This window comes from Knoellia sp. B-D-2 (assembly GCF_057714695.1).
This window is the reverse complement of sequence record NZ_CM173189.1, coordinates 1,299,561-1,410,483: the sequence shown is the minus strand read 5'-3', so window position 1 is coordinate 1,410,483 and position 110,923 is coordinate 1,299,561. Positions and strand designations below refer to the sequence as shown.

Below are 110,923 nucleotides of genomic sequence, written 5' to 3'. Positions count from 1 at the left end.
CGCGGCCGCCCTCGTCACCCCCGGGGCCGTCGTCGCCATGAACGGTGGCACGACGACCACCACGGTCGCGCGTCGGCTCACTGCCCGCGAGGACCTGCGCACGCCCGGCCTCACCCTCGTCACGAGCGCGCTCAACATCGCGGTCGAGGCCGTCCTGCGCCCCCACGTGCGCTGCGTCAGCCTCGGCGGGATCCCGCGACCGGAGTCCTACGAGGTCACCGGCCCCCTGGCCACCGCCGGCCTGAGCCAGCTCTGGATCGACGTCGCGATCCTCGGGGTCAACGGCCTGGCCGTCCGCGAGGGCGCCACGTGCACGTACGAGGACGAGGCCGCCGTCTCGCGGCTCATGGTCGAGCGCGCTCGCGAGGTCGTCGTCGTCGCGGCCGAGAGCAAGCTCGGCGAGCGCGCGTTCACCCAAATCTGCGCGGCCACCGAGATCACCCACGTCGTCACCACCGCCCCTGAGACGCACGAGCAGGTCCGCGGGCTGCGCGACAGCGGCGCGACCGTCCACTGCGTCTGACAGGCCCACCGCCTACGCTCCACCCATGCCCGAAACGACACTGTCCGACTTCTCCGCGACGACCCTGACAGGGGAGGAGCAGGACCTCGGCGCGTACGCCGGCAAGGTCGCCCTCGTCGTCAACACCGCCTCCGAGTGCGGGTTCACCCCGCAGTTCACCGGACTCGAGGAGCTGTGGAAGGGCTACGCGGACCAGGGCCTCGTCGTGCTGGGCTTCCCGTGCAACCAGTTCGGTGGCCAGGAGCCCGGCGGCGCCGAGGAGATCGGTGCGGTCTGCCAGCGCAACTACGGCGTGACGTTCCCGATGTTCGACAAGATCGAGGTCAACGGCGACGACGCGCACCCCCTCTACGAGTGGCTCAAGCAGGAGAAGGGTGGTCTGCTCGGCTCGAAGATCAAGTGGAACTTCACCAAGTTCCTCGTCGGCCGCGACGGCCGGGTCCTCGCCCGCTACGCCCCGACCGACACCCCCGAGTCGCTCACCGAGGACATCGAGAAGGCGCTCGCCACCGGCTGAGCGACAGGCACCCTCGCCGCAGGGATGCGCGAATGTGATCGAAAGTCCCCCATCTCGCTCATGTTTGTCATTGCGCGGAGCCCGATGACGCCTTACGTTGGCTCCCAGCCGGTCCGGGCGCACCGAAGCGTCGGAGCATGACCGGGAGCTGATGGGAGAGTCATGAGGACGACACGAAAGTCCGCCCTGATCGCTGGTGCCGCGTTCGCGGTGCTCTTCGCGGGGGCGTGCGGCGGCGGTTCGGGCGCCGGCGACGCGAGCGGCGACAGCGCCAGCAGCGGGGAGGAGGCCAAGACGATCAAGCTCGTCGCGGCCGAGTACTCCAAGGACAACACCAAGGCCTTCTGGGACGCGTTCGCGAAGACCTACAAGGACAAGACCGGCTACACCCTCGAGGTGCAGGTCGTCAGCTGGGACACCATCGACCAGCAGTCCTCGACGATGATCCAGAACAACCAGGCGCCGGACATCCTCAACCTCAACGCCTACGCGAGCTACGCCAAGGACGGCCTGCTCCACGACTCCGAGGCGGTCCTCCCGGACAACGTCAAGTCCGACATCCTCGAGACGTTCGTCAAGTACGGCACCTACCAGGACAAGTTCTACGGCTTCCCCGACCTCTCGAGCGCGCGGGCCCTGTTCTACAACGCCGACCTCTTCAAGCAGGCCGGCATCGCCGCCCCGCCGAAGACGTGGGCCGAGCTCGAGGACAGTGCCAAGAAGGTCGCGGCCCTGCCCGGCGGCAACGCCGGCTACGCCCTCCCGCTCGGCCCGGAGGAGAGCCAGGGCGAGTTCTCCATGTGGCTGTTCAACAACGGCGGTGCGTGGAAGGACGGCGACTCCTGGGCGATCAACTCGGCCAAGAACGTCGAGTCCCTGACCTTCCTCAAGAAGCTCACCGACGCCAAGCTCACCCAGAACAACCCGGCGCGCACCAACCGCGCCGACGCGTTCGACCTCTTCAAGTCCGGCAAGGCCGGCATGGTCGTCGGCTTCAGCCCGCTCGCCGCGGCGCTCGACACCGACAAGAAGGTCAACTACGTCGTCGCGCCGTTCCCGAGCAACGACGGCTCCGAGAGCAAGACGTTCGGCGTCACGGACTACCTCATGGCGTTCAAGAAGCCGGGCAACGAGAAGGCCGTCAAGGCGTTCTACGAGCTCTACTACCAGCCCGACCAGATCAACACCTTCATCGAGAAGGAGGGCTTCCTCCCGGTGACGAAGACCGGTGTGGAGAAGTTCCAGAGCAACGCCAAGCTCAAGGTCTACCTCGACACCCTGCCCAACGCGCAGCTCACCCCGACCGACGACCCCGCCTGGGACAAGGTCAAGCTCGCGGTCCAGCAGAACCTTGGTGGCGCCATGACCGGCGACCCGAAGGCCGTCCTCGACGGTCTGCAGAAGACCGCCGAAGCGAGCAAGTGAGCCGGACGACCACGCGCACCCCACGGCATACCTCCAGCGGGTATGCCGTGGGGCGCGTTCGCCCCCTCGTCGCCCTCGCGTGGCTCGCGCCGGCGCTCGCGCTGATCTTCGGAGTCGTCCTCTTCCCCGCGGTCATGCTCTTCCAGGCCTCCCGCGGTGAGTACTCGATCACCGGGCTGCGCAAGGGCGATGCCGGGTGGGGCAACTACACCAAGGTCCTCGAGCACCCCGACCTCGGCACCGTCCTCACCAACACGGTGATCTGGGTCGTGGCCGTCGTCGCGCTGACGATCGTCATCTCGCTGGGCCTCGCGCAGTTCCTCGTCAAGAACTTCCCGGGCCGGCGCTTCGTGCGCTGGGCGATCATCGTGCCGTGGGCGGCCTCGCTCGTCATCACGGCGCAGCTGTTCGTCCTGCTCTACGACTTCAACTACGGGCTCATCAACCACGCGCTCAAGTCGGTCGGGCTCATCGAGACCTCGATCGACTTCCTCGGCAACGACTCCTGGACGATGGCCTCGATGGTCCTCGTCGGGGTCTTCGTCTCGCTGCCGTTCACGATCTTCGTCTTCATCGCCGGCATCAACGCGATCCCCGACGACGTGCACGAGGCCGCCGTCGTCGACGGTGCCTCCCCGTGGCAGCGCTGGCGCCAGGTGACCCTGCCGCTGCTGCGGCCTGCCCTGCTCGTCGCGACCGTCCTCAACGTCATCTACGTCTTCAACAGCTTCCCGATCGTCTACACGCTCAACGACCGCAACCCGGGCTACCTGCACGACACGACGATCACGTTCATGTACAAGCTGGCCTTCAAGAGCCAGGAGAAGGACGTGGGCATGTCGGCGGCCGCCGGCGTCATCAACGTCCTGCTCATCCTGCTCGTGGTCGCGGCCTACCTCAGGATCGTCAACTGGCGCGAGGAGACGCGATGAGCACGGTCACCCGGTCGAGCCGCCCCCGCTGGGGGCTGACGGTCGGCGGGGCGCTGCTCGCGCTCGCCTTCCTCGCGCCCTACGTCGTCATGCTGCTCGGCTCGCTGCGCTCGTCCTCGGACAACAAGGCGACCCCGCCCTCGTTCCTCCCGAAGGTGTGGCAGTGGTCGACGTATGCCGACGTGCTGGGTGACGAGCGCTTCCTCGCCTGGCTGCGCACCTCCCTGCTCGTGGGGCTGGCCTCCACGGTGATCGTCATCCTCGTGGCGGTGCCGGCGGCGTACATGACGGCCCGCTACAAGTTCCCCGGTCGCACGCCGTTCCTCCTGCTCGTCCTCATCACCCAGATGTTCTCGCCGACGGCCCTGGTCGTCGGGCTCTACCGCGAGTTCTTCGAGCTCAACCTCATCAACACCTACGGCGCGCTCATCCTCACCAACGCGGCGTTCAACCTCGCCTTCGCGGTGTGGATCCTGCACGGGTTCTTCTCGTCGATCCCGACCGAGATCGAGGAGGCGGCGCTGCTCGACGGCGTCTCGCGGTGGCAGTCGCTGCGCCGGATCATGCTGCCGCTCATCCTGCCCGGGCTGGTGACGGCGACGATCTTCACGTTCATCGCCGCGTGGAACGAGTACGTCGTGGCCCTGACGCTCATCATCGACGACTCGAAGAAGCCGCTGACCGTGGGCTTCCGGTCCTACGTCACCGGCTACGAGCAGAACTGGGACCAGCTGTTCGCCGCCTCGGTCATCGCGGTCGTGCCCGTCGTCATCCTCTTCGCGCTCATCGAGAAGCACCTCGTCGGCGGCCTCACCGCCGGCTCGGTGAAGTGAGCCCTTGCCTCGTGTGCCGCAGCGCGGCCTCCGGGCCGCGCTGAGGCACACGAGGCGAGGGAGTCCTAGGCTGGGTGGCGTGAGCGCACTCGTCGACCTGCACTGCCACGGCGCCCTCGGGCACGAGTTCGGCCACGACGCCGGCGGGTCGGCTGCGGCCGTCGCCCACCACCGCGCGGCCGGCGGCGGGTCGGTCGTCGCCTCGCTCGTCTCGGCCCGCCCGGACACGCTCGTCGGGCAGGTCGCCACCCTGGCGCCGCTCGTCGCCCGCGGGGAGCTGGCCGGGATCCACCTCGAGGGTCCGTTCCTGTCCGACGAGCGCCGGGGCGCCCACGACCCGTCCGTCCTCACCGACCCCGACCTCGCGCTCGTCGAGTCGCTCGTCACGACCTGCGCCGAGGCCGGTGCGCCTCACGCCTTGGTGCAGTGGACCTTCGCGCCGGAGCGGACCGGCTCAGGTGATCTGGTCGCGGCCCTGGCGCGACACGGCATCCTCCCCGCGGTGGGACACACGGACGCGTCCGCGGCCGTCGTCGCCGCCTCGCTGGTCACCATCGCGGACGCCTGCGGCCGCCCGCCGCTCGTCACGCACCTCTTCAACGGCATGCCGCCCTTCCACCACCGCTCCGGAGGTCCGGTCGCGGCGGCGCTCGCGGCAGCGGCCCGCGGGGACTGCGTCGTCGAGCTCATCGCCGACGGGGTGCACGTCGCCGCCGAGGTCGTGCGGATGGTCTTCGAGACGGTCGGCCCGGAGCACGTCGCGCTCGTCTCCGACGCGATGGCGGCGACCGGCCTGGGTGACGGCGCCTACGAGATCGGCACGCTCGAGGTCGAGGTCTCCGGCGGGGTGGCCCGCCTGGCCGACGGCGGGTCGGGCCGCGGCTCGATCGCCGGCTCGACGTCGACGCTGGCCGAGTGCGTGCGCTGGGCCGTCGAGGTCGCGGGCGTCCCGGAGGCCGACGCGCTCACCGCCGCCTCGACGACCCCGGCCGGCATACTCCGCCCCTGAAGGCCGGCCGGCTGGTCAGCCGCCCCGGTGCCGACGACCGAGGAGGGCGGCGACACCGTCGAGGAGCAGGGTCAGCCCGAACTCCATGAAGTCCTCGCCGGCCATCCCGAACGCGTCCATGTCGAGCGCGGCGACGTGCGGGTAGGCGCCGGACTCCATCGCCTTGGTGAGGACCGGCTCCTGCGCGGCCCAGAACTCGTCGTTGCTCACGCCGGTGGACTGCTCGGCCATGGCGACACCGTTGTGGTTGCGCGCCGCGTTCATGACGAACGACTCGATCGCAGAGATGACGGCGACCTGCTGCTGCCCCGAGAGGCCGGTCTCCTCGAGGGACGCGACCGCCAGGTCCATGCCGCGCAGGGCGTTGGGGCCGAGGAGGGGGCGGGTCTGGTCGACGAGCGGCAGCCACGGGTGTGAGGTGTAGAGCGCCCACAGGCTGCGGCCCAGGGTCTGCATGGCCGTGCGCCAGTCGTCGCCGAGCTGCACTGCCTCCCCGGGTGCGTTGACCCGCTCGAGCATGAGGTCGAGCAGCTCCTCCTTGCCCGGGACGTAGCGGTAGAGCGACATCGTGCCGACGCCGAGCTCCTGGCCGATGCGACGCATCGAGAGCGCCTCCAGCCCCTCGGTGTCGGCGATCGTGACGGCGACGTCGACGATCGCGTCGAGACTGATCCGGGGCTTGGGCCCGCGGGTGCTCGGCGCGAGGTCGAACTCCCACATGAGGGCGAGGCTGCGGCTGATGTCGCCGGCTCCACTGTGCTCGTGCGCCACGGCCTGGCCTCCTGATGGGTCCGTCGTCGGAGGCGGGTGCCGTCCGGATCCGGGTCTCGACCAGTGTACTGCGTAGGGTGTACGCTGATTTGGGTACAGTGTACCCAGTTCGGCCCCCAGCTGGAGGTGCGGGTCCGACCTGGCGAGACGGAGGAGCAGTGGCATGGCAGGAGACGACTGGGCCATCGAGGCGCGCGGACTGGTCAAGCGGTTCGGGGAGGTGACCGCGCTCGACGGCTTCGACCTCACCGTCCCGCACGGGACGGTCCACGGACTCCTCGGACCCAACGGCGCGGGGAAGACGACGGCGGTGCGGGCGCTCGCGACCCTCCTCGAGGTGGACGAGGGCACGGCGCTCGTCGGCGGGGTGGACGTCGCGCGCCACCCCCAGGAGGCCAGGCGACGCATCGGGCTCACCGGGCAGTACGCCGCCGTCGACGAGATCCTCACCGGGCGGCAGAACCTCGAGCTCTTCGGTCGGCTCTTCCACCTCGGTCGTCGGCGCGCGAGGCTCCGGGCAGCCGAGCTGCTGGAGAGGTTCGAGCTCGCCGACGCCGGGGACAAGGGCGTCAAGGCCTACAGCGGTGGCATGCGCCGGCGGCTCGACCTCGCCGCGAGCATGATCCTCGCGCCGGAGGTCCTCTTCCTCGACGAGCCGACGACCGGTCTGGACCCTCGGGGCCGCGGTGAGGTCTGGACGGCGATCCGCGACCTCGTCGCCGCGGGGACGACCGTGCTCCTCACCACGCAGTACCTCGACGAGGCCGACCAGCTCGCCGACCGGGTCACCGTCATCGACCGTGGGCGCACCGTCGCCGCCGGGACGCCCTCGGAGCTCAAGGGCCGGGTGGGTGGCGACCAGATCGAGGTCGTGGCCGCCGAGGGCGCAGACCTCGCCGTGGTCGCCGCCGCGTTCGCCGGGGCGGCCACGGGCGAACCGACGGTGTCGGCCGAACGGCTCACCGTCAGTGCCCCGGTCTCGGACCGCGTGGCTGCCCTGAGCATGGTCGCCAGCCGCCTCCAGGCCTCGGGTCTCGACATCGTGGACATCACGCTGCGGCGGCCCACCCTGGACGACGTCTTCCTCCGGCTCACGGGCCACCGCGCGGAGGAGGGGCTCGACACCGCCACCGCCACCTCCGTGGACGGGCCACCCGAACGTGACACCACGGCAGCCGAGGAGGCCCTGCGATGAGCGCCCCCACGAGCTCCACCGCGCCCGACGCCGCGCCCGACGCCGGCCCTGCCGGCGACCTCACCCCGGTTCGACACTCGGCGCAGTGGTGGGCCGTCTCCGACTGCATCGCGATGGTGTGGCGCGGGCTGCTCTACTACCGGCGCGAGCCGTCGATGATCGCCTGGCAGCTCGGGTTCCCCATCGTGTCGGTGCTGCTCTTCGTCTACGTGTTCGGCTCGGCCATGGACGTCGGTGGCGGCGCGGACTACAAGGCGTTTGCGATGCCCGGCATGTTCGCGATGACGATGGCCTTCGGGTTCATGAACACCGCCTACGCGATGGTCGTCGACAAGGAGAAGGGCGTGATGGACCGCTTCAGGTCGATGCCGATGGCCCGCTCGGCGGTCGTCAGCGGCCGGGGGGTGGGCGACCTCATCGGTGCCGCGATCGACCTCGCTGTCCTCGCGGTCATCGCTCTCGCGGTCGGGTGGCGCTCGGACGGCGGACCGATCCAGACGGCATACGCGTTCTTCCTGCTCCTGCTGCTGCGCTTCGCGCTCATCTGGATCGGCGTCTACCTGGCGATGTTCGTCAAGGGGCAGGAGCAGGCCGGCAACCTCTTTGCCGTCGCGTTCCCCTTCGGCATGCTGTCGAGCGTCTTCACGCCGCCCTCCCTCATGCCCGACTGGCTCGGCCTCGTGGCGATGTGGAACCCCGTGTCGTCGACGGCGAACGCGATCCGCGAGCTCTTCGGCAACCCCGTGCCGACGGGCGACAGCTGGATCGAGTTGCACGCCATGGAGATGGCGCTGGTCTGGCCGATCCTCATCAGCCTGGTGTTCCTCCCGCTCGCGGTGCGGAAGTACCAGCGTCTATCGCGCTGAGCCGCTTCGCCGCCGCCCCTGGCCGGGAGGGCGTCAGTCGGCTCGGGTGGGTGCGAGCAGCGCCAGGGACGACGTGACCGCGACGTCGTCCCACGCGCCGGCCCCCTTGACCATGTAGTGACCGAGCGGCCCCATGTCGACGAGCTCGGCGTGCGCGGCGACCGGTCGGGCGCGCTCGACGAACCGGTGGGTTCCGGCGAAGGAGGTCAGCCGGTCCCGTCGCCCGTGCGCCGCGACGAGCGAACGCCCGGCGAGGGTGTGCACCGGGTCGCTGTCGTGCCACCACGGCGCGAGCCCGACGACGCCCACCACCGACGGGTCGTCGGCCACGTGGACGGCGACCCGCGCCCCCATCGAGTGCCCGAGCAGGATGACCGGCGCGTCCCCGTGGGCGGCGCGGACCTTGTCGAGCGCCCAGCGCGCATCGGCGACGCGGTCGGCGCCGCCGTTCCACCCTTGGGCTGCGTAGCGCAGGAACCACACGCTCGCTCCCCCCTCGTGGGCGCGGCCGGCGATCGAGCGCGCCATCCACGCCGTGCGCTGCCAGGACGCGCTGCGGTCGTCGACGAGGTCGCCGGAGCGCGGCTTGCCGCCGTGCAGCATGAGGATCACCGCGCCCGGGTTCTGCGGCGCGTCGAGTCGGGTCAGTGAGGGCGTTGCGTCTGCCACGGGTGGTGTTCGGAGCCGAACGGTCGCGCGGATGGGGTGGGGACGGAGGGGCTCAGCGCAGCATCGCGCGCAAGGACTGGATGGTGTCGGCCTCGGCGGCGGGCTTGGCATCGTCTCCGACGCGGTAGCGCTTGACCCGCGCGAACCGCAGCGCCACGCCCCCGGGGTAGCGCGAGCTGCGCTGCACCCCGTCGATGGCGATCTCGACGACGACCTCCGGCCGCATCATCAGGGCCCAGCCGTCGTCGGACACCTCGTACTCGGGGAAGGTCTGGCTCTGCCAGCGCAGCAGCTCGTCGGTGAGCCCCTTGAACGTCTTGCCCACCATGACGAAGCCACCCTCGGGACCGAACTCCCCGTCGGGGTCACGCGCCCCGAGGTGCAGGTTCGACAGCCAGCCCTGGCGCCGGCCGGACCCGCGCTCGACGCCGAGCACCACGAGGTCGTAGGTGTGCACCGGCTTGACCTTGACCCAGTGCTTGCCGCGGCGGCCCGCGGCGTAGGTCGAGTCGATGGCCTTGACCATGACCCCCTCGTGGCCCGCGGCGAGCGCCTCCCGCGAGACGCGCAGCGCGACGTCGGGGTCCGACGTCACCTCACCGGCGATCCGGTATGCCGGCCCGATCCGTTCCAGCACCGCGAGCCGTTCCCCGAGCGGCCGGTCGATGAGGTCCTCGCCGTCGACGTGGAGGACGTCGAAGAAACGTGGGGCGAGCACCTGCTGACGCGACTCGTCGGCGCCGAACCGGCTCATCGTGTCCTGGAACGGTCGGGGGGAGCCGTCGTCCTCGAGCATGAGCGTCTCGCCGTCGAGGATGACCGACTCGACCGGGAGGGACCGCGCGACCTCGACGATCTCGGGCACCCGGGCGGTGACGTCGGCGAGCGAGCGCGTGTAGACCCGGACCTCGGACCCGCTGCGGTGCACCTGGATGCGCGCGCCGTCGAGCTTGTGCTCGACCGACGCCTCACCGGTGACGAGCAGGGCGGCCGTGACGTCGACCGCCGTCGACGCGAGCATCGGCTGGACGGGCGTGAGCACCTCGAGGCCGACGCCCTCGAGCGCCTCGGGTGAGGTGAGGGCGAGCCGCACCGTCCCCGACAGCGACCCGCTGAGCATCACTGCACGCCGGACGTCGGTCAGGGGCAGTCCCACGGCCTGGGCCAGTCCGTCGGTGAGCACCCCCTCGAGCGCGCCCGTGCGCACCTCGCCGGTGAGGGCCCGCACGAGGTGTTCCTGCTCCGCCTCGGTGGCCCGCTCACACAGCGACACGAGGGCGGCGTGGCGGGCCCCGGCCGAGCCGGTGCCGAAGAGCCCGGCGATCTCGTCGAGCACGGCGTCGACGTCACCGATCGTCAGCGTCGGGGCGTCCGCTGGGGTCGCCTCCTCACGCGCTCCGAGGACGGTGCGGTAGCCGAGACCGATCGATCCCTGGCGGATGCTGCCGAGCAGCAGCCCCACCGCGGCCTCGGACTCCTCCGGTGACAGGGCGCGCAGCAGCCCGGCGAGCACCGCGGTCTTCGCGGTCCGCGAACGCGTCGCCACGAGGGCGTCGGCCGCCTCGACGAGGCGCGCGAACGGCATACCCCCTCGGGCGGGAGCGGGATCGCTCACTCCGTCGGCGTCTGGTCGTCGCCGGGGCCGGCGATGTTGACCATCCACGCGACACCGAACCGGTCGACGAGCTGGCCGAACTCGTCACCCCACATCTGCTTCTCGAGGGGGACCGTCACCCGGGCGCCCTCGACGAGGCGCTCCCAGTAGGTGCGCAGCTCGTCGTCGTCGCCGGACAGGCTCACGGTGATCTGCGACCCGGGGGAGAGCTCCATGCCCGGCGGGGTGTCCGCCGCCATGATGGTGAACCCGGCGGGCGTCCGGAGGCCGGCGTGCATGACGCCCTCCGGGTCGGCCTTGCCCGGGTCGCCGTACTGGCCGAAGGTCGAGATCTCCGGCTCGCCGCCGAACACGCTCGCGTAGAACGCGACGGCCTCGCGGGCCTCGTCGCGGAACTGGATGTAGGGGTTGAGTGTCATTGCCATGGCGTCGACGCTAGACCTGCGCGCCGACAGGTACCGGCTTGTGGACCCGACTGATGGCGCATTCCGACCAGCTCGCTGGAGCTCGCCGGTCGGAATGCGCCATCAGTCGGCTGTGGTCAGCGGCCGTGGCGCCGGTAGGCGTGGATCGCCGACGGGCGCGGCTGGCCGTCGCCGCGGTAGGGGAACTGCGAGACGACGTTCTCCGGGGTCGCGCCGGACACCTCGCCCGGGTGCTGCACGGCCACGAGGACGGAGTCGGGACCGAGGATGACCGGGCCGCACGTCTCCGCGCCGACCGGCACCGAGAGGAACTGCTGCAGCCTCCCCTTCTCCGCGCCCTCGAGCGGCATGACGTAGAGCGCATCGCAGTGGTTGAGGGTGCCCGGCATCCCGTCCGTGGAGATCCACAGGTTGCCGGCCGCGTCGAAGGCGACGTTGTCGGGGCAGCTGATCGGGCTGACCTCGGACCGGTCGTAGCCGTTGAAGTACGTCTGCGGGTCGCTGGGCACGCCCGCGACGAGGACGATCTTCCAGGTGAAGGTCAGGGCGCCGTGGTCGCCGCCGGCCTCGGTGAGCTCGGTGACGTGGCCGTGCTTGTTGGCCGCACGCGGGTTGGCCTCGTCGATCTGCGCCGGCGTCCGCGCCGTGTTGTTCGTCATCGCGGCGTAGATGCGGCCGTTGACCGGGTTCGGCTGGACGTCTTCGGGGCGGTCCATCTTCGTCGGACCGACCCTGTCCGCGGCGAGGCGCGTCCAGACGAGGACCTCCTCGACGGTGTAGCCGGGCACGTGCGAGACGCCGTCGACGACGAGCGGGATCCACGCGCCGCCACCGTCGTACTCGCCGTCCACCGCGCCGTCACCGTCGAGCTTCGCGACGTAGAGATCGCCCTCGGAGAGCAGCGTGAGGTTGTGCTTCCGGTCGCCCTCCCGGTAGGTCTTCGCGGAGAGGAACTTGTAGATGTAGTCGAACCGCTCGTCGTCTCCCATGTATGCCGCGACGCGCCCGTCCGTGGTGAGCGCGACCGTGGCCCCCTCGTGCTTGAAGCGGCCGAGGGCGGTGTGCTTGACCGGGGTCGAGGTGGGGTCCTCGGGGTCGACCTCGACGATCCAGCCGAAGCGGTTGACCTCGTTCGGCTCGTCGACGACGGAGAAGCGGTCCTGGATCCGCTCCCAGCCGCGGCCGCCCGACGTGATGCCGTAGCGGCGGAGGCGGCCCTCGGGGTCCGGGGCGCCGGTGGCGCGGAAGTACTGGTTGAAGTTCTCCTCGCCGGAGAGGTAGGTGCCCCACGGGGTCTCGCCGCCGGCGCAGTTGTTGAGGGTGCCGAGCACGCGGGCGCCGGTCGGGTCGGCCGAGGTCCGCAGGTGCGGGGAGCCGGCGGCGGGGCCGTCGACCGCGAACGGGGTGTCGGTGTGGATGCGGCGGTTGCGCCTGCCGCCCTTGACCCAGCGCCACGGCGAGCTCGCGTTGCGCCGCGCGACCTCGGTGATGGTGATCCCGTGGGCGGCCAGGACGATCTCCAGCTGCTCGTCGGTGAGGTCCGCCGACGACTGCACTCCCCGGAACATCAGCTCGTCGTTGGTGTACTCGTTGTTGAAGGAGAGCAGGCCCCGGTGGGCGCGATTGTTGCCGGCGCCGCCCTGGCTGAACTGCACGTAGTCGGCGTTGTAGCCGGCCTGCTCGCGCTGCGCCGCGGGGGTCTGGTTGTCGAAGTCGAAGGCCGGGGTGTCCTTGAACAGCGGGTCGCCCCACGAGATGACCGGCGCCCACGCGAAGCCCTCGGGCACGACGACCGCGTCCGTCATGGCAGGGGTGGGGGCGATCCCGGTGAAGCCGAGCGCGCTTCCTGCGCCGGGCCTGCCGGGCGTGGCGGCGGCTGCGGCCGGAGCGGCGGCAGCTGACGGCATACTCCACGCCGTGAGGCCGACGAGAGCGGCGCCGACACCGCCCGCGCGCAGTGCCGCGCGGCGGGAGAACCCGGCGGCGACGAGGTCGCCGAAGTACTCGTTGTCGGAGGTGTTGGGGACGTCCATGTCGCACGCGTTGCCGCAGCGGTACTGGCAGGTCATCGAGCTGCGGCCACCCTCGTGCGATCGGGTGAACAGCGGAAGCAGTCGAGCTGGAGCAGTCACGTCGGGTCCTTCGTCGGGCGTCAGGGGCGGGGAAGCAGACCGAGAGGGACGCTAGGCACCGTCGGGTGCCAGGCGCGGTCGCGCCGGTGAACGGGGGATGACGCCTTGTCGACGCCTCGGGAGTGGGTCGGTCGGGACGCCCCGTGCGGCGTGGTGGGACGCTGGAGGCGTGACGTCGTACGCGGACGCGCTGGACACCTTCTTCGCGGGGCACCCGGAGGCGAGGTCCATCGCAGCGGCGGTCTCCGTCATCGTCGAGGAGCTCGGGCCACACACCGTGCGGGTGTCGAGGAGCCAGGTGGCCTTCCGTCGCCGACGCGCCTTCGCACGGCTGTGGCGGCCCGGCCAGTACGTGCGCAGCGCGGTCCCGGTCGTGCTCTCCCTCTCCCTCCCGCAGCGCGACGGCTCGCCCCGGTGGAAGGAGGTCGTCCAGCCGAGCCCGCACGCGTGGATGCACCACCTCGAGCTGCACACCCCGGAGGAGGTGGACGGGGCGGTCCGCGACTGGCTCGTCGCGGCCTACGACGCCGCCGGCTGACGCCGGTCGGTGGTAGGCAGGGGGCATGTACCTCGAGAACGTCGTGGTGGACGCGCAGCAGCCCCAGCGGCTCGGCCGGTTCTGGGAGGGGCTGCTCGGGTGCTCGACCCTCGTCGACGAGCCGGACGCGTTCGAGACGCGGCTGTCGGTGCCCGACGGGCCGACCCTCGACCTGTGCTTCCAACGCGTCGGGTCGCCGCCGGCGCCGAGCCCGCGGCTGCACCTCGAGGTCCACGGCGGGGACCCGCAGTCCCAGGACGCCGTCGTGCAGCGGGCCCTCGCGCTCGGTGCCCGCCACCTCGACATCGGGCAGCGTGACGTCCCGTGGGTCGTCCTCGCCGACCCGGAGGGCAACCCGTTCTGCGTCATGGAGGACCGGCCCGAGTACGCCGTGTCCGGGCCGCTCTCGTCACTCCCGCTCGACAGCTCCGACGTCGAGCGCGACGTCCGCTTCTGGTCCGAGCTGTCCGGGTGGGTCCCGACCGACAGCGCGATGCCGGGCGCCCTGCGACACCCGAGCGGGCGGGGACCGCTGCTCGAGCTGTGCCCCGAGCGCCGGACCGCGGCTGCGGCGGAGAAGAACCGGGTGCACCTCGACCTCCGCCTCGAGGCCGGCGACGACGCCGACGAGGCCGCTACCCGGCTGCTCGACCTCGGCGGCGCCGTGCTCGACCACAACTGGGGCGACCTGCCCTGGCGGGTCTACACCGACCCCTCCGGCAACGCGCTCTGCATCCTGCCCAGCCGGTCCGTCAGCGACTGACGCGCAGCACCCCGGACCCGAGCATCGTGTCGATCCCCTCGGCGACGAGGGCGTCCGCCTCCGGGTGCGCCCCGAGGACGCGCACGACCGCCGCCGTCGCCTCCGACACCGTCACCGGCCGGTCCGCGAGGCGCCACACGACCTCCCCGACCGGACCGAGCCGGACCTGCGTGTCCCCGACGAGCACGAGCGTGCCGCCCTCCCCGTGGACCGCGTCGACCCACGGCGCGCGGACGACCGGCGTGTCCGTCCCCAACGGGGGAATTGGCGAGTTGGGGACGGACGTGGAGGAGGGGCCGGGGGTGCTCGTCCACGGCTCGCGCGGGCAGGCGCGCTCTCGCTCGGTCGTCCCGTCGAGCAGGCCGCGCACGATGTCGACGCAGTCGCCGATCTCGCGGTAGCGCAGGACGTACGGTCCCCCCGACGTGCTCGCGAGCCCGGCGAGCCGGCGCAGCGGTCGCTCGAGGAGCGGCAGCGACGAGGACTGGGCGATGGCCGCGAGGAGGGCGTCGACGAGCGGCAGCTCGACGAGCTCGGGCACCTCATGGGCCGGGTCGCGCTCGAGGACGACGAGGCCGTGGAGGTATGCCGTCCCCGTCACCTCTCGCAGCCCCAGCTCGTCGGGGCTCAGCTCGTGCTTCTCCCGCGGCGTCGCCGGGTCGGTGACGACCGACACCGGCTTGGGGTAGGGCGTCACGCGGCCGTCGGACTCGACCGCGACCGTCTCGTCGCTGAGGTAGCCGAAGTGGCGACCCAGGGTCATGGCCGCCGTCGACTTGCCCGCGCCCGAGGCGCCGACGAGGGCGACGGCGCGTTCGCCCTCGCTGAGCCCGACCGCGTGCAGCAGCACCGCCGACCCTCGCCGACGGCGCAGGGACGCCAGCGTCACCGCGCGCGAGACGGCATACGGGTCTGAGGTGGAGACGGGGAACGGGAGGACGCCGTCGTCGCCGGCCGCGGCGCCCGGGACGCGGCAACGTCCCCAGAGCTCGTGGAGCCGGTCGCGCTCGGGACGGGGCAGCGCGACGGTGTCGAGGCTCCATCGCGCCCCGAACGCGTCGATCACCCAGTCCCCGGTCACAGCGCACATCGTGGCAGGTGGCCCCCCGCGGGGAGTCATACTGGGAGGCGCGCGACCGCGAACGGAGGAGCCTGACCATGACCGACACCGACGTCACCCCGGACGCGACGGCCCAGGTGGCGCTGCTCGAGGCCATCGGCGGGGTGCTCGGGTCCGTCGACGAGGTGCAGTCATACCTCGACCGGGTGGTCGACGCGGTCCGTCGGCACGTCACCGGGTGCGACGAGGTCGGGATCACCCTGCTCGTCGACTCCCGGCCCCGGACGGCCGCCTACTCGACCGTCGACACCCTCGAGGTGGACGCCGTCCAGTACCAGCTCGACGAGGGTCCCTGTCTCGACGCCGCCCGCCTGCGGGGCGAGTTCGTCGCCGACCTCGGTCTCCCCGACGAGCGGTGGCCGCGGTTCGCGCAGGCGGCCCGCGCCGACGGGGTGCGCTCCGTCATGGCGCTTCCGCTCGTCAGCGGTGACGAGTGCGTCGGCGCCCTCAACCTCTACGGCCGCGAACGCCATGCCTTCGACGCGTTCGAGGCCGGGCTCGCCCGCATCGCCGCGGCCCGGGCCGCCGACGCGATCGTCGCCGTCATCAGGCTCGAGGGTGCCCAGCGGCTCGCCGGCCAGCTCGAGCAGGCCATGGCCAGCCGGGCCGTCATCGAGCAGGCGAAGGGGGTGCTGATGGCTCTGCGCGGCATCGACGAGCACGCGGCGTTCGACTGGCTCCGGATGACCTCGCAGAACCGCAACGTCAAGCTCCGCTCGATCGCCGAGCAGGTCATCGCCGGTGTCACCGGCATCAGGGGCGGCCTGGGCACCTCCGGCGCCTCCGGCGACAGGTCTCCCACCGGCTGACGAGGCGCCGCGCACTAGAGTCGGCTCATGGCCCGCCCGCACCTCGCCGCGCTCATGGAGGACGCGTGGAACCGTCGCAAGGGCGACGTCCTGCGCGAGCGCGGCTGGGGGACCAAGATCGTCCCGCACACCGGGTACGGCAGCGCCGGCTTCATCCGGGTCCTCGCCCGCGTGCTCATGTCGCGGGACCCGATGCGCCAGGCCTCCGGGGACGCCGCCGGGAGCGTGCAGTCGCTGAAGTCGGCGGAGGACGAGGCCCGCGGCTGGCGGGCGTTCGTCACGACCCCCGCGATCGACGTCCCCGTGACCGTGCGCATCGGTGAGCGCGAGATCGACGCGCGCACCGACCGCTCCGGCCTGCTCGACCTCGTCGTCCACGGGCACGGACTCGGCCCCGGCTGGCACCAGGTCGAGCTCACCTCCCCCCACGCCCGGCCCAGCACCGCGTCGGTCCTCGTCATCGGGGCGCGGCAGACGTTCGGGATGGTGAGCGACATCGACGACACCGTGCTGTCGACGTCGCTGCCGCGGCCGTTCATCGCCGGGTGGAACACCTTCATCAAGGCCGAGGGCACCCGCCGGCCCGTCCCGGGGATGGCGACCTTCTACCGCGAGCTCCTCGACTCGCACCCCGGCATGCCGGTCATCTACCTCTCGACGGGCGCGTGGAACACCGCCCCCTCGCTGACCCGCTTCCTGCGCCGCAACGGCTACCCGCCGGGGCCCATGCTGCTCACCGACTGGGGGCCCACCCACACCGGCTGGTTCCGGTCGGGGCAGGACCACAAGCGCTCCGCCCTCGCCCGGCTGGCCCGTGAGCTGCCGCACGTCACCTGGCTGCTCGTCGGGGACGACGGCCAGAACGACCCCAAGCTCTACACCGAGTTCGCGACGCGACGCCCGGACGCCGTGCGGGCCATCGCGATCCGCCAGCTCAGCGTCGGCGAGCAGGTCCTCTCGCACGGCATCCCGGTCGCCAACGACGACCTCGCCCCGGCGCCGACCCAGGACATCAAGGCCCCCGTCGTGCGGGCCCCCGACGGCTACGCGCTGGCCCGGCTCGTCGCACCGATCGTCGAGGGTGACGTCGTCGACCCCGAGGCGGGGGCCCGCGCACTCGAGGCGTCCGACATGTGGGGCGTGTGAGCGCATGCCCGAGCTGCCCGAGGTGCAGGCCCTGGTCGACTTCCTCGCGACGCGCACCGCCGACCTCGCCGTGACCGGTGTCGAGCTCGGGTCGTTCTCGGTGCTCAAGACCTTCACCCCCCCGCCCGAGGCGCTCGTCGGGGCGCCGGTGGAGTCGGTGTCGCGCCACGGCAAGTTCCTCGAGATCGACTGCGGCGGCACCCACCTCGTCTTCCACCTCGCCCGAGCCGGCTGGCTGCGTTGGTCGGAGACGATCACGCCGAACCTGCTGCGTCCGGGCAAGTCGCCCATCGCCCTGCGCGTCCGACTGTCCGACGGGTCCGGCTTCGACCTCACGGAGGCGGGCACGAAGAAGTCGCTCGCGGCATACATCGTCTCCTCGCCCGCCGACGTCCCCGGGATCGCGCGGCTGGGTCCGGACCCGCTCGCGGACGCGTTCTCGCTCAGCGGGTTCCGCGAGATCCTCAGCGACCGCAAGCACCAGCTCAAGGGCGTCCTGCGCGACCAGTCGATCATCGCCGGGGTGGGCAACGCGTACTCCGACGAGATCCTCCACGTCGCGAAGCTGTCCCCGTTCGCGATCGCCGCGAAGCTCGACGACGACGAGACCGAACGGCTGTATGCCGCGCTGCGCGAGACGCTGTCGGCGGCGGTCCGCGCCGCGTCGGGCAAGCCCGCCGCCGAGCTCAAGGACGCCAAGCGCTCCGGGATGCGGGTCCACGGACGCACCGGCGAGATCTGCCCCGAGTGCGGCGACACGGTGCGCGAGGTGTCGTTCGCCGACTCGTCCCTGCAGTACTGCGCGACCTGCCAGACCGGCGGGAAGCCGCTCGCCGACCGCCGCACGAGCAAGTTCCTCAAGTAGCCCCCGCGAAGGTCCGTCGCACCTGAACGACGCGCATTCCCGGACCCAACGGTGCATGCTTCTCCCATGGACCCTCGTCCGATGAGTGAGGCCGCGAACACCTTCACCGGCATCGACTCCGTCCGCACGCAGGGTCTGGCGCGGACCGCCGTCGTGGTGGGCGTGGTCCCCTGGTGGCTCGCGGCGGTGCTCCACGCGGGTCCGCTGGTCGTTCGTGAGGGCAGCCTGGGACTGCAGGTCGCCCTGCGGGAGCTGTTCGCTGCGCCGATCGTGCTGCTTCCCGCGCTCGCCGTCCTGCTCTTCGTCGCCGCGACCCGAGCCGTGGCCCACGTCGCCCTCGACCGCGTGGCTCAGGCGGTCGTCGTGGCCAGTGTGGTGTTCGCGGGCGTCCTGGGTGTCCTTTTGCTCGTCGGGAACGCGACGTTCGGCGCCGACGGTCTGTGGTTCTACGCCCACTGGGCCGTCGCAACCGCGTACCTGGGGATGGTCGCCGTCGCTGCGGGGGTACGGGCGTCCTGACCACGCGGAGCGCACCCGGCGAAACGCCACGGCTGCAGGCGGCGGAGTCACGAAGGTTAGGCTCGTCGGCATGAGCGACTACCCCCAGGTCCAGGTGGCCGACCTCGCCGACGACGCGCCGATCCTCGACATCCGCGAGCAGGACGAGTGGGACCGCGGGCACGCCCCGGGCGCCGTCCACATCCCGATGGGCGACCTGCCCGCGCGGGTCGACGAGCTCGCGCCGTTCCTCGACCGCGACGAGCCGCTCGTCGTCGCCTGCCGCAGCGGCGGTCGGGTGACGCGGGTCCTGCCGTGGCTGGAGCAGCAGGGCTACGAGGTCGCCAACCTCGACGGCGGGATGCGGGCGTGGCACTTCGCGGGCAAGCCGCTGGAGACCGTCGACGGGAGCCGGGCGCAGGTCCCCTGACCCGGGCTGCCCTCACCCTGGCGCGGGCTGAAACGCGCTCGTCACCGTCACCTGGTCGGGCCTGAGCCACGGGCGCACAGTGGCGAGGATCCCGTCAAGGGTGGCGCGGTCGAGCAGCGTGACGTGCACCTCGAGCCCTCCGGCCATGGCCCGGCTCCCGCTCGCGAGGACGCCGAAGCGCGCGTCGACCGCCCGCTGGGCCGCGAGGACGTCCGCCTCCGTGGGGAGGTCGCGCTGCTCGACGCAGAGCCCACCCGGCCAGTGGCGTCGGAGCTGTGACCGGGCCGCGTCGGCGTCGCCCGTCACGAGGACGTTGAAGAGCGAGGACCCGTCCGACACCCAGGACGCGACGTAGCCGTCGATCGTCGGCAGCAGCTCGACCAGGGCGTTCTGTTCGTCGTGGGACCCGGCGCCGGGCCGACCGCCACCGGCGTAGGGGTCCTCACACAGCTGCGGGAACGACGGCTCGGACGCGGCGGGCGCTGGTAGGCCCACCGGGGGTGTCGCGCTGACCGCACGGCTGAGGGTCAGCGCCCCGTCCTCGCCCGCCTCGGCATCGAACCGACCCGCCACCCACACCTCCCCGGACGTCCACGTCACCCCGTTCGCGCGCTCGTGGCGCAGCACCTCCCAGTCGAGCTCACCGACGATCGTCGGGCCGCCGCACTGGGGTGGGTAGGACTCGGCCACGCCGCCGAGGCACAGCTCCACCGGGGCAGTCGGACTGTCCTGCATGAGCATCCCGTGCGCGACGACCTCTCCGGACGGGTCGACGACGACCGGCGTGGCGCCCGGTCGGCCCGGACTCGAGGGCCCGGACGCCGGCGGCGGCTGCTGCGCCCCGCACGCGCCCACGAGGAGCGCGGCGAGAAGTGGGACGGCGATCCTCGTCCGGGTCATCATTCCTCCTGATGTCTGCTCTTGGACGCGGCCGAGGTCCTTCCGGTTCCGCACGGTGTCCGCGCGGCGGGCGACACCGCATACTCCCTCTTCGGATGTATGCCGTCCGGCCTAGACGAGCGGATACGGTGCGATCGTGGACCCCATCCGTAACCCCTATGCCCCCGGCGCCGGCCAGCGCCCACCCGAGCTCGCCGGTCGAGACGAGCAGCTCGACGCCTTCGAGGTCGTCCTCGAACGTGTCTCCCGGGGACGGCCGGAACGGTCGATCGTCCTCACCGGTCTGCGCGGCGTCGGAAAGACGGTGCTGCTCAACGCGTTGCGCTCGGCGGCGGTGCGCGCCTCGTGGGGGACCGGCAAGCTCGAGGCGCGCCCGGACCAGTCACTGCGTCGGCCGCTGTCGTCCGCCCTGCACCAGGCGGTCCGTGAGCTGGGGCACCCCGGCGACGACGAGGTGCAGCACGTGCTCGGGGTCATCAAGGCGTTCGCCCAGCGCGACTCACCGGCCGGGGCGAAGCTGCGCGAGAGGTGGAACCCCGGGATCGACGCCCCGGCTGCCTCCGGCCGCGCGGACTCCGGCGACATCGAGATCGATCTCGTCGAGCTCCTCACCGACGTGGGCGGACTCGCGTCCGACACCGGCCGTGGCATTGCCGTCTTCATCGACGAGATGCAGGACCTCGGACCTGACGACGTCTCGGCGCTGTGCGCGGCCTGCCACGAGATCTCGCAGTCGGGCCTGCCGGTCATCGTCGTGGGTGCCGGGCTCCCGCACCTGCCGGCGGTCCTGTCGGCGTCGAAGTCGTACTCGGAGAGGCTGTTCCGCTACTCGCGAATCGACCGGTTGCCGCGTGCGGCGGCCGACGCGGCGTTGGTGGTCCCGGCTCGCGAGGAGAACGCGGCCTACGAGCCGGAGGCTCTCGACGCGATGTACACCGCGACGGGCGGGTACCCGTACTTCATCCAGGCGTACGGCAAGGCGGCGTGGGACCGGGCTCCGTCGTCCCCGGTGACCGCGGAGGACGTGAGGGTGGCCGCGCCCGAAGCCGAGTCGGAGCTGGCCGTCGGCTTCTTCGGGTCGCGGTTCGAGCGGGCGACGCCGGGGGAGCGAGAGTACCTGCGGGCCATGGCGGACGTCGCGCTCGCGATGAGCGGGGCAGGCGAGGAGGAGCTCGACGACATCGAGTCGGTGCCGACCTCCGACGTCGCCGCCCACCTCGGGCGCAAGACGCAATCACTGTCGCCGGCGCGCGACGCCCTGCTCAAGAAGGGCCTCATCTACTCCGGGGAGCGCGGCCGGATCGCCTTCACCGTCCCCCATTTCGGACGCTATCTGCGAGAGCAGACCGCCTGAGCCACCGACTTCGCCATTGACGTGCGGACCGCCCTTTCACGACCTTCGCAGTCCCCCCTCTCCCGGGCCGCCTGATCGAAAGCGAAGCGGTCCGTCCCCAGCAAAGCGGTGTTCGTCAGCGGCGGGCCCAAGTTTCTCCTATGCTGTGAACGTCTCCGTCAACCTGTCTGCAGGCACGGTCAACCACATCCCCTGCGTCGGATCGGCGCAGGGGATCGTGGTGTCCCGAGACCTTCGTGGACATCCGGCCAGTTCAGGGACCGTAAGACGCACGGAAGAGCCGTTTTTCGAGGTTCGACGTGAGGTCCGGCGGGGCCAATGTGACGAAAGTGGTTGCGCCCCTCGAAATAGGCGTTACAGTCAGCACTGCATCCAATCGCGCGAAGCCAAATCTGCGGGTTCGCCACATGGAGGGGGTGCGGGTTTGCAGACAACACACGACACAGGAGACACACATCATGGGTAAGTACACCCGCCGCGGCGCTACCGCCTTTGTGGCTGGCGCTGCAGTTTTCGCTATGGCCGGCCCGGCCATGGCCGCCGACTCGGTCCCGTTCCAGGACGACGAAGACGCGATGGTCACGCAGAGCGACGACTTCAGCAACACGGAGCACCTCTTCCGCGTTGCCGGTCCGAGCCGCATCAGCACCGCCATCAAGCTCAACAACTCGTCGACCAAGGAGTGGGGCGACGACGCGATCATCGCTCGCGCCGACGACTTCGCCGACGCTCTCTCGTCCGGCCCCCTGGCCGACGTGCTCGACGCGCCGCTCTACGTCTCGAACCCGGGTTCCAGCATTGACGCTCGCGTCATCGCCGACATCCAGGCCAAGGGCATCACGCAGGTCACCATCGTCGGTGGCACCGGTGTCTTCACCGAGGCCGCTCGTGCGCAGCTCGAGGCCGCAGGCATGGACGTGACCCGCCAGCGCGGTCTCGACCGTTACGAGACGGCTGTGGGCATCGCTCGCCGCACCGTCAACCAGGTCGGCCTGGAGGACCCCACCGTCCGCACGCGCGACGTCAACGTCTACCTCGCCACGGGCATGGACTTCCCCGACGCGCTCGCCGCCGGTGCCGCTGCTGCGGACAACGACGGCATCGTCCTCCTCACCAAGGACAAGACGATGGAGCGCTTCACGACGAACTTCCTCACCCGTCAGTGGGACACGCTGTACCCGGACGAGCAGGGCATCGAGATCCACACCGTCGGTGCACAGGCTGAGGCCGCGGCCAAGTCCGAGTTCGAGGACATCGCCGACACCAACTCCGGCAAGAACCGCTACGCGACCGCCGTCCTGCTCGCGAGCAAGTTCAAGAACGACGTCGACAAGATCGCCGTCACCTCTGGTGAGAACTACGCCGATGGCGTCGTCGCCGGTGCCTGGGTTGCGAACCACGACGGTCCGCTCCTCCTGACCCGCAACGCGTTCCTCTCCCCGGAGACCGCTGCGTTCCTCGGCACCGAGGACATCACGGATGGCGACACCGACATCGTCGTCGTCGGTGGCACCGGTTCCGTCTCGCAGAACGTGAGCAACCAGATTGCCGCCACGATGACCTGGTGATGATCTGATCATCAGCACGTCATGCAGTTCTGCTGCATAGAACACCAGCGATGCCGTCGTCCCGAAGGGGGCGGCGGCATCGCTGCGTGTGTCCACGCGTGTTTCCGGCGCGAACCCCGGTGCGAACGGTCGGGTCGGGCCTATCCTGAGGGTGCCGAGACCCGAAACGGCGCGAGGTGCGTATGGCACAGAACAATGAAGCAGTGATCGAACGTCTCATCGCCTGCATCAACGACCGGAAGGTCGAGGTCATGGACGAGCTGTTCCACGACGACGCGACGATGGACTGGCCGCAGTCGCGAGAGCGCGTCAACGGCGCGGCCAACCGGCGGGCCATCTATGGGGCCTTCCCCCAGCTGCCGACGATCACGCCCAGGCGCATGACGAGCGCCGGTGATCTCGTCGTGGCGGAGGCGACCCTGGACTACGGCGGACCCGTCTACGAGACCGTCTTCATCTTCGAGCTCAGCGACGGCAGGATCCGCAAGGAGACGGCGTACTGGAGCGAGCCCTTCGAGCCGCCCGCGTGGCGGGCGCAGTGGGTCGAGACCTTCTAGCGGCCACCTGAGCGGCGCGAGAGGGCCGGGATCTCACGGAGCTGGTGCAGCGAGCCGTCCGCGAAGGGAGCGCCCCAGGGCGGAGCCCACCAACAGACCGAGCGAGATCGCGATGGCAACCCCGAGCGCGCCCAGGGCGACGTCGGTCGCCGACGCCCGGCCTGCCGCGAGCTCGCTCACCCCGACGAGGCCCAGGCTCCCGGGCACGAGCAGCCAGAACGCCGGCAGGAAGAGCACGAGACGGGGGACCTGGGGTCGCCGGAGCTCGACCACGCTCGCTCCCAGACTGGCCGCGATCGCACCGAGGAAGCCTCCGAGGCCGACTGAGCCGAGCTGCTGCCCGGCGACCTGGGCGCCGAACGCCAGGCTCAGCACGAGCAGCACCCACCCCTGCATCCGCAGCGGCACTCCCTCCATGAGGCAGATGCTCAGCCCGATGAGCAGCAGGCCGACGGGAGCGCCGACCCACCCGATGTCGTCGACGCGGAGGTTGGCCAGCGTCGACGCCGGAACCCGGAGCAGTGCGGCGGCCATGAGCAGGCCCAGCGCGAACAACCCCAGCTGCACCAGGCCGTAGGTGAGCCGCGCCGACCCGGCCTGCATGTGGCCGGCGGCGAGCTCCGAGACTCCGTTGACCAGCAGTGCGCCGGGCAGGAGGACCGCCAGCGGTGGGAGGACGGTGCGCAGCGCTCCCTCGAGCAGGCCCGCGTCGGCCGCCGCGAACACGGCCGAGGACACGACGAAGGCGGCGAGGGTGGGCAGCAGCGCGTTCACCACCTGGTACCGCTCGGCCAGCTGCACGAGCGCGAAGACGACGACCCCGCCGACCGCGGCCGCGACGAGGTTGGCCCATCCGGGTTGCAGGATGAGCCCGATCCCGACGGCGAGCACCGGCCAGGCCAGGGCGACCATCCACGGTGGGGACCGGACCGGACGCTGCGCGACCGCGGCGAGCTGTTCCCTGGCGGCGGCGGGCGCGAGCTCGCCCTGGAGGAGCTGGTGGCGGATCCGGCGGACACTGGCCGACTGGTGCAGGCGCAGACCGCGCGGTGCCGACCGCTGCGTGGCGGGGCCCCCCTCGGTCAGGGTGACGATCAGACCGGTGGGACCCACTGCGGTCTGGACGTCGGGGTAGCCGAGGTGGACGCCCACCTCGGTGAGCTCCTCCTCGATCTCCTGCACCGGCTGCCCGGTCGCGATCATGGCGGTGCCGAGGTGGGCGAGGAGGGCACGGGCCTGCGTGGCGTGGTCCTCGTCAGCAGGGCTGGGTGGGGGCATCAGGGCGTCAGGGCGTGTTGTCGTGGTCTTCGCGGCTCACCATGCGCGTCATCATGTCAACCGGCCCACTGGTAGGAAAGGACGCGTGCCGATCCTCCCAAGGAGCGTGACCCCCGGCTGGTCACCGTGCGCCGCGGCGGAACGCTGTCGGACGATGACCCCGAGGACGCGGCGTCGGGGCGTGCGCGGGAACGGCAGTGGCAAGCGTGACCGGCTCCCGGACGAGGTGCGTGAGCTCGTCCTCGACGACCAGCGTCGCCGCAGCGCCATCTGTTGCAACGTCTTCGACGACTGAGCTCAGCCGTCGCTCCGGCCCAGCGAGGTGCAGACACAGGCCCGGTTGCCGTCCTGGTCGGCGAGCACCGTGAAGGCGGGCGCCTCGGAGTCGTCGACGACGACGGCGCCCGCGGCGACGGCTGCCGCGATGCGCGCCTCGGCCACCTCGGGGGCGACCCACACGTCCACGTGGAAACGCTGTCGGGGCGTGTCGTGATCGTCGGTCTCCTGGAACCACAGCAGCGGCACCCGCCGGAGCGGGTCGCTCACGTCGGCGCTGATGGTGCCGTGGCCACTGGCCTCGGTGCTCCCGGTGAGCAACGCGGCCCACACCGGCGCGATCGTCGCGGAGTGGGCCGTGTCGAGCGCGAGCTCGATCGTCGTGATTCCGGCCGGGTCGGCGACGAGACCGTGCTCCGCGGCGAGCCCGGAGATCCGGCGCGCGAGGTCGACGTCGCGCTGGGTGACCCACTCGACGACGTGCACGGCGCCCTCCGTGTCGCGGTAGACCGCGTCGCCGCCGATGAGCGCGAGGTCGACGGACCGCTCACCGAGCGTCACGCGGGGATGGTGGCCGACCGCCTCCCCCACCTCGGCGACGGCCGCGACGACGGCGGCGCCCTGCGCGAACGAGCCCACGGCGAAGCGTGCGTGGAGCCCCTGGGCGAGCTTGCGCCAGTCGGTCAGCCCGGCGTCCGCGATCTGCTGGTTCGTGAGCATGTCTATGGACCGACGCTACCCACCCGGACCGACGGGTATCCCCACCACCGACCCCCGGCGGCCGGGAGCCGGAAGCCGCCGTCGGTGTCGGACCCGTGTGCTTCGATGAAGGATGCTCCTCGGAGTGCTGGGACCCTTGACCCTCACGGTGGCCGGCGCCGACGTCCCGCTGCGCGGACAGCGTGCCCGTGACGTGCTGGCCGTCCTCGTCCAGCGTCGTCCTGCCGCCGTGCCCGCCGAGGTCCTGCTCGACCTGGTGTGGGAGGCGCAGGCGGCCGCCCTGACGGTCGCCGCCGTGCACACCGTCGTGGCCCGGGTCCGCAGCCAGGTGGACGCTCGGCTCATCGAGACCGCCACGACGGGTTACCGGCTGGGCACCTCCGTCGCGGTCGACGAGGACGACTTCGCTCTCCGTGTCGGACGCGGGCGGGAGGCGCTGACGAACGGCGACCCCGGTGCGGCCAACGACGCGCTGCGCGCAGCCCTGGCGCTGTGGCGAGGACCGGAGGCGTATGCCGGGGTGACCGACGCGCTCGTCGAGGCGGACCGTGCCCGTCTGGACGAGCTGCACTCCGCGGCGACGGAGCTCCTTGCCACTGCACTGCTGTCGACGCAGGACCCGGCAGGCCCGGCCGAGGCCCACGGCCTCGCCACGCACCTCATCCACCGCCACCCCCTGCGCGAGCGCCCGTACGCGCTCGCGATGCACGCGGCGCACGTCATGGGCCGCCAGGCCGATGCCCTCGAGACGTACCGCCGGCTGCGCCACCGGTTGCACGAGGACCTTGGCGTCGAGCCCAGCCCGGAGCTGGCGGCCCTGCACGCCGACGTGCTGGCAGCACGTGACCCCAGCCACCGGCTGGCGCCCGGTCCGACGCCGCGCGGGCGAGCAGCGATGACCCCGGTCGTCCGTCCGACCACGCCGACGATCGGCCGCGCCTCCGAGATCGGCGTGGTCGTGGACGCCCTCGCGCAGGGCCACCGGCTCGTCACCGTCGTCGGCCCCGGCGGCGTCGGCAAGAGCCGACTGCTCGCCGAGGTGGGGACCGAGCTCGCCCGGCAGGGTCGAGGCACCGCGTACCTCGACCTGGCGCCGGTCGGGGACGCCGGGGTGGACGAGGTCGTCGACGCCCTCGCACGGTGCGTCGCGGTCCACGACACCGGCCCGGTGACCCTGGACGCCGTCGTCGCGGCCCTGCGACCCGTCGAGCTCGTCGTGCTCGTCGACGAGGCGGAGTGGTCGCCCGGCAGTGTGGCGTCCGTCGTCTCCACCCTCCTCGTGGGGTGTCCCGGCATCGCCGTGGTGCTGACGTCGAGGGTCCCGCTCGACGTGCCCGGCGAGCGGCGCGTCCTGCTCACCCCCCTGGCGCTCGCGCCGGAGGGGGCCTCCGCGAGCGTCGTGGCCACGTCACCGGCCGTCCGGCTGCTCGCCGACCGGCTCACCGACCACGCCCCCGACCTCGACCTCACCGAGACCGACCTCCTGCGCCTCGGTGACATCGCCCGTCGCGTCGACGGGCTGCCGCTCGCATTGGAGATCGTTGCCGGGTATGCCGCGTCCCGCTCCGTCGCGGACCTCCTCGCCCTGACGCTGCGGCCGCTCGACGTCGCGGCGACCGAACCCGGGCGGACGAGCCGCCACCGGTCGCTGCGCGAGACCCTCCTGTGGAGCGTCGACCGACTCGACCCGGCACGGCGGAGGGTGTTCGGATGTCTTGGCGTGTTCGCAGGGCCCTTCGACCTCGGCGCGGCCGAGGCCGTCGCCGAGGACGTGGGGACGGACGTGGCCGAGGCGGTGCGCAGCCTCGTCCGGGACGCGCTCGTGCAGGTCGACCGCGACGGTGACGTGCTGCGGTTCCGCCTGCTCCGCACGGTGCGCGAGCTCGCGTGGGAGAACCTCGGCGAGGAGTCCGAGCGGGCGAGGACGCGGACGAGGCACCGGCGCTGGTTCGCGAGTCGGTGGCGCGGCCACGCGCGCAGCGACGCCCTCGTCGAGGACGTGCGGCGGCACTACGGCGACCACCTCGCCGCGCTGCGATCGGCCCTCGAGGAGCGAGACGGCGAGACCGCCGGCGACCTCGTCCTCACACTGACGCAGTACTGGCTGTTCGGGAGCTGGAACGGGCCGGGCCTGCGGTGGACCACCCGGGCCATCGAGAGCGGCGTCCTGTCACCGCTGGAACGGGCCCGCGTCCAGGTGCAACGCGCCTCGCTCGCGCTCGCGGTCGAGCCCGCGCTGGTCCACCGGGACGCGGACGAGGCCGCCCCGGTGCTCGCTGCCGCCGACGACCGCCACTGGCTCATCACGGTCTACACGGCCCGGACCCTCGAGCTCTACGCCAGCGGAGACCGGGCCGGGTCGGTCGTGGCGGCGGGTGACGCGGTCGCACTGGCCCGCACCACGACGCCGGAGCGGCTCGCGGACGCCCTCGGCGTCCAGGCCCTGGCGCTTGCCGCGGCCGGTGATGCCGAGGAGGCGAGGGTCGCGGCGGACGAAGCGCTGGCGATCGTCGCTCGGGGTGGGTCGTCCGCCGCGCGGATCTCGGTGTGCAGCAACGTCTCCCTCGCTCTCCTCGACATCGGCGACCCCGGCGGCGCCCTGGCCCTGCTCGACGACGTGGCCGCCGAGATCCCCGGCCTGCTGGGCGGCGCTCCCGACTTCTTCGCCCTCAACACGGGTTGGGCCGCGCTGGGGCTCGGCGACGTCGGCCGCGCGGCGGAGGCCTTCCGCCTCGGGCTGGGCTCCGCGAGCCTCCCGGTCCGCAGCACGGCCGAGGGCTACTCCGGCCTCGCGGCCTCCCTCACGCTCGCCGGCGCTCGCGACGGATGTCGAGCGGTGGCGGCTGCGGCGGCCCTGTCGGGCCGGGTCGGGCTCGTGCTCACGCCGGGGCAGGCGGTCTCCGTCGAGCGGGCGCGCGCGTCGTGCGTCGACGGACCGCCGGAGTCGTTCACCGCGTGGTCAGACCGCCACCTGGTGGCGCACCTGGGTGAGCTGACCACCCCGGGCGTCCAGTGACGTCCCGGCGGGTCGCGCCCGCACGGACCGCTCCAGCGCCGCGAGAGGAATGCGGAAGTGGTCCCGGTCGGCGGGATCGGCGTGGAGCCCGAGACGGGTGAGCCACGTGCGGATCGGGCGGTTCTCCCCGCTCACGTCCGCGACGAACTCGCGGATGTCGGCAGCCCGCGCCGACCGCGCCGCCTCCTCGACGAGCAGGCGCCCGACCCCGACCCCGTGCCACGCGTCGACGACCTCGACGGCCAGGTCGGCGACCGCCGCCTCGCCCGGCAGGCGCAGCCATCTCACCAACCCGACGGGTCGGCCCCCGACCTCTGCCACGTGTGCCGCGTGCTCGCGCTCGCGCACCTCGGTCAGACGCCGCAGCATGGACGGGCCGAGCCGCGGGACGCCGGTGTGGAAGCGCAGGAACCGCGACCGGGGCGAGAGCCCGTCGAAGACGGCCTGGACGGTCTCGGTCTCGCCGCGCTGCAGCGGTCGAAGGGTGGGCGTGGACGACATGGCGGGCTCCCTGCGTGGACGGTGTGTTCCGTCACCGTGCGGTGGCCTCCGGTCATCGACCTGTCACGAACCTGTCGTCGTCCCGCCCGGGGCCTTGGGGGGGCGCTGCCCTAGCGTGATCGCCATGGCTGAGCACCCGGCATACCTCCACACCGTCCTCGACGGCGAGCGTCCGCGCGAACTCGCCGAGTTCTACCGGCAGCTCCTCGGGCTGGTCTACCGGGCCGGTGACGAACCCCCGTCGGACGGCAGCCCCGACGACGCCGAGTGGCTCGTGCTCACGCGACCGGACGGCACGCGCCAGCTCGCCTTCCAGAAGGTGGGCGAGCAGGCCCGCACGACGTGGCCCGACCAGGCAGTGCCGCAGCAGCTGCACGTCGACTACGTCGTCGACGACGTCGAGGCGCTCGAACGGCACAAGGACACGGCGTTGCGCCTGGGAGCCGAGCTGCGGCTCGACCGCACCGACGACGAGAACGAGCCGCTCTACGTCCTCGCCGACCCGGCCGGGCACCCGTTCTGCCTGTTCGTGGGCTGACCGTGGCGACCCTGACCGTCCATCCGCCGCCCGCCTGCGGCGGGCGGCCCGGACCGGTGGGCGTCCCCTGGCAGCCTGCACGAACCCGCGATCGCCGTCATCGACCGCTGACCTGTCGGTGAACACCCGTATGGTCGGTCGATGGACACCACCGAAGCGGCCACCGTGTTGCGCGCCAAGGAGCAGGACGTGCTCGACGAGCTGGCGATGGTCACGCGGCCACTGGGGGACGCGGGGTCGATCTCCTTCGGCAAGCGCATCGGCGAGGGCACGTCGCTCGCCGTCGACCGGCTGACCTCGGTCACGGTGCAGGAGGGACTCCTTGCCACGCTGGCCCAGGTGAGGGTGGCGCTCGCGAGGACCGAGGACGGGTCGTACGGCACGTGTGAGGTGTGCGGCCAGCCGATAGGGCCGGAGCGGCTCGAGGTTCGACCCTGGGCGCTCCGGTGCCTCGCCGACAGCTGACCGTGTGGCACGGTTGCCTGGTTGATCGGTCGAGCTGAGGGGTTCTCGTGGTTTCGCGTGGGTGGGGACTGAAGGTCGCCGTCGCCGTCGTGGTGGCGGCACTGCTGGGCGTGGGCACCTGGGGTGGACTGCGCCTCCTCGGTCGTGACGGCGACGCGGCCCGTGCCGCCGCCGAGCGGGTGGCGGAGGGGCTGTCGCAGGGTGGGTTCGCCGGTGACCCGGTCGCCGTGGACGCGGCGGGCCGGGTGCCCGACCTCGAGCCCCTGGTGCGGGGGCTGGGAGCAGCCACGCACACGGTGCGGGTCGCCTCCGTGACCGAGCCGGAGGGTGGTCGCGCCACGGCGACGTTGACCCACGAGTGGACCCTGACCGGGTCGGAAGGACCCTGGACCTACGAGACGCGGCTCGACCTGCGCGAGACCGACGGCGACTGGGCGGGCGTCTGGGAGCCGAGCGTGCTGGCCCCCGACCTCGCGGTCGACGAGACCCTGCGGCTGACCCGCGTCCAGGCCGAGCGGGCCGACATCCTCGCCGAGGACGGCACCCCGATCGTCACCCTGCGCGACGTCGAGCGAATCGGCATCGACAAGACCAAGGTCGGCGCGCAGGAGGCGCTCACCTCGGCTGCGGCCCTGGCCGAGGCCCTCGACATCGACGGTGCCAACTACGTCGCGGCGGTGAGGAACGCCGGGGCGCGGGCCTTCGTGCCGGCACTCACCGTGCGCACCGGCAGCCCGCAGGCCGCTGCCGCCCGGCAGTCCTCGGCGCCGGGCGTCCTCATCATCCCGGCGAAGCAGTCGCTCGCGCCGACCGCCACCTTCGCCCGGCCGGTCCTCGGCATCGTCGGCGAGGCGACCGCGGAGATCATCGAGAAGTCCCTGGGGACCGTCGCCGCGGGCGACCAAGTGGGCATCGGCGGCCTCCAGGAGAGCCTCAACGACCGCCTCGCCGGGCAGCCGGGTGTCACGGTGTCCGCTGTGAAGGCCGGCGCGAACCCGCGCGTGCTGTTCCAGACCACTCCGAAGGCGTGGGATCCCGTCACCGTGACCCTCGACGTCGCCGCGCAGGAGGCCGCCGAGACGGTCCTCGCCGACGTCGCCCCCGCCTCGGCGGTCGTCGCCATCCGCCCCTCGACCGGCGCCGTGGTCGCCGCGGCCAGCGGGCCCGGGAGCAAGGGTGCATCGACCGCGACGCAGGGCCGCTACGCCCCGGGGTCGACCTTCAAGACGGTGTCGACGCTCGCCCTGCTGCGCGCCGGGACGACGCCTGCCACCAGCGTCGAGTGCACGCCCACCGTCACCGTCGACGGGCGCTCCTTCAAGAACGTCGACGGCTACCCGACCTCGGCGCTCGGCTCGGTGCCGTTCCGCTCCGCCTTCGCCAACTCGTGCAACACCGCGTTCATCCGCGCGGGGGAGCCGCTGGACCCCGCCGCGCTGCCCGCCGCGTCCGCCGGTCTGGGCCTCACGGCCGAGCCGTCGCTCGACGTGCCGTCCTTCCTCGGGTCGGTTCCCGAGCCGAAGCCCGGGACGGACGAGGCGGCCACGATGATCGGGCAGTCCAAGGTGCTCGCCTCGCCGCTGGGGATGGCGACGGTGGCCGCCTCCATCGCGGCGGGTGAGCCGGTCACCCCGCAGCTGGTCGTGACCAGGGACAGCGGTGACGACGCCACGGCGAGCCCGTCCCCTTCGGCCACTCCCACCGTCCGTCCGACCGCCTCGAGTCCTCCGCCCCCTCCGCCGCAGGCGCCCGTGACGGCAGCCGAGGCCGCGACCCTGCGCGAGCTCATGCGTGGCGTCGTCGAGCAGGGCAGCGGTCGCTTCCTCGCCGACGTCCCGGGCGAGCCGGTCCTCGCCAAGTCGGGCACCGCCGAGTTCGGTGACGCGAGCGCCCTCAAGGAGCACGCCTGGATGATCGCCATCCAGGGCGACCTCGCCGTCGCCGTGTTCGTCGAGGAGGGTGAGGGCGGGGCGGCCACCGCCGGCCCGCTGCTCGAGGCCTTCCTCCGCGCCGTGCCCTGAGGCCTCAGCAAGGGAACAGTTCCGTTGCCCGGGACCCCCTTTCCGGGGGAGGCGGGAAACAGGTCAGCGCTTCGTGGCCTCGAGACGGCGCAGCGCCTCGCGCCGCTCCTCGGCGTGGTCGACGATCCGCCGCGGGTAGTCGTGGACGTACCCGTCATCGTGCTCCCACGGCTGGTGCGCGGCCTTGCCCCGCAGGTGCGCCAGCTCCGGCACCCAGCGCCGCACGTACTCGCCGTCGGGGTCGAACTTCTCGCCCTGCGTCACCGGGTTGAAGACGCGGAAGTACGGCGAGGCGTCCGTCCCCGTGCCCGCCACCCACTGCCACCCGTGGTTGTTGGAGGCGATGTCACCGTCGACGAGGTGGTCGAGGAAGTGGCGCGCGCCGACGGGCCACCACACGTGGAGGTCCTTGGTGAGGAAGCTCGCGGTGATCATCCGCACCCGGTTGTGCATCCAGCCCTCGGCGAGCAGCTGACGCATCCCGGCGTCGACGATCGGGTACCCGGTCGTCCCCGTGCGCCACGCCTCGATGGCGTCCGCCGGCTCGTCGTAGGTCATCCCGGCGAGCGAGTCGCGCAGGTCGCTCCACGCGCTGCTCGGGTTGTGCCACAGCACGTCCGCGTAGAACTCGCGCCACCCCAGCTCGTCGACGAACGTCTCCTTGCCCTCCCCGCGCCGGCTCGCGAGGTCGGCGAGCAGCGTGCGCGGGTGCACCACCCCGAGCTTGAGGTACGGCGACATCCGGGACGTCCCGTCCGTCGCCGGACGGTCCCGGTCGTGGGCGTAGGCCGTGAGCGCGTCGTCGAGGAACTCCCGCCACCGCGCCGACGCACCCTGCTCGCCGGGGACGGGCAGGTCCGGCAGGTCCTTCTGCGCCAGGGCCTCGGTGACCGCCTTCGTCGCCTCGGCGTCGCCCCGCACCGTCCGCAGCGGCAGCGTCCTCGGTCGCGGAGCCGGGTCCGGCCACCCGTGCGCGCGCCACGCCTTCGCGAACGGCGTGAAGACCTTGTATGCCGTCCCGCTCCCGTTGGTCACGAGACCGGGCCCGACGGCATACGGCGTCCCGGTCTCGACCCACTCGACACCGGTGGACGACAGCGCCGAGGCGACCGCCTCGTCGCGGCGTCGGCCGAAGGGGGTGCTCTCGCGGGTGACGTGGACCGACGACGCCCCGACGCGCTCGGCGAGCTCCGGCACGACGGTGCGCGGGTCCCCCCAGAGCAGGGTCAGGGCGTCGTCGAACTCCTCGCGGGCCCACTCGAGGGTGGCGGCGAGCCAGGCACGACGTGCCGGCCCGCCGCCGGACCACAGGACCGGGTCGATGACGTACGCGACGACGAGGTCGTCGCCGGAGGCGTCACGCGCCGCGAGCAGGGCAGGGTGGTCGCTGCGGCGCAGGTCGCGGCGCAGCCAGAGGATCGAGGTCACGCCCCGATCGTGTCACCTCAGACCGGGATGGGACCGGTGTAGTAGCGCTGCACGTAGACCTTGGAGATGTAGACGCTCCCGCTCACCTTGACGGCGGCCGGCTGCATCGTCGACCCGTACCCGGCGGGAGTCGTCCACGACTTCGTGCACCGCGTGACGAGGGTCGAGCTGTTGCTGAAGGCCACGACGGTGCCGTAGGCCGTGGGCTGGAGGTTCGCCTTGCCGATGCCCCGCCCGACGACGCAGTACCGGTGGGCCACGCGCTGCGTGGGCACGAACGAGCGCCCGAGGAGGGTCCACGAGGTCGTGGTCAGGCTCTTGCCGACGGCGGACGACGAGATGGTGCCCCAGCCCGCGGCGTGGGCGGGTGCTGCCGAGGTCACCGCGATGCCGGCCGAGATGGCGGCTGCGGCGGCGGCGCCGATGAGTCGTGTGCGCATGGAACTTCTCCCCGAGTTGGTCGATGTCCGGCCACCTGGCCGGCCCCACTGGATTGTTGCCCGGTGCAGGGCCTGCTGTGACCCCACGAAAGCGCGGACCTCGACCCGGTCAGGGGAAGCGGAGGGCCGCCTCGATGACGTCCGCCTCGCGCCGAAGGTCCGCCGCGCGGTCCGGGCGGCCCGCCTCCTCGATCTCCTCGGAGGCCGCACGCCGTTCGGCGATCTCGGCCTCGACCAGCGCGACGACGTCCTGCGGGGTGAGGACGCGACGCTGCGCCTCGCTCGAGCCGAGGCCGGTCGTGGCACCGGCGACCGGGCCGTCGCCGAGGGTCGGGGTGACCTCCGACGCCGTCAGCGCCTCCGCGTTGTCGATCGCGCCGAGGGTCGAGCGGAGCGCGCCGGCGGCGAGCGCGTCCCGGTGCTTGATGGCGCGGGTCAGGTGCGTGCGCAGGACGGTGCGCAGGTCCGGCTCGGACGGGTTCATGCCCCGATCCTGCCCGCTCGGGCGGTGGTTGCGCGAGGAATCAGCCGGTCGGGCGAAAACTCCTGAGCCGCAGGCTGTTCGTCACGACGAACACCGACGAGAGCGCCATCGCCGCTCCCGCGAGCATGGGGTTGAGCAGCCCGGCGGCGGCCAGCGGGATGGCGGCGACGTTGTAGCCGAACGCCCAGAACAGGTTCCCCTTGATCGTCGAGAGGGTGCGCCGGGCCAGGCGGATCGCGTCGGGGGCGACGCGCAGGTCGCCGCGCACCAGGGTGAGGTCGCTCGCCTCGATCGCGACGTCGGTGCCGGTGCCCATCGCCATGCCGAGGTCCGCGGCGGCGAGCGCGGCCGCGTCGTTGACACCGTCCCCGACCATGGCGACGACGCGCCCCTCGCGCTGGAGGCGTCGCACGACCTCCACCTTGTCGGCGGGCAGCACGTCGGCGACGACGTTCGCGGGGTCGATGCCCACCTCGGCGGCGACCGCACGCGCCGCCTGGGCGTTGTCGCCGGTGACGAGGTGGGGTATCAGTCCGAGGTCGCGCAGCCGCGAGATCGCCTCTGCCGACGTCGGTTTCACGGTGTCGGCGACGGTGAGGACGCCGCGTGCCTGCCCGTCCCAGCCGATGACGACCGGGGTCGCGCCGGTGCTGCGGGCGTCGGACAGGGCCGCCTCGAGCTCGGGGCCGAGCCCGATCGACCAGTCGGAGAGGAGCTGCGGGCGGCCGACGACGACCGCCCGGCCGTCGACGACCCCGTGGACGCCGAGGCCGTCGGTGCTCGTGAAGCCCTCGACGGGTGAGCGGTCCAGCCCGGCCGCGTCGCCCGCGTCGACGATCGCGCGGGCGATCGGGTGCTCCGAGCCGTGCTCGATCGAGGCGGCGACGGCGAGGACCTCGTCGTGGTCCTCCCCGGGAGCGGCGACGACGTCGCGCAGCGTCATCTGCCCGGTGGTCACCGTGCCGGTCTTGTCGAGGATGACGGTGTCGACCCGGCGGGTGGACTCGAGGACCTCGGGACCCTTGATGAGGATGCCGAGCTGGGCGCCGCGGCCGGTGCCGACCATGAGGGCGGTCGGCGTCGCCAGCCCCAGCGCGCAGGGGCAGGCGATGATGAGCACCGCGACGGCGGCGGTGAACGCGGGCGCCCACCCGCCCCCGGTGCCGAGCCAGAAGCCGAGGGTGCCGACGGCCAGGGCGATGACGACCGGGACGAAGACCCCGGAGATGCGGTCGGCGAGGCGCTGGACCTCGGCCTTGCCGTTCTGGGCGTCCTCGACGAGCCGGGCCATCTGGGCGAGCTGGGTGTCCCCGCCGACGCGGGTCGCGCGCACGACGAGGCGGCCCCCCGAGTTGACGGTGGCGCCCACGACGGCGTCGCCGACCCCGACCTCGACCGGGACGGACTCGCCGGTGAGCATCGAGGTGTCGAGCGCCGAGGCGCCCTCGGTGACGGTGCCGTCGGTGGCGACCTTCTCGCCGGGGCGGACGACGAACTCGTCGCCCACGACGAGCCGGTCGACGGGGATGCGCTGCTCACCGCCGTCGCGCAGAACGGCGACGTCCTTGGCGCCCATCTCGAGGAGGGCGCGCAGGGCCGCCCCCGAGCGGCGCTTGGCCCGGGCCTCGGCGTAGCGCCCGGCGAGGAGGAACGTCGTCACGCCTGCCGCGGCCTCGAGGTAGATGTTGCCGGCGCCGTCGGTGCGCTCGATGGTGATCTCGAAGGGGTGGGTCATCCCCGGCGTCCCGGCGGTGCCGAGGAAGAGCGCGTAGAGCGACCACCCGAACGCGGCCAGGGTCCCGATCGAGATGAGCGTGTCCATCGTCGTCGCGCCGTGCCGCAGGTTGACCCAGGCGGCCCGGTGGAACGGCCAGGCGCCCCAGACGACGACGGGCGCCGCGAGCACGAGCGAGAGCCACTGCCAGAAGGTGATCTGCAGGGCGGGGACCATCGCCATCGCGACGACCGGCACGGAGAGGGCGGTCGAGATGAGCAGCCGGTCGCGCAGGGCCCGGGTCGGGTCCGCGGTGGCCGCGTCGTCCCCAGCGTCGCGCGGTGCGCCGGGGGCGGGAGGCAGGGTCGCGGCATACCCCGCCTGTTCGACGGTGGTGAGCAGGTCGGCGGGCGAGATGGTCTCGGGGAACTCGACCCGCGCCTTCTCGGTGCTGTAGTTGACGGTCGCGGTGACGCCGTCGAGCTTGTTGAGCTTGCGCTCGATCCGGTTGGCGCACGAGGCGCAGGTCATCCCGGTGATGTCGAGGTCGACGGTGTTCGTCACTGGAACGGGTCCTCCTTCCACGGTTCGAGGGGTGTGCCGGCGGTGACGGTGAAGGCGGCGGTCCGCACCACCCCGGCGTGCCGGAAGTCGAGGAACAGCCGGTACGTGCCCGACGTCGGGACGGTCGTGCCGAAGGTGACGTCCGGACCGGGGGCGGTGCTGCCGTCGCCGGGCTCACCCTCGGGGTGGACGTGGAGGTAGGCGAGGTCGCCGCCGCGGAGGGCGACGAGGTGCCCGTACGCGCCGAGGTAGGGCTGGAGGTCGGTGACCGGTGCGCCGCCGCGGCTCACCGACAGGGTGACGTCGGAGTCGGTGCCGGGGACGAGGTCGCCCTCGAGCGTCACCGTGTAGCCGTCGACCGTGGCCGTGCGGACGTCCTTCTGCGGCGCCGTCGTCGGCGTGTAGCTCCCGTGGACGAACAGGTCGGCACCGAGGGTCATCGGCTCCGCGCCGGTGGGGGCCATGTCGGCGAAGACGCGCCACGCCCCGGGCGCGAGGTCGAGCGGCGTGCTCCACGTGCCGTCGGCGGCGCGGGTCGGGTGCACGTGCCGGAAGCCGGAGAAGTCCCGGCGCACGACGATGAGGTGCAGCTCCTTCTCGTGCTGCGGCGTGAACTCGGTGACCGGCTTCCCGTCGGGGCCCTCGATGACGAGCTCGAGCTCACCCCGGGGGGCGGCGGCGAAGGCGTCGGGGTCCAGGCGCAGGGCGTACCCGTCCTGGGACACCTGCAGCCCGCGGGGGAGCGAGCCGGCAGGGTCGGCCTGCGTGGGCTCGGGCTCGGGCTGCGGCTCGCCGGCGTGGCCGTGACCGTCGTCGCTCGCGCTCGCCGGCGCCGAGCCCACGGGGCCGACGACCCGGCCGGCGGCGACGGTGACGCCGAAGACGGCCGCGAGGGCGGCGAGGAACGCGACGACGCGCACGGGGGTGCTCATCCCAGCTGGTAGCCGGCTTCCTCGACGGCGGCGCGCACGGCGTCGTCCTCGAGCGGCGTCGTGCTCATGACGGTCACGGCTCCGGTGGCGAGGTCGACGTCGACCGACTCGACGCCGTCGATCTCGGTGACCTCCTCGGTGACCGACGCGACGCAGTGGCCGCAGGTCATGCCGGTGACGGTCCAGGTGTTCGTGCTGCTCATCGGGTTCTCGCTCTCGTCGAAGGGGTGGTCAGGACCGGACGAGGCGGGCGATCGCGTCGCTCGCCTCCTTGAGCTTGGCGTCGGCCTCGGGCCCGCCCTGGCGCGCCGCGTCGGCGACGCAGTGGCTCATGTGCTCGTCGAGCAGGCCGAGTGCGACCGACTGGAGGGCCTTCGTCATCGCCGAGATCTGGGTGAGGATGTCGATGCAGTACTTCTCCTCGTCGACCATCTTCTGGATCCCGCGCGCCTGGCCCTCGATGCGGCGGAGCCGCTTGAGGTAGTCGTCCTTGTGGTGGTGGGCGATGTAGCCGTGCTCGTGGCCCGCGTGCTCCGTCATGCCTCGATACTATACCCCCCTTGGGTATGCCGCACCAAGGGGGTCCGGGGTCAGTGCCGTCCGTGCCGGTCCCGGCTGCGCAGGCGACCGGCCGGGAGCTCGGGCGCGGGCAGCCAGGCCAGCCGGCCGGCATACCCCTCGACCTCGCCGAAGCGCTCGGCCCGCGACTGCCACTGCTCCCGGAACGCGACGATCTCGTCGTGGTCGCGCCCGATGAAGTTCCACCACATGACGATCGGCTCGTCGTAGGGCGTGCCGCCGAGCAGCACCGCGCGGGTGGGCTCCTCGGCGACGAGGGTGAGCTCGGTGAGGCCGGCGTCGACGACGCCCAGGTCGCCGTGCCCGAGCCAGGTCCCGCAGAACGTGGCGCTTCCGGTGTCCACGAGGAGGGCGTGCTCGTATGCCGGGTCCGCCGGGACCGTCCACGACGCACCTGCCGCGAGGGTCACCTCGGCCCCGAGGAGCGGGGTTCGCGTCCGGACGGGGGAGCCGTGGCCGTCGAGGGTGCCGATGAACACGCGGGCGTCCACGCCCTCGGCCAGGGAGACGACGGGGGCGGCGTGGTGCTGGAACTCGCGCTCGAGGTCGCGGTCGTCCTCGGGAAGGACGACCCACAGCTGGACGCCGTGCAGGGTCGTCGTGTCGGGCGTCGACACCTCCGAGTGGGCGATGCCGTGGCCGCTCGTCATGAGGTTGACCTCGCCCGGCCGGACCATGGCGTGCACGCCACCGCTGTCGCGGTGCTCGACCTCGCCCGCGAACAGCCAGCTCACCGTCTGGAGCCCGGTGTGCGGGTGCGGCGGGACGTCCATCCCGCTCGTCGCCGCGACGTCATCGGGGCCGTAGTGGTCGACGAAGCACCACGCACCGACGAAGGAGCGGTCGCGGTGGGGGAGGGTGCGCCGCACCGTCATCGAGCGGGGGCCACCCAGCGGCACCTCGCGCGGAGTCAGGACGTGGACCTCGGTCATGGCGTTCCTCGGTGGTGTGGTGTCGTGGTCTCATGACCAGCATGGCTGATGACGTCGTCGTGACGAACAACGTGGAGCGGAACCGCTACGAGGCCCGCCTCGGCGACGAGGTGGCCGGCTTCGCGGCCTACCGGCTGTCCTCCGGGCTCATCGCGTTCACGCACACCGAGGTCGACGACCGCTTCGGGGGCCGCGGCGTGGGGTCGGCGCTCGCGAGGTTCGCCCTCGACGACGTGCGCGACACCGGCGAGCGGGAGGTGCTGCCGCTCTGCCCGTTCATCAAGGCCTGGATCGCGCGCCACCCCGACTACCGGTCGCTGGTGCACGTCGCCCCGGACGGGGAGATCGCGCCCTAGCGCCGCCCCTGGCTCTCGGTCGTCGGTGGGCCGTCGCCGCCGAGTGGCTTCTGCACCCACGTGACGTCACGCCACCGGCCGTGCTTCCAGCCGATCCGGCGGTACGTGCCGACCGTCTCGAACCCGAGCGCGCGGTGCAGCGCGAGGCTCGCGTCGTTGGGCAGGGTGATCCCGCCGCACGCCATCCGCATGCCGAGTGCCTCCATCCGGTCGAGCAGGGCGGCGTAGAGGGTCCGGCCGGTCCCACCGCCCCGGCCGGCGGGGTCGACGTAGACGCTGACCTCGCACGAGAAGCGGTAGGCCGCCCGCGCCTTGAACGGTCCGCCGTAGGCGTAGCCGACGACGACGCCGTCGCGCTCGGCGACGAGCCAGGCGTGGCGCTACTGGGCGGCGGCGATGCGCCCGGCCACCGCTGCGGCCGTGGGCGCGACCCCCTCGAACGTCGCCGTCGAGTGCTCGACGTAGTGCGCGTAGATGGCGGCGCAGCGGGCGGCGTCGTCGCTCGTCGCGTCACGCACCTGCTCCTGTGGGCGGGGCGTCATGACGTCATCCTTCCTGACTCCCGGACGCCGTTTCCGGCATGGCCGTCACCGGGCGGGTCTAGCGTCGGTCCATGGCAACTCACGAGGAGAAGTGGCCGGCAGGGACGCCCTGCTGGGTGGACGTCAGCGTGAGCGACCTGGCCCGCAGCCAGGCGTTCTACACCTCGGTTCTCGGCTGGGAGTTCGAGGAGAGCAGCGCCGAGTACGGCGGCTACACCAACGCCCACCTCGGCGGCCGCAAGGTCGCCGGGATGTCACCCCCGATGGAGGGGATGGACTGGCCGACGGTGTGGTCGACCTACTTCGCGACCGACGACGTGGAGGCGACCGCCGCGGCGGCGACCGGGGCCGGGGCGCAGCAGATCTTCGAGCCCATGGACATCGGTGCCTTCGGGCGGATGGCGATGTGGGCCGACGCCGCCGGCGTCCCGTTCGGGGCGTGGGAGTCGCGCGAGCACACCGGCTTCGACGCGCACAACGAGCACGGGTCCGTCGCCTGGATCGACCTCGTCTCCGCGGGTCTGGCGGACTCGAAGTCGTTCTACGGCACGGTCTTCGGCTTCACCTACGAGGACACCCCGGTGGAGGGCTTCGAGTACACGATGTTCACCCCGCCGGGGGCGGACCAGCCGGCGGGTGGCATGGGCCTGGCCCAGCCCGACGACGCGCTGGGGCCCCGCTGGTGCGTGACCTTCGAGGTCGACGACGTCGACGCGGCCCGGCAGCGCGTCGTCGACGCCGGCGGTGACGCACCCACCGAGCCGTGGGACTTCGAGTACGGGCGCGTCACCACCGTCAAGGGGCTCGACGGCGAGGAGTTCTCGCTCATGACCTCGAAGCCGTTCGGGGAGGTCCCGGCGCCCGGAGAGGGCTGAGTCAGCGGGCGCGGCTGACCCTGGCCTCGTCCCACACCGGCTCCGGTGTCTCGACGACGCGGCCGTCGCTGCCGAAGACGAGGAAGCGCTCGAAGCTGCGCGCGAACCACCGGTCGTGGGTCACGGCGAGCACGGTGCCCTCGAACGCGGTGAGCGCCTGCTCGAGTGCTTCGGCCGAGTGCAGGTCGAGGTTGTCGGTGGGCTCGTCGAGGAGCAGCAGGGTCGCCCCGCTCAGCTCGAGCAGGAGGATCTGGAAGCGCGCCTGCTGCCCGCCCGAGAGCGAGTCGAAGGTCTGCTCACCCTGCCGGGCCAGCTCGTAGCGGTCGAGGACCCGTGACGCCTCCTCCCGCCCGCGGCCGGTCCGGTGGTCGTCGCCGCGGTGCAGGATGTCGAGCAGCGTGCGCCCGCGCAGGGCGGGGGAGTCGTGCGTCTGCGCGAACCAGCCGGGTCGGACGCGTGAGCCGAGCCGGGCGTTGCCGCGGTGCCGCACCGGCTCCGGCGGGATCTCGCCGACCGGCTGGTGCTCGACGTCCGGGTCGCTCCCGCCCGCGGCGAGGAGCCGGAGGAAGTGCGACTTGCCGGACCCGTTCGACCCGAGCACGGCGACGCGTTCACCGAACCAGACCTCGAGGTCGAAGGGCCGCATGAGATCCGCCGCACCCGAGGTGGGGTCGGGGGCGAGCAGCTCGAGGCCGGTGCAGACGACGGCGCGCTTGGCCGTCCGGCCGCCGGTGAGGCGCATCCGGACGTTCTGGCTGATCGCGACCTTCTCGGGCGGCCCCGCCTTCTCGAACCGGTCGAGCTTGGTGACGGCCGCCTGGAGGCGGGAGGCCATGTCCGAGTTGTAGGCCGCCTTCTGCCGGTACATGATGACGAGCGCCTTGAGCTTGGCGTGCTCCTCGTCCCAGCGGCGGAGCTGCTCCTCGAGGCGGTCGTTGCGGTCGACCCTCGCCTGGTGCCACGTCGCGAACGACCCGGGGTGGGTCCACGCGGTCGCACCGTTGGCACCAGGTTCGAGGGTGACGACGGCCGTCGCGACCCGCGACAGCAGCTCCCGGTCGTGGCTGATGAAGAGCACCGTCTTGTCAGAGGCGATGAGCCGGTCCTCGAGCCACCGCTTGGCCGGCACGTCCAGGTAGTTGTCCGGCTCGTCGAGCAGCAGCAGGTCCGCGGGCCCGCTCAGCAAAGCCTCGAGGACCACACGCTTCTGCTCCCCTCCCGAGAGGGAGGTGACGGGGCGCCACTGGGCCCGCTCGAACGGCATACCCAGCGCCTGGATCGTCACCGTGTCCCAGACGGTCGTCTCGAACTCGTAGCCACCGGCGTCTCCCCAGTCGGCCAGCGCCTGCGCGTAGGCCATCTGCGACGGCTCGTCGTCGACCTCCATGATCCGCAGCTCGGCGGCGTCGACGGCACGTGCCGCCGTGCGGATCCGCTCGGGCGCGACGGACACGAGCAGGTCGCGGACGGTGGAGTCGTCGCGGACCTTGCCGATGAACTGGTTCATCACGGCCAGGGTCCCGGAGAGGGTGATCGCCCCCTCTTTCGCCGTGAGGCCGCCGGAGACGATCCGGGTCAGGGTGGTCTTGCCCGTCCCGTTGGGACCGATCAGCGCGACCCGCTGCCCGTCGCCGACGCGGAACTGGACGCCGTCGAGCAGAGGGCGTCCGTCGGGGAGCGTGAACCCGACCTGGTTGACCTCGAGATGTGCCACGGGAGTCGAGTCTCCCCCGTCGCGGGTCGCGCCGTCACCCGGGTTTCCGGACGGACGCGTCCTCGGCCCCGCAGGTAGGTTGGCGCCATGGCCACGGACACGCAGCACCCGCTCGACCTGTTCGGCATCGACGGGCTCATCAGCGCCGAGGACCGGGCCATGCGGGACACGGTCCGGTCCTTCCTCACCGCGGAGGTCCGCCCCCACGTGTCGGGGTGGTTCGAGGCCGGTTCCGTGCCGGTGCGGGACCTCGCGCTCCAGTTCGGTGGGCTCGGCCTGCTCGGCATGCACCTCGAGGGGTACGGGTGCGCGGGGACGAGCGCCACGGCATACGGGCTGGCCTGTGCGGAGCTGGAGGCGGTCGACTCCGGGGTGCGCAGCCTCGTCTCGGTGCAGGGCTCGCTCGCGATGTTCGCGATCTGGAAGCACGGCAGCGAGGAGCAGAAGCAGGAGTGGCTGCCGAGGATGGCGGCGGGGGAGGCGATCGGGTGCTTCGGCCTCACCGAGGCGGACTACGGGTCGAACCCCGCGGGCATGCGGACGCGCGCCCGTCGCGACGGTGACGACTGGGTGCTCGACGGGACGAAGATGTGGATCACCAACGGGTCCGTCGCCGACGTCGCCGTGGTGTGGGCGCGCACCGACGACAGCGACGGCTCGACCATCCGCGGGTTCGTCGTGCCGACCGACTCGGCCGGGTTCTCGGCGCCGGAGATCACCGGGAAGCTGTCGCTGCGGGCCTCGGTGACCTCGGAGCTCGTGCTCGAGGGGGTGCGGCTGCCCTCGTCGGCGATGCTGCCGGAGGCGCGGGGGCTGTCGGGGCCGCTGTCGTGCCTGTCGGAGGCGCGCTTCGGGATCATCTTCGGGGCCCTGGGGGCGGCGCGGGACTCGCTGGAGGTGGCCATCGCCTACACGCAGGACCGCGAGATCTTCGACAAGCCCCTCGCCGGCTATCAGATCACCCAGACCAAGCTCGCCGACATGACGCTCGAGCTGGGCAAGGGCATGCTGCTCGCGCTGCACCTCGGCGCGCTCAAGGACGCCGGGACGCTGCGGCCCGAGCAGGTGAGCCTGGGCAAGCTCAACTCCTGTCGTGAGGCGATCGCCATCGCGCGGGAGTGCCGGACGCTGCTCGGCGCCAACGGGATCGCGCTGGAGTACTCGCCGCTGCGCCACGCCAACAACCTCGAGTCGGTCCTCACCTACGAGGGCACGTCCGAGGTGCACCAGCTCGTCATCGGCCAGGCGCTCACCGGCCTGCCGGCGTTCCGCTGAGGGAATGATCCGGCCGGATAGTGGATTATCAGGTTTGGCCTAGACAGGCCTAGCAGGACACATCGAGGGAGAGTCATGACCGAGAGCTCGTTCGCCAGCGACTACGACGCGGCGCGGGAGCGGTTCGACCGGGGGGAGTACCGCGAGGCCGGTGCCCTGTTCCTGGAGCTCGTCGACCGCAGCGCCCTGGAGCCGCCCCTGCACGGGACGACGGAGCTGCGGTTGTACCTCGCGCGGTCGTACTACCACTCGGCGCAGCTCACCCGGAGCGAGGAGATCCTCCGGGCGATGCTCGTCGACAACCCGGACGACCACTACGCGCTGCTGCTCCTCGGGCGGACCCTGCAGCGCCAGAGCCGCCACGAGGAGGCCAAGCCGCACCTCGCAATGGCCAAGCTGCTCGGTGGGTACGACATCGAGGGGCCGGAGCTGCCCGGACGCTGAGCCCTCCGGGCGAAAGGGGCCCCGGTGAGGCGCGTCAGAACGGCGGCGGGGCGGGGTAGGCCGGGGTGATGTCGATGGTGATGGGTGGTGGGGGTCCGTCGCGGTCGAGGAGCTCGAGGTGGCGCCAGAGGTGGTCCTCGAGGAGGGTGTGGACCTCGTCGAGGTCGAGCGGCCGCAGCCGGGTGGGGCGGTGGGTCGGGCTCGCGGCGGCGGCGGCGGTTGCCGGTCGCCCGGGCTCGGTCGGCGCGGTCGGTGCCAGGGGCACGGTGGTGCGGTCGAGGTGGTCGATGGGGTGGGTGGTGGAGGTGCGTGCGGTGGGGTCGGTCCAGTGGGCGGTGCCGTCGGGGTCGAGGCGGACGGTCCAGCCGTGGCGTTGCTTGATGCGGTGGTGTCGGCGGCACAGGCACATGAGGTTGGTGGGGGTGGTGGCGCCGACGGGCCAGGCGATGACGTGGTCCTGGTCGGTGTACATGGCGTTGGTGGAGCAGCCGGGGAAGCGGCACCGGCCGTCGCGCAGGCGGACGAGGCGGGCCATGTCGGCGGGCACGACGTAGCCGTCGCTGCGGCGGGCGGCGTCCTTGCGGGCGCGTGTGGCCAGGGAGGCGGGGATGGTCCCGCCGGTCACGGCGCCGGTGTCGGGGTCGCACGTCAGTGGGCTCGAGGGAACGAGTCGGGTGGCGGCGGCGAGGGCGTCGAGGTCGAGCAGGGTGGGCACGGTGGATCCGAGCCCGCCGACCTCGGTCAGGTGTGGTGCCTGGGGCGGCCCGGTGGGTCGGTGCTCACCTGCGGGCGCCGTCGCTCCCGAGCTGCCGGCCGGGCGAGCAGAAGGCGCGCCGGGGTCACCGTGGGTTGGGTTACTGCCAACGTCGGAGTCGGTCGAGGCGGTGGCAGCGCTCGCGTTATTCGAGGTCGCGGCCGCGCTGGAGCCGGCAGGGACGTCGTCCGATCGGACCCGGGCACGGCCCCCGTCGCTGCTGGCGTCGCGGCGCGTCGCCGAGGTGGCGTCCGTCGCAGCCCCCGCCACGGTGGCGGCAGTGGTGGTGCCGGTGGGGTCGGCGTCATCGGAGGGGCTGGTTCGCGTTCGGGTGTGGGTCCCTGCAGCGGGTGCGGCGGGTGCGGCGGGTGCGGCGGGTGTGGGGGTGTCGGCGGGGACGGTGGCGTGGAGGTGGACGGTGACGGTGGCCTGGGCCAGGACGAGCTGGGCGAGGGCGTCGGCGCGGGCCTGGGCGAGGGTGAGGTCGGGGTGGGCGCGGCGCAGGGTGCGGGCGAGGGTGTCGACGGCCTGCCACATCGGGGCGGAGCGCTCGACGGGGAGCTCGGCCTCCCAGTGGTCGGTGCCCAGGGTGGCCGGGCAGCGGCGCACGAACCGTCCTTCGCGGGCGGCCTTGGCCTGTCCGGCGACGACGTCGGGGTGGGCGCGGGCGATCATCCGCCGGACCCGGGCCCGCAGGGGTCCGGTGGTCTCGTCCCACCGGCCTTTGGCGTCGTAGTGGGCGACGAGGGCGTCGACGATGGTGTGGGCGCCGTCGTCGGGGCAGATCTCGACCTCGGTGGTGACGACCCGGGCCCGCCAGGGGTCGAGGTCGCCGGCGAGCATCGCGGTGACGAGCTGGGGGGTGGTCGTCATCTGGTGCACGGCGACCTCGCACCGGGTCGTCGCGGCCTGGGCGGTGATCCCCAGGATCGGTCCGATCAGGCCGGGGGCGTCGAGGCACTCGTGGCCCAGCCCGCGGTGCTGCTCACCCCAGGTCCCGTCCGAGCATGTGACGTCCTCGATCGCGGCGACGTGGGCGACCGCGACGGTCTGCACCTCGGCGAGGGTGTTGCCGACCCGGTGGGTGACCTCGACCACCGACAGCAGCTGCTCCCGGCCGGCCGAGCCGGGGTCGCTGTGCCGCAACGCCTCCACGACCGAGGCGGTGGCCACCTCCAGGTTCGCGATCGCGGTGTCGAGCTCCATGACAGAACTCTAGAGGCCACCACTGACAGCCACCCCCGCCGCCAATCGGACTCCAGCACAACCGAATGTGGGGCTGCTCGAGGGCCGAACCGAGCGGCACGAAACCGCGATCCGGCTCCAGGCGCGACGCTCCCCGCAGAGCGGCCTCCAGTGGGGCGACCTCGGCGCCGCCGGGTTCCCCGTCCGAAGGACGCGGCGTAGTCCTTTCGGGCCACATGCGGACCAAACCCTGTACAAAGCATTGACAAAGAGGCGACCGAGGGCGTTCCCTTGGGGCAGTGCTCCACACGACCGGGGCTCACACGACCAAGGAGATCGCCATGAAGAGGATCGCCACCGCCGTGTCGGTGGGCGTCGTGCCGCGTGCGGGCACCGACGTCGCGTCGCTCCCGGACCCGCTGCCGCGCAGCGTCGTGCTCGCCGACCACCGTGCAGGCGACGACAGCCTGTTCATCTACCCCTGGTGCTGAGGTAGGCCCCTGCCCTCAGTGCCGGCCCCACAGCGCCGCCCCCCACTCTGAACAAACGGGTGGGGGGCGGCGTTCGTCTGCTCGGGACCGGGCGGTCAGGCGGGCTGCGTGCTCCCGGCGACGGCGAGCTGCGCCCGCAGCAGCGCGATGCCGTCGGCGAGGTCGTGGCCCAGGTGGTGCGCCCCCGTGATGTCCTCCTGGTAGCCGCCGCCCACAGCCACGACGACTGCGGGCGAACGCTCACGCAGACGGTTGACCACGGACTGGGCCGGCACCACGTCGGCGAGTCGCGGCACGGACAGCACAGCGGCCCCGGCGGAACGGCTGGAGACGGCGGACTCCCAGTCCGAGACCGGCAGGTCCGCGCCGAAGTACGCGGTGTCGAGCCCGGCCTGGCGCGCGGCCACCGCGAAGGCGAGCAGCCCGAGCTCGTGGCGTGACCCCGGCGGGAGGCCGAGGACGACGAGGGGTCCGCTTGTTGGCCGCGCAGCCCCCTCGTACAGCCCGGCCAGGCGGCGCTGCACGGCATAGCTGATGAGGTGCTCGCCGGCGGCGGTCATGCGCCCGTCGGCCCACGCGCCACCGACGGCGGTGAGGACGGGCATGAGCCACTGCGCGGCGACGACGGTGAAGTCGTCCCGCGCGAGCGCCCGGTCGAGGATGGCGCTCACCCGGTCGACGTCCAGCTCGGCCGCCGCCTCGATGAGCTGGTCCAGCTCGTCCAACGTGGCGAAGGACGGTGCCGAGCCGCCGGCCACCGACGAGACCGTCGCCGTGCCCGACCCGCTCACCCGCCGAAGCGTCTCTGCCGCAGCCTCGCTCGCGGTCCACCCGTCGTCGACGAGCGCGGCCATGATCGAGAGCGCCCGAACGTCGTTGTCGGAGTACAGCCGGTAGCGGCTCTCGGTGCGGGACGGGGACACGACGCCGTAGCGGCGCTCCCACGCCCGGAGGGTGGCGAGGCCGATGCCGGTGAGCTCCGCGGCGCGCTTGATCGTGTACATGGTTTGTCCAGCGTAGACCCGGCAGCGCCGGGAGGCCATCACCGCACGGAACGACCTGCCTCGAGCGCGAGGAGGTACGACTTCGCGGCCGGCCCACCGGCATACCCACCGACGTCGCCGTCGACCGAACCGCGGGCCGGCAGCACCCGGTGGCAGGGCACCACGACGCAGACCGGGTTCGCGCCCAGGGCCGAGCCCACGGCCCGCGCCGCTCCCGGACGCGAGATGGCGGCAGCCAGCTCCCCGTAGGTCGTCGACGCCCCGTAGCCCACCTGCGTCGCCAGCCCGGTGAGCACCGACCGCTGGAACGCGCTGGCCAGGGCCAGGTCGGGCGTCACCGAGAACCCGGTCGCCCGCCCGTCGAGGTAGGCGGCGAGCTCGCGACGGACCTGGTCCAGCCGCGCCGGGTGGCGCAGGACGCGAGGGGACACGACGTCCGCGACCCGCTGCAGCCAGGCGGACTCGGCCGCGGAGTCCGGGACGTACGCGCTCGTGACGAGCCGGCCGTCGGCGGTCATCGCGAGCAGGAGGCGGCCCACGGCGGTGTCCTCGACGGCATACGACACGTCCGACTCGGGCAGCAGCGGCGGGCGCACGGACGGGTCGAAGGACGACAGGACCGAAGCAGTCATCGCAGCTCCTCAGCATCGAGACGGAGAGTGGCGAGCGCGTCGGACACCAGCCGGCGGCTCATGGTGGGGGAGGTCCCCAGGGCGGTGGCGACGGCGCGGTGGTCGAGGTCGCCGACGTACTTGAGGACGACGGCCTCCCGCTGGCGCGGGGGCAGGGCGTCGACCCGCGCCCACAGCCCGTCGTCGGGCGCCACCGGCGCGGAGACCACCGGCGCGGCGGACAGCGAGGACGGGTCGTCGTGGAGCACCGTGCGGCGAGCGGCCCGGTGGGCGTCCATCGCGCAGCGGTGCGTGATCGTCAGCAGCCACCCCTTGAGGTTGCGGGTGCTCGTCACCCGCGGGTACGCCGCGAGCGCCTGCGTCCACGCCTGCTGCGCGACGTCGTCCCCGAGGTTCGGGCCGGCGAGCGCGTGCGCCAGGCGGGCCACGTCGCGCCAGTGCGCGTCGACGAGGGTCTGGAAGGGGGGAAGGCTCACGATGGGACAACGGTATGCCGCGAGGTCGTGTGAGTCGTTCGCGTCGCCAGGGGTCCGGCACTGCCACGATGGGCGCGTGGATGTTCCGACACCGTGGCATCGGCGTGAGGGGACTGGTCGGCCGCTCGTCGTGGCCCACCGGGGGGCCAGCTCGGAGGCCCCCGAGCACACCCTCGCCGCGTACACGACCGCCTTCGGCCTCGGCGTCGACGGGATCGAGTGCGACGTCCGGCTCACCGCCGACCACCACCTCGTCTGCGTCCACGACCGCCGTGCCGACCGGACGAGCAACGGTGACGGGGTGATCTCCACCCTCGAGCTCGCGCACCTCGAGGGCCTCGACTGGGGCAGCTGGAAGGACCTCGACGACGGCAGCGCACCCGAGGACGCGGACCGGGACCCCGAGCGCGGGCGCCTGCTCACCCTGCGACGGCTCCTCGACGCGCTCACCCAGCAGAACAACGAGCTCCTCACGCTCGTCGAGACCAAGCACCCCACCCGCTACGGCGGCCTCGTCGAGCGCCAGCTCGTCACGGTGCTGCGCGAGTTCGCGCTGACCGGCGGCGACCGCCCTCACCAGCCGCACCTGCGCGTCATGTCGTTCTCGCTGCTCGCGCTCATGCGGATGCGTGGGCTCGCGCCCGACGTCCCGCTCGTCTACCTCGTCGAGCAGTCGGCACCGCGGTTCTCCTGGGACGGCTCCCTCCCGAACGGCATCACCACCGTCGGGCTCGACGTGCGGATCGTGCGGCGCACCCCGTCGGTCGTGCGCGCCCACCACCGTCGCGGGCACACCGTCTACGTCTGGACGGTCAACGACGACGAGGACGTCGAGCGCTGCGCCGAGCTCGGCGTCGACGTCATCATCAGCGATCGACCACGCCACGTCCTCGCCCTGCTCGACTAGAGTCCCCGACGTGACCTCAGCGGAGACCGACGCGACCGACTCGCCCGACACGACGACCGGCACGACGACCGGCACGACGACCGGCACGGGCGACGCCCCCGTCGTGCCCGCGGGTCGCGCCCTCGACGAGTTCGGCGGCGCCATCGGCCGCGGCCAGGTGCGCACGATCCGGGCGCCCTGGGGCGCGTCGACGGTGACCCGCGTGCGGCAGGCGGTCGTGGCCGACCTTCGGGCCCGCGACCTCCCCGAGCAGACCATCGACGAGGCCGAGATCGTGGTGTCCGAGCTCATGACCAACGCCATCCGCCACGCGCGCCCCCTGGCCGACGGCTGCCTGCGGGTGCGCTGGAAGGTCCGCGGTGAGGTCGTCGAGCTCGAGGTCACCGACGGCGGTGGCGACACCGCGCCCGTGCCGGCGCCGGCCGCGGTCTGGGTGTCGAGCGGCCGCGGGCTGCGCATCATCCGTTCGCTCGCCCACGAGTGGGGCGTCGGCGAGGACAAGGGTGCGCAGACGGTGTGGGCCGCCGTGGGCGGACCGAGCCGTCGCCGCGCCACCTGACGAGCGCACTACGCTGACCGCCATGGGCAAGGCTTCGCGACGACGCAGGACCACCGACGACTCGGGCGCACCCGCCACGCGGCAGCGCCCGGCACCCGTCCCCTACGTGAACCGGCCCTTCGAGGGGCTGCCGCGGGAGACCGAGTGGGTGGCGATCCGCGAGATCCTCCCGGCGGCCACGGCTGCGGTGACCTTCGCCCCCGCACACGCCCCGGAGGGCGTCGAGCGCGCGACCATCGCCACGGTGCTCCCCATGGCCTGGCCGGCGGTGCACCGCGCCGACGGCACGGTCCTCGTCGGGACGCAGTCCGGCTCGACGAGCGGTGACCCGAGCCGCGACCTCGCCGCGCAGCTCCTCGCCGGCGCGGCCGCCGAGCCCGGCAGCGCCGTCCAGCACGTGACCGCCGCGACCGGCGACACCCCGCGACTGCAGGACCTCCTCGACACCTCCGCCCCGTTCGAGGTCGAGGTCCACGAGGGCTTCGACTTCTGGGTCGACGGCCAGGACCTCGACGAGGAGGGCCGGGCCTCGCTCGACCGTGCCAACGAGTCGGTCGTCCCGACCCGCCGCATGTCGGCGCTGCCGTCGGCCTACTGGGTCCGCATCGGCGAGCGCACCTACATCCGGCTCGTCCTCCCGGACGACGAGGACCACGCCACCGACGCCCTCGCCCGCCTGCACGCGGCCGGCGAGACCAGCCTGGGTGAGGGCACCCGGCTGCTCGGTGCCTTCCGCGCCTGCGGACTCCTCGTCCCCGTCTTCGAGGTGCCCGCCGACCGCGACCCGGACGTCCACGAGGACGCCCTCGGTGCCTTCGGCACGCGGTATGCCGCCGCGCTCGCCTCCGCCGCGCCCCTCACCGCCGCCGAGCGTCGCGCCCGCTCGGGCCTGCTCAGCCGCCAGGTCACCCTGCGCTGATGTCGGCGCCTGACCGCACGGTCGCGGCGATCATCCCCTGCAAGGACGAGGCCGACCGGATCACGGCGACGGTCGAGGCCGTGCTGGCCCTCGACGGCGTCGACCGCGTCGTCGTCGTCGACGACGGGAGCAGCGACGACACGGCGGCCGTCGCCGACGGCGCGGGCGCCAGCGTCGTCGTGCACGCCCGCAACGCCGGCAAGGCCGCCGCCCTCGAGACCGGGGTGCGGCACCTGCGGCGACTCGAGGCGGCCGACGGCCAGGCACCCCGCCACCTGCTCTTCGTCGACGGCGACCTCGAGCAGTCGGCGAGCAACCTCCACGTCCTCCTGCCCCCGGTGCTCGGGGGCCGGGCCGACATGACCATCGCGACGCTGCCCCCGCAGAAGGTCGCGGGCGGCGGCCACGGCTTCGTCGTGCGCCTCGCCAGCGAGGGCATCACCGGCCTCACCGGCTGGACCCCGGTCCAGCCGCTCTCCGGCATGCGCTGCCTCACCGCCGAGGCGTTCGAGGCCGCGAGCCCCCTGGCCCCCGGCTGGGGGGTCGAGGTCGGCCTCACCGTCGACGTGCTCACCGCCGGCCTGCGCGTCGAGGAGGTCCCCTGCGAGCTCCAGCACCGGGTCTCCGGGACCGACTGGCGCGGCCAGGTGCACCGCGCCGCGCAGTACCGCGACGTCTGGCGGGCCCTCACGAGGCGCCGCCTGCGACGAGCCCTCTCGCAGCGTGCACCCGGTGTCGCAGCGCGTCTCTGACACCGGCGGCCGCCTCGCTCGGGGCCCCGTCGGCGCACGGCTGCGGACCGGCCTGCTCGTCCTCTCGTTCACCCTGCTGCTCCTCGTCGGGCTCACCCTCCCGAACGCCGCCGCGTCCGACCTCGGCGACCGCGGCTGGGCGCCCGGCACCCTGCTGCCGTTCGCGCTCAGCCCGGCCCTGGTCACGGCGGCGATGTGGACGGCATACACGGTGGGGGCCCTCGCGGTCGTCCTGTCGCTCCTGCGCCGCGACGGCGAGCTGTCCCGGCCGGTCGTCGGAGCGCTCGCCGTCGCCGCGGCGTTGACGACGCCGTTCGGGTCGGGCGACCACGTGAGCTACGCGGCCTACGGGCGCATCCTCAGCCTCGGCGACAACCCGTGGCTCGAGTCCCCCGACCGCTGGCGCGGCGGCGCGGACCCCGTCGTCAGCCGGGTCGAGGCGCCCTGGACCGAGGAGCCGAGCGTCTACGGGCCGTTCGCCACCCTCGTGCAGGGGCTCACCTCGCTCGGCGGCGGCGACAGCCTGCGCGAGACGGTCTGGCTGTGGCAGCTCGTCGTCGTCGCGTCGTGGCTCGCCGTCCGGTGGTGCCTGCGCCGGCTGCTTCCCGGGCACGGCGCCCGCATCGACGCCGTGTGGACCGCCAACCCCCTCGTCTTCTCGGTCGGCCTCCTCGGCGCGCACGTCGACCTGCTCGCCACCGCGCTCGGCGTCGCCGCGGTCTGGGCGGCGCACCGCCACGTCGGGGTCGGCGGGGCGGTGCTGGCCGGGACCCTCGGAGCCCTCGCCCTGTCGTCCAAGTTCACGTATGCCGTCTTCCTCGTCGCGCTGCTCCTGGCCCTCGGCGTGCGCCGGCTGGGCCGGCCCGCGGTCCTCGTCGGGTCGGCCGTGGTGGTCACCGGGGCGCTGCACGTCTGGGCCGGCCCGCACGTCTACGACCAGCTCGGCCGGTCGGCCAGGGCCGTCTCGCTCGCGACGCCGTGGCGGTGGCTGCTCGAGGTGAGCGGCGGTGGCGTCGACGTCCGGATGCGGATCTCGGCCCTCGCGGCCGCGGCCGCCCTCGTCTTCGCGGCGTGCCTGGTGCGCCTCGTCCACCACGTCACCCGCTCTCCCGCAACGTCTGCGTCAACGGCTGCTGGAGCGACCATCGGCGCAGACGTCGGGGTCGGGGGGCGGGCGTTGGTGTGGGTCGTCGTGCTGGCCGGGGCCTACGCGCTCGCGGCGACCTATTCGCTGCCCTGGTACGACCTCATGGTCTGGTCCGCGCTCCCCGCCGTCGCTGTCGGCGCCGTGGACGCCGTCCTGCTCGCGCGGCTGTGGGTCATGGCGGTGGCCTACACCCCGGGGCGCGTCCTCGGGATGACGCCCGGGGTCGAGGACGTGACGATGGCCGTCCGCACGCAGGTCGCCCCGGCCGTGCTGCTGGCCGCGTGGGCCTGGCTGGTCAGCTCCGCCTGGCGCGACGGGTCGTGGCCGAGCCGCGCAGGTCGTCCTGGAGGGTCCGCACGACGACGCTGACGATGAGCGGCACCGCGACCGTCGCGCCGACGGCGGGGATCGCCGTGCCGGAGTCGTTGATGAGGAAGCCGATCGTCAGCGTGATGACGAGGGCGATGAGCCCCGCCCGCAGCGTCGGCGCCTTCTCGGCCGCCTTGCCCAAGCCGCGCGAGCCCCAGGACGTCGGGCGTGCGAGGACGTAGATGACGAAGAGCAGCGCCGCCGGCACGAGCAGGGTCAACGGGGCGTTGCCGAGCAGGATGCTCCAGTTCTGCTGGCCCTTGCGGACGACGATGTCGAGGGCGTCGCCCTCGATGATCGACTGGATGAAGCGCCCGAGGTGGCTGCGGTCGTCGGGGCTGCGCAGCCAGTCGAGGAAGGCCACGGCGAAGAACAGCCCGACCGACCCGAGCCCGATGACGGCGATCCGCTGCCACGTCATCCGCAGGCCGAGGATGGACAGGACGAGGTAGGCGATGCCGGGGATGTACGCCGGTGGGCCACCACCGTCCGCGCCCCAGAAGGGCGCACCGTCGACGACGACGGTGGCGAACGCGAGGACGAGGACGACCGCGGCGGCGACACGGGGCCGTCCCGCCTTGACGAGGAAGCTCGACACCGCGGTGGCCAGCAGGATCGACGCCGTCGCGAAGAGGGCGAAGGTCACGTTGCCCATGCCGTAGAAGCGGCCCGCGACCACGGGCTGCAGGCCCATGAGCGAGGACTGCTGGAGCCTCGAGCCGGTCATGACGTCACCGGCGAGCACCGCCATCGTCACGGCGGCGACGAACGCCAGCGGCCCCAGGGCCGCCCGGCCCCAGGGGCCGCGCAGCGCGGCGAACGCGATGAGGGCGACGAACACCCCGACGGCCGCGACGATGGAGAGCATCGGGACGGGGAAGCGCCACCACGGCAGCAGGTTCGCGAGGAAGGTCGACGCGGGCACGGACGCGGCCGCCACCGCGACGATGCGGACGACGCCGAGGACGCGGCGGCGGGTGTCGGGGCCGCCGATCTTGCCCTTCCACACGAGGAGCACGAGGAGGTAGATGACGAGCTGCCCGTAGGCGAAGGTGTTGAAGAACGGCGGGACGAGGCCGTGCACCTCGTGGCTGGCCAAGTCGTAGTCGACGAGCGTCTGGAGGCGGTCACGAGCCCGCCGCTCGGAGTTGTCCGGCGCGCGGTCGCTCGTCATCCGGGTGCCGCCGAGGCCGGTCGGGATGTCGATGCCGGTGATCGCCATGACGGTCACCGGGAGGTCCTGCGCCTGCACGAGGCCGGGTTGCCGCGTCGACTGCGCGTCGAGCCGGCCGGGGCCGAAGCCGCTGGGGCCGCGGGCGACGACGAGGCGCAGTCGCTCGGTCTCGCCGGCGTCGGACAGGCTCGCGACGATGAAGTCGGCGCCGCCCGGGGCGGCCTCGATGACCGCGCCGATGCGTTCGTCCACGGCGGCGATCTGGTCCTTGCGGCTGGACCCGGGAGCCGTCTCGGCTGATGCGACGTCGTCGGGGTCGCGCACGCTGCCGACGTCGACGATGGTGAGCGGGCAGGTGTTGAGGTCGACGAGGAGAGTCTGGTTCGACCACGTCGAGTAGCGGTCGACGGTGCCGTCGGCACGGGCGGCGGCGATGGCGGCGCCCCGTCCGACCGGCTTCACACAGACGTCGGAGGCGGCGGCGGCCTCTCCCAGCATGCCCAGGCGGGCGTCGAACTTGCGGCTGGCGGCGGCGTCGACGTAGGTCTGCCACTGCGGCACGACGCCGCCGGTGGGCTCCTCGATCGGCGCGCACGGGCGTTCCTTCACGGGGCCGGTCCCCGGGCGCGGCGCCGCGGCCCGGCCCCCGGCGGAGACGCCGAGCCAGCCGTCGACCGGACAGGTGTTGGTCTCGACCGACCTGATCGACATCGCCGCGCTCGAGCCGTCCCGCAGGAGCGTCCAGAGGTTCGGGGTGTCCTCCTCCGAGACGTCGGTCCAGGTGAGTCCGCCGGTGCCGATGAGGACCGTCGCGCCGAACGGGGCAGCGGCGAGAGCGGGGGTCGCGGCCGACGCGACCCCGAGTCCGAGCACGGCCGCGACAGCAGCGAGGAGGGCAGCCAGGGCTCGACGGGTCACGCGGCGGATCCTACGGGGGCCGGGTGGACGCAGCCCGGGCACGCGGTGGCGGCCCGGCCGCGGTCAGCCGGTGAGGAGGTCGAGCAGGGCCTTCTCCGCGGCCGTCTGGCGCCGCTCCGGGTTGCGGAACCGGCGCGGCTCGACGCCGATCGTCTGTCCCGACTCGTACTCGTCGATGACCCGCGGGTCGACGTAGGAGTTCTTCGCGATGGTGGGCGTGTTGCCGAGGTACTCGGCGACCTCCGCGATGGCGGCCTTGACCGCCCGACGGCGGGACGTCACCGTGTCGCCCTCCTCCTCGGACTCGGCGAGCGAGAGCGCCGCCAGCACGGTGGCGTGCCACGTCCGGAAGTCCTTGGCGGTGAGGTCGCCACCGAGCAGGTCGGCGAGGTAGGCGTTGACGTCGGGGGCCGTGAGGTCGCACCACTTCCCGTCGGCCTCGTAGGCGAGGAGGCGCTGGCTCGTCGTCCGGCGCCGCCGCATCGGCTCGAGCGCCCGGATCGCCGCCGGGTCGTCGATCTCGATGACGTGCTCGATGCTCGACTTGCCGACGAACCGGAAGACGAGCAGGCCGCGCTCCTTGCGGACGTGGCTCCGCTCGAGGGTGGTGAGGCCGAACGAGCCGTTCTCGTCGGTGTAGGTGTCGCTGCCGATCCGGAAGTAACCCCGGTCGAGCAGGCGCACGGCGGCCGCCGCGGCCTTGACGAGCGGCGTCCCGTCGCGTTCGAGGTCCCGGGCGACCCGGCGCCGGGCGGCCGGGAGGCGGGAGGCCACCGCGGTGATGCGGTCGAACTTCTCCCGGTCGCGACGCGCGCGCCACACCGGGTGGTAGAGGTACTGGCGGCGCCCGGCCGCGTCCGTGCCCACCGCCTGGATGTGGCCGTTGGCGACGGGGCAGATCCAGACCTCCTCCCACGCGGGCGGGATGGCGAGCGACTTGATCCGCTCGACGTCCTCCGCGGGGAGCCGCACGCCGTCGCCGTCGAGGTAGGTGAAGCCCTTCCCCGCCCGGCGGCGCGTCCAGCCGCGGGACCGGGGGGAGACGGTGCGCAGACGAGCCATGACGTGACCCTGCCACGCGAGCACCCGGCATACGGAGACAATGACCGGGTGACCTCGACGAAAGCGCCGCCGGCGCGCTGGCAGTGGCCGCTCGCGATCGCGCTCATCGCGCTCGCCGCGGTGCCCGTCGTCCTGCGCTACCTCGTGTTCTGGCCGATGGACCAGTGGCAGGTCGACGTCGAGGTCTACCGCGACGCCGGGGTCTCGATCCTCACCGGCCGCCCCATCTACGCGGCGATGACCGAGGCGCCGCAGCTGCTGCCGTTCACCTACCCGCCGTTCGCGGCGATCCTCGCGATCCCGCTGGCGTGGGTGCCGTTCGGGGTGGCCGGCTGGCTGTGGACGGCCGCCCAGATCGCGGCGACCACCGCGATCGTCTGGTATGCCGGGTGGCGGCTGCTGCACCGCGCCGGCCCGTGGCTGCCCCTCGCGCTCGCGGCGCTCACCGCGCCGATGCTGTGGATGCACCCCGTCTCCGACGGCGTCCGGTTCGGGCAGGTCAACGCGTTCATGGTGCTCGCCTGCCTCATGGACCTGCGCCGGCCGCGGCCCGGGCTGCTCCGCCACGTGCCACCCGGCGTGCTCGTCGGCCTGGCGATGTCGATCAAGCTCACGCCCGGTGTCTTCGTCATCCACTACCTCGTCTGCCGCCGGTGGAAGGAGGCGGCGACGGCGGTGGGGACGGCCGTCGGCGTGACGCTCGGGGCGTGGGCGCTGCTGCCCGAAGCCTCGTTCGCGTTCTGGGGCGGGGCGCTGCAGGACCCGGCCCGGCTCGGCCCGAACTTCGGCACGTCCAACCAGTCGCTGCGCGGGTTCCTGCTGCGGGTCGGACCCGAGGGGCTCGTCGGGACGGCGATCTGGCTCGTGCTCGTCGCCGTCGTCGGGGTGTTCGGCTACCGGCTGGCGCGCGAGATGTGGCGGCGCGGCGACTCGATCGCCGAGGTCGCCGTCGTCGGGCTGCTCGCCTGCCTGCTGTCCCCGGTCGCCTGGATCCACCACTTCCACTGGGTCGTCGTCGTCGTCCTCGCCCTGCTCGGCGCGCAGCCGTGGCGCTCGCGCCGGCGGCTCGTCGCCGGGCTCGTCGTCGGCGGGTGGTTCCTCATGCGGATGCCGTGGTGGGGCATCACCTACCTCAACCACCCCGAGTGGCCCGAGCTCCCCGGGCGGGCCCTCCAGAACGCGGACGTCGCCGGTGGCCTAATCGCGCTCGGCCTGCTCTGGTGGGTCAGCCGTGACGCGGACCTCGCGGGCGAGCGGTCAGAGGACGCCGACGATCTGGAGGGCGCTGACGGTGGCGAGGACGAGGCAGACGCCGCCGCCGACGCGGCGGATCGTCGACAGCCGGATCCGCTGGAGCAGCGTGCGGCCCAGCAGGGCCGCCAGGCCTGAGACGGCGGCGAGCGCGAGGAACGCGCCGATGAAGACCGACAGCGGGTCGTCGAAACGCAGCACCATCGACGCGGTGAGGATCTGCGACAGGTCGCCCCACTCGGCGAGGAAGAGGATGGTGAAGCTGAAGGTCACGACCTTCCAGCCGGCGAGCTGCCGGGCCGCGGACTTCGCGCCGAACTCCTCCTCGGTCTCCGCCTCCTCCTCGTCGGCCTTGCTCGCCCCGCGCAGCAGGATGATGCCCCCGACGAGGAACAGCACGGCCGCGAAGATCTCGATCGGCTTCTTGGGCAGCTGGTTGAGCACCCCGCCGATGGCGACGGCGACGAGCGTCTGCACGAAGAACGCGGCGACGACCCCGACCCACACGAGCAGCGGACGGAACCGCGTCGACATGACGAGCGTCGCGATGAAGGTCTTGTCGGGGAGCTCGACGACGAAGATGGTCGCGAAGACGATGGCGATGGTGACGAGGTCGATGCCCATGATGGGGACAAGGCTACGAGCGCCCGTCCGCGGGAGTGGACGTGCCCGCGGGGCGGGACGGCACGGCATACGCTGACCGTCATGTTCGGGACCAACGCACTCGAGGGGCTGACGATCCTCGTCACCCTGCTCGTGCCGCTGGTGTTCGTCGCGGCGCTCGTCGCGCTCGTCGTGGCCGTGCTGCGGCTGCGCCAGCAGGTGGGCCGCCTCGAGCGGCAGCGGCCCGTGGGCTCGGGTGACCTCGAGGCGCTGCGGGCCGACCTCGCGCAGGCGCTGCGGCACGTCGCGGTGGTGCGCTACGACGCGTTCGGTGACATGGGCGGGCGGCTCAGCTTCAGCGCGGCGATCGTCGACGACCACGGCGACGGCGTGGTGCTCAGCTCTATCCACGCGCGCGGGGAGTCCCGGACGTACGCCAAGGGCATCACCGGCGGCGGCTCCGACACGACCCTCACCCCCGAGGAGCAGCAGGCGCTGAGCGCCGCCCGGACCGGAAGGCAGCGATGACGACGCGCTACGGCTACCTCGGGCCGGAGGGCACCTTCACGCAGATGGCGCTGCTGTCCTGGACGGCGTCCCACGAGGGGGAGCACGTGCCCTTCGGGTCGGTGGACTCGGCGCTCGACGCGTTGCGGCGCAGCGAGATCGACGCGGCCATGGTCCCCATCGAGAACTCCGTCGAGGGTGGGGTCTCGGCGACACTCGACGCCCTCGCCTCGGGCGACCCGCTCGTCGTCATCGGTGAGGTCAACGTGCCGATCACCTTCGTCCTCGCCGCCCGTCACGGTGTGTCGCGCGCGGACGTCCACGCGGTCGGCACGCACTCCCACGCGTGGGCGCAGGTCCGCGGGTGGATGGACCGCCACCTGCCCGAGGCGACGTACGTCCCGACCCTGTCGACCGCCGCGGCGGCCGCCGGGCTGGCGCACGGCGAGGCCGGGCAGGGCTACGACGCGGCGGTGTGCGCCCCCGTCGCCGCCGCCAACCACGGGCTCAAGGTGCTCGCCGAGGACATCGGTGACCGCGCCGGCGCCGTGACCCGCTTCGTCCTCGTGGCCCGCCCCGGGTCGCTGCCCGAGCGGACCGGCGCCGACAAGACGACGGTGATGCTGTTCCAGCGTGACGACCGGGCCGGCGGGCTGCTCGAGCTGCTCGAGCAGTTCTCGGTGCGCGGCATCAACATGACCCGGCTCGAGTCGCGCCCGACCAAGGACTTCCTCGGCTCCTACTGCTTCTCGATCGACTTCGAGGGCCACGTCCTCGACGAGCGCGTCGGTGAGGCGCTCATGGGGCTCAAGCGGGTCTGCGCGGAGGTGCGCTTCCTCGGGTCCTACCCGCGCGAGGACGGCGCCCTCACCGCGGTCGCGCCGCTCACCGGCGACGCCGACTTCAGCTCGGCCCGCGACTGGCTCCGCAGCCTCCGCGGCACCTGACCCCACGTCCTCTTCCCGGCCCCAACTCGCCAATTCCCCCGTTCGGTCCGCGACATGCCGGTGCCGCCGTGCCCGTCCTCCGGACCCGGCTCAACGGTCAGGACGTGCCGGAGCCCTCGTGGGTCGCGACCCACTGGTCGATCTCGGTCCAGTGCTCGTCGAGCCAGCGCTCGATCCCGGCCGGATCGTCCGGGACGTCGGCCGCGGCATACGTGTGGGTCCGGACGAGGAACGGGCGGTCGGTGAAGGGGATTGCGTCCCAGATCTCCTTCGGCGTCGACAGCTGTCCGAAGCCGGCGTGGGCGACGATCATGACGTCGGCGTCGGGGCGCTCGTCGAGGCAGGCGATGACGCCGCGGGTCTTGGGCGGCAACGTGTTCCACAGCGAGATGGCGCGACGGGCCTTGAGCTCCTGCCCGGCCTCCCGAAGGCGGTCGATGAGCCGGCGCCGGCGGTCGGGGGAGAAGTTCTGCCCCTCGGGGAAGAGGAGCAGCACGTCGTCGTGCTTGAGCCCGCGGGCCAGGGCACGCACCCCGGCGGTGCGGTCGTCACCGGCGCCCGTGCGGCTGGGCACGAAGGACGACCGCATCCGCGTGAGGAGCGCGTCGACCGTCGGGTCCCACCGGAGCGCCTCTGCGAGAACGATCTTGGGCATGCGGCCCGCCGTGTGGCCGAGGAGCCAGGCGAGGGCGAGGGAGTCGCCGGGACCGGCGTGACGAGCGAAGGCGATGAGCGGGGCGCCGTCGGTGCCGAAGTGCATCCGGCCGTCCAGCCGCACCTCGAACCCCACCCAGCGCCTGGCCAGGATCATCGCCCGGTTGAGCCCGGCGAGGAAGACCTGCTCGTGGTCGTCCTCCCACGTGGTGCTCTGCTGGCGGGGGTCCTTGAGAGACAGCCGCCAGCACTCCATGAGCATCCGCACGTCGATCCACATGACCCCGACGCCGAGGACGCTCACCCGGAACAGCCGCGCCCGCTTGTCCACGAGCGCAGCGAACGCCCCGACGACGATGACCGGCGTCGCGAGCCCGGTGAGCGCCGCCGCGCCGACCGGCCACACGAACGGGAGCACCCGCCGGGCGACCAGTGGCGGCTTGGGGATTGCGGCGACACCCATGAGCGGAGCGTATGCCGTCCGGTCGGGCCGTCGGGTCAGGCCGGCGGGGACGCGGCGAGGTAGGCGGACGAAGCGGCATACGCCTGCTCCGCCCGGACGGTCATGCGGGAGCTGCGGCCGTAGCTGAGCGAGACGGACGGCGACTCGGGGGCCCCGCTCGGGAGCACGTGCACCTCGACGCCCTCGGGGATGGACTCCATCTCGTGGACGTAGCGGTGCCGGCGGGAGATCTCGAACGCCACGACCCCGACCTCCCACGGCCGGCGCGGCGGCGTGAGCGGCTGCTCGACCCGGCCCACCTGGAGGACGAACACCCGGGTGGCGCCGAGCTCGAGGGCGCGACCGACCGGGATCGAGTGGACGAGGCCACCGTCCAGGTGGTGGCGCCCGTCGATCTCGACCGCAGGGAAGAGCCCCGGCACCGAGCACGACGCGACGACGGGGTCGACGAGCGCCCCCGAGGAGAACCACGCCGAGCCGGCGGTCTCGATGCACGCCGCGACGCACTGGAAGTCGACCTCGAGCTCCTCGAAGGTGTCGACCGGCAGGTGGTCGTCGATGACCGTCCGCAGCGGCGCGCTGGAGAGCAGGTGGGTGCGGAACCGGGCGAGGCGCGCGGCGGAGCGCATGGGGTTCTCGAGGAAGACCCCGCTGGACGCCGCCGCCTGCCACGCGTCGGCGAGGACCTGGATGCCCGCGGGGGAGGGGTCGGCGGCGACGAACGCGCCGTTCATGGCGCCGATGCTCGTGCCGACGACGAGGTCGGGGCGGATGCCGTGCTCGGCGAGGGCGCGCAGCATCCCGACCTGGGTGGTGCCGAGCACCCCACCGCCGCCGAGCACGAACGCCGTCGTCATGGCGGCCACCCTATGCACCGCCCGCCGCCGCCATAGGGTGTGGCCATGCCCGGCGCCGCGTTCTTCGACCTCGACCGCACGCTGCTCCAGGGCGGGACGGGACCGCACCTCAGCCGGGCCATGGTCGACCTCGGGCTGGTGCCGCGCTCGCTGCCCGGGCAGGGCCTGCTCTTCAAGACGTTCGACCTCCTGGGCGAGAACCTCGCGTCGATCTTCCTCGCCCGGCAGGCGACGCTCGTCGCCCGCGGCAAGGACTCGCAGAGCTTCGACGGTGCGGCGGCCCGGGCGGCCGAGGTCATCGCCGAGCTCGTGCACCCCTTCGCCCTGGCCCTCATCGAGCAGCACAAGGCCGAGGGCCGACTCGTCGTCATGGCGACGACGACGCCCGAGCACCTCATCAAGCCGCTCGCCGACCTCCTCGGCTTCGACCACGTCCTCGCGACCCGCTACGGCACCAAGGACGACGGCCGCTTCGACGGCTCCATCCGCGGTCCGTTCGTCTGGTCGACCGGCAAGCTCGCGGCCGTGCGCCACTTCGCGGCCCAGCACGACATCGACCTGCGCGAGAGCTTCGCCTACTCGGACAGCATCTTCGACCTGCCGCTCCTCGAGGCCGTCGGCCAGCCGGCCGCGGTCAACCCGGACCCACGACTGGCCGTGTATGCCGTGGCGCGCCGGTGGCCGATCGTGCACTTCGACGTGTCCCCGGGGGTGTTCAAGGTCCCCGTGCTCGGCATCGAGCTGCAGCGCTTCGCGCTGGAGGCGCTGCGGTCGACGTTCTTCCCGTGCGCGCGCTTCGACATCCAGGGCATCGAGAACATCCCGCGCCACGGCCCGGTCATCCTCGTCGGCAACCACCGCAGCTACTTCGACGTCGTGGCGATGGCCAACGTCGTCCGCCGTTCCGGCCGCACCGCGCGGGTCCTCGCCAAGAAGGAGCTGTTCGAGGTCCCGGTGCTCGGCCCCCTCGTCGGCGCCATCGGCGGCATCCGGGTGGACCGGGCCGAGGGCGGGCAGGAGTCCTACGACATGGCGGCGCTCGCCCTCGAGGGCGGCGAGATGGTCGGCCTGCTCCCGCAGGGGACGATCCCGCGGGGCCCGGCCTTCTTCGACCCGGTCCTCAGGGGCCGGACCGGGGCCGCCCGGCTCGCGGCGGCGTCGCACGCGCCCGTGGTCCCGGTGGGCATGTGGGGCACCGAGAAGGTGTGGCCCCGGTCCTCGAGGATGCCCAACCTCCTCTCGCTCGCCCACCCGCCGACCGTGCGGATCCGGGTCGGCGAGCCGGTCGAGCTCCTCCACCGCTCGCCCGCCGCGGACACGAAGCGGATCATGGAGGCGATCAGCGACCTCCTGCCGCCCGAGGCGCGGGAGCCGCACGCCCCGACCGAGGACGAGCTGCGCGCGACCTACCCCGGGGGCCGGCTCCCGGACTGACCCGCCTGTGGAGGGGCGGTGCGCGGTGTCGGCGACGCGGCATACGGTGGTCCTCGGTTCGCGTGGACGCAAGGAGGTGGGCCTGGTCGTGGAGCAGGATCCCCGCACCCTCGCCGAGGTCTCCGACCGCGTGCTCGTCGAGGCGTTCGGCGACACGACGTTCGAGAGGGGCCGGGCGTATGCCGGCGCCGGCCGGGTCACGAGCGTCACCGTGTCCGACGGTGGCGCCTGGGCGTCGGCCCGGGTCATCGGCAGCGGGCCGCACATCTACCGCACCGAGCTCTCCCTCCGACGCGACGACCGCGGCCCCTGGGTCGAGGGCGGGTGCAGTTGCCCGATCGGCCGGGACTGCAAGCACGCCGCCGCGCTCGCCCTCATGCTCCGGGCCCAGCAGCCGTGGCGCCGGCTCGACGCGGGCAGCGCGGACCCCGAGCCGACGCCGGAGCGCCCGCACTCGTGGCGCGACGCCCTCGACGAGCTGCTCGACGTCCCCGACCCGCAGTCCGGCTCGTCCCCCGGCAACGTCGGGCTGCTCCTCGACGTCGAGACGCCGGCCGGTCGGGCCGCGCGCTGGGACATGCTGCCCCCGACCCCGTCGGTCCACCTGCGCCCGGTCGTGCCCGGCGCCGTGCCCGGACGCTGGATCCGCACCGGCATCTCGTGGGAGTCGGTGAGCGGCGGCTACTACTCCTCCTACGCCCACCACCTCGACGGCGCGCCGCTGGACGCGCTCACGGCGATCGCGGACGCCTTCCGGCGCAGCAGCCGGCTGTCCAGCTACGGCCGGATGCCCGCCGGGATCCCGCTCAGCCAGGTCGGGCGGGGCTGGGTCGAGCTGCTCACCCGGGCGCGTGACGCCGGCATCGTCCTGCTCACCCGGGCCGCCGGCTCCGGCGAGGTGCACCTCGAGCCTGAGGTCGGCCACTTCGTCCTCGACCTCACCCCGACCGGCGACGGTGACGTGCGTGCGGTGCCGAGCCTCGACCTGCCCGGCGAGGGCGAGGTCGTCACCGTCGGCGAGCCGCCGACCGGCTGGTTCCGGCAGGAGGGAGCCGACCTGCGCCTGGGTGGCTTCGGCGCCGACGTCGACCTCGCCGCCACCCGGGTGGTCGAGCGCGGTCCGTTCACCATCCCGACGGCCGACTGGTCGACCTTCGCCATCCAGACGCTCCCGGTGCTGCAGCGCCGGGCCACGGTGCGCACCCACGGTGGTCTCACGCTGCCCGAGGTCGCCCCGCCGCGCCTGCACCTCGCGGTGCGGTTCGCCGCCGACCACGTCGTCCACCTCGCCTGGGCGTTCCGCTACGGCCCGGTCGACGCGCCGGTCACCGTGCCGCTCGCCCGGGAGAGCGCGGTGCTGCGCGACCCCGACGCCTTCCGCAGCTCCGCCCTCGAGGCCGACCTGCTCACCGCGGCCCCGTCGCGCCACGAGCTGCCCGCGCTGTGGGAGCTGACCCGGGCCGGGTGGGCCCTGCGCGAGGCCGCGTCCGTCGACGGGTTCGACACCGTGGCCCTCGCCGAGCTCCTGCCCGCACTGGAGGCGGACGACCGGGTGGAGGTCGAGGTCAGCGGTGAGCGGACGGCATACGCCGAGGTGACGCAGGCCCCGCGGATCGCGGTCGGGACGAGCGAGTCCTCCGACGGCAACGACTGGTTCGACCTGCGGATCACGGTCACCGTGGGCGGTCACGAGGTGCCGCTCGCCGACCTCGTCACCGCGCTCGCGCACGACGAGGAGCGGCTGCTCCTGCCCGACGGCGCGTGGTTCACGCTCGACCACCCCGAGCTGCAGCGGCTCCGGTCCCTCGTCGAGGAGGCGCGCGAGCTGCAGGACCGGCCGACCGACCCGCTGAAGCTCTCGGTGCTCCATGCCGGGCTGTGGGACGAGCTCGTCGAGATCGGTGTCGTCGAGGAGCAGTCGGGGCGGTGGCGCCGGTCCGTCGACGCCCTGCTCGGGGTCGACGACGCCCACACGCCGCCGCCCGCCGAGGTCCCCGGTGCGCTCAAGGCGACGCTGCGGCCCTACCAGGAGGAGGGCTTCCGGTGGCTCTCGCTGCTGTGGGACCTCGGCCTCGGTGGGGTGCTCGCCGACGACATGGGCCTGGGCAAGACGCTCCAGGTGCTCGCCACCGCACTGCGCGCCAAGGAGCGCGGGGAGCTCGCCGACCCGATGCTCATCGTCGCGCCGACGTCGGTCCTCGCGACGTGGGTCGGCGAGGTCGAGCGGTTCGCCCCCGACCTGTCCGTCGTCGTCCTCGACCGCACCCGCGGCAAGGCTCGCGTCCCGCTCGCGCAGGCGATCGCCGGGGCCGACCTCGTCGTGACGACCTACGCCGTGGCCCGGATCGACGCCGAGCAGTTCCGGTCGGTGCGGTGGTCGGCGGCGGTCCTCGACGAGGCGCAGTTCGTCAAGAACCACCAGGCGAAGACGTATGCCGCGATGCGCCGGCTGCCCGCCCGGGTCACCTTCGCCCTCACCGGCACGCCGCTCGAGAACTCGCTCATGGACCTGTGGTCGCTGCTGTCGATCGTCGCGCCGGGACTGCACCCGAAACCGCAGGTGTTCCGCGACCAGTGGGCCCGCCCGATCGAGGCGGGCGCGGCGCCGGAGCTGCTCGCCACGCTGCGACGGCGGATCCGGCCGCTGCTGCTGCGCCGCACCAAGGACGCCGTCGCGTCCGACCTCCCGCCCAAGCAGGAGCAGGTGCTGCACGTCGCGCTGCACCCCCGCCACCGCGCGATCTACGACCGGCACCTCGTCCGCGAGCGCCAGCGCCTCCTCGGGCTCATCGACGACCTCGACGGCAACCGGATCGCCATCCTGCGCGCGCTCACCGTGCTGCGCCAGATGGCCCTCGACCCGTCCCTCGTCGACGCCGAGGAGTACGGCGGGGTGGCGCCCAGCGCCAAGGTCGAGGCCCTCGTCGACCAGGTCACCGAGCTCGCCGCGGAGGGCCACCGGGCGCTCGTCTTCAGCCAGTTCACCGGCTTCCTCGCCCTCGTGCGGGCCCGGCTCGACGCCGAGGGCATCGCCTACGCCTACCTCGACGGGTCCACCCGCAACCGGGCCGACGTCGTGCGGGACTTCCGCGAGGGCGAGGCGCCGGTCTTCCTCATCTCGCTCAAGGCCGGTGGGTTCGGGCTGACCCTCACCGAGGCCGACTACGTCTTCGTCCTCGACCCTTGGTGGAACCCCGCCGCCGAGAACCAGGCGATCGACCGGGCCCACCGCATCGGGCAGACGAAGTCGGTCAACGTCTACCGGCTCGTGTCCACCGACACCATCGAGGAGAAGGTGGTCGCGCTGCAGGACCGCAAGCGCGACCTCTTCGCGCGGGTCGTCGACGACGGCAACCTGCTCTCGAGCGCCCTCAGCGCCGACGACCTGCGCGGGCTCCTCGACCGCTGAGCCGCCCGGGACCGGGCGGCCGTTCCAGTGGGCCCGGCCGCGGGTGGGACAGTGGGGCATGACCGAGAGCGACGAGGCCCCACCGACCGCCGTCGAGCAACGACTCATGCGCGGGGTCGAGCGCGCGGCCGGGGTCAGCGACCACCTCGTCCACCACCCGGCCCCCAACGGTGCGCGCGCTTTCGTCAACGCCTTCTTCGGGGACCGGCTCGACGTCTCCGGGTCCCCGCTGGCGCACACGATGGGCGTGCGCCGGCGCGGCCGGTCGGTGCCGCTCACCGAGGCCGGTCTCGCCGCGGCCTGGCCGGCGGCGACCGGTGACGTCGTCGTCCTCGTCCACGGCCTCGTCGTCCACGAGACGGCGTGGCAGCGAGGTCGGTTCGGCCACCGCCTCGAGGAGGACCTCGGATTCACCCCGGTCACGGTCCGCTACAACACCGGGCTGCGGATCTCGCACAACGGGCACGAGCTCGACCGGGTGCTCACCGCCCTCGTGGCCCACTGGCCCGTCCCCGTCACCCGGATCGTCCTCCTCGGTCACTCGATGGGTGGCCTCGTCGTCCACAGCGCGCTGGCGCAGGCCGACGTCGGGGCCGACTGGGTCCCGCTCGTGAGCGACACCGTGACCCTCGGTGCTCCGCACCTGGGCGCCCCGCTGGAGCGCTTCGCGAACCAGTCCGCCCGCCTGGCCGGCAGGCTGCGCCACTCGCGCGCCCTGGCCGCGGTGCTGCGGGCGCGCAGCGTCGGGATCCAGGACCTTCGGTACGGCAACATCCTCGACGAGGAGTGGGACGGTCTCGACCTCGACGACCGCAGCGGGCGACGCGTCGACGCCCCTCTGCACCCCGGCGTGCGCCACCTCGCCATCGTCGGCCTGCTCGGCAAGCGCATCGACGGCCGGGTCGCCCGGCTCATCGGCGACGGGATGGTCCCGGCGGCCAGCGCGGAGGGCTCCGGTCGGCACTCGCCCGGCAGCCGTCGGTTCGCCGAGGGCGACGTCGTCGTCCTCCCCGGTGTGGGTCACCTCGCGCTCGTCCACGACCCCCTCGTGTATGCCGCGATCCGCGAGCGTCTCGACCACCGCCCGGACCCCAGCTCACCCGACGCCGAGGCTGGTCAGGAGGGTCCCGGCAGGTAAGGCTGGGCCCATGACCGACCAGAAGACCGCGCCGACGACCGTCATCCTGTTCGGCGCGACGGGGGACCTCGCCAAGCGCAAGCTCATCCCCGGCCTGCTGCACCTGTTCCAGTCGGGCCTCCTCGACGACCTCCGCGTCGTCGGCACCTCGCTCGACGAGATCTCGACCGACGCCTTCCGCGACCTCGCCCACGAGGCGATCAAGGAGTTCTCGACCCGCGACCTCGACGAGGCCGAGTGGGGGCAGTTCGCCCAGCGGCTGCACTACGTCCCGCTGTCGGCCGGGCCCGAGGCGCTCGGAGACGCGGTCCGCGCGGCCGAGGCGCTGCTGCCCGGGGAGACCGAGCTGCGGCTGCACTACCTGTCCGTCCCACCCAGGGCGGCGCTGTCCGCGGTGCAGACCATCGCCGACGCCGGGCTCGTCGAGCGCAGCCGGGTCGTCATGGAGAAGCCGTTCGGCACCGACTTCGCCTCCGCCGTCGAGCTCAACCGGCGGCTGCACGAGGTGTTCGCGGAGGAGCAGATCTTCCGGATCGACCACTTCCTCGGCAAGGAGCCGGCCCAGAACATCCTCGCGTTCCGCTTCGCCAACGGGCTCTTCGAGCCGATCTGGCACCGCAACTCCATCGCCCACGTGCAGATCGACGTCCCCGAGACGCTGGGGCTGGCGACGCGGGGCGACTTCTACGAGAACACCGGTGCCTACCGCGACATGGTCGTCACCCACCTGTTCCAGATCCTCGCGTTCACGGCGATGGAGCCGCCGACCTCGCTCGAGCCCGACGCCATCAGCCGCGAGAAGAACAAGGTCTTCGAGTCGATGCAGCCGATCCACCCGCACGACGTCGTGCGCGGGCAGTACATCGGCTACCTCGACGAGCCCGGGGTCGCCCCCGACTCCGACACCGAGACCTTCATCTCGCTCAAGTGCTACGTCGACAACTGGCGCTGGGCGGGGGTGCCGTTCTTCCTGCGCACCGGCAAGCGCATGGCCGAGGGCGCCCGGATCATCTCCATCGCCTTCCGCGAGCCCCCGCAGTCGATGTTCCCGGAGGGCTCGGGGGTGGGCGACCACGGCCCGGACCACCTGACCTTCGACCTCGCCGACAAGGCCCGGATGTCGCTGTCGTTCTACGGCAAGCGCCCCGGTCCCGGCATGAAGCTCGACAAGCTGTCGATGCAGTTCGCGATGCAGGAGACGCACTGGGCCGGCGCCGTGCTCGAGGCCTACGAGCGGCTCATCTACGACGCGGTCCGGGGCGACCACACCCTCTTCACGTCGGCGGAGGGCATCGAGCGGCTCTGGCAGATCAGCCAGCCGCTCATCGAGAACCCGCCCGTGGTCCGGCCCTACGCCGCCGGGACCTGGGGGCCGAACCAGATCCACCAGCTCGTCTCGCCGCACACGTGGCGCCTGCCGTTCGAGCGCAAGTGGCGCGACAAGGTGCCCGACCCCGGTCCCCAGTCACCCATCGAGGGTGGCGCCCGCCGCTGACGTGCGGCTGCCGGGTGACGGCGTGCGGACGATGAGCGCCTTGGGGCGCACCTCGAACCGGACCCGGCTCGCCTGGCCGATGACGTCGCCGTCGATCTCGACGAGCTGCGGGGCGTCGAGCGAGACGAGGATCGACTGGCAGCGGTAGCGCTCCATCTTCGGGTGGTTGCGACCGCGCTTGGCGAGGATGTGCACCGCGACCCCGGCCCAGCCGACGATGCCCTTGGGGGTGACCGCGACGACGTCGAGAACCCCGTCGTCGATCTCGGCGTCGGGCATGAGGGTGATCCCGCCGGTGAGCTTGCCGCAGTTGCCGACGACGATCGTGCGGGCCGTGTGGGCGATCGGTTCGCCGCCGTCGATCCGCAGGCGGGTCGCAAACCGGGCGCCAAGCAGGTTCTGCGCGCCGCTGGCGACGTAGGCGCCCCAGCCGATGCGCGACTTCGCCTGGTCGGACGTCGCGTGCATGATGCTCGCGTCGAGCCCGAGGCCGGCCATGACGAGGAACGCGTGCTGGTTGGCGGCGGGGTCGGAGCCGTGCTCGTCGTCGGCGCCCACGTCGGGCTCGGTCGGCCCGTCGCGGCCCGGGTCGAGCTCCTCGGTCGAGCTCTGCTCGGCGGTCGGGTCGAGGGTGAGCCAGCCGACGTCGATGTGCCGGTTGCGTCCGGTGAGGGCGACCTCGAGGGCCTCGGCGAGGTCGAGCGGCAGCTCGAGGTTGCGCCCGAGCAGGTTGCCGGTGCCGGCGGGGACGAGGCCCATCGGGGTGGAGGTGCCGGTGAGGACGTGGGCGACCGCGCGCACCGTGCCGTCGCCGCCGATGGCGCAGACGAGGTCGACGTCGTCGGCCAGCGCCGCCCGGGTCTGGCCGTGGCCGGGGTCGTCGACCGTGGTCTCCCGGATGGTCGGCTCGTCCCACTCGCCGTGGGCGAGGACGGTCTTCGTCACGAGGGCCCGGACGGCCTCGGCGTCGTCGAACTTGCTGGGGTTGAGGACGACCGCGACCTGCTTGCGCGGCGGCGTCGGGGTGTCCTCGGCCTGCTCCGGCCGGAACGACGACCGGGACGGCCGCGTCGAGGAGGCGTGGCGTCCCGGGGAGCGGCTCGAGGAGGTCGCGAACCAGGCCACCGCTGCCAGGACGAGGAGGACGGCGAGGATCGCGAGGATCACGGGCCAGGAGTCGGTCACGTCAGGGACCGTACCCCACGGTTCGAGGCGTCACGCCCGGGTCGGCGCCCCGCCTACGCTGAGCCCATGAGCACCATCGAGCCGGACGACAAGGACTGGACGTGGACCCTCGACCGGTCCTGTCCGGACTGCGGGTTCGACGCCGCAGCGGTGCCGCCGGCCGACGTCGCCCGGCTCGTCACGGCATACACCGATCCGTGGTCCGACGTGCTCTCGCGTGAGGAAGTCGCGACCCGGCCCGATCCCTCCTCGTGGTCCCCGCTGGAGTACGCCTGCCACGTCCGTGACGTCTGCGACCTGTTCGCCGACCGCGTGCGGCTCATGCTCGACGAGGACGGCGCGCGCTTCGCGAACTGGGACCAGGACGCGACGGCCGTCGAGCGCCGCTACGCCGAGCAGGACCCCGGCGCCGTCGCGACCGATCTCACCACGGCCGCAGCCCGCCTCGCGCAGGCGTATGCCGGCCTGTCCGGTCCCGAGTGGGAGCGCCGGGGCGTGCGCTCCGACGGCTCGGAGTTCACAGTGCTCAGCCTCGGCCGCTACGGCCTGCACGACCTCGCCCACCACCTCTGGGACGTGCGGGCGTGAAGCCCGCCTGGATCTACGTCGCGCTCGGCCTCGCCCTCTTCCTCGCCGTCATCCTCCCGCCGGTGCTGCACCGGTTCCGTGTCAACGCCCCGATCGTCCTCGTCACCCTCGGGCTGGTCCTGGGGCTGATGCCCGGGTTCCGCGACCTCGACCTCGACCCGACCTCGCACGAGGAGGCGGTCACCCACATCACCGAGTTCACGGTGCTCGTCTCGCTCATGGGGGTGGGGCTGGCGCTCGACCGCCCGCTCAACCTGCGTGACGTGGGCTCGTGGCGCACGTGGTCGCCGACGTGGCGCCTGCTCGGGATCGCCATGCCGCTGACCATCGCCGGTGTCGCGCTCATGGCGTGGGGGCCGATGGGGGTCGCCGCACCGGCCGCGCTGCTGCTCGGTGGCGCCCTTGCGCCCACGGACCCGGTGCTCGCGTCCGACGTCCAGGTGGGAGGGCCCAACGAGGGCGAACGGGAGGACGCGGACCAGGAGGACTCCGAGGAGGTGGACGAGGACGACGAGGTCCGGTTCGCGCTGACGAGCGAGGCCGGGCTCAACGACGGCCTCGCCTTCCCCTTCGTGCACGCGGCGATCCTGCTCGCCACCGTGGGCAGCGTCTCCGAGTGGGGCGCCCGCTGGCTGGCGTGGGAGCTCGTCGGCAAGGTCGTGATCGGCGCGGTCGTCGGGGTCGTCGCCGGGCGAGCGGTCGCCCGCCTCGCCTTCACCGCCCGCTCGCAGGACCTGCGCTTCGCCGCCAACGGGGAGCCGCTCGTCGCCATCGCCGCCCTTCTCGCGACCTACGGCGTGGCCGAGGTCCTCGGCGGCTACGGCTTCCTCGCGGTGTTCGCGTGCGCCATGGCGATCCGCAGCTTCGAGCGGAACCACTCCTACCACCACGACATGCACGAGGTCATCGAGCGCCTCGAACGGCTGCTCACCCTCGTCGTGCTGCTCCTGCTCGGGATGGCCCTGACCAACGGGCTGCTCGCCAACCTCGACTGGCGCGGGGTCCTCATCTCGCTGTTCCTCCTGCTCGTGCTGCGCCCCCTCGCCGGCCTCGTCTCCTTCCTGGGCCACCCGCACCGGGAGGGGCCGCGCGACTTCGACGCCCGCGAGCGCGTCGTCGCCGCGGTCTTCGGCGTGCGGGGCGTGGGCTCGCTCTTCTACCTCGCGTACGCCGCGAGCCACGCTGAATTCGAGGAGATCCGGTGGCTGTGGTCGGTCGTCGCGTTCACCGTCGTCGTCTCCGTCTACCTGCACGGGTTCACCGCGCCCCTGGCGATGGCCTGGCAGGAGCGCGGCCAGCAGTCCCAGCGCGGAGCGGACTCCCGCGCCTGAGGCTCCCCGCATCTCCTGCGTCCTGCCGAACGCGCGACATTCCGCGCCTCCTGCAGCACCACGTCGTGGCTCCGGCGCACTTATTGCACAAAATGGTTGCGACACAGCGGAATCCGCTGTGCACAACCCTTCCGGATGTCGTCGAACGGGTGTACGATGAGGGTATGCAGGGGACGCCAGCACTTGGAGGGCCCGGATCGGGTCGGTCGTGTCCTTGCTGGGCGAGGTCTCAGCGCAGGGGCTGACGGAGCCGGAGCGGGTCGCGGTGGTGGCGGTCCTGGAGTCGCTCAAGGGTGCGGCTGCTGCGGCGCAGGCACGGTTGACGGCTGCAGCTGTGGTGGATCGTGAGGCGTTGGGTGAGGACTCGCGCAGCGTCCGGGCCGACCTGGCGTTGGCGCGGCGATGCTCCCCGACGCTGGCGGACCAGCACGTCGGGGTCGCGCGGGCGCTGGTCGGGGAGATGCCGCTGACCCTGGGAGCGTTGGAGCGTGGGGAGATCAGCGAGCGGCGCGCGTGGATCGTCGTGCGGGAGACGGCGTGCCTGAGCCGGGAGCACCGCGGCGAGGTCGACCGCAGACTCGCCCCGACCATGGCGTCGCTGGGTGACAAGGCCCTGGCGGCCGCGGCTCGACGCGCGGGGGCCGCCTTGGACGCGGAGTCGCTGGCCGAGCGCGCCCGGCGGGCCGTCGCGTCACGTCGGGTGTCGGTGCGCCCGGCCGCCGACGGCATGGCGTGGTGACGTCGCGGGTAGGTGTCTGAGCGCCGCTGTCCCATCCGCGCGCTCGCGCGCTGAGCGCGCATCGCGCTCCCGCCAGACCCAGCCGGCGGCGCTCAGACACCTACCCGCTCCCGCGAGGCTGGGGCGCGGACACCCGGGGAAAGGGTGCGTGGCTGGCCGACCGGGCGCTGGAGCTGCTCAGTGGGCGCGCGCAGGGTCAGCCGCAGCCGGTCGAGGTGTCGCTGGTGATGACCGACCGAACCCTCCTGCCCGCCGCCTTCGGCGGGACCGGACCGGCAGCGTTCGGCGGGACCGCACCGGCCGATGACGTGGCGGTGATCCCCGGGTGGGGCCCGGTCGCCGGCGCGCAGGCGCGGGAGTGGCTCCGCGACGTCCTCGCGCAGCCGAACTCGACCTCGAACTCAACGGTCGACGGCGGCGGAGCGGCGGCGGCGTTCGTGTGGCTGCGGCGGCTGTTCACCGACCCCACCGGGCGCGACCTCGTGGCCCTGGACTCGAGGCGTCGCCGCTTCCACGGCGGACTGCGCCGCTTCCTCGAGCTGCGCGACCCGACCTGCCGCATCCCGTGGTGCGGCGCCCCCGCCATCCAGACCGACCACGTCACCGCAGTGGCAGCCGACGGCTCCACCGCGGCCGCCAACGGCGCGGGCGTGTGCCAGCGACACAACCTCGTCAAGGAGCTCGACGGCTGGCACGTCACCGCGACGTCGACCGGGCTCGACGGGACCGGAGCACACGGCATCCGCATCCAGACACCGACCGGCAGGGTCCACGACGCCACAGCACCGCCGGTCCTGGGCGACGGGTGGTCGCCCCCGCCACACCCCGAGGAGCTCGACGACCTCGACGAGCCCGTCGTCCCCTACCCCGACGGCTACCTCCCGGACGAGCTGCCGCCACTCGAGCTGCTCCGAATCCCCACGGATCCCATCCCCGACCCACCTGACGAGTGGTTCACGTCCGACGACGCGACGACGGCTGCCTGATCGAGCCACTCCCGGTGCCCGCACTAGGCTGGCCCGCGTGATCGACCTGAAGCTGCTGCGTGAGAACCCCGACCGAGTGCGTGCCTCGCAGCGCGCGAGGGGTGAGGACGACGGCGTCGTCGACGCCGTCCTCGCGGCGGAGGAGAAGCGTCGCTCGAGCCTCACGGCCTACGAGCAGCTGCGGGCCGAGCAGAAGTCGATGGGCAAGGACGTGGCCAGGGCCCAGGGCGACGAAAAGCAGGCCCTGCTCGTGCGCACCAAGGAGCTCGCGGTCCAGGTCAAGGCCAACCAAGCCGCAGCCGACGAGGCCGCCGCGGAGCTCGCCACCCTCACGCGCACCATCGGCAACGTCATCGAGGACGGCGTCCCGGTCGGTGGCGAGGACGACTACGTCGTGCTCGACAGCGTCGGCACCCCGCGCGACTTCGCCGCCGAGGGCTTCGATCCCCGCGACCACCTCAGCCTCGCCGAGGGCCTCGGCGCCCTCGACATGGAGCGCGGCGCGAAGGTGTCGGGTTCGCGGTTCTACTTCCTCAAGGGCGTCGGTGCCCGCTTGGAGATGGCGATGCTCCAGCTCGCGATGCAGCGCGCCATCGAAGCCGACTTCGTCCCGATGATCACCCCCACGCTCGTCAAGGCCGAGGTCATGGCCGGCGCCGGCTTCCTCGACCACCACGCCGACGAGGTCTACCGGCTCGAGGCCGACGACCTCTACCTCACCGGCACGAGCGAGGTGGCGCTCGCGGGCTACCACGCCGACGAGATCATCGACCTCTCCGCCGGACCGGTCCGCTACGCCGGGCAGTCGACCTGCTACCGCCGCGAGGCGGGAAGCTACGGCAAGGACACCCGCGGCATCATCCGGGTCCACCAGTTCAACAAGATCGAGATGTTCGTCTACTGCCGGCCCGAGGACGCCGAGGCGGAGCACCAGCGCCTGCTCGCCTTCGAGCGGGAGATGCTCGCGGCCATGGAGCTGCCCTACCGCGTCATCGACACGGCGGCCGGCGACCTGGGCGGTCCGGCGGCGCGCAAGTACGACTGCGAGGCCTGGGTCCCGACCCAGGGCCGGCACCGCGAGCTGACGTCGACCTCGAACTGCACGACCTTCCAGGCGCGCCGGCTCAAGACCCGCTACCGCGTGCAGGGCGGCGGCACCGAGGTCGCGGCCACGCTCAACGGCACCCTGGCCACGACGCGGTGGCTCGTCGCGATCCTCGAGAACCACCAGCAGGCCGACGGCTCCGTCGTCGTGCCGGCCGCGCTGCGCCCCCTCATCGGGCTCGACGTCCTCAACCCCGCCTGACCGCCGAGGACGAGCCCTACCGTGGGATCATGACAGGCAACGGAGCGACCCTCGACGTCGAGGGGCTCTCGCGGTCGTTCGGTGACCTGCGCGCCGTCGACGACGTGTCCTTCACGGTTCCGGGGGGACTCCTCACCGGTTTCGTCGGCGGCAACGGCGCGGGCAAGACGACGACGATGCGGATGATCATGGGCCTGCTGGCCCTGCACGGGGGGGAGGTCCGGTGGAACGGCGCGCCCATCACCGCGGGCGACCGGCGCCGGATCGGGTACATGCCCGAGGAGCGCGGCCTCTACCCGAAGCAGAAGGTCCTCGACCAGCTCGTCTACCTCGGTGAGCTCTCCGGCATGAGCCGCGCCGACGCAAGGTCCGCGGTCATGGTCAACCTCGAGCGGCTCGACCTCGCGGACCGTGCCCGCGATCGCGTCGAGAAGCTGTCGCTCGGCAACCAGCAGCGGGTCCAGATCACGGCGGCACTCATGACCACACCGGACGCGCTCATCCTCGACGAGCCGTTCTCCGGGCTCGACCCCCGCGCGGTCGACTCCATGACGGACCTGCTCCGCGAGCACGCCGCGCGCGGGATCCCCGTCCTCTTCTCCTCGCATCAGCTCGACCTCGTGGAGCGCCTGTGCGACCACCTCGTCATCCTCTCGAGAGGGCGTGTCGTCGCCACCGGTTCCGTCGCCGACCTGCGCAGCGGGGGGCCGGAGCGGTACCGCGTCACCCTGGGAGGCGACGCGGGCTGGATCCGGGACGTGGGCGGCATAGCCGTCGTCGACCTCGACGGGACCACGGCGCTCGTCGAGGTCACCGACCCGGCAGCCCCGCAGCGGCTGCTGCGCGCGGCGGTCGAGCGCGGTGACGTCCTCGACTTCGCGAGACAGGTCCCTGCGCTGTCCGAGGTCTACCGGGAGGTGACCGCATGAGGTCCACCGTCTGGGTGACCGTGGCCCGCCGCGAGATCGTCACCAAGCTCACCGACCGGACGTTCCTGCTCAGCACGTTCGGGCTCATCGGCCTCCTCGCCGTCGTCATCGGCGTGCAGGCGTTCGTGGCCAACCGCACGGAGACGTACACCGTCGTCACGACCTCCACCCCGGCCGCGCAGATGGCGGCCCAGGTCGAGCTCGTCGCGGAGGCGGCCGACGACAAGGTGTCCGTCACGGTGACGGAGGCGGCGGACGACGCCGCCGCCACCCGCGCGCTGCAGACCGGCGACGCCGACGTGTGGTTGCACGAGGGCGGCGGCGACGGGTGGCTGCTCACCGGGAAGGCCGACGTCCCGGAGGAGGTCGAGACCTTCGCCGCGACGGCGATCCGCGAGGTGACCCTGGGGGCCAACGCGGCCGCTGCGGGCACGTCCGTCGAGGAGCTCGTGCGCGGATCCGCGCTCAGCACAGCCGTCCTCGAGGGGGATGCAGAGAAGAGCGGGGTCGCGCAGGCCCTCGGCTTCGCGCTGGCGATGCTCTTCTACCTCGCCTCGTTCACCTTCGGCTACGCCCTCGCGAACAGCGTCGTCGAGGAGAAGGCCAGCCGCATCGTCGAGATCATCGCCACGAAGATCACGACGAGGGAGCTGCTCGCCGGAAAGGTCATGGGCAACCTCGTGCTGGCGTTCGGACAGATCGCCATCTTCGTCGCCGTCGGGCTCGTGGGACTGACTTTCACGGAGTACGACCGGTTCATCCCGGCGATCTCGGGCGCGGTGGGGTGGTTCACGGTCTTCTTCATCGTCGGGTTCGGGCTGCTCGCCTGCCTCTGGGCCGTCGCCGGAGCACTGGCGAGCCGGACCGAGGACGTTCAGTCGACGTCGACGCCCCTGACGTTCCTCACGACCGGCGTGTTCTTCGGCGCGCTCCTCGCGACCGGGACGGCCAAGACGGTGCTGTCGTTCGTGCCGCCCTTCTCCGCGGTCATCATGCCGGTGCGCGTCCTCGAGGGCTCGGCGCCGTGGTGGCAGGCCCTCGCCGCCCTCGCCATCCTCGTCGTGGCGGCCGCGCTCGTCGTCCAGGTCGCCGCGCGCCTCTACCAGCGCTCGCTGCTCCAGACGCAGGGCCGGCTCAGCCTGAGGCAGGCGTGGTCCACCCCGGACTGAACTTCGCTACGGTCGGGCGATGGTGACCCGCCGCCGTCCCCGGATCAGCGAGCTCGCGCCGCTGCTGCGACCCAAGCCGATCGAGTGGAGCGCCCGGCGCCGGCGGCTCGACGGTGCGCTGACGATCGCCGACCTGCGCACGGTCGCCCGCCGGCGGACGCCACGCAGCGTCTTCGACTACACCGACGGGGCGGCCGAGGGGGAGATCAGTCTCGGCCGCGCGCGGGACACCTTCGCGGGTCTGACCTTCCACCCCGCCGTGCTGCGCGACGTCGGCGAGGTCGACACCTCGACGACGATCCTCGGCGGCCGCTCGGAGCTCCCGTTGTCGTTCGCCCCGACCGGCTTCACCCGGATGATGCAGCACGAGGGGGAGTCGGCGGTGGTCCGCGTCGCCGAGCGGGCCGGCATACCGTATGCGCTCTCCACCATGGGGACGACCTCGATCGAGGGCGTCGCGCAGGCCGCACCGCGCGCCCGGCGCTGGTTCCAGCTCTACGTCTGGAAGGACCGGTCGGCGGGCGAGGCGCTCATGCGCCGGGCCGCGGCCGCCGGGTACGAGGCCCTCGTCCTCACCGTCGACGTCCCGATCGCCGGCGCCCGCCTGCGCGACGTCCGCAACGGCTTCTCGCTGCCCCCGGCGCTCACGGCGAGGACCGTGCTCGACGCCGCGATGCACCCGAACTGGTGGGTCGACCTGCTCACGACCGAGCCGCTGGAGTTCGCGTCGCTGACGTCGTGGGACGGGCCGGTCGCGGACCTGCTCAACTCGCTGTTCGACCCGACGATGACGCTGGCGGACCTCGCCTGGGTGCGCTCGGTCTGGGACGGCCCCCTCGTCATCAAGGGGATCCAGACCGTGGCCGACGCGCAGAAGGTCACCGACGCCGGTGCCGACGCGATCGTCCTGTCCAACCACGGCGGGCGTCAGCTCGACCGGGCACCGGTGCCCCTGCGGATCCTCCCGGACGTGCGGGCCGCCCTCGGCGACGACGCCGAGATCATGCTCGACACCGGGGTGATGTCGGGCGCCGACGTCGTCGCGGCGCTGGCCCTCGGTGCCGACAGCGTCATGGTCGGGCGGGCCTACCTCTACGGGCTCATGGCCGGCGGCGAGGACGGCGTCCAGCGGGCCGTCGACATCCTCGGCGGCGAGGTGCGCCGCACGATGGCCCTGCTCGGCGTGCGCTGCGTGGCCGAGCTCTCGCCGGGGCACGTGAGCCTCTGAGCAGGCGGCTGGTGGGCCACGGGCCGGACGGGATTTGACAAAGTAAGGCGACCCTCACTTAGGGTCACCTTACTCCTGTTGCCGCGGCATCCGCGGCCCGACCCAGAAGGTCCCATGCTGACTCGCCGCTCCCTCGTCGTCGCCGCCGCCACGGCCGCCACCGCCCTCGCCCTCACGGCCTGCTCGACCGGTCCGACGAGCGAGGCCTCGGCCGACCCGTCGACGTCCTCGTCGGTCGGGGTCGACCAGGGCGCCTTCCCCACGACCATCACCCACGCGTTCGGCGAGACCACGGTCAGCGCCGAACCCAAGCGGATCGCCACCGTCGGCTGGAACGACGCCGACGTCGTCGTCTCCCTCGGGGTCATCCCGGTGGGCGCCACCAAGATCACCTGGGGCGGCAACGCGAACGGCTCGACCGACTGGTTCGACGCGGGGGTCACGAAGCTCGACCCCGGCGCCCAGATCACCCGTTACGACGACACCGCCGGTGTCCCGGTCGAGGAGATCGCCGCGACCAAGCCCGACCTCATCCTCGGCGTCAACTCGGGCATCTCGAAGGAGGAGTACGACAAGCTCTCCAAGATCGCGCCGACCGTGGCCTACCCCGGCGCCGCGTGGGGCACCTCGTGGGAGGAGAGCGTCAAGGTCGTCGGCCGGGCCCTCGGCCGCACGACGCAGGCGACGAAGCTCGCGGCCGACACCAACGCCACGATCGACGAGGCCGTCGCGAAGTACCCCCAGATCAAGGGCAAGTCCGCCGCGTGGGCCTGGTTCACCCCGACCGACCTCTCGGTCGTGAGCCTCTACACGACGAACGACCTGCGTCCGCAGATCCTGCGCCGTTTCGGCCTCGTCGACGCCCCGACCGTGACCGCGCTGAGCAGGGGCAACACGCAGTTCAGCAGCAACCTCTCCGCGGAGAAGTCCTCGACGCTCGACGCCGACGTGCTCATCTTCTACGTGGAGAAGCCCGAGGAGGTCGACGTCCTCAAGAAGAACGCGCTCCTCGGCCAGATCCCGGCCCTCAAGAGCAACCACTACGTCGCGAGCGCCGACAACGCCGTCGCCCTGACGATGTCGTCGCCGTCGCCGCTGTCGATGCCGGTCGCGCTCGAGAAGTTCCTGCCCAAGATCGCCTCGGCCGTGGACGGAACTCCCGCGCAGTGACGGTCCGGGCCACCAGTGAGCCCGGTGTGACGGCCCACGCAGAGCGTGGGACCCGCGTGCCGCCGGCTGCCCCGGCCCACCTCCCCGCGGAGGTGGGCCGGGGCGGTCGCGTCCCCGCGAGCACGGTCGTCGCCGGCGGGGTGGCCGTCGTCGCCCTGGCCGTCGCGCTCTCGCTCCTCGTCGGGACACAGGCCGTCGCTCCGGCCGACGTCGTCGCGGCCCTCACGGGCGGGGCCGTCTCGGACGACGTGGCCGGCATCGTCGCCTCCCGGGTCGACCGCACCCTCATCGGGCTCGTCGTCGGTGCCGCGGTCGCGGTCTGCGGGGTCGTGCTGCAGGGCCTCGCCCGCAACCCCCTCGCCGAGCCGGGGATCCTCGGCATCAACTCCGGCGCCGCCCTCGCAGTCGTCGTCGGCATCAAGCTCTTCGCGATCTCGGGAGTCGGCGGCTACGTCTGGTTCGCCCTCGCGGGTGCGATCGTCACGGCGGTCGTCGTCCAGCTGCTCGCCCTGCTCGCGCCGGTGCGCGCCCAGCCCGTGACGATGGCGCTGGCCGGCGCCGCGGTCATGGCGACCTCGACGAGCATCGTCGGGGCCATTCTCGTCTCCGACCAGGGCGCCCTCGACGTCTTCCGCTTCTGGCAGGTCGGGTCGGTGGCCGGCCGCGACGCGGGAATCATCCTCGACGTCGCACCCTTCCTCGTCGTCGGCTTCCTCCTCGCCCTCTCGTCGGGCGCGGTGCTCAACACCGTCGCCCTCGGCGACGACCTCGCCCGCGGACTCGGGCAGCGAGTGCTGCTCCACCGCCTGCTCGCCGCGGCCGGCGCGATCCTCCTCGCCGCCTCCGCCACCGCGCTCGCCGGGCCGATCGCCTTCGTCGGCCTCCTCGTCCCCCACGTCGTGCGGGCCGTCGTCGGCCCGGACCACCGCCGCATCCTCCTCGGCACCGTCTTCGCGGGTCCAGGGCTCGTCGTCGCCGCCGACACGCTCGGCCGGGTCGTCGCCGCGCCGAGCGAGGTCCAGGCCGGCATCATCTGCGCCGTCATCGGCGCCCCCTTCCTCGTCGGGCTCGTCCGCCGGATGAACGTCGCATGAGCACCCCACGAAGTTCTGCCCACGCAGAGCGTGGGACCCGCCCCGCTGCGCTCCGCCAGATACTTCGCGGGCACCCCGCATGACCACGGCAGTCCTGGCCCTGCGCGAGGCGAGGCGCGGCGTCCACCGTCGGCAGCGCGTCCTCCTCGTCGCCCTCGGCGCGCTCGTCGTCGCCCTGTTCCTCCTGCGGGCCCTGCTCGGCGACTACCGGATCTCGTTCGTGGACGGCATACGGATGGTCACGGGGACCACGATCCCCGGCGCGTCCTTCATCTTCATGGAGTCGACGCTGCCCCGGGCCTGCATGGCGGTGCTCGCGGGAGCGGCCTTCGCGTCGGCGGGGGCGGCCTACCAGTCGATGCTCCGCAACCCGCTGGCCAGCCCGGACGTCCTCGGCATCAACCTCGGCGCCAGCGCCGCGGCGGTCTTCGCGGTCGTCCTCCTCGGCTGGACCGGCACCCCGGTGGCGCTCGTCGCCTTCGCCGGGGCGGTCGCGGTCGCGACCACGATCCACGGATTCGCCGGCCGGGGTGGGGCCGCCACCGGTCGGATGATCCTCGTCGGGGTCGGGCTGGCCGCCGTGCTCAGCTCGGTCGTGCACTGGGTCCTCCTGCGCGCCGACATCTACCGCGCCCAGGACGCGCTCGTCTGGCTCACCGGCAGCCTCGGCTCGGTGACGTGGGGCGAGATCGCCCGGCTCGCGGTCGTCGTCGCCGTCGCCCTGCCGCTGCTCGTCGTCGTGACCCGCCAGCTCGGGGTGCTCGGCCTCGGCGACGACCTCGCCGCCGGGCTCGGCGTCCGCGCCGGCCGGATGCGGCTCGTCGTCACCGCGCTCGTCGTGCTCCTCACCGCCTCCGCCACCGCCGTCTGCGGACCGATCGCCTTCGTCGGCTTCCTCAGCGGCCCGATCGCCCGACGCCTCACCCGGGGGCGCACCTCCGTCCCGGCTGCGGCCCTCGTCGGGGCCGCGATGGTGCTGGCCGCCGACCACCTCAGTGCGTACGCCGTCCCCGGCACCGCCTACCCCGTCGGTGTCGTCACCGGGCTCGCCGGCGCCCCCGTCCTCGTCTGGCTGCTCGTCGCGGGCCGCCGGACCCTCCAGGAGGCATCTTGAGCACCCTCGTCGCCGAACGCCTCACCCTCGCCTACGACAAGCGGGTCGTCGTCGACGGCCTCGACCTCGTCGTGCCGGCCGGCCGGGTCACCGCGGTCGTCGGGCCCAACGGCTGCGGCAAGTCCACCCTCCTGCGCGGGCTCTCGCGGCTGCTGTCACCCACCGAGGGGCAGGTCCTCCTCGACGGGCAGGTGATCGGCGAGCTGCCCACCAAGGAGGTCGCCAAGCGGCTCGGCCTGCTCCCGCAGCAGCCGATCGTGCCCGAGGGCATCACCGTCGCCGAGCTCGTCGAGCGCGGGCGCCACCCGCACCACGGGCTCTTCCGCCAGTGGTCGCGCGAGGACGAGGCCGTCGTCGCCGGGGCGCTGGAGATGACCGAGCTCGTCGAGCTCGCGCGCGTCCCCGTCGACAGCCTCTCCGGCGGCCAGCGCCAGCGGGCGTGGATCGCGATGGCCCTCGCGCAGCGCACCCCCGTGCTGCTTCTCGACGAGCCGACGTCGTTCCTCGACATCGCCCACCAGATCGACGTGCTCGAGCTGGTCCGCGACCTCAACGCCCGAGAGGGCACCACCGTCGTCATGGTGCTGCACGACCTGGCCATGGCCGCGCGCTACGCCGACCACCTCGTCGCCATGTGTGGTGGGGAGATCGTCGCCGAGGGTGCGCCGTCCGAGATCGTCACGCCCCGCGTCATCGAGTCGGTCTTCGGGATCGCGGCGTCCGTCGTCACCGACCCGACCACCGGCGACCCCGTCGTCATCCCCCACCGCAGGAAGCGAGACCCGTCATGACCGTCCTCGAACGCGTCGCCATGGAGGCGGCCACCACCTACGCCCGGCTCACCATGGCGTCGCCGATCTACCGCGAGGGGGACGCCCAGTTCGAGATGACCGTGGCCGCCGTCAGCGACCTCGGGGGCGGGATGCGGCGGATCACCTTCACCGCGGACGAGCTCGGGGACTTCCTGCTCGTCGGCGCCGACGAGTACTTCGGTCTGCTCATGCCGCGCGTGGGAGCAGCGCTGACGCTCCCCGACGGCACCCGCGAGAACGTCCGGGCCGCCATCGCCGACCTGCCCGAAGCCGAGCGACCGAGCCTGCGCTGGTACACGATCCGGGCCCACCACGCGCTCCACCGGACCATCGACGTCGACGTCGTCACCCACGGTGACTCCGGTCCCGGCTCGACGTGGGCGTGCGCCGCGCAGGTCGGCGACCGCGTCGGGTTCCGATCCGGCGGCGCGCTCTTCCGCGGCCACGAGTGCGACGGCCCGATGGTCCTCGTCGCCGACGAGACGGCCCTCCCGGCCCTGGCCGCGATCGTCGACGCGCACCCGGAGGTCGTGGACCGGGCCGCGATCCACGTCGAGGTCGCCGACCGGGCCGTGCTCACGGCATACGCCTTCGGCGGAGCCGACGTGCACGTCCACGACCGCACCGACGGCGTCCCCGGGTCGGCCGTCCTGCCCGCGCTGGGCGAGGCCGACCTCGGCCGGGTCGCGTATGCGTGGCTGTGCGGGGAGTCCGGCATGGTCACCGAGGGTCGCCGCCTGCTCGTCAGGCAGGCCGGCGTCGACCGCCGCCACGTGCTCTTCTCGGGCTACTGGAAGCTCGGCCAGGAACGCGGCTAGATAGGTTGGCGACCATGACGGCCGCCCCTGCCCAGCTCACCCCGCACCTCGTCGCGCTCGACGTCGACGGCACGACGATCAACCACGCCGGGGAGATGTCGGACGCGGTCCACGCCGCCGTGCGCGCCGCGGTCGACGCCGGGCACCACGTCACCATCGCGACGGGGCGCGCGATCCTCGCGACCCTCCCGATCCTCGCGAGGCTCGGGATCAGCACGGGGTATGCCGTGTGCTCCAACGGGGCGGTGACGCTGCGGCTCGACCCCGGGGCCCCCGAGGGCTACGAGGTGATCGAGGCCGTCACCTTCGACCCCCGGCCCGCCCTCGACCTGCTCCGCAGCGAGTGGCCCGACGCCGTCGTCGCGGTCGAGGAGCTGGGGGTGGGGTTCAAGGTGAGCGCACCCTTCCCCGACGGCGAGCTCGAGGGCCGGATCACCGTCGTGTCGTGGGACGAGCTGCTCGCCGACCCGGTGACCCGTGTGACGTTCCGGTCGCCCAACGGCACCAGCGAGGACTTCACCGCACTCACCGAGCGGATCGGCCTGCACGGCGTCAACTACGCCGTCGGGTTCACCGCCTGGCTCGACATCAACCCCGAGGGCGTGAGCAAGGGCTCCGCGCTCGAGCTGGTGCGGCGCCGACTCGGCGTCGAGCCCATCCACACGGTCGCCGTCGGGGACCAGCGCAACGACCTCGAGATGCTGCACTGGGCCGCGCGCGGGGTCGCGATGGGCAACGCGCCCGACGAGGTCAAGGCGGCCGCCGACGAGACGACCCTCGACGTCGACGACGACGGCCTCGTTCCTGTGCTCCAATCACTGGTGTGACTGACACCGCGCGCAAGGTCGGCGACCACGACATCATCGAGAAGGGCGCCCGGCTCGGGTTCGTCATGAGCGGGGTCATCCACCTCGTCATCGCCTGGATCGCCCTGAGGATCGCCTGGGGCATCGGGGGCGGCTCCGACAGCGCCGACAAGTCCGGTGCCCTCGAGACCGTCGCGGGGGGCACGACGGGGCCGATCCTGCTCTGGCTGGCCGCGATCGGGTTCCTCCTCCTCGCCGTCTGGCAGGCCACCGAGGCCGTCGTCGGCCGGCACGGCGGCGAAGCGAGCGACCGGGCCAAGGCCGCGGCGAAGGCCGTGATGTACACCTTCTTCGCCTGGTCGGCCTACGCCGTCACCCGCGGCGCCAGCAGCTCCGACGAGCAGAAGACCGACGAGGCCACCGCCGGGCTGATGTCGAGCCCGGGCGGCCGCGTCCTCGTCGGGCTCGTCGCCCTCGCCGTCCTCGCGGCAGCCGGCTACCACGTCTGGAAGGGCTGGACGAAGGGCTTCCTCGAGGAGCTGCGCTCGCACCCCGCCCCCTGGGCGGTCACTGCCGGGCGCGCCGGCTACCTCGCCAAGGGAGTCGCCCTCGCCGTGGTCGGACTCCTCTTCGGGTCGGCGGCCGTGTCCTCCCGGGCGGCCGACGCGGGAGGCCTCGACGCCGCCCTCAAGGAGGTCCGCGACCAGCCGTTCGGCCCCTACCTGCTCACCCTCGTCGCGCTCGGCATCGCGGCCTACGGCGTGTACGCGTTCGTCAAGGCGCGGCTCGCGAAGCTCTGAACACAGGGCAGGATGGGCGACATGCCCAAGGCCCCCCTGCCGCCCGAGGTCGCCGAGCTCTTCGCGCGCCCGAACCCCGCCGTCGTCGCCGTCCTCCGGCCGAGCGGCGCCCCGATGTCCGTCGCCACGTGGTACCTCGTCGAGGACGACGGCACCGTGCTGCTCAACATGGATGCCGGCCGCGCGCGCCTCGACTGGATGCGTGAGCGCCCCGAGGTCGCGCTCACCGCGATCAAGGAGGACGAGTGGTACACCCACGTGTCCGTCCGCGGGAAGGTCGTGCGCTGGGAGGACGACCCCGGGAAGGCCCTCGCCGACATCGACCGGCTGTCCGTGCACTACACCGGGAAGCCCTACCGGGTCCGTGACCGCCCCCGGGTGAGCTGCTGGGTCCGGGTCGACCACTGGCACGGGTGGGGCGAGGCCAAGGCCGACTGATGTCGTCGCGTCCCGACCTCGAGATCACCTCGCCCGCCAACCCGCGGCTCAAGCAGCTCGTCGGGCTGCGCCGACGCCGGGCCCGCGACGAGGCCGGGGTCACCGTCGTCGAGGGGTTCGAGGAGCTCGGGCTGGCGCTCGACGCCGGGGTGCGTCCGCGGACGCTGTTCTACTCACCCGAGCTCATGCTCGACGCCGACGCCCAGCTGGCCCTGGTCGACGACGTCCGGGCGTCCGGGGTCGAGACGGTGAGGGTCTCCCGGTCCGCGTTCGAGAAGGTCGCCTACCGCGAGGGACCGGACGGCTTCCTCGCCCTCGTGCCGGCGGTGCGCGGCGACCTCGCCGACCTCCGGCTGCCGCCCGCACCACTGCTGCTCGTCTGCGAGGGCCTCGAGAAGCCGGGCAACCTCGGCGCGATGCTCCGGACCGCGGAGGCCGCCGGCGTCGACGCGGTCGTGGCCGTGGACCCCGTGACCGACTGGGGCAACCCCAACGTCGTGCGCGGCTCCAAGGGCACGGTGTTCTCCGTCCCGGTCGCGAGCGCCACCCTCGGCGAGACGGTCGCCTGGCTGCGGGAGGCCGGCATACGCCTCGTGGCGACCACCCCGGACACCGAGACGCTGCACACCGAGGCCGACCTCACCGGGGGTGTGGCGATCGCCGTCGGCACCGAGAAGTTCGGGCTGACCGAGGAGGCGCTGCGGGCCGCGGACGCGCGGGTGCGCATCCCCATGCACGGCAGCGTGAACTCACTCAACGCCTCGGCGGCCGCGGCGATCGTCGTCTACGAGGCCGTGCGGCAGCGATCGGCGTAACCGCAGGTCACGGCTCCGGTTGCCCCCTCGACCCCGCGGGGTGGCCCCGTGTCAAGAGCACCCTCTGCCGTGTGTCACGATGATCGGCATGCGAGTCGACCATGTTGTCTATGCCGCAGAGAACGACGGTGCCCGGGCCACGGCTGCACGACTGGCCGAGCAGCTCGGTGTCGAGGGGGTCGACGGCGGCGTGCACCCGCGGTTCGGGACGCGCAACGTCATCCTCCCGCTTCTCGGCGACCGTTACCTCGAGGTGGTCGAGGTGCTCGACCACCCCGCGTCCGACAAGGCTCCCTTCGGCCAGGTCGTCCGGGCCCGCTCCGCCGCCGGTGGCGGCTGGCTGGGCTGGGTGCTCTCCGTCGACGACATCGCGGTGCAGGAGGCGCGCTTCGGCCGCGAGGCCGTGAACGGCAGCCGGCACCGTCCCGACGGCGTCGAGCTCCGCTGGAAGCAGCTGGGCGTCAAGGGCCTGCAGTCCGACCCGCAGCTGCCGTTCTTCGTCGAGTGGGACACCGACGTGCCGCACCCCTCCGGTGTCGGCCCGACGGAGTGCTCGCTGCGCTCGCTCGAGATCGCCGGTGACCCCAACCGCGTCCGCGACTGGATCGGCGTCGACCGTGACTACGTCCCCGAGGGCATCGACTTCAACTTCGTCGCCCCCCGCGGCAACCCGGGCATCCTCTCGGTGACCTTCGAGACGCCGAACGGCCCCGTCACCGTCTGACCCGCCTGCACGACCCGGTTCGCGAACCCGGACCTCGCTCGTGAACCGGTTCGATCCGGTTCACGAGCACCGGTGTGGTTCGCGAACCGTTCCGTGCAACCGGCTCAGGCGAGGTGGTCGACGAGCGCCGGGGCGATCCCCACGTAGGACTGCGGGGTCATCGCGGCGAGGCGCTCCTCGACGTCGGCCGGCAGGCCCAGTCCGCGGACGAACTCGACGAGCTCGGGCTGGCCGATGCGCCGGCCGCGGGTCAGCTCCTTGAGCCGCTCGTAGGGCTCCTCCATGCCGGGCACGCCCTGGGCGCCGAGCGCCCGCATCGCCGACTGGATCGGCTCGCCGAGGACCTCCCAGTTGGCGTCGAGGTCGCGGGCCATCGCCTCGGGCACCGCGTCGAGCCCCGCCAGGCCGCGCGTCGCGTTGTCGAGGGCGAGGAGCGAGTGGCCGAGGGCGACGCCGATGTTGCGCTGCATCGAGGAGTCGGTGAGGTCGCGCTGGAGGCGGGACTGCACGAGCGTCGAGGCGAGGACGTCGAGGAGGGCGTTGGAGACCTCGAGGTTGGCCTCGGCGTTCTCGAAGCGGATCGGGTTGACCTTGTGCGGCATCGTGGACGAGCCGACCGTGCCCTGGCCACGCACCTGGGCGAAGTAGCCCATCGAGATGTAGGTCCAGACGTCGGTGCACAGGTTGTGGAGCACCCGGTTGAAGCGGGCGACGTCGGCGTAGAGCTCGGCCTGCCAGTCGTGGCTCTCGATCTGGGTGGTGAGCGGGTTCCAGGTCAGGCCGAGGCCCTCGACGAAGGTCTCGCTCACCTCCTCCCAGTCCGCGTCAGGGACGGCGGCGAGGTGGGCGCCGTACGTGCCGGTCGCACCGTTGAGCTTGCCCATGAACTCGGCGTCCTCGACCCGGAGCAGCTGGCGCTGCAGCCGCCAGGCCAGCACCGCGAGCTCCTTGCCGAGCGTGGACGGCGTCGCCGGCTGGCCGTGCGTGTGCGACAGCAGGGGGACCGCGCGCAGGTCGGAGGCCATGGTCGACAGCGCCTCGACGAGGGCGCTCGCGCGGGGCAGCCACACGTCCTCGATCGCGCCCTGCACCATGAGGGCGTAGGAGAGGTTGTTGACGTCCTCGCTGGTGCAGCAGAAGTGGATGAGCTCGGCGAGACCCGCGTCCTCGGCGGCCGGGGCGATCTCGGCCAGGCGCTTCTTGAGGAAGTACTCGACCGCCTTGACGTCGTGCTGCGTGACGCTCTCGGTCTCGGCCAGCTCGGCGATCTCGGCCGGGCCGAAGTCGGCGACGACGGCGCGCAGCCGGGCCTTCTCCTCGTCGGTGAGGCGCCGGACGCCCGCGACGACCTCGCGGTCGGTGAGGTGGATGAGCCACTCGACCTCGACGTGGATCCGCTGGCGGTTGAGCGCAGGCTCGGACAGGTGGTCCACGAGCGGGGCGACCGCGCCACGGTAGCGACCGTCGAGGGCGCCGAGCGCGATGGCGGGGGTGACGTCAGCGAGGGAGCCCATGGCGGTCATTGTTTCACTGCCGCGCGCACGTGCTCGACGACGCCGGGCACCGCGGCCCCGCACCTCGGCGTAGGTCCGCTCGAACGCGTCGTCGTCGCCCCACCACGGGTCGGCCATGTCGACGTCGTCCGGGGTCGTCCCCGGGTCGAACGAGCGCAGGAGACGGACCTTGGCCCGGTCCTCCTCGGTGGGCGCGAGGCGGAGCAGGGCCCGCTCGTGCCCCCGGTCGGCGGCGAGCACGAGGTCGAGGTCGGCGAAGTCCCCGGAGTCGAAGGGCCTTGCCCGGTGCCCGTCCCACCCGGCGTCGGGGTGCCCACCCCGGCGCATCACGGCGAGCGTGCGCGGGTCCATGGGGTTGCCGCTCTGCTGGGCGGACGTCCCGGCCGAGCTCACCTCCACGCGGTCGCCGAGGCCCGCGTCGTCGAGGGCCTCCCGCAGGAGCCACTCGCCCATGGGGGAGCGACAGATGTTGCCGGTGCAGACGACCGCGATCCGGTATGCCGTCCGCCCGCCTCGCGGGGGTCGACTCATGTCCCGATCCTCACACGGGCTCGGGCGCGACGCGGACCCCTGCACGCCTGGGTGTGGTCCGGCGATCCCACCGACCGCGCCGTGCTGGAGGAGGCGACGGCCTGCTCGACAAGCTGCACCTCACCTACGCGGTGGATGCAAAGGGCTCAGTCGTCGTCCTCGGGCAGCACGACGCTGAGGAGCCACGAGACGAGCGTGATGATGACGGCCCCCATGACCGCGTCCCAGAAGAACTCGTCGATGGTGAACGCCAGCCCGAGGGGCTCGGCGATCCACTCGGTGATCTGCAGCATGAAGGCGTTGACGATGAACGTGAACAGGCCCAGCGTCAGCACGATGAACGGGAACGACAGCACCTTGGCGATCGGCCGGATGACGGCGTTGACGAGGCCGAAGAGGAGCGCGACGAGGACGATCGTCACGATCTTCTTGGTCCACTCGTCCTCGTCGCCGAAGCTGATGCCGGAGATCAGGCCGGCCGCCGCCCAGAGGGCGACGGCATTGATGAGGACTCGGATCAGGAAGTTCTGCACCTCTGCATGCTCCCACGGGCGTGCGGGTGGCGGGCGCGAACCCGGCCCTCGACGACGTCGGCGTTTCGGGCTCCGCGCCGGGCCCTACAGTGGCGAGCATGAGCGAGAGCACCCCCTCGGCCCCCTCCACGCGGGTCCGCCTGCGCGACGCGCTCGACGCCGTCCCGGCATACGTCGCGGGCAGGCCTGCGGTCGCGCAGGCCGGCACGACGGCATACAAGGTCTCGTCGAACGAGAACCCCTACCCGCCGCTGCCGTCGGTCCTCGACGTGGTCCGCGAGCAGGCCGGGCAGATCAACCGCTACCCCGACATGGGGGTCACCGCCCTCACCGAGGCGCTCGCGGAGCGTCTCGACGTCCCGGCCGCGCGGATCTCCACCGGCCCCGGGAGCGTCGGCGTCCTCGGACAGATCATCACGGCCTGCTGCGACCCCGGTGACGAGGTCGTCTTCGCGTGGCGCTCCTTCGAGGCGTACCCGATCCTCGTCGCCCTCTCCGGCGCCACGGCCGTGCCGGTGCCCCTGACGAGCGAGGCCCGCCACGACCTCGACGCCATGGCCGACGCCGTCACGGACCGGACCAGGGTCGTGCTCGTCTGCACCCCCAACAACCCGACCGGCCCGAGCGTGCGCCGGGACGAGCTCGAGGCCTTCCTCGACCGCGTCCCGCAGGACGTCCTCGTCGTCCTCGACGAGGCCTACCTCGAGTTCGTCACGAGCGAGGACGCCCCCGACGCGCTCGCCATCCACCGGGCCCGGCCCAACGTCGCCGTGCTGCGGACCTTCTCCAAGGCGTACGGTCTCGCCGGGCTGCGGGTCGGGTACGCCGTGGCGCACGAGCCCGTCGCGCAGGCCCTGCGCAAGGCGGCCATCCCGTTCGGGGTGAACTCCCTGGCGCAGGTGGCAGCCGTCGCCTCCTTGGAGGCGTTCGACGAGCTGGACGTCCGGGTCAAGGAGCTCGTCGCCGAGCGCGCCCGGGTCCTCGCCGGGCTGGCCGACCAGGGCTGGGACGTGCCGGACACCGACGCCAACTTCGTCTGGCTGCCCGTCGGGGAGCGCACGCCCGAGCTCGTCGCCGCGTGCCAGGCGGCAGGGCTCACCGTGCGCCCGTACGGCACCGACGGGGTGCGCGTGACCATCGCCGAGCCCGAGGCCAACGACCGGTTCCTCGAGGTCATGGCGGCCTTCCCGCGCGCCTGACGACTCGGTCGGCTGGGCGCGTCGCTGCAGGTCGGGGGCCTGAGCGGGGTTCCGACGGCCGTCCCGGCGTGTCCTTCCCATGTAACGCACAGATTTCTTTGCTTTACCTCTGGCGGGTCGGGCATCGAGCGGTCACACTGGCTCTTCCGTCCGCGATCGCGGGCGGATTGTCGTGGGCGCAGACCCGTGTCCCACGAACACAGCACCGAGAGGACACCCCGACGTGACCCGACGCACTCTGCGCCGTAGTTTCGCGACGGTCGCCGGAATCGCTGCCGCGGCACTCGCCGTCACAGCCGCTGCCCCCCAGTCGGGGGCGGCACCGGGAGACCGAGAGCTCACCGTCGCGAAGGCGCCCACCGCGCAGCCGCAGAAGGACAAGGTCAAGAAGGCCAAGCCCGGCGACAAGCTGGGCCGGCACGACCGCGACCTGCTCGAGAAGGCCGTCACCGACAAGACCGCGCGCGTCGTGGTCATGATCGCGACCGCCAAGGGCCAGACGGCTGCCGCCGTCAAGGCCATCACGGCCAGCGGCGGCACCGTCGGCACGGTCAACGACAAGGTCGGCTACATCAGCGCGAGCATCCCGACCGGCAAGGTCGACGCCGTTGCGAAGAACGCCGCGATCGTGGCCGTCGACCTCAACGAGCGCATCGCCCTCCCGCGTCCCGACGTCGACGGTGCCTCCGGCGCCGCGGCCGGTGTCTCGGCTCCGGGTGCGACCACCCCGGACGACAACCCCTTCATGCCCACCCGCGACACCGGCTCGATCGCGTTCAAGAAGGCGAACCCGACCTTCGACGGCCGCGGGACCACCATCGGCGTCATCGACTCCGGTGTCGACCTCGACCACCCGGCCCTGCAGAAGACCTCTACCGGCGAGCGCAAGATCGTCGACTGGGTCACCGGCACCGACCCCATCTTCGACAACGACGGCTCCTGGCGGCCGATGCTCACGACCGCGACCGGCCCGTCCTTCAGCGGGTACACGCTGCCCGCCGGTACGTACAAGATCGCCACCGTCTCGGAGTCCATCTCGACCGCCTCCGAGGCCGCGGGTGACTTCAACCGGGACGGTGACAAGACCGACGTGTGGGGCATCCTCTACGACGAGGCGACCCACGACATCTGGGTCGACGCCAACCAGGACCGCACCTTCTCCGACTCCGAGAAGATGCGCCCCTACAAGGAGAAGTTCGACATCGGCCACTTCGGGGTCGACAACCCGGGCACCGCCATCGCCGAGTCGATGCCCTTCGTCGTCGAGTACCGCGAGGACGTCGACATGACGCCCTACGGCGGCTCCTGGGTCGGCCAGAAGCGCGACTTCGTCAACATCGGCGTCGTCGAGTCCGCGCACGGCACCCACGTCGCCGGCATCGCGGCTGCCCACTCGCTCTTCGGCGGCACCATGGACGGCCAGGCGCCCGGCGCCAAGGTCGTCTCCACCCGCGCCTGCTCCTGGGGCGGCGGCTGCACCGCGGTCGCGCTGACCGACGGCATGGTCGACCTCGTCGCCAACCGTGGCGTCGACGTCGTCAACATGTCCATCGGTGGCCTCCCGGCCCTCAACGACGGCAACAACGCCCGGGCCCGGCTCTACGACGCGCTCATCAAGGAGTACGGCGTCCAGATCGTCATCTCCGCGGGCAACAGCGGACCCGGCATCAACTCGATCGGTGACCCGTCGGTCGCCACCGACGTCGTGTCCGTCGCCTCCTCGATCACCAAGGAGACGTGGAAGTCCAACTACGGCGCCGACGTGAGCTCGGACATCGCCCTGCACAACTACTCCTCGCGCGGCCCGCGTGAGGACGGCGGCTTCAAGCCCAACGTCATGGCTCCGGGCTCGGCCGTCTCGTCGATCCCGACGTGGCAGCCGGGTGGCCCGGTCCCCGAGGCCGGCTACGCGCTCCCCCCGGGCTACGCCCACTTCAACGGCACGTCGATGGCCTCCCCGCAGACAGCAGGCGCCACGGCCCTGCTCATCTCTGCCGCCAAGGCGACCGGCGTCAAGGTCAGCCCGCGCCAGATCCGCGACTCACTCTACACGACCGCGGACTACAAGGCGAACATCGGGGCCATCGGCCAGGGTGCCGGCCTCGTGGACGTTCCCCAGGCGTGGACCCTGCTCAAGACGGCCCCGAAGTCGCAGGACTACACCGTCACGGCTCCCGTCTGCACCCCGCTCTCCGGCTTCCTCGCGACGCCGAACCAGGGCACGGGCCTCTACAACCGCTGTGACGCCGCCTCCGGGGGCCTCACCGCAGGTGTCGAGAAGAACGTCGTCGTGAAGTCCACCCGCACCTCGGGTGTCAAGGGCAACGTCAAGCACGCGCTGCGTCTCGTCGGCAACGACGGCACGTTCTCGCTGCCGGTGACCCAGCGTCCGCAGCCGCTCGGTGGCACGGTCGACATCCCGGTCAAGGTCAAGACCTCGACCCCGGGCGTGCACTCGGCGATCCTCGAGATCGACGACCCGGCCACCAGCGTCGTCGACAAGCGGGTCCTGCTGACCGTCGTCCTGGCCCAGGACATCAAGGCGCCGACCTTCTCGGTGGCCAAGACGGGTTCGGTCGAGCGCAACCTCTTCCAGAAGATGTTCGTCTCCGTCCCGGTGGGCACCAAGGCCCTCCAGGTCAACCTCGGGAAGTACACCGACGGGTCGCAGGTGCGCTGGATCGCCTACAACCCGTCCGGCGTTCCGGTCGAGTCGACGTCGTCGCTGGTGTGCTTCACCAACTACAACGCCGGTGGTGGCTGCAACGCCACGTCGCGCAGCTACTCGAACCCGCTCCCGGGCATCTGGGAGCTCCAGGTCGAGGCGCGTCGCACCACCCCGACGCTGGTCAACCCGTTCGAGCTGACGGCGAGCGCGTTGGGCGTCACCGTCGACCCGGCGACCCAGACGATCCCGTCCGCGCAGGTCGGGGTCCCCACCCCGGTGTCCTGGACGGTCACCAACGACCGGGCTCCCGTGACGATCGCGCCCAAGGGCGGGCCGCTCGGCTCGGCCGTGGCCGCTCGCAAGACGATCGCCGACCACGAGGTGCAGCAGTTCACGGTCACCATCCCGGCGGATGCGACCAAGTTCGTCGCCAAGATCGGCAACCCGTCCGACCCGGCAGCTGACCTCGACCTCTTCGTCCGCAACGCGGCCGGCGCGATCGTGGCCCAGCAGGCCGACGGGGACAGCGAGGAGGCCGTGACGATCAACGCCCCGGCCGCCGGGACGTACACGGTGGAGGTCGACGGCTACTCCATCCCGTCCGGCTCGACCCAGTACGACTACCTCGACGTCTTCTCCTCGACCGGTCTCGGCACCCTCACGGTGCCGGCGACCACGACGTCCCTGGCCACGGGTCAGTCGACGACGGTCACCGGTGCGATCACGGCCGCGGCCGTGGCCGTGCCCGGACGCCAGGTCTCCGGCGAGATGCAGGTCCTCTCGGAGCTGGGCGCACTGCTCGGCACCGGTGAGGTCCTCATCGGGACGGTCACCCCGTGACCTCGGTCTGACGTGACGCAAGGGCCCCACGGCGACCAGTCGCCGTGGGGCCCTTCGCCGTCGGCGGAGGGCGGGCGTCAGCCGGCGGGGGTCATCGTGAGGACCTCGAGGACCGGGCCCTGCTGGCAGGTGCTCGCCCAGTCGAGCCGCTTCACGCCGCTCACGGTGACGCGCGTCCCGTCCGGGACCGTGATGGCGCCGGTGAGGACGAACGTGCCCTCGTCGGTCTGGAGCACCCGGCACCCGGCCTCGACCCCGGCAGTCACGAGGCCGGTGAGGCTCACCATCGCCGCGGATCCCGTGGTGGACGACGGCAGCGGGGGGAGGTCCTCAATGACGTCGCTCTGCGTCGCCTTCGTGACGTGGAAGGGCAGGGCCTGCGGGCAGCGCGGGTCCATCGCGTCCATCGCGACCCCGTCGATCTCGTATGCCGTCCCCGCGACCAGGCCTCGCGTCTCACCGATGAGGACCCACTGGCGGGCGCCGCGGTCGCTCTTGAAGACCACGCAGCCGCCCTCGATGCTCGTCACCCGCCCGGTCATGCTCGTCGGCCGGGCGCGACCGCTCGGGGGCATCACGGGCGACCCGGAGCTGGACGGGGAGCTCGACGGGGAGCCGGACGGCGTGGGGGTGCCGGAGGACGAGGACATCCCCGAGGGTCCCACGTCCGCGCCGCCCCCGGACCCCTCCGAGCCGCACCCGGTGAGGAGGGCGGCAGCGCAGAGCGCGCACACGGCATACACGCCGGTGAGGTGGCCACGGAAGGTCGGCATGGACATGAACCTACGACGCGACCGGGCGCCCACGGGTTCCGTGACCGGCACGTTTGGGAGGGATCGCCACCCTCGCGGTACGTTGGGCCCAGCAGGCTTGGCGACTCGTCCCCCACCCCGGGGCGGCTCCCAGACACCGCCGTCCGGGCCGCGCGCGCACGAGCGTGTGGAGCCGGCGGCCCGAGCCGGGCATCCCGCCACGAACGGGTGCCCCAGGGAACAGGAGTGCCCGTGAGCGACACCGACGTCGCTGCAACCCCGCCGGTCGGCGGAGTGGACCACCACGTCTCGGTGGACCCCGCAGTTGCAGTGCCCGAGCCCCGAGCGGCCGCCGACGGCGGACCCGACATGGTCCAGCTGCTCACCCCCGAGGGGGAGCGCGTCCCGAACGCCGAGTACGACGAGATCGTCGCGGCGCTGAGCAACGAGGACCTGCGCGGGCTGTACCGCGACCTCGTCCTCATCCGGCGCTTCGACCTCGAGGCGACCTCGCTGCAGCGCCAGGGTGAGCTGGGCCTCTGGGTCTCGCTCCTCGGGCAGGAAGCCGCGCAGATCGGCTGCGGCCGCGCGCTGCGCCCGCAGGACCACGCCTTCCCCGGCTACCGCGAGCACGGCATCGCCTGGACCCGGGGCATCGACCCGATGCGGATCATCGCGATGTACCGCGGCGTCGACAAGGGCGCGTGGAACCCGGACGAGCACCACTTCCACGGCTACACGATCGTCATCGGCAACCAGGTCCTCATGGGCACCGGCTACGCCATGGGCGTCCAGCGGGACGGGGCGGTCGGCACCGACGACCCCGAGCGCGACACGGCCGTCGTCGCCTTCATGGGCGACGGTGCGACCGCGCAGGGTGACGTCAACGAGGGCTTCGTCTTCGCCGGCGTCTACAACAGCCCGATCGTCTTCTTCTGCCAGAACAACCAGTGGGCGATCAGCGAGCCCAACGAGCGCCAGACGCGCGTGCCGATCTACAAGCGCGCCGACGGCTTCGGCTTCCCCGGCGTGCGCGTCGACGGCAACGACGTCCTCGCCGTCTATGCCGTGACGACCCAGATGCTCGACCGCGCCCGCTCCGGCCAGGGCCCGTCGCTCATCGAGGCGTTCACCTACCGGATGGCCGCCCACACGACCTCCGACGACCCGACGAAGTACCGCGTGTCCGCGGAGGTCGAGGTGTGGAAGCTGCGCGACCCGGTGGCCCGCTACAAGCGCTGGCTCATGAGCGAGGGCATCGCCGACACGGCGTTCTTCGAGGCGGTCGAGTCCGAGGCGGACGAGCTGGCGGCCCACGTCCGCACCGCCACGGTGACGATGCCCGACCCCGCGGTCGACGACATCTTCGACCAGGTCTACGTCGAGCCGCACCGTCAGGTCGAGGACGACAAGGCCGCCTTCCACGCGTACCAGGACACGTTCGAGGAGGTGCAGGCATGACTGCGTCGAAGACGACGATCGCCAAGGCCCTCAACGCCGGGCTGCGCAAGGCGATGGAGCGCGACCCCAAGGTGATCATCCAGGGCGAGGACATCGGCAAGCTCGGCGGTGTCTTCCGCATCACCGAGCACCTCCAGAAGGACTTCGGCGAGGACCGGGTCATCGACACCCCCCTCGCGGAGTCGGGGATCATGGGCACCGCCATCGGCCTCGCGCTGCGCGGGTACCGCCCGGTCGTCGAGATCCAGTTCGACGGGTTCGTCTACCCCGCCTTCGACCAGATCGTCTCCCAGCTCGCCAAGCTCCACTCCCGCTCGCGCGGGGCGATCCGGGTCCCCGTCGTCGTGCGCATCCCCATGGGTGGCGGCATCGGCGCCGTGGAGCACCACAGCGAGTCCAACGAGGCCTACTTCGCGCACACCCTCGGCCTCAAGGTCGTCTTCTGCTCCAACCCCGAGGACGCCTACTGGATGATCCAGCAGGCCATCGAGTGCGACGACCCGGTGATCTTCTACGAGCCCAAGCGGCGCTACCACGAGAAGGGCGAGGTCGACCTCGACGCCACCTCGGCGCCGCGCGACCTCTTCTCCGCGCACGTCGTGCGCGAGGGCACCGACGTCACCCTCGCGTGCTGGGGCCCGATGGTCCGGACCTGCCTCGACGCGGCCGCGGCCGCGGCGGAGGAGGGCCACTCGCTCGAGGTCATCGACCTGCGCTCGGTCAGCCCGATCGACATCGACGCGATCACGACGTCGGTGGCCAGGACCGGCCGGCTCGTCGTCGTCCAGGAGGCGCCGTCGTTCGTCAGCGTCGGCTCCGAGATCGCGGCCCTCGTCACCGAGCGCTGCTTCTACCAGCTGGAGGCGCCGGTCATCCGGGTCGCCGGCTGGAACACGCCCTACCCGGCGAGCAAGCTCGAGGAGCACTACCTGCCCGACCTCGACCGCGTGCTCGACGGAGTCGACCGCGCCCTGTCCCACTGAGCCCTGACCTCCCGAGGAGACGCAACGCATGGGTGTGAAGCACTTCAACCTTCCGGACCCCGGTGAGGGACTGCTCGAGGCCGAGATCGTCGAGTGGAAGGTCGCCGTCGGTGACACGGTGAAGATCAACGACATCGTCGTCGAGATCGAGACCGCCAAGTCCCTCGTCGAGCTGCCCATCCCGTGGGCCGGCACCGTGTCCGAGCTCATGGTGAGCGTCGGCGACGAGGTCGAGGTCGGCACGCCGATCATCGCCATCGACGACGGCCTCGGTGCGGAGGTCGCGAGCGGGGTGCCCAGTGCCCAGGCGGCCATGGAGGTCGGCCCCGACAACGCCGCGGCGGCGCAGCCCGACGTCGCCGAGGAGGAGCCGGTCAAGACGCTCGTCGGCTACGGCCCGAAGGCGAGCGGCACCACCCGCCGCGCCCGCAAGACCGCCACCCCCGCCGCCTCCACCATCCCCGCTGCCTCCACCATCCCCGCTGCCTCCACCATCCCCGCAGCCCCCGCCGCCCCCGCCGCCCCCGCCGCGCTGGCGTCCGCAGACGTGGTCGAGAACCCGGCCACAGTTGCGGACGCCCCCGCCCCCGCCCCCGCAACGTCAGCGCCAACGGTCGCTGGAACCACCGTCGACGCTGACGCAAGGGGGGCCGTGCTCGCCAAGCCGCCGGTGCGCAAGCTCGCCAAGGACCTCGGCGTCGACCTCGCCTCCGTCCCCGCGTCCGGTGACGGTGGCGTCGTCACCCGCGCCGACGTCGAGTCGTATGCCGCAGGCGCACCCTCCGCTCCGGCGGGCACCGCCGCGGCACCGGCGGCCGGGACCGGTTCCGGCACACCGGCATACGGCGCGTTCGGGTCCGGAGAGCGGCCGGCCCCTGGCTCTTCCAGGGAGGTGCGCGTGCCGATCAAGGGCGTGCGCAAGATGACCGCCCAGGCGATGGTCGGCAGCGCGTTCACGGCCCCGCACGTCAGCGAGTGGGTCACCGTCGACGTCACCGCCACGATGGACCTCGTCGCGAGGCTCAAGCGCGACAAGGAGTTCAAGGACGTCAAGGTCACGCCGCTGCTCATCCTCGCCAAGGCGATGATCCTCGCCGCCCGGCGCAATCCCGGCATCAACGCGTCGTGGGACGAGCAGGCGCAGGAGATCGTCGTCAAGAGCTACGTCAACCTCGGCATCGCCGCCGCGACCCCGCGCGGGCTCGTCGTCCCGAACATCAAGGACGCCGACCGGCTCTCGATGCGCGAGCTCGCCGAGGCGATCGGTGCACTCACCGCCACCGCCCGGGAGGGCCGCACGCAGCCCGCCGAGATGTCCGGCGGCACGGTGACGATCACGAACATCGGCGTGTTCGGCATCGACGCCGGGACCCCGATCCTCAACCCAGGGGAGGCAGCGATCCTCGCGTTCGGCACCATCAGCCGGCGTCCGTGGGTCGTCACCGACGAAGCCGGCAACGAGAGCATCGAGGCGCGGTCGGTGACGACGCTGGCGCTGAGTTTCGACCACCGCCTCGTCGACGGCGAGCTGGGGTCGCGCTACCTCGCGGACGTTGCCGCCATCCTCGGCGACCCGTCACGCGGTCTCGTCTGGGGCTGACCCCACGAGCACCCCCTTTCCCGCCCCGGGCGGGAAAGGGGACGTGCGAGAGTGAGCCGTGCTCTCGACCTACCGGCCCCTGTTCGCTGTCCCCGGGGCCAGGCGGTTCGTCGCGGCGAGCGCTCTGTCGCGGGTCGGCGGCGCGATGTTCGGCGTCGCGATCATTGTCATGATCTCGACGCGACGGGACTCCTACGGGCTCGCCGGTGCGGTGTCCGCGGGCGGGATCATCGTGCTCGCCGTCGCCGGCCCGGTCATCGGGCGGCTCGTCGACAAACGCGGCCAGCGACGCGCCTCGATGCCGTTCGTCCTCGTGACCTTCGTGGCCGGGCTCGTCACCGTGGGGCTGTCCGCGGTCGGCGCCCCCGCGTGGACGCTCTTCGTCGGGTATGCCGTGTCGGCCTTCCTCCCCGAGATGGGGCCGATGTCGCGGGCCCGGTGGGCCCACCTCCTCCAGGACGAGCCGGACGCCCTGCACGCCGCCATGTCGCTGGAGCAGGTGGTCGAGGAGGGGGCGTTCGTCCTGGGCCCGGTGCTCGGCGTGCTCGCCGCGACGACCCTCTTCCCCGAGGCCGGGCTGCTGCTGGCCTACGTCGTGTTCACGATCGGGGCCGTGCTCTTCCTCGGCGAGCGCCGCTCGGAGCCACCGGTCGTGCCGCACGACGAACGGCCCCACGGCCTGGCGATCCAGCGCCCCGGCGTCGCGGCGGTCGGAGCCGCCCTGTTCATGGTCGGGATCGTCTTCGGCGGCAACGAGGTCGTCGCCGTCGCGGTGGCCGAGGAGGCGGGCAGCACCGGGATGAGCTCGGTCATCCTCGGCGCCTTCGCGCTCGGCTCGGCCCTGTCCGCGGTCGTCTTCGGCACCCGGACGTTCAGCGGCTCCATCGCGCGACGGTTCGTCTGGTGCGCCCTCGCGATGTTCCTCCTCGAGGCGCCCGTGCTGCTCATCGACAGTCTCTGGGGGCTCACGGTGATGATGTTCATCGCCGGCTCGGCGACCGCGCCGACGCTCATCACCGGCATCACGCTGGTGCAGCACCTCGTGCCGCGGGCCTTCATCACCGAGGGCATGGCGGTGGCGATCACCGGGCTGCTCATCGGGCTCGCGTCGGGGACGGCGCTGAGCGGCGTCCTCGTCGACTCGTGGGGCGCCCACGAGACCTACGCCCTCCCGGTGGGCGCCGCGCTGGCCGCGGCCCTCATCGCCGCGGCCTGGGGCCGCCGGATCGCCCGCGCCGCCCGCGCCTGAGCAACGCCCGAGGGGTCAGGGGGTGCGGGCTGCGGCCGCGTCCGCGTCGGCGTCGTTGCGCTCCTGATAGGCCGAGCCCTTGCGGAGCTCGACCTCCGGCAGGAACCAGATGATGACGAGCCCGAGGACCATGACGGCGGCGCCGACGAGGAACACGTGGTCCATCGCCTCGGAGAAGCCCATGAGGAACGGCTTTGCGAGGCGCTCGTCGAGGGTGGTGAGGAACGAGCTGTCCTGCAGCACCCCGCTGGACTGCGCCGCGCCACCGCTCGACTGGGACGCGGCGAACTGTCGGGCGAACTCGGCGTTCGCCGGGTCGCGCAGGGCGTCCTGGAAGTCGGGCGTCGGGGCGACGGTCCGCATGGCGCCGGTGATCTTCTCCGGGACGAGCGAGAAGAGGATCGACAGGAAGACGGCGGTGCCGATGGTGCCGCCGATCTGCCGGGTGAACGTCGCCGTCGAGGTCGCGACGCCGATCTGCTGCGGCGGGACGGCGTTCTGGACGGCGAGGGTGAGCGGCTGGAAGTTGAAGCCCAGCCCGAGGCCGAAGAACACCATGACGATCATCGTCTGCCACAGCGGGGTGTCGAACTCGATGTAGTGGAAGACGAACAGCGAGACGGTGAGCAGCGCGACGCCGACGATCGGGAACCAGCGGTAGCGGCCGGTGCGGCTGATGACCTGCCCCGAGATGATCGAGCCCGACATGATGCCGAGGGTCATCGGGACGAGCTGCAGGCCGGCCTCGGTCGGGGTCGCCCCCTTGACGATCTGGAGGTAGAGCGGGAGCGAAGCGAGGCCGCCGAACATCGCGATGCCGATGAGGATCGAGGCGGCCGACGAGACGCCGACGGTGCGGTTGCGGAACATCGCGAGAGGCAGGATCGCCTCCTCGCCCATCCGCGCCTCCTGCCAGAAGAACAGCGCGGCGGCGACGACCCCGACCGCGTAGCAGGCGATGGCGTTCGTCGAGCCCCAGCCCCACTCCCGACCCTGCTCGGCGACGAGCAGCAGCGGCACGAGGGAGGCCGAGAGCAGCGCGGCGCCGGTCCAGTCGATGCGGTGGTCGAGGCGGGTGTGGCGGAGGTGCAGCGTCTTGCTCACGAGGAGGAGGGCGCCGATGCCGATCGGGACGTTGACGAGGAAGACCCAGCGCCAGCCGGTGATGCCGAGGATGTCGTCGGAGCCGGCGAGGAAGCCCCCGACGACCGGGCCGAGCACCGACGAGGTGCCGAAGACCGCGAGGAAGTAGCCCTGGTACTTGGCGCGCTCCCGCGGCGGGACGATGTCGCCGACGATGGCCAGCGCGAGCGAGAAGAGGCCGCCGGCGCCGAGCCCCTGCACGGCGCGGAAGGCGGCGAGCTGGAGCATCGAGGTCGAGAAGGTGCAGAGCACCGACCCGATGACGAAGATCGTGATGGCCGCGGTGAAGAACTTCTTGCGGCCGTAGATGTCGGAGAGCTTGCCGTAGAGCGGTGTGACGATCGTCGACGTGATGAGGTAGGCCGTCGTTGCCCAGGCCTGGTGCTCGAGGCCCTTGAGGTCGTCGGCGATGGTGCGGATCGCGGTGGCGACGATCGTCTGGTCGAGCGCGGCGAGGAACATCCCCGACATGAGCCCGACGAGGATCGTGACGATCTGCCGGTGGGTCAGCGGCAGGTCGGTGGTGGCGGTCATGCGAGGTCCTTGGCGTTGAGGAGGGGGTGGGCCGCGACGTCGTCGGCGAAGCGCTGCAGGAGTCGGTCGAAGTCGGCGAGGTCCGCGTCGTCCCAGTCGGCGGTGACTTCGGCGAGCCACGCGTTGCGGCGCTCGCGGATGGCGACGAGCAGGTCGCGGCCGGGTTCGGTGAGCGCGAGGACGTGGGCCCGGCCGTCGGAGGCGTCGGGGAGGCGCTCGACGAAGCCCTGGGCGACGAGGTGACTCACCTGGCGGCTCACGGTCGACACGTCGAGGTGGATGGCGGCAGCGATGTCGGAGACCCGGCGGGGCTCCTCACGCAGGTTGAACATCAGCGGGTAGCCCATGGGGTCGACGTCGGGGTGCACCCGCGGGGCGCGCTGCCTCACCGCGGCCATGATCTTCATCGCGCGGACGAGGGCGTCACCGAACGCCACCCGGACGTCCGGCGGGTCTGTTGCTTGCGGCATACAAGCAGTCTGACCCCACGACCGCCCCTCGTGCAACTTTCACCGATCGGGACTGGAGGGAGGCAGGGACCCGGGGCGCAGGCCGCAGGAGAGCCGAGGCGCGGGAGGCAGGGGGAACGGGTCAGGGGGTGATGACAAGGGCGTCGAGCACCCGGCGCGCGATCTCCTCGTCACCGTGGACCACGTGGTGGGTGTCGTCCGTGGACACCCGGCCGGCGCACCGACGGGTCGCCGCCTGCGTCGACATCGTGATGGTCGTCGTCGTCACGTCGACGTGGTGCTCGGGGTCGCCGCTGAACAGCGGTGTGCCGTGCGGCCGCCCGTCGCGCTCCTCGACCCGCACGCCGGCGCGACCGACGACCGGCCCGGTGAGGTCGAGGATGACGGCATGGCCCTCCGGCACCTCGGCCCGCCGGGCCACGATCCGGGGCAGGGCGTCGAAGAGGACGCGCACCGTGTGGGCGGCCGCCGGGCCGTCGAGGTTGCCGGGACGGCCGATCGCCTCGCGGATGTCCTGCTCGTGCACCCACAGGTCGAGGACACGGTTCTCCATGAGGCCGAGCAACGTCGTCGGGCCGAAGGGCCCGATCCGCGGCTCGTCGGGCGAGGTCGTCTCGGCGCCGAGGTGGTGGACCTGGTCGGCGACGAGTTCGTCGAGCTCCTCGAGCAGCTCGGCGAGCGACCGTCCGCGCCGCGACTCCAGGAAGTGGTCGACGACCTCGGTGATGCCACGGGCCCCCCCGGTGCCGGCGTCGACGTCGGGCACCGCCTCGCCCTGCACCCAGGCCTCGAGGCTCACGACGTGGGCGAACTGGTCGAGGACGGTCCAGCCGGGACAGGCGGTCGGCCGCTCCTCGTCGCCCGGGCGCAGCGAGTGCCCGAGGTCGCTGATCGCCTGCACCGTGTGGGCATAGGCGGCGGTGAGGCCGTCGAGGCCCTCGGGAGCGGCCGGGTGGAGGGACATCCCGTCACTGTAGGGCGTGCTGCCTAGGGTGAGGGAGTGACGACCGGCGCGATGGCCCTGCTGCGGGCGGCCCATGCCGGACCCGCGCTGGCCGTCACCGGGCTCGCCCTGCTCCTCGCGGTCGCCGCCGACCTCGCCCCGGCTCGCGCCGCGCTCGTCACCGCGGCCGTGCTCGCCGGCCAGCTCACGGTGGGCTGGTCCAACGACCTGCGCGACCGGGTCCGGGACGCCTTCGTCGGCCGCCCGGACAAGCCGCTCGCGACCGGTGAGCTGTCGGTGCCCCTCGTCCGGGCCGCGTGCGCGCTCGCGGTCGCCCTCGCGGTCGTCCTCTCGCTCGCCTGCGGAGTGCTCGCGGGGTGCGTGCACCTCGCGTGCGTCGCGTCGGCGTGGACCTACAACCTCTGGCTCAAGTCGACGCCCTTCTCCTGGCTCCCGTATGCCGTGTCGTTCGGCCTGCTTCCCGTCTTCGTCCACCTCGCCGGCGGGTCCACCGCCCCGGCCGAGGTGGTGGCGGGCGCGGCGCTCCTCGGGGTCGGCGCCCACCTGCTCAACGTCGTGCCCGACCTCGGCGAGGACGCGGTGACCGGGGTCCGCGGCCTGCCGCACCGGCTCGGAGCGCGCCGGAGCACCGTGCTGGCGGTCGGGCTCCTCGTGGCCGCGACCGTCGTGCTGCTCGTCACAGGGTCGACGGGCGTCGTCGCAGCCGCAGCGGGCGCCGTTCTCGTGGCAGGCTTGGCAGGGCTCGCGCTGGTCGGCACCGGCCGGGCACCCTTCTGGTCCGCCGTCGGGATCGCGCTCGTGGACGTGGCGATCCTGGTGGTCCGGTAGCCGTCCGACCGAAGCGAGGCCCCCTGTGAGCACCCGCCTGCTGTCCGTGGGGACGGCGCTGCCCGCCCACTGCCACGACCAGGGCGAGATCACCGACGCCTTCGCCCGGGTGGTCGTCGCGCGGGGGGCCAGCGAGCGCCTGCTCCGCTCGGTGCACGCCAACGCGGGCGTGGAGCAGCGCCACCTCGCGCTCCCGCTGGAGAAGTACGAGAGCCTGGCCGACTTCGACGAGGCCAACGACCTCTTCATCGAGCACGCGGTCGACCTCGGCGCGCAGGCCCTGCTCCGCGCCCTGGCCGGCGCCGGTCTCGCCGCCTCCGACGTCGACCTCATCATCTCGACGACCGTCACCGGGCTGGCGGTCCCGTCGCTCGACTCGCGCATCGCCGCGGTCGTGGGGCTGCGCGAGGACGTCAAACGGGTGCCGCTCTTCGGGCTGGGCTGCGTCGCCGGTGCAGCCGGTGTCGCCCGCCTGCACGACTACCTCCTCGGCCACCCGGACGACGTGGCCGTGCTCGTCGCCGTCGAGCTGTGCTCGCTCACCGTGCAGCGCGATGACACCAGCGTCGCCAACATCGTCGCGAGCGGCCTCTTCGGCGACGGGGCGGCGGCCGTCGTCATGGGCGGGGCCGGACGAGCCGGAGGGACCGGACCCACGGGTGGCGCCGGGCGGGTCGAGGTCCTCGACAGCCGCAGCCGTCTCTACCCCGACAGCGAGCGCACGATGGGCTTCGACGTCGGCGCCTCCGGGCTGCGCATCGTCCTCGACGCCCAGGTCCCGGCGATCGTCGCCCGCCACCTCGGCGGCGACGTCGACCGCTTCCTCGCCGGGCACGGCCTCACCCGCGCGGACATCGGCTGGTGGGTCTGCCACCCCGGTGGGCCCAAGGTCATCGACGCCCTGCGCGACGCCCTCGACCTCGTCGACCACGACGTCGCCCTCACCCGGACCAGCCTCGCGCGCATCGGCAACCTCTCGTCGGCGTCGGTGCTCCACGTCCTCGCCGACACCTTCGCGCAGCGTCCCCCCGCGCCCGGCACCCACGGCCTCCTCATGGCGATGGGGCCGGGCTTCTGCTCGGAGCTGGTCCTCCTCCGCGCCGCCGACGACGCCGAGGACGCCGTGATCGAGGACGAGGCCGAGGACGTCGCGTCGTGACCACCCTCACCGCGTTCGTCGTCGTCGTGCTCCTCGTCGCGGTCGAGCGCCTGGCCGAGCTCGTCGTCTCGCGGCGCAACGCGGCGTGGAGCCTGTCCCGGGGCGGGGTCGAGACCGGGCAGGGGCACTACCCGGTCATGGTCGTCCTGCACACCGGCTTCCTCGTCGCGATGCTCGTCGAGGCGGTGGTGCGTCGGCCGGACGTGCCCGCCGCGCTCGCCTGGTCGATGCTCGTCGCCGTGGTCACGGCCCAGGCGCTGCGCTGGTGGTGCATCGCCACCCTCGGACGCCGCTGGAACACGCGCGTCATCGTCGTGCCCGCGCTCGCGCCGGTGCGCTCCGGTCCCTACCGCTGGCTGTCGCACCCCAACTACGTCGCGGTCGTCGCCGAGGGCGTCGCGCTGCCGCTCGTCCACGCCACCTGGGTCACCGCGCTCGTCTTCACCCTCGCCAACGCGGCGCTCCTCACGGTGCGGCTGCGCGCCGAGAACGCCGCCCTCGCGACCCTTCCCCCGGCGGCGGTCACCCAGGATGCGTGACCTGCTCGTCGCCGGCGGCGGTCCCGTTGGCCTCGCCACCGCCCTGTATGCCGTCCGCGCCGGTCTCGACGTCACCGTGCGTGAGCCCCGGTCCGGGGTGATCGACAAGGCCTGCGGTGAAGGGCTCATGCCGGGGGCGCTGGCCGCCCTGCGCGAGCTCGGCGTCCCGGTGCAGGGCCACCCGATCACGGGCATCCGCTACGTCGACGGGCACCGTCACGTGGACGCACCGTTCGAGTCCGGGAACGGCCTTGGGGTGCGGCGCACCCTGCTGCACTCCGCCCTCGTCGAGCGGGTGCGCGACGCGGGCGTCGAGGTCACCGCGGCGCCCGTGACCCGTCTCGAGAACCGCACCGACCACGTCGACGTCGACGGCGAGCGGGTCGCCCACGTCATTGCCGCCGACGGCCTGCACTCCCCGGTCCGACGGCTCCTCGGCCTCGACCGACCGCGAACCACGCTGCGCCGCTACGGCCAGCGGGTCCACGTCGGGCGTGCCCCCTGGACGTCCATGGTCGAGGTGCACTGGGCGTCCGCCGGCGAGGCCTACGTGACGCCGGTCGGACCGGACGAGGTGGGGGTCGCGCTGCTCAGCGCCCACCGCCGGCCCTTCGAGGAGCTGCTCGCGGCGTTCCCGCTCCTGGCCGAGCGGATCGCGGGCCACGGGCGTTCAGCCGTGCGGGGCGCCGGTCCGCTGCGGCAAAGGACCACGCGGCGCGTCCTCGGCCGGGTGCTCCTCGTCGGCGACGCCGCCGGCTACGTCGACGCCCTCACCGGTGAGGGGCTGGCCCTCGGCCTGGCGCAGGCGCGGGCCGCCGTCGAGGCGGTCGCGGCGGGGGACCCCAGCTCCTACGAGCACGCCTGGCGTGGGGTGCGTCGTCGGCACGACCTCCTCACCCTCGGCCTCGTCACCGCGACCCGCGTCCCCGTCGTGCGCCGTGCTGTCGTCCCGGCGGCCGGGATGGCCCCGGCCGTGTTCCGGGCCGCGGTCAACCAGCTGGCGCGTCCCGCGTGAGTGCCCGCCCCGAGGCGCCGGGACGCGAGGTCGAGCGCGTCGTGCTCCTCTCGCAGGACGGTCGGCCGATCGGGACGGCACCCAAGGACGAGGTGCACCACGCGGACACCCCGCTGCACCTCGCCTTCTCCTGCTACGTCCTCGACCCGGAGGGCCGGCTCCTCGTCACCCGCCGGGCGTGGTCCAAGCGGACGTGGCCGGGTGTCTGGACCAACAGCTGCTGCGGCCACCCGGCCCCGGACGAGCCGGCCGACGTCGCCGTGCGCCGGCGCGTTCGCCAGGAGCTGGGGATCGAGCTCACCGACCTGCGCGCGGTGCTCCCGGAGTTCCGCTACCGCGCGGTGATGGAGGACGGCACGGTCGAGAACGAGGTCTGCCCCGTCTGGGTCGCGACGTGCGCCGACCCCGGGGCCCTCTCGCCGGACCCCGACGAGGTGGTCGAGCACGCCTGGACCGACTGGGCGCGCTTCCGCGAGGACGTCCTCACCGGCGCCCGCGAGGTCAGCCCGTGGTGCCGTCTCCAGCTGGAGGCGCTGGACGGGTCGGACCGGCAGGGCGGGGCCGGCGAGCGCGCGCGAGCGACCTGACCCGGCGCAGTCCGAGCCACAGCACCGGGGCGTAGCCCGGAGCCCACCACGGTGCGGTGAACTCCACCCGGCAGCCGCCATCCCGCTCCGTGACCGTGTGGCTCGTGGCCATGACCCCGGCCACCCGCCACGACCAGTGACGCACCGGGCCGTCGGCTCGCCACTCCTGCACCCGGAAGGGCAGGGAAGGCCCGACGCTGGTCCACACCGTGCCCGTGGCGCCCGCGTGGATCCGGTCGCCGCCGTCGTCCACGGCGGCGCGGCGCACGGTCGGGCCCCAACGCGGCCACTGGTCGAGGCGCACGAGCAGGTCCCACGCGACGTCGGCGGGCGCGTCGACGTCGATGCCGAGGGTGAGGAGCGGGGGTGAGGGGGTCATCGGTCACCACTGTGCCACCGTCGGGGTCCGGCTCGTCGGGGCAGGCAGCCGCCCACGCCACGGCCTGCCTAGGCTGTCGGGCATGAGCTCCGCCTCCGTCGAGACGCGCACCGCCTTCGGGCCGGTCGCCGTCGTCACCCTCGTCGGCCTGGTCGTCACCCTCGTCGCCGCCTCCTTCTCGGGAGTCCTCGCACCGCTCGTGCTCGACGACCCGGGGCCGGTCGTGCGGTGGGCGCTGCCCCTCGCGCGCGTCGTCAGCGACCTCGCCTCGGCAACGACCCTGGGGCTTCTGCTCCTCGCCGCCTTCCTCGTCCCGGAGCGGCGCAGCACCGACCGCCGGCGGCAGGCCTCGCGCCTCGCCGCGGTCACCGGGGTCATCTGGTTCGTCGCGGCCGGGCTCGGCACCTTCCTCACCTTCGCGTCCCTCGCGGGCCTGCGCCTCGGGGACCCGGAGCTGGCGCGGCAGTTCCTTACGTTCGTCTGGTCGCTCGAGGTGACCCGCGTGCTCTCCATCGCCACGGGGGTCGCCCTCGTCGTGACGACCGGGGCGCTGCTGGCCCGGTCGCGGGCGGCCTACGCGTGGCTGGCCGGGCTGGCGCTGGCCGGCATCGTCATCGTCGCGCTGACCGGCCACTCCGCAGGCAGCGCGAGCCACGAGGACGCGGTGAACTCGCTCGGGGTGCACCTCGTCGGGGTGACCGTGTGGGTCGGGGGCCTGCTGGCGATCGCCGTCATGCAGCCACGCATCGGCCCCGACCTCGGAGCCACCGTCCGGCGGTACTCCGTGCTCGCCGGGTGGGCCTACGCCGCGGTCGCGCTCACCGGCCTGCAGCAGGCGGTCATTCGCCTCGGCTCCCTCGATGGGATCGCCTCCGCCTACGGCGCCATGGTCCTGGCGAAGCTGCTCATCCTCGTCGCCCTCGGGTTCATGGGCTGGCAGCAGCGCCGCCGCGTCATCGCGAGCATCGAGCGCGACGGCAGCGGCTTCGCGCGGCTCGTCCTCGTCGAGCTCGCCCTCATGGCGGCCGCGTTCGGGCTCGGGGCCGTCCTCAGCAGGACGCCTCCGCCGGTACCCGACTCCGAGCTCGCGCCCAGCGCGGTGCTGTCGATCACGGGGTTCCCCGACCCCGGTCCCATGGCGGCGGCGGACTGGCTCACGGCCTGGCGGCCCAGCTGGCTGATGATCGCCATCGCCCTCGTGGCGAGCGGTCTGTATGCCGCGGGCGTGCTCCGTCTCCGTCGTCGCGGTGACGCGTGGCCGGCTCACCGCACCCTGCTCTGGACGCTGGGCTGGCTCGCCTTCGTCTGGGCGACGAGCGGAGCGCCCGACATCTGGGGCCGGGTCCAGTTCTCGGTGCACATGGTCATGCACATGGTCGTCGCGATGGTCGTGCCGCTGCTCCTCGTCCCCGCAGCGCCGCTCACCCTCGCGCTGCGCGCCCTGCCGGCCCGCCCCGACCGGACGTGGGGGCCGCGCGAGGTCATCCTCCAGGTCGTGCACTCCCGTGCGCTGCGGGTGCTCGCCAACCCGGTCGTGGCGGCCGTGCTCTTCTTCGCGAGCCTCGCGGCGTTCTACTGGTCACCGCTCTTCGAGCTCGCGCTCACCACGCACTCGGGCCACCTGCTCATGCTGGCCCACTTCTTCCTCACCGGGTACCTCTTCACCTGGGTCCTCATCGGCATCGACCCCGGACCGCCGAAGTGGTCGCCGGCCATCCTGCTCTTCATCCTCTTCGCGACGATCACCTTCCACGCCTTCTTCGGGGTCGCCCTCACCGGCACGACGTTCATCCTCGCCCCCGGCTTCTTCGAGCAGGTCAACCTGCCGTGGGGACCGCCGCTGCTCGCCGACCAGGAGCGGGCCGGCGAGATCGCGTGGGGCTTCGGTGAGGCGCCGACCCTCATCCTCGCGATCCTCGTCGCGCGCCAGTGGTTCCGCCGCGACCGGCAGGAGACGGTGCGGCTCGACCGCCAGGCCACCCGCGACGGCGACGCCGCCCTGCGGGCCTACAACGACCGGCTGGCGCAGCTCGGCCGGCAGGGCGAGCGGGGCGAGCGATGAGGATCGCCGTCGTCCAGGTGGCCTACGGCGACGACGAGCCGATGCCGGAGCGGGTCGAGCGGGTGTCCGCCCTCGTGCGCGAGTGCGCCGGCGGGACCAGCGCCGGCTCCCGGCCCGACGTCGTCGTCCTGCCCGAGCTCTGGGGACCCACCGGCTTCGCCTACCGCCGCTGGGAGGCCCTCGCCGAGCCCCTCGACGGG

Annotated in this window: 107 protein-coding genes and 3 pseudogenes (2 of these 110 only partly in view); 71 read left to right on the top strand and 39 right to left on the bottom strand. The window is 72.7% G+C overall.

Features of this window, described 5'->3' with window-relative positions:
• From AC3EU2_RS06780 to AC3EU2_RS06755, 6 genes are all read left to right on the top strand, one after another.
• Positions 1 to 523, top strand: the 3' portion of a protein-coding gene (locus AC3EU2_RS06780; protein ID WP_488178952.1) for a DeoR/GlpR family DNA-binding transcription regulator. 287 nt of this gene lie to the left of the window's left edge; the window shows 523 of its 810 coding nt (coding positions 288–810); its start codon lies off the left edge, out of view; its stop codon occupies positions 521 to 523.
• 25 nt (positions 524 to 548) lie between these two features.
• Positions 549 to 1,040 (top strand): glutathione peroxidase, encoded by a 492-nt coding sequence (locus AC3EU2_RS06775; protein WP_488178951.1) that lies wholly within the window; start codon positions 549 to 551, stop codon positions 1,038 to 1,040.
• A gap of 162 nt (positions 1,041 to 1,202) precedes the next feature.
• The gene (locus AC3EU2_RS06770; protein WP_488178950.1) at positions 1,203 to 2,465 is read left to right on the top strand and encodes an extracellular solute-binding protein; all 1,263 of its coding nucleotides are present in this window, start codon (positions 1,203 to 1,205) and stop codon (positions 2,463 to 2,465) included.
• Positions 2,462 to 3,397 (top strand): carbohydrate ABC transporter permease, encoded by a 936-nt coding sequence (locus tag AC3EU2_RS06765; RefSeq protein WP_488178949.1) that lies wholly within the window; start codon positions 2,462 to 2,464, stop codon positions 3,395 to 3,397. Before AC3EU2_RS06770 ends, AC3EU2_RS06765 begins: the two co-directional genes overlap by 4 nt.
• A complete protein-coding gene (locus AC3EU2_RS06760; protein ID WP_488178948.1) occupies positions 3,394 to 4,230 on the top strand; it encodes a carbohydrate ABC transporter permease in 837 nt (278 codons plus the stop codon). Before AC3EU2_RS06765 ends, AC3EU2_RS06760 begins: the two co-directional genes overlap by 4 nt.
• A gap of 79 nt (positions 4,231 to 4,309) precedes the next feature.
• Positions 4,310 to 5,239, top strand: coding sequence for an N-acetylglucosamine-6-phosphate deacetylase (locus AC3EU2_RS06755; RefSeq protein WP_488178947.1), 930 nt, complete (start codon positions 4,310 to 4,312; stop codon positions 5,237 to 5,239).
• A 15-nt stretch (positions 5,240 to 5,254) separates the two neighbouring features.
• Here the strand turns inward: AC3EU2_RS06755 and AC3EU2_RS06750 are convergent, their stop codons facing one another.
• Positions 5,255 to 6,010 (bottom strand): TetR/AcrR family transcriptional regulator, encoded by a 756-nt coding sequence (locus AC3EU2_RS06750; RefSeq protein ID WP_488178946.1) that lies wholly within the window; start codon positions 6,008 to 6,010, stop codon positions 5,255 to 5,257.
• A 163-nt stretch (positions 6,011 to 6,173) separates the two neighbouring features.
• Here AC3EU2_RS06750 and AC3EU2_RS06745 point away from each other — a divergent pair, with 163 nt between their 5' ends.
• Together AC3EU2_RS06745 and AC3EU2_RS06740 are read left to right on the top strand one after the other, a co-directional pair.
• Positions 6,174 to 7,205 (top strand): ATP-binding cassette domain-containing protein, encoded by a 1,032-nt coding sequence (locus AC3EU2_RS06745; RefSeq protein WP_488178945.1) that lies wholly within the window; start codon positions 6,174 to 6,176, stop codon positions 7,203 to 7,205.
• Positions 7,202 to 8,071: an ABC transporter permease gene (locus AC3EU2_RS06740; RefSeq protein WP_488178944.1), complete on the top strand. Its 870-nt coding sequence runs from the start codon at positions 7,202 to 7,204 to the stop codon at positions 8,069 to 8,071. The genes AC3EU2_RS06745 and AC3EU2_RS06740 overlap by 4 nt, the downstream gene beginning before the upstream one ends.
• 33 nt (positions 8,072 to 8,104) lie before the next feature.
• Here AC3EU2_RS06740 and AC3EU2_RS06735 read toward each other — a convergent pair whose 3' ends face one another.
• The 4 genes from AC3EU2_RS06735 to AC3EU2_RS06720 all read right to left on the bottom strand — a co-directional run bounded on the left by AC3EU2_RS06735 (position 8,105) and on the right by AC3EU2_RS06720 (position 12,912).
• Positions 8,105 to 8,740, bottom strand: coding sequence for an alpha/beta hydrolase (locus AC3EU2_RS06735; RefSeq protein ID WP_488178943.1), 636 nt, complete (start codon positions 8,738 to 8,740; stop codon positions 8,105 to 8,107).
• A 52-nt stretch (positions 8,741 to 8,792) separates the two neighbouring features.
• Positions 8,793 to 10,325, bottom strand: a complete 1,533-nt coding sequence (locus AC3EU2_RS06730) for an ATP-dependent DNA ligase (RefSeq protein WP_488178942.1) — start codon at positions 10,323 to 10,325, stop codon at positions 8,793 to 8,795.
• Between the two features lie 26 nt (positions 10,326 to 10,351).
• A complete protein-coding gene (locus AC3EU2_RS06725; protein WP_488178941.1) occupies positions 10,352 to 10,780 on the bottom strand; it encodes a VOC family protein in 429 nt (142 codons plus the stop codon).
• Between the two features lie 116 nt (positions 10,781 to 10,896).
• Positions 10,897 to 12,912 (bottom strand): PhoX family protein, encoded by a 2,016-nt coding sequence (locus AC3EU2_RS06720; protein WP_488178940.1) that lies wholly within the window; start codon positions 12,910 to 12,912, stop codon positions 10,897 to 10,899.
• 169 nt (positions 12,913 to 13,081) lie between these two features.
• Between AC3EU2_RS06720 and AC3EU2_RS06715 the strand changes: the two genes are divergently transcribed.
• Positions 13,082 to 13,450 (top strand): DUF5655 domain-containing protein, encoded by a 369-nt coding sequence (locus AC3EU2_RS06715; protein WP_488178939.1) that lies wholly within the window; start codon positions 13,082 to 13,084, stop codon positions 13,448 to 13,450.
• Between the two features lie 25 nt (positions 13,451 to 13,475).
• Entirely contained in the window at positions 13,476 to 14,213 is a 738-nt protein-coding gene (locus tag AC3EU2_RS06710; RefSeq protein WP_488178938.1) for a VOC family protein, read from the top strand.
• On the opposite strand, the gene AC3EU2_RS06705 is transcribed toward AC3EU2_RS06710, so the two are convergent.
• Positions 14,203 to 15,294 carry a phosphonate C-P lyase system PhnL family protein gene (locus AC3EU2_RS06705; RefSeq protein WP_488178937.1) on the bottom strand — a complete coding sequence of 364 codons (1,092 nt, stop codon included), beginning with the start codon at positions 15,292 to 15,294 and terminating at the stop codon, positions 14,203 to 14,205. The two genes, AC3EU2_RS06710 and AC3EU2_RS06705, sit on opposite strands and share 11 nt — an antisense overlap.
• Positions 15,295 to 15,371: 77 nt before the next feature.
• Between AC3EU2_RS06705 and AC3EU2_RS06700 the strand changes: the two genes are divergently transcribed.
• The 5 genes from AC3EU2_RS06700 to AC3EU2_RS06680 all read left to right on the top strand — a co-directional run bounded on the left by AC3EU2_RS06700 (position 15,372) and on the right by AC3EU2_RS06680 (position 19,081).
• The gene (locus AC3EU2_RS06700) at positions 15,372 to 16,142 is read left to right on the top strand and encodes a GAF and ANTAR domain-containing protein (RefSeq protein WP_488178936.1); all 771 of its coding nucleotides are present in this window, start codon (positions 15,372 to 15,374) and stop codon (positions 16,140 to 16,142) included.
• 27 nt (positions 16,143 to 16,169) lie between these two features.
• A complete protein-coding gene (locus AC3EU2_RS06695; protein ID WP_488178935.1) occupies positions 16,170 to 17,288 on the top strand; it encodes an App1 family protein phosphatidate phosphatase in 1,119 nt (372 codons plus the stop codon).
• A 4-nt stretch (positions 17,289 to 17,292) separates the two neighbouring features.
• Entirely contained in the window at positions 17,293 to 18,153 is an 861-nt protein-coding gene (locus AC3EU2_RS06690; RefSeq protein WP_488178934.1) for an Fpg/Nei family DNA glycosylase, read from the top strand.
• 81 nt (positions 18,154 to 18,234) lie between these two features.
• Positions 18,235 to 18,672, top strand: coding sequence for a hypothetical protein (locus tag AC3EU2_RS06685; protein ID WP_488178933.1), 438 nt, complete (start codon positions 18,235 to 18,237; stop codon positions 18,670 to 18,672).
• 70 nt (positions 18,673 to 18,742) lie between these two features.
• Entirely contained in the window at positions 18,743 to 19,081 is a 339-nt protein-coding gene (locus AC3EU2_RS06680; RefSeq protein WP_488178932.1) for a rhodanese-like domain-containing protein, read from the top strand.
• Positions 19,082 to 19,093: 12 nt separating this feature from the next.
• Here the strand turns inward: AC3EU2_RS06680 and AC3EU2_RS06675 are convergent, their stop codons facing one another.
• Positions 19,094 to 19,981 (bottom strand): hypothetical protein, encoded by an 888-nt coding sequence (locus AC3EU2_RS06675; protein ID WP_488178931.1) that lies wholly within the window; start codon positions 19,979 to 19,981, stop codon positions 19,094 to 19,096.
• A 136-nt stretch (positions 19,982 to 20,117) separates the two neighbouring features.
• Here AC3EU2_RS06675 and AC3EU2_RS06670 point away from each other — a divergent pair, with 136 nt between their 5' ends.
• From AC3EU2_RS06670 to AC3EU2_RS06660, 3 genes are all read left to right on the top strand, one after another.
• Entirely contained in the window at positions 20,118 to 21,335 is a 1,218-nt protein-coding gene (locus tag AC3EU2_RS06670; protein WP_488178930.1) for an ATP-binding protein, read from the top strand.
• Positions 21,336 to 21,853: 518 nt separating this feature from the next.
• Positions 21,854 to 22,903 (top strand): cell wall-binding repeat-containing protein, encoded by a 1,050-nt coding sequence (locus AC3EU2_RS06665; protein WP_488178929.1) that lies wholly within the window; start codon positions 21,854 to 21,856, stop codon positions 22,901 to 22,903.
• A 203-nt stretch (positions 22,904 to 23,106) separates the two neighbouring features.
• Complete coding sequence (locus AC3EU2_RS06660) at positions 23,107 to 23,460, top strand: nuclear transport factor 2 family protein (protein ID WP_488178928.1); 354 nt, start codon at positions 23,107 to 23,109, stop codon at positions 23,458 to 23,460.
• A 33-nt stretch (positions 23,461 to 23,493) separates the two neighbouring features.
• Here AC3EU2_RS06660 and AC3EU2_RS06655 read toward each other — a convergent pair whose 3' ends face one another.
• Positions 23,494 to 24,738, bottom strand: a complete 1,245-nt coding sequence (locus tag AC3EU2_RS06655; protein ID WP_488178927.1) for a threonine/serine exporter family protein — start codon at positions 24,736 to 24,738, stop codon at positions 23,494 to 23,496.
• A gap of 154 nt (positions 24,739 to 24,892) precedes the next feature.
• Here AC3EU2_RS06655 and AC3EU2_RS06650 point away from each other — a divergent pair, with 154 nt between their 5' ends.
• Positions 24,893 to 25,033, top strand: a complete 141-nt coding sequence (locus AC3EU2_RS06650; RefSeq protein ID WP_488178926.1) for a hypothetical protein — start codon at positions 24,893 to 24,895, stop codon at positions 25,031 to 25,033.
• 2 nt (positions 25,034 to 25,035) lie between these two features.
• Here the strand turns inward: AC3EU2_RS06650 and AC3EU2_RS06645 are convergent, their stop codons facing one another.
• On the bottom strand, positions 25,036 to 25,734 hold the full coding sequence (locus AC3EU2_RS06645; RefSeq protein ID WP_488178925.1) for a VOC family protein: 699 nt from the start codon (positions 25,732 to 25,734) through the stop codon (positions 25,036 to 25,038).
• A 124-nt stretch (positions 25,735 to 25,858) separates the two neighbouring features.
• On the opposite strand from AC3EU2_RS06645, the gene AC3EU2_RS06640 reads away from it, so the two are divergent.
• Positions 25,859 to 28,750: an ATP-binding protein gene (locus AC3EU2_RS06640; RefSeq protein WP_488178924.1), complete on the top strand. Its 2,892-nt coding sequence runs from the start codon at positions 25,859 to 25,861 to the stop codon at positions 28,748 to 28,750.
• Here AC3EU2_RS06640 and AC3EU2_RS06635 read toward each other — a convergent pair.
• Positions 28,694 to 29,251 (bottom strand): N-acetyltransferase family protein, encoded by a 558-nt coding sequence (locus AC3EU2_RS06635; RefSeq protein WP_488178923.1) that lies wholly within the window; start codon positions 29,249 to 29,251, stop codon positions 28,694 to 28,696. The genes AC3EU2_RS06640 and AC3EU2_RS06635 overlap by 57 nt on opposite strands.
• A 124-nt stretch (positions 29,252 to 29,375) precedes the next feature.
• Between AC3EU2_RS06635 and AC3EU2_RS06630 the strand changes: the two genes are divergently transcribed.
• The 3 genes from AC3EU2_RS06630 (at position 29,376) to AC3EU2_RS06620 (ending at position 32,275) form a co-directional block, all read left to right on the top strand.
• Positions 29,376 to 29,789 carry a VOC family protein gene (locus tag AC3EU2_RS06630; RefSeq protein WP_488178922.1) on the top strand — a complete coding sequence of 138 codons (414 nt, stop codon included), beginning with the start codon at positions 29,376 to 29,378 and terminating at the stop codon, positions 29,787 to 29,789.
• A 141-nt stretch (positions 29,790 to 29,930) separates the two neighbouring features.
• Positions 29,931 to 30,254, top strand: coding sequence for a TraR/DksA family transcriptional regulator (locus AC3EU2_RS06625; protein ID WP_488178921.1), 324 nt, complete (start codon positions 29,931 to 29,933; stop codon positions 30,252 to 30,254).
• A 47-nt stretch (positions 30,255 to 30,301) separates the two neighbouring features.
• Positions 30,302 to 32,275, top strand: a complete 1,974-nt coding sequence (locus AC3EU2_RS06620) for a penicillin-binding transpeptidase domain-containing protein (protein WP_488178920.1) — start codon at positions 30,302 to 30,304, stop codon at positions 32,273 to 32,275.
• 63 nt (positions 32,276 to 32,338) lie between these two features.
• On the opposite strand, the gene AC3EU2_RS06615 is transcribed toward AC3EU2_RS06620, so the two are convergent.
• The 8 genes from AC3EU2_RS06615 to AC3EU2_RS06580 form a co-directional block, all read right to left on the bottom strand.
• Entirely contained in the window at positions 32,339 to 33,703 is a 1,365-nt protein-coding gene (locus tag AC3EU2_RS06615; protein WP_488178919.1) for a cryptochrome/photolyase family protein, read from the bottom strand.
• A gap of 17 nt (positions 33,704 to 33,720) precedes the next feature.
• Positions 33,721 to 34,143 (bottom strand): hypothetical protein, encoded by a 423-nt coding sequence (locus tag AC3EU2_RS06610; protein ID WP_488178918.1) that lies wholly within the window; start codon positions 34,141 to 34,143, stop codon positions 33,721 to 33,723.
• 109 nt (positions 34,144 to 34,252) lie between these two features.
• Positions 34,253 to 34,627 (bottom strand): GatB/YqeY domain-containing protein, encoded by a 375-nt coding sequence (locus tag AC3EU2_RS06605; RefSeq protein WP_488178917.1) that lies wholly within the window; start codon positions 34,625 to 34,627, stop codon positions 34,253 to 34,255.
• 40 nt (positions 34,628 to 34,667) lie between these two features.
• Positions 34,668 to 36,905, bottom strand: coding sequence for a heavy metal translocating P-type ATPase (locus tag AC3EU2_RS06600; protein ID WP_488178916.1), 2,238 nt, complete (start codon positions 36,903 to 36,905; stop codon positions 34,668 to 34,670).
• Positions 36,902 to 37,837, bottom strand: coding sequence for a hypothetical protein (locus tag AC3EU2_RS06595; protein WP_488178915.1), 936 nt, complete (start codon positions 37,835 to 37,837; stop codon positions 36,902 to 36,904). Before AC3EU2_RS06595 ends, AC3EU2_RS06600 begins: the two co-directional genes overlap by 4 nt.
• Positions 37,834 to 38,040, bottom strand: coding sequence for a heavy-metal-associated domain-containing protein (locus AC3EU2_RS06590; protein ID WP_488178914.1), 207 nt, complete (start codon positions 38,038 to 38,040; stop codon positions 37,834 to 37,836). Before AC3EU2_RS06590 ends, AC3EU2_RS06595 begins: the two co-directional genes overlap by 4 nt.
• Positions 38,041 to 38,068: 28 nt before the next feature.
• The gene (locus tag AC3EU2_RS06585) at positions 38,069 to 38,377 is read right to left on the bottom strand and encodes a metal-sensitive transcriptional regulator (protein WP_488178913.1); all 309 of its coding nucleotides are present in this window, start codon (positions 38,375 to 38,377) and stop codon (positions 38,069 to 38,071) included.
• 50 nt (positions 38,378 to 38,427) lie between these two features.
• Positions 38,428 to 39,348 (bottom strand): pirin family protein, encoded by a 921-nt coding sequence (locus tag AC3EU2_RS06580; protein WP_488178912.1) that lies wholly within the window; start codon positions 39,346 to 39,348, stop codon positions 38,428 to 38,430.
• Between the two features lie 41 nt (positions 39,349 to 39,389).
• Between AC3EU2_RS06580 and AC3EU2_RS06575 the strand changes: the two genes are divergently transcribed.
• Positions 39,390 to 39,704, top strand: a complete 315-nt coding sequence (locus AC3EU2_RS06575) for a GNAT family N-acetyltransferase (protein WP_488178911.1) — start codon at positions 39,390 to 39,392, stop codon at positions 39,702 to 39,704.
• Here AC3EU2_RS06575 and AC3EU2_RS06570 read toward each other — a convergent pair.
• Positions 39,701 to 40,066 (bottom strand): annotated as a pseudogene (locus AC3EU2_RS06570) (N-acetyltransferase family protein); the annotation flags it as partial. The gene AC3EU2_RS06575 and the pseudogene AC3EU2_RS06570 overlap by 4 nt on opposite strands.
• Positions 40,067 to 40,084: 18 nt before the next feature.
• On the bottom strand, positions 40,085 to 40,246 hold the full coding sequence (locus AC3EU2_RS06565; protein WP_488178910.1) for an N-acetyltransferase family protein: 162 nt from the start codon (positions 40,244 to 40,246) through the stop codon (positions 40,085 to 40,087).
• Positions 40,247 to 40,317: 71 nt separating this feature from the next.
• Here AC3EU2_RS06565 and AC3EU2_RS06560 point away from each other — a divergent pair, with 71 nt between their 5' ends.
• Positions 40,318 to 41,121: a VOC family protein gene (locus AC3EU2_RS06560; RefSeq protein WP_488178909.1), complete on the top strand. Its 804-nt coding sequence runs from the start codon at positions 40,318 to 40,320 to the stop codon at positions 41,119 to 41,121.
• Position 41,122: 1 nt separating this feature from the next.
• Here AC3EU2_RS06560 and AC3EU2_RS06555 read toward each other — a convergent pair whose 3' ends face one another.
• Positions 41,123 to 42,835 (bottom strand): ABC-F family ATP-binding cassette domain-containing protein, encoded by a 1,713-nt coding sequence (locus AC3EU2_RS06555; protein ID WP_488178908.1) that lies wholly within the window; start codon positions 42,833 to 42,835, stop codon positions 41,123 to 41,125.
• Positions 42,836 to 42,922: 87 nt separating this feature from the next.
• On the opposite strand from AC3EU2_RS06555, the gene AC3EU2_RS06550 reads away from it, so the two are divergent.
• Positions 42,923 to 44,110, top strand: coding sequence for an acyl-CoA dehydrogenase family protein (locus tag AC3EU2_RS06550; protein WP_488178907.1), 1,188 nt, complete (start codon positions 42,923 to 42,925; stop codon positions 44,108 to 44,110).
• Positions 44,111 to 44,185: 75 nt separating this feature from the next.
• Entirely contained in the window at positions 44,186 to 44,554 is a 369-nt protein-coding gene (locus tag AC3EU2_RS06545; protein WP_488178906.1) for a tetratricopeptide repeat protein, read from the top strand.
• Positions 44,555 to 44,588: 34 nt separating this feature from the next.
• Here AC3EU2_RS06545 and AC3EU2_RS06540 read toward each other — a convergent pair whose 3' ends face one another.
• Positions 44,589 to 46,514: an HNH endonuclease signature motif containing protein gene (locus tag AC3EU2_RS06540; RefSeq protein ID WP_488178905.1), complete on the bottom strand. Its 1,926-nt coding sequence runs from the start codon at positions 46,512 to 46,514 to the stop codon at positions 44,589 to 44,591.
• Positions 46,515 to 46,834: 320 nt separating this feature from the next.
• On the opposite strand from AC3EU2_RS06540, the gene AC3EU2_RS06535 reads away from it, so the two are divergent.
• Positions 46,835 to 46,984, top strand: a complete 150-nt coding sequence (locus tag AC3EU2_RS06535) for a hypothetical protein (RefSeq protein WP_488178904.1) — start codon at positions 46,835 to 46,837, stop codon at positions 46,982 to 46,984.
• A gap of 95 nt (positions 46,985 to 47,079) precedes the next feature.
• On the opposite strand, the gene AC3EU2_RS06530 is transcribed toward AC3EU2_RS06535, so the two are convergent.
• Genes AC3EU2_RS06530 through AC3EU2_RS06520 form a run of 3 tightly spaced genes read right to left on the bottom strand, consistent with a single transcriptional unit; the run spans position 47,080 to position 49,096 of the window.
• On the bottom strand, positions 47,080 to 47,988 hold the full coding sequence (locus AC3EU2_RS06530) for a MerR family transcriptional regulator (protein ID WP_488178903.1): 909 nt from the start codon (positions 47,986 to 47,988) through the stop codon (positions 47,080 to 47,082).
• 38 nt (positions 47,989 to 48,026) lie between these two features.
• On the bottom strand, positions 48,027 to 48,620 hold the full coding sequence (locus AC3EU2_RS06525) for a methylated-DNA--[protein]-cysteine S-methyltransferase (protein WP_488178902.1): 594 nt from the start codon (positions 48,618 to 48,620) through the stop codon (positions 48,027 to 48,029).
• Positions 48,617 to 49,096 (bottom strand): RNA polymerase sigma factor, encoded by a 480-nt coding sequence (locus AC3EU2_RS06520; RefSeq protein WP_488178901.1) that lies wholly within the window; start codon positions 49,094 to 49,096, stop codon positions 48,617 to 48,619. The genes AC3EU2_RS06525 and AC3EU2_RS06520 overlap by 4 nt, the downstream gene beginning before the upstream one ends.
• Positions 49,097 to 49,172: 76 nt before the next feature.
• Between AC3EU2_RS06520 and AC3EU2_RS06515 the strand changes: the two genes are divergently transcribed.
• The 5 genes from AC3EU2_RS06515 to AC3EU2_RS06495 are packed head-to-tail and all read left to right on the top strand — an operon-like array spanning position 49,173 to position 53,749.
• Positions 49,173 to 50,003, top strand: a complete 831-nt coding sequence (locus AC3EU2_RS06515; protein ID WP_488178900.1) for a glycerophosphodiester phosphodiesterase family protein — start codon at positions 49,173 to 49,175, stop codon at positions 50,001 to 50,003.
• Positions 50,004 to 50,013: 10 nt separating this feature from the next.
• Positions 50,014 to 50,562, top strand: a complete 549-nt coding sequence (locus AC3EU2_RS06510; RefSeq protein ID WP_488178899.1) for an ATP-binding protein — start codon at positions 50,014 to 50,016, stop codon at positions 50,560 to 50,562.
• A 22-nt stretch (positions 50,563 to 50,584) separates the two neighbouring features.
• Positions 50,585 to 51,481, top strand: coding sequence for a DUF5926 family protein (locus AC3EU2_RS06505; RefSeq protein ID WP_488178898.1), 897 nt, complete (start codon positions 50,585 to 50,587; stop codon positions 51,479 to 51,481).
• Entirely contained in the window at positions 51,481 to 52,233 is a 753-nt protein-coding gene (locus tag AC3EU2_RS06500; protein WP_488178897.1) for a glycosyltransferase, read from the top strand. Before AC3EU2_RS06505 ends, AC3EU2_RS06500 begins: the two co-directional genes overlap by 1 nt.
• The gene (locus AC3EU2_RS06495) at positions 52,214 to 53,749 is read left to right on the top strand and encodes an MptA/MptB family glycosyltransferase (RefSeq protein WP_488178896.1); all 1,536 of its coding nucleotides are present in this window, start codon (positions 52,214 to 52,216) and stop codon (positions 53,747 to 53,749) included. The genes AC3EU2_RS06500 and AC3EU2_RS06495 overlap by 20 nt, the downstream gene beginning before the upstream one ends.
• On the opposite strand, the gene AC3EU2_RS06490 is transcribed toward AC3EU2_RS06495, so the two are convergent.
• Both AC3EU2_RS06490 and AC3EU2_RS06485 read right to left on the bottom strand, forming a co-directional pair.
• Complete coding sequence (locus AC3EU2_RS06490; protein ID WP_488178895.1) at positions 53,676 to 55,841, bottom strand: hypothetical protein; 2,166 nt, start codon at positions 55,839 to 55,841, stop codon at positions 53,676 to 53,678. The genes AC3EU2_RS06495 and AC3EU2_RS06490 overlap by 74 nt on opposite strands.
• Before the next feature lie 63 nt (positions 55,842 to 55,904).
• The gene (locus AC3EU2_RS06485) at positions 55,905 to 56,903 is read right to left on the bottom strand and encodes a DNA topoisomerase IB (RefSeq protein ID WP_488178894.1); all 999 of its coding nucleotides are present in this window, start codon (positions 56,901 to 56,903) and stop codon (positions 55,905 to 55,907) included.
• Between the two features lie 156 nt (positions 56,904 to 57,059).
• On the opposite strand from AC3EU2_RS06485, the pseudogene AC3EU2_RS06480 reads away from it, so the two are divergent.
• Positions 57,060 to 57,872: pseudogene (locus AC3EU2_RS06480) on the top strand (glycosyltransferase 87 family protein); the annotation flags it as partial.
• 288 nt (positions 57,873 to 58,160) lie between these two features.
• On the opposite strand, the gene AC3EU2_RS06475 reads toward AC3EU2_RS06480, so the two are convergent.
• Positions 58,161 to 58,778: a TMEM165/GDT1 family protein gene (locus AC3EU2_RS06475; protein WP_488178893.1), complete on the bottom strand. Its 618-nt coding sequence runs from the start codon at positions 58,776 to 58,778 to the stop codon at positions 58,161 to 58,163.
• Positions 58,779 to 58,859: 81 nt separating this feature from the next.
• On the opposite strand from AC3EU2_RS06475, the gene AC3EU2_RS06470 reads away from it, so the two are divergent.
• Both AC3EU2_RS06470 and pheA read left to right on the top strand, forming a co-directional pair.
• On the top strand, positions 58,860 to 59,285 hold the full coding sequence (locus tag AC3EU2_RS06470) for a DUF4446 family protein (RefSeq protein ID WP_488178892.1): 426 nt from the start codon (positions 58,860 to 58,862) through the stop codon (positions 59,283 to 59,285).
• Positions 59,282 to 60,211: a prephenate dehydratase gene (gene pheA, locus AC3EU2_RS06465; RefSeq protein ID WP_488178891.1), complete on the top strand. Its 930-nt coding sequence runs from the start codon at positions 59,282 to 59,284 to the stop codon at positions 60,209 to 60,211. Before AC3EU2_RS06470 ends, pheA begins: the two co-directional genes overlap by 4 nt.
• Before the next feature lie 97 nt (positions 60,212 to 60,308).
• On the opposite strand, the gene AC3EU2_RS06460 is transcribed toward pheA, so the two are convergent.
• Positions 60,309 to 61,328, bottom strand: a complete 1,020-nt coding sequence (locus AC3EU2_RS06460) for a 1-acyl-sn-glycerol-3-phosphate acyltransferase (RefSeq protein ID WP_488178890.1) — start codon at positions 61,326 to 61,328, stop codon at positions 60,309 to 60,311.
• 35 nt (positions 61,329 to 61,363) lie between these two features.
• Positions 61,364 to 62,185, bottom strand: a complete 822-nt coding sequence (locus AC3EU2_RS06455; protein ID WP_488178889.1) for a patatin-like phospholipase family protein — start codon at positions 62,183 to 62,185, stop codon at positions 61,364 to 61,366.
• Between the two features lie 45 nt (positions 62,186 to 62,230).
• Here AC3EU2_RS06455 and AC3EU2_RS06450 point away from each other — a divergent pair, with 45 nt between their 5' ends.
• The 4 genes from AC3EU2_RS06450 to zwf all read left to right on the top strand — a co-directional run bounded on the left by AC3EU2_RS06450 (position 62,231) and on the right by zwf (position 69,661).
• Positions 62,231 to 63,619 carry an HAD-IB family hydrolase gene (locus AC3EU2_RS06450; protein ID WP_488178888.1) on the top strand — a complete coding sequence of 463 codons (1,389 nt, stop codon included), beginning with the start codon at positions 62,231 to 62,233 and terminating at the stop codon, positions 63,617 to 63,619.
• An 88-nt stretch (positions 63,620 to 63,707) separates the two neighbouring features.
• Positions 63,708 to 67,028, top strand: a complete 3,321-nt coding sequence (locus tag AC3EU2_RS06445) for a DEAD/DEAH box helicase (RefSeq protein WP_488178887.1) — start codon at positions 63,708 to 63,710, stop codon at positions 67,026 to 67,028.
• Positions 67,029 to 67,086: 58 nt separating this feature from the next.
• The gene (locus AC3EU2_RS06440; RefSeq protein ID WP_488178886.1) at positions 67,087 to 68,166 is read left to right on the top strand and encodes an esterase/lipase family protein; all 1,080 of its coding nucleotides are present in this window, start codon (positions 67,087 to 67,089) and stop codon (positions 68,164 to 68,166) included.
• 10 nt (positions 68,167 to 68,176) lie between these two features.
• Positions 68,177 to 69,661, top strand: a complete 1,485-nt coding sequence (gene zwf, locus AC3EU2_RS06435; protein ID WP_488178885.1) for a glucose-6-phosphate dehydrogenase — start codon at positions 68,177 to 68,179, stop codon at positions 69,659 to 69,661.
• On the opposite strand, the gene AC3EU2_RS06430 is transcribed toward zwf, so the two are convergent.
• The gene (locus AC3EU2_RS06430) at positions 69,632 to 70,846 is read right to left on the bottom strand and encodes a diacylglycerol/lipid kinase family protein (protein ID WP_488178884.1); all 1,215 of its coding nucleotides are present in this window, start codon (positions 70,844 to 70,846) and stop codon (positions 69,632 to 69,634) included. The two genes, zwf and AC3EU2_RS06430, sit on opposite strands and share 30 nt — an antisense overlap.
• Positions 70,847 to 70,912: 66 nt before the next feature.
• Here AC3EU2_RS06430 and AC3EU2_RS06425 point away from each other — a divergent pair, with 66 nt between their 5' ends.
• The 18 genes from AC3EU2_RS06425 to AC3EU2_RS06340 all read left to right on the top strand — a co-directional run bounded on the left by AC3EU2_RS06425 (position 70,913) and on the right by AC3EU2_RS06340 (position 87,713).
• Positions 70,913 to 71,434: a DinB family protein gene (locus AC3EU2_RS06425; RefSeq protein ID WP_488178883.1), complete on the top strand. Its 522-nt coding sequence runs from the start codon at positions 70,913 to 70,915 to the stop codon at positions 71,432 to 71,434.
• The gene (locus AC3EU2_RS06420; protein ID WP_488178882.1) at positions 71,431 to 72,765 is read left to right on the top strand and encodes a cation:proton antiporter domain-containing protein; all 1,335 of its coding nucleotides are present in this window, start codon (positions 71,431 to 71,433) and stop codon (positions 72,763 to 72,765) included. The genes AC3EU2_RS06425 and AC3EU2_RS06420 overlap by 4 nt, the downstream gene beginning before the upstream one ends.
• 208 nt (positions 72,766 to 72,973) lie before the next feature.
• On the top strand, positions 72,974 to 73,504 hold the full coding sequence (locus AC3EU2_RS06415) for a DUF222 domain-containing protein (protein ID WP_488178881.1): 531 nt from the start codon (positions 72,974 to 72,976) through the stop codon (positions 73,502 to 73,504).
• A 227-nt stretch (positions 73,505 to 73,731) separates the two neighbouring features.
• On the top strand, positions 73,732 to 74,490 hold the full coding sequence (locus AC3EU2_RS06410; RefSeq protein WP_488178880.1) for a hypothetical protein: 759 nt from the start codon (positions 73,732 to 73,734) through the stop codon (positions 74,488 to 74,490).
• A 37-nt stretch (positions 74,491 to 74,527) separates the two neighbouring features.
• The gene (gene serS / locus AC3EU2_RS06405; protein WP_488178879.1) at positions 74,528 to 75,796 is read left to right on the top strand and encodes a serine--tRNA ligase; all 1,269 of its coding nucleotides are present in this window, start codon (positions 74,528 to 74,530) and stop codon (positions 75,794 to 75,796) included.
• Positions 75,797 to 75,825: 29 nt separating this feature from the next.
• Positions 75,826 to 76,725 (top strand): ABC transporter ATP-binding protein, encoded by a 900-nt coding sequence (locus AC3EU2_RS06400; RefSeq protein WP_488178878.1) that lies wholly within the window; start codon positions 75,826 to 75,828, stop codon positions 76,723 to 76,725.
• On the top strand, positions 76,722 to 77,894 hold the full coding sequence (locus AC3EU2_RS06395; protein WP_488178877.1) for an ABC transporter permease: 1,173 nt from the start codon (positions 76,722 to 76,724) through the stop codon (positions 77,892 to 77,894). Before AC3EU2_RS06400 ends, AC3EU2_RS06395 begins: the two co-directional genes overlap by 4 nt.
• A gap of 19 nt (positions 77,895 to 77,913) precedes the next feature.
• On the top strand, positions 77,914 to 79,122 hold the full coding sequence (locus AC3EU2_RS06390) for an alpha-hydroxy acid oxidase (RefSeq protein WP_488178876.1): 1,209 nt from the start codon (positions 77,914 to 77,916) through the stop codon (positions 79,120 to 79,122).
• 114 nt (positions 79,123 to 79,236) lie between these two features.
• The gene (locus tag AC3EU2_RS06385) at positions 79,237 to 80,292 is read left to right on the top strand and encodes an iron-siderophore ABC transporter substrate-binding protein (RefSeq protein ID WP_488178875.1); all 1,056 of its coding nucleotides are present in this window, start codon (positions 79,237 to 79,239) and stop codon (positions 80,290 to 80,292) included.
• Positions 80,293 to 80,318: 26 nt separating this feature from the next.
• Complete coding sequence (locus AC3EU2_RS06380) at positions 80,319 to 81,386, top strand: FecCD family ABC transporter permease (RefSeq protein ID WP_488178874.1); 1,068 nt, start codon at positions 80,319 to 80,321, stop codon at positions 81,384 to 81,386.
• A gap of 79 nt (positions 81,387 to 81,465) precedes the next feature.
• Positions 81,466 to 82,500, top strand: coding sequence for a FecCD family ABC transporter permease (locus AC3EU2_RS06375; protein WP_488178873.1), 1,035 nt, complete (start codon positions 81,466 to 81,468; stop codon positions 82,498 to 82,500).
• Positions 82,494 to 83,291 carry an ABC transporter ATP-binding protein gene (locus AC3EU2_RS06370; RefSeq protein ID WP_488179447.1) on the top strand — a complete coding sequence of 266 codons (798 nt, stop codon included), beginning with the start codon at positions 82,494 to 82,496 and terminating at the stop codon, positions 83,289 to 83,291. Before AC3EU2_RS06375 ends, AC3EU2_RS06370 begins: the two co-directional genes overlap by 7 nt.
• Positions 83,288 to 84,130, top strand: a complete 843-nt coding sequence (locus AC3EU2_RS06365; protein WP_488178872.1) for a siderophore-interacting protein — start codon at positions 83,288 to 83,290, stop codon at positions 84,128 to 84,130. Before AC3EU2_RS06370 ends, AC3EU2_RS06365 begins: the two co-directional genes overlap by 4 nt.
• Before the next feature lie 14 nt (positions 84,131 to 84,144).
• Entirely contained in the window at positions 84,145 to 84,957 is an 813-nt protein-coding gene (locus tag AC3EU2_RS06360; RefSeq protein ID WP_488178871.1) for an HAD family hydrolase, read from the top strand.
• Positions 84,954 to 85,736, top strand: coding sequence for a DUF1206 domain-containing protein (locus tag AC3EU2_RS06355; RefSeq protein WP_488178870.1), 783 nt, complete (start codon positions 84,954 to 84,956; stop codon positions 85,734 to 85,736). The genes AC3EU2_RS06360 and AC3EU2_RS06355 overlap by 4 nt, the downstream gene beginning before the upstream one ends.
• Positions 85,737 to 85,757: 21 nt before the next feature.
• Positions 85,758 to 86,174: a pyridoxamine 5'-phosphate oxidase family protein gene (locus tag AC3EU2_RS06350; RefSeq protein WP_488178869.1), complete on the top strand. Its 417-nt coding sequence runs from the start codon at positions 85,758 to 85,760 to the stop codon at positions 86,172 to 86,174.
• On the top strand, positions 86,174 to 86,989 hold the full coding sequence (locus AC3EU2_RS06345; RefSeq protein WP_488178868.1) for a TrmH family RNA methyltransferase: 816 nt from the start codon (positions 86,174 to 86,176) through the stop codon (positions 86,987 to 86,989). Before AC3EU2_RS06350 ends, AC3EU2_RS06345 begins: the two co-directional genes overlap by 1 nt.
• 88 nt (positions 86,990 to 87,077) lie before the next feature.
• Positions 87,078 to 87,713, top strand: coding sequence for a VOC family protein (locus AC3EU2_RS06340; protein ID WP_488178867.1), 636 nt, complete (start codon positions 87,078 to 87,080; stop codon positions 87,711 to 87,713).
• Between the two features lie 104 nt (positions 87,714 to 87,817).
• Here the strand turns inward: AC3EU2_RS06340 and purB are convergent, their stop codons facing one another.
• The 3 genes and pseudogenes from purB to AC3EU2_RS06325 form a co-directional block, all read right to left on the bottom strand.
• Positions 87,818 to 89,227 (bottom strand): adenylosuccinate lyase, encoded by a 1,410-nt coding sequence (gene purB, locus AC3EU2_RS06335; RefSeq protein WP_488179446.1) that lies wholly within the window; start codon positions 89,225 to 89,227, stop codon positions 87,818 to 87,820.
• Positions 89,228 to 89,296: 69 nt separating this feature from the next.
• A pseudogene (locus AC3EU2_RS06330) lies at positions 89,297 to 89,758 on the bottom strand (low molecular weight protein-tyrosine-phosphatase); the annotation flags it as partial.
• A 146-nt stretch (positions 89,759 to 89,904) separates the two neighbouring features.
• A complete protein-coding gene (locus AC3EU2_RS06325; RefSeq protein ID WP_488178866.1) occupies positions 89,905 to 90,291 on the bottom strand; it encodes a phage holin family protein in 387 nt (128 codons plus the stop codon).
• Between the two features lie 98 nt (positions 90,292 to 90,389).
• On the opposite strand from AC3EU2_RS06325, the gene hisC reads away from it, so the two are divergent.
• Together hisC and AC3EU2_RS06315 are read left to right on the top strand one after the other, a co-directional pair.
• Positions 90,390 to 91,490 (top strand): histidinol-phosphate transaminase, encoded by a 1,101-nt coding sequence (gene hisC / locus AC3EU2_RS06320; RefSeq protein ID WP_488178865.1) that lies wholly within the window; start codon positions 90,390 to 90,392, stop codon positions 91,488 to 91,490.
• 223 nt (positions 91,491 to 91,713) lie between these two features.
• On the top strand, positions 91,714 to 94,998 hold the full coding sequence (locus tag AC3EU2_RS06315) for a S8 family serine peptidase (RefSeq protein ID WP_488178864.1): 3,285 nt from the start codon (positions 91,714 to 91,716) through the stop codon (positions 94,996 to 94,998).
• A 77-nt stretch (positions 94,999 to 95,075) separates the two neighbouring features.
• Here the strand turns inward: AC3EU2_RS06315 and AC3EU2_RS06310 are convergent, their stop codons facing one another.
• Positions 95,076 to 95,771 carry a hypothetical protein gene (locus tag AC3EU2_RS06310; protein WP_488178863.1) on the bottom strand — a complete coding sequence of 232 codons (696 nt, stop codon included), beginning with the start codon at positions 95,769 to 95,771 and terminating at the stop codon, positions 95,076 to 95,078.
• 231 nt (positions 95,772 to 96,002) lie between these two features.
• Here AC3EU2_RS06310 and pdhA point away from each other — a divergent pair, with 231 nt between their 5' ends.
• Genes pdhA through AC3EU2_RS06290 form a run of 4 tightly spaced genes read left to right on the top strand, consistent with a single transcriptional unit; the run spans position 96,003 to position 101,043 of the window.
• Positions 96,003 to 97,211 (top strand): pyruvate dehydrogenase (acetyl-transferring) E1 component subunit alpha, encoded by a 1,209-nt coding sequence (pdhA, locus tag AC3EU2_RS06305; RefSeq protein WP_488178862.1) that lies wholly within the window; start codon positions 96,003 to 96,005, stop codon positions 97,209 to 97,211.
• Positions 97,208 to 98,194 carry an alpha-ketoacid dehydrogenase subunit beta gene (locus tag AC3EU2_RS06300; protein ID WP_488178861.1) on the top strand — a complete coding sequence of 329 codons (987 nt, stop codon included), beginning with the start codon at positions 97,208 to 97,210 and terminating at the stop codon, positions 98,192 to 98,194. The genes pdhA and AC3EU2_RS06300 overlap by 4 nt, the downstream gene beginning before the upstream one ends.
• A 28-nt stretch (positions 98,195 to 98,222) precedes the next feature.
• Positions 98,223 to 99,794, top strand: a complete 1,572-nt coding sequence (locus tag AC3EU2_RS06295) for a dihydrolipoamide acetyltransferase family protein (RefSeq protein WP_488178860.1) — start codon at positions 98,223 to 98,225, stop codon at positions 99,792 to 99,794.
• 58 nt (positions 99,795 to 99,852) lie between these two features.
• On the top strand, positions 99,853 to 101,043 hold the full coding sequence (locus AC3EU2_RS06290; RefSeq protein ID WP_488178859.1) for an MFS transporter: 1,191 nt from the start codon (positions 99,853 to 99,855) through the stop codon (positions 101,041 to 101,043).
• A 15-nt stretch (positions 101,044 to 101,058) separates the two neighbouring features.
• On the opposite strand, the gene AC3EU2_RS06285 is transcribed toward AC3EU2_RS06290, so the two are convergent.
• The 3 genes from AC3EU2_RS06285 to AC3EU2_RS06275 all read right to left on the bottom strand — a co-directional run bounded on the left by AC3EU2_RS06285 (position 101,059) and on the right by AC3EU2_RS06275 (position 104,154).
• On the bottom strand, positions 101,059 to 102,720 hold the full coding sequence (locus AC3EU2_RS06285; RefSeq protein WP_488178858.1) for an MDR family MFS transporter: 1,662 nt from the start codon (positions 102,718 to 102,720) through the stop codon (positions 101,059 to 101,061).
• The gene (locus AC3EU2_RS06280) at positions 102,717 to 103,190 is read right to left on the bottom strand and encodes a MarR family winged helix-turn-helix transcriptional regulator (RefSeq protein WP_488178857.1); all 474 of its coding nucleotides are present in this window, start codon (positions 103,188 to 103,190) and stop codon (positions 102,717 to 102,719) included. Before AC3EU2_RS06280 ends, AC3EU2_RS06285 begins: the two co-directional genes overlap by 4 nt.
• A 121-nt stretch (positions 103,191 to 103,311) precedes the next feature.
• Positions 103,312 to 104,154 carry a maleylpyruvate isomerase family mycothiol-dependent enzyme gene (locus AC3EU2_RS06275; protein WP_488178856.1) on the bottom strand — a complete coding sequence of 281 codons (843 nt, stop codon included), beginning with the start codon at positions 104,152 to 104,154 and terminating at the stop codon, positions 103,312 to 103,314.
• A gap of 36 nt (positions 104,155 to 104,190) precedes the next feature.
• Between AC3EU2_RS06275 and AC3EU2_RS06270 the strand changes: the two genes are divergently transcribed.
• From AC3EU2_RS06270 to idi, 5 genes are read left to right on the top strand one after another with little or no spacing between them, the layout of a single operon-like run.
• A complete protein-coding gene (locus tag AC3EU2_RS06270) occupies positions 104,191 to 104,982 on the top strand; it encodes a UbiA family prenyltransferase (protein WP_488178855.1) in 792 nt (263 codons plus the stop codon).
• A 25-nt stretch (positions 104,983 to 105,007) separates the two neighbouring features.
• A complete protein-coding gene (locus AC3EU2_RS06265) occupies positions 105,008 to 106,141 on the top strand; it encodes a type III polyketide synthase (RefSeq protein WP_488178854.1) in 1,134 nt (377 codons plus the stop codon).
• The gene (locus tag AC3EU2_RS06260; RefSeq protein WP_488178853.1) at positions 106,138 to 106,680 is read left to right on the top strand and encodes an isoprenylcysteine carboxyl methyltransferase family protein; all 543 of its coding nucleotides are present in this window, start codon (positions 106,138 to 106,140) and stop codon (positions 106,678 to 106,680) included. The genes AC3EU2_RS06265 and AC3EU2_RS06260 overlap by 4 nt, the downstream gene beginning before the upstream one ends.
• Positions 106,673 to 107,695, top strand: coding sequence for an NAD(P)/FAD-dependent oxidoreductase (locus tag AC3EU2_RS06255; RefSeq protein ID WP_488178852.1), 1,023 nt, complete (start codon positions 106,673 to 106,675; stop codon positions 107,693 to 107,695). Before AC3EU2_RS06260 ends, AC3EU2_RS06255 begins: the two co-directional genes overlap by 8 nt.
• Positions 107,692 to 108,282 carry an isopentenyl-diphosphate Delta-isomerase gene (gene idi, locus AC3EU2_RS06250; protein ID WP_488178851.1) on the top strand — a complete coding sequence of 197 codons (591 nt, stop codon included), beginning with the start codon at positions 107,692 to 107,694 and terminating at the stop codon, positions 108,280 to 108,282. Before AC3EU2_RS06255 ends, idi begins: the two co-directional genes overlap by 4 nt.
• On the opposite strand, the gene AC3EU2_RS06245 is transcribed toward idi, so the two are convergent.
• Positions 108,197 to 108,661 (bottom strand): SRPBCC family protein, encoded by a 465-nt coding sequence (locus tag AC3EU2_RS06245; protein ID WP_488178850.1) that lies wholly within the window; start codon positions 108,659 to 108,661, stop codon positions 108,197 to 108,199. The two genes, idi and AC3EU2_RS06245, sit on opposite strands and share 86 nt — an antisense overlap.
• A gap of 82 nt (positions 108,662 to 108,743) precedes the next feature.
• Between AC3EU2_RS06245 and AC3EU2_RS06240 the strand changes: the two genes are divergently transcribed.
• Both AC3EU2_RS06240 and AC3EU2_RS06235 read left to right on the top strand, forming a co-directional pair.
• Entirely contained in the window at positions 108,744 to 110,723 is a 1,980-nt protein-coding gene (locus AC3EU2_RS06240; protein WP_488178849.1) for a bifunctional copper resistance protein CopD/cytochrome c oxidase assembly protein, read from the top strand.
• Positions 110,720 to 110,923 carry the beginning of a carbon-nitrogen family hydrolase gene (locus tag AC3EU2_RS06235; RefSeq protein ID WP_488178848.1) on the top strand. 618 nt of this gene lie beyond the right edge of the window, so 204 of the gene's 822 nt are visible here — the first part of the coding sequence; its start codon is at positions 110,720 to 110,722; the stop codon falls past the right edge of the window. The genes AC3EU2_RS06240 and AC3EU2_RS06235 overlap by 4 nt, the downstream gene beginning before the upstream one ends.

What these genes read in the sequence shown, in the direction of transcription:
- AC3EU2_RS06775 (WP_488178951.1), top strand. Translation starts at nt 549, where the DNA reads ATGCCCGAAACGACACTGTCCGACTTCTCCGCGACGACCCTGACAGGG.
- AC3EU2_RS06770 (WP_488178950.1), top strand. Translation starts at nt 1,203, where the DNA reads ATGAGGACGACACGAAAGTCCGCCCTGATCGCTGGTGCCGCGTTCGCG.
- AC3EU2_RS06760 (WP_488178948.1), top strand. Translation starts at nt 3,394, where the DNA reads ATGAGCACGGTCACCCGGTCGAGCCGCCCCCGCTGGGGGCTGACGGTC.
- AC3EU2_RS06745 (WP_488178945.1), top strand. Translation starts at nt 6,174, where the DNA reads ATGGCAGGAGACGACTGGGCCATCGAGGCGCGCGGACTGGTCAAGCGG.
- AC3EU2_RS06740 (WP_488178944.1), top strand. Translation starts at nt 7,202, where the DNA reads ATGAGCGCCCCCACGAGCTCCACCGCGCCCGACGCCGCGCCCGACGCC.
- AC3EU2_RS06730 (WP_488178942.1), bottom strand. Translation starts at nt 10,325, where the DNA reads ATGCCGTTCGCGCGCCTCGTCGAGGCGGCCGACGCCCTCGTGGCGACG.
- AC3EU2_RS06725 (WP_488178941.1), bottom strand. Translation starts at nt 10,780, where the DNA reads ATGGCAATGACACTCAACCCCTACATCCAGTTCCGCGACGAGGCCCGC.
- AC3EU2_RS06710 (WP_488178938.1), top strand. Translation starts at nt 13,476, where the DNA reads ATGTACCTCGAGAACGTCGTGGTGGACGCGCAGCAGCCCCAGCGGCTC.
- AC3EU2_RS06700 (WP_488178936.1), top strand. Translation starts at nt 15,372, where the DNA reads ATGACCGACACCGACGTCACCCCGGACGCGACGGCCCAGGTGGCGCTG.
- AC3EU2_RS06695 (WP_488178935.1), top strand. Translation starts at nt 16,170, where the DNA reads ATGGCCCGCCCGCACCTCGCCGCGCTCATGGAGGACGCGTGGAACCGT.
- AC3EU2_RS06690 (WP_488178934.1), top strand. Translation starts at nt 17,293, where the DNA reads ATGCCCGAGCTGCCCGAGGTGCAGGCCCTGGTCGACTTCCTCGCGACG.
- AC3EU2_RS06685 (WP_488178933.1), top strand. Translation starts at nt 18,235, where the DNA reads ATGAGTGAGGCCGCGAACACCTTCACCGGCATCGACTCCGTCCGCACG.
- AC3EU2_RS06680 (WP_488178932.1), top strand. Translation starts at nt 18,743, where the DNA reads ATGAGCGACTACCCCCAGGTCCAGGTGGCCGACCTCGCCGACGACGCG.
- AC3EU2_RS06675 (WP_488178931.1), bottom strand. Translation starts at nt 19,981, where the DNA reads ATGACCCGGACGAGGATCGCCGTCCCACTTCTCGCCGCGCTCCTCGTG.
- AC3EU2_RS06665 (WP_488178929.1), top strand. Translation starts at nt 21,854, where the DNA reads ATGGCCGGCCCGGCCATGGCCGCCGACTCGGTCCCGTTCCAGGACGAC.
- AC3EU2_RS06655 (WP_488178927.1), bottom strand. Translation starts at nt 24,738, where the DNA reads ATGCCCCCACCCAGCCCTGCTGACGAGGACCACGCCACGCAGGCCCGT.
- AC3EU2_RS06650 (WP_488178926.1), top strand. Translation starts at nt 24,893, where the DNA reads ATGACCCCGAGGACGCGGCGTCGGGGCGTGCGCGGGAACGGCAGTGGC.
- AC3EU2_RS06645 (WP_488178925.1), bottom strand. Translation starts at nt 25,734, where the DNA reads ATGCTCACGAACCAGCAGATCGCGGACGCCGGGCTGACCGACTGGCGC.
- AC3EU2_RS06635 (WP_488178923.1), bottom strand. Translation starts at nt 29,251, where the DNA reads ATGTCGTCCACGCCCACCCTTCGACCGCTGCAGCGCGGCGAGACCGAG.
- AC3EU2_RS06630 (WP_488178922.1), top strand. Translation starts at nt 29,376, where the DNA reads ATGGCTGAGCACCCGGCATACCTCCACACCGTCCTCGACGGCGAGCGT.
- AC3EU2_RS06625 (WP_488178921.1), top strand. Translation starts at nt 29,931, where the DNA reads ATGGACACCACCGAAGCGGCCACCGTGTTGCGCGCCAAGGAGCAGGAC.
- AC3EU2_RS06610 (WP_488178918.1), bottom strand. Translation starts at nt 34,143, where the DNA reads ATGCGCACACGACTCATCGGCGCCGCCGCCGCAGCCGCCATCTCGGCC.
- AC3EU2_RS06605 (WP_488178917.1), bottom strand. Translation starts at nt 34,627, where the DNA reads ATGAACCCGTCCGAGCCGGACCTGCGCACCGTCCTGCGCACGCACCTG.
- AC3EU2_RS06595 (WP_488178915.1), bottom strand. Translation starts at nt 37,837, where the DNA reads ATGAGCACCCCCGTGCGCGTCGTCGCGTTCCTCGCCGCCCTCGCGGCC.
- AC3EU2_RS06590 (WP_488178914.1), bottom strand. Translation starts at nt 38,040, where the DNA reads ATGAGCAGCACGAACACCTGGACCGTCACCGGCATGACCTGCGGCCAC.
- AC3EU2_RS06585 (WP_488178913.1), bottom strand. Translation starts at nt 38,377, where the DNA reads ATGACGGAGCACGCGGGCCACGAGCACGGCTACATCGCCCACCACCAC.
- AC3EU2_RS06580 (WP_488178912.1), bottom strand. Translation starts at nt 39,348, where the DNA reads ATGACCGAGGTCCACGTCCTGACTCCGCGCGAGGTGCCGCTGGGTGGC.
- AC3EU2_RS06575 (WP_488178911.1), top strand. Translation starts at nt 39,390, where the DNA reads ATGGCTGATGACGTCGTCGTGACGAACAACGTGGAGCGGAACCGCTAC.
- AC3EU2_RS06565 (WP_488178910.1), bottom strand. Translation starts at nt 40,246, where the DNA reads ATGACGCCCCGCCCACAGGAGCAGGTGCGTGACGCGACGAGCGACGAC.
- AC3EU2_RS06560 (WP_488178909.1), top strand. Translation starts at nt 40,318, where the DNA reads ATGGCAACTCACGAGGAGAAGTGGCCGGCAGGGACGCCCTGCTGGGTG.
- AC3EU2_RS06550 (WP_488178907.1), top strand. Translation starts at nt 42,923, where the DNA reads ATGGCCACGGACACGCAGCACCCGCTCGACCTGTTCGGCATCGACGGG.
- AC3EU2_RS06545 (WP_488178906.1), top strand. Translation starts at nt 44,186, where the DNA reads ATGACCGAGAGCTCGTTCGCCAGCGACTACGACGCGGCGCGGGAGCGG.
- AC3EU2_RS06540 (WP_488178905.1), bottom strand. Translation starts at nt 46,514, where the DNA reads ATGGAGCTCGACACCGCGATCGCGAACCTGGAGGTGGCCACCGCCTCG.
- AC3EU2_RS06535 (WP_488178904.1), top strand. Translation starts at nt 46,835, where the DNA reads ATGAAGAGGATCGCCACCGCCGTGTCGGTGGGCGTCGTGCCGCGTGCG.
- AC3EU2_RS06530 (WP_488178903.1), bottom strand. Translation starts at nt 47,988, where the DNA reads ATGTACACGATCAAGCGCGCCGCGGAGCTCACCGGCATCGGCCTCGCC.
- AC3EU2_RS06525 (WP_488178902.1), bottom strand. Translation starts at nt 48,620, where the DNA reads ATGACTGCTTCGGTCCTGTCGTCCTTCGACCCGTCCGTGCGCCCGCCG.
- AC3EU2_RS06505 (WP_488178898.1), top strand. Translation starts at nt 50,585, where the DNA reads ATGGGCAAGGCTTCGCGACGACGCAGGACCACCGACGACTCGGGCGCA.
- AC3EU2_RS06500 (WP_488178897.1), top strand. Translation starts at nt 51,481, where the DNA reads ATGTCGGCGCCTGACCGCACGGTCGCGGCGATCATCCCCTGCAAGGAC.
- AC3EU2_RS06485 (WP_488178894.1), bottom strand. Translation starts at nt 56,903, where the DNA reads ATGGCTCGTCTGCGCACCGTCTCCCCCCGGTCCCGCGGCTGGACGCGC.
- AC3EU2_RS06475 (WP_488178893.1), bottom strand. Translation starts at nt 58,778, where the DNA reads ATGGGCATCGACCTCGTCACCATCGCCATCGTCTTCGCGACCATCTTC.
- AC3EU2_RS06470 (WP_488178892.1), top strand. Translation starts at nt 58,860, where the DNA reads ATGTTCGGGACCAACGCACTCGAGGGGCTGACGATCCTCGTCACCCTG.
- pheA (WP_488178891.1), top strand. Translation starts at nt 59,282, where the DNA reads ATGACGACGCGCTACGGCTACCTCGGGCCGGAGGGCACCTTCACGCAG.
- AC3EU2_RS06460 (WP_488178890.1), bottom strand. Translation starts at nt 61,328, where the DNA reads ATGGGTGTCGCCGCAATCCCCAAGCCGCCACTGGTCGCCCGGCGGGTG.
- AC3EU2_RS06455 (WP_488178889.1), bottom strand. Translation starts at nt 62,185, where the DNA reads ATGACGACGGCGTTCGTGCTCGGCGGCGGTGGGGTGCTCGGCACCACC.
- AC3EU2_RS06450 (WP_488178888.1), top strand. Translation starts at nt 62,231, where the DNA reads ATGCCCGGCGCCGCGTTCTTCGACCTCGACCGCACGCTGCTCCAGGGC.
- AC3EU2_RS06440 (WP_488178886.1), top strand. Translation starts at nt 67,087, where the DNA reads ATGACCGAGAGCGACGAGGCCCCACCGACCGCCGTCGAGCAACGACTC.
- zwf (WP_488178885.1), top strand. Translation starts at nt 68,177, where the DNA reads ATGACCGACCAGAAGACCGCGCCGACGACCGTCATCCTGTTCGGCGCG.
- AC3EU2_RS06425 (WP_488178883.1), top strand. Translation starts at nt 70,913, where the DNA reads ATGAGCACCATCGAGCCGGACGACAAGGACTGGACGTGGACCCTCGAC.
- AC3EU2_RS06410 (WP_488178880.1), top strand. Translation starts at nt 73,732, where the DNA reads ATGACCGACCGAACCCTCCTGCCCGCCGCCTTCGGCGGGACCGGACCG.
- AC3EU2_RS06400 (WP_488178878.1), top strand. Translation starts at nt 75,826, where the DNA reads ATGACAGGCAACGGAGCGACCCTCGACGTCGAGGGGCTCTCGCGGTCG.
- AC3EU2_RS06395 (WP_488178877.1), top strand. Translation starts at nt 76,722, where the DNA reads ATGAGGTCCACCGTCTGGGTGACCGTGGCCCGCCGCGAGATCGTCACC.
- AC3EU2_RS06390 (WP_488178876.1), top strand. Translation starts at nt 77,914, where the DNA reads ATGGTGACCCGCCGCCGTCCCCGGATCAGCGAGCTCGCGCCGCTGCTG.
- AC3EU2_RS06385 (WP_488178875.1), top strand. Translation starts at nt 79,237, where the DNA reads ATGCTGACTCGCCGCTCCCTCGTCGTCGCCGCCGCCACGGCCGCCACC.
- AC3EU2_RS06375 (WP_488178873.1), top strand. Translation starts at nt 81,466, where the DNA reads ATGACCACGGCAGTCCTGGCCCTGCGCGAGGCGAGGCGCGGCGTCCAC.
- AC3EU2_RS06365 (WP_488178872.1), top strand. Translation starts at nt 83,288, where the DNA reads ATGACCGTCCTCGAACGCGTCGCCATGGAGGCGGCCACCACCTACGCC.
- AC3EU2_RS06360 (WP_488178871.1), top strand. Translation starts at nt 84,145, where the DNA reads ATGACGGCCGCCCCTGCCCAGCTCACCCCGCACCTCGTCGCGCTCGAC.
- AC3EU2_RS06350 (WP_488178869.1), top strand. Translation starts at nt 85,758, where the DNA reads ATGCCCAAGGCCCCCCTGCCGCCCGAGGTCGCCGAGCTCTTCGCGCGC.
- AC3EU2_RS06345 (WP_488178868.1), top strand. Translation starts at nt 86,174, where the DNA reads ATGTCGTCGCGTCCCGACCTCGAGATCACCTCGCCCGCCAACCCGCGG.
- AC3EU2_RS06340 (WP_488178867.1), top strand. Translation starts at nt 87,078, where the DNA reads ATGCGAGTCGACCATGTTGTCTATGCCGCAGAGAACGACGGTGCCCGG.
- purB (WP_488179446.1), bottom strand. Translation starts at nt 89,227, where the DNA reads ATGGGCTCCCTCGCTGACGTCACCCCCGCCATCGCGCTCGGCGCCCTC.
- hisC (WP_488178865.1), top strand. Translation starts at nt 90,390, where the DNA reads ATGAGCGAGAGCACCCCCTCGGCCCCCTCCACGCGGGTCCGCCTGCGC.
- AC3EU2_RS06310 (WP_488178863.1), bottom strand. Translation starts at nt 95,771, where the DNA reads ATGCCGACCTTCCGTGGCCACCTCACCGGCGTGTATGCCGTGTGCGCG.
- AC3EU2_RS06300 (WP_488178861.1), top strand. Translation starts at nt 97,208, where the DNA reads ATGACTGCGTCGAAGACGACGATCGCCAAGGCCCTCAACGCCGGGCTG.
- AC3EU2_RS06295 (WP_488178860.1), top strand. Translation starts at nt 98,223, where the DNA reads ATGGGTGTGAAGCACTTCAACCTTCCGGACCCCGGTGAGGGACTGCTC.
- AC3EU2_RS06285 (WP_488178858.1), bottom strand. Translation starts at nt 102,720, where the DNA reads ATGACCGCCACCACCGACCTGCCGCTGACCCACCGGCAGATCGTCACG.
- AC3EU2_RS06280 (WP_488178857.1), bottom strand. Translation starts at nt 103,190, where the DNA reads ATGCCGCAAGCAACAGACCCGCCGGACGTCCGGGTGGCGTTCGGTGAC.
- AC3EU2_RS06275 (WP_488178856.1), bottom strand. Translation starts at nt 104,154, where the DNA reads ATGTCCCTCCACCCGGCCGCTCCCGAGGGCCTCGACGGCCTCACCGCC.
- AC3EU2_RS06255 (WP_488178852.1), top strand. Translation starts at nt 106,673, where the DNA reads ATGCGTGACCTGCTCGTCGCCGGCGGCGGTCCCGTTGGCCTCGCCACC.
- AC3EU2_RS06245 (WP_488178850.1), bottom strand. Translation starts at nt 108,661, where the DNA reads ATGACCCCCTCACCCCCGCTCCTCACCCTCGGCATCGACGTCGACGCG.
- AC3EU2_RS06240 (WP_488178849.1), top strand. Translation starts at nt 108,744, where the DNA reads ATGAGCTCCGCCTCCGTCGAGACGCGCACCGCCTTCGGGCCGGTCGCC.